114 protein-coding genes, 7 tRNA genes, 10 pseudogenes and 1 riboswitch (2 of these 132 running past the window's edge) are annotated in these 115,343 nt (G+C 44.8%); of the genes and pseudogenes, 95 read left to right on the forward strand and 36 right to left on the reverse strand.

Going from position 1 to position 115,343, the window contains the following annotated elements:
- Positions 1-153 carry the 5' end (the start) of a MocR-like transcriptional regulator GabR gene (gene gabR, locus AD710_RS09870; protein ID WP_049627891.1) on the reverse strand. Its footprint begins 1,257 nt before the window's first position, so only the first 153 of its 1,410 coding nucleotides appear in the window; its start codon is at positions 151-153; its stop codon lies beyond the left edge, outside the window.
- A gap of 109 nt (positions 154-262) precedes the next feature.
- Here gabR and gabT point away from each other — a divergent pair, with 109 nt between their 5' ends.
- The 4 genes from gabT (at position 263) to gdh (ending at position 4,891) form a co-directional block, all read left to right on the forward strand.
- Positions 263-1,570 carry a 4-aminobutyrate--2-oxoglutarate transaminase gene (gene gabT / locus AD710_RS09875; RefSeq protein WP_049627892.1) on the forward strand — a complete coding sequence of 436 codons (1,308 nt, stop codon included), beginning with the start codon at positions 263-265 and terminating at the stop codon, positions 1,568-1,570.
- A gap of 106 nt (positions 1,571-1,676) precedes the next feature.
- Positions 1,677-3,065 carry a succinate-semialdehyde dehydrogenase gene (gabD, locus tag AD710_RS09880; RefSeq protein WP_045926242.1) on the forward strand — a complete coding sequence of 463 codons (1,389 nt, stop codon included), beginning with the start codon at positions 1,677-1,679 and terminating at the stop codon, positions 3,063-3,065.
- A gap of 155 nt (positions 3,066-3,220) precedes the next feature.
- Positions 3,221-4,084, forward strand: a complete 864-nt coding sequence (locus tag AD710_RS09885) for a RhaT/GlcU family sugar-proton symporter (RefSeq protein WP_016937246.1) — start codon at positions 3,221-3,223, stop codon at positions 4,082-4,084.
- A 21-nt stretch (positions 4,085-4,105) separates the two neighbouring features.
- Positions 4,106-4,891: a glucose 1-dehydrogenase gene (gene gdh / locus AD710_RS09890; RefSeq protein WP_016937245.1), complete on the forward strand. Its 786-nt coding sequence runs from the start codon at positions 4,106-4,108 to the stop codon at positions 4,889-4,891.
- A 45-nt stretch (positions 4,892-4,936) separates the two neighbouring features.
- Here the strand turns inward: gdh and AD710_RS09895 are convergent, their stop codons facing one another.
- Genes AD710_RS09895 through AD710_RS09905 form a run of 3 tightly spaced genes read right to left on the reverse strand, consistent with a single transcriptional unit; the run spans position 4,937 to position 7,791 of the window.
- The gene (locus tag AD710_RS09895; protein ID WP_045926241.1) at positions 4,937-5,548 is read right to left on the reverse strand and encodes a YcnI family copper-binding membrane protein; all 612 of its coding nucleotides are present in this window, start codon (positions 5,546-5,548) and stop codon (positions 4,937-4,939) included.
- Positions 5,549-5,560: 12 nt separating this feature from the next.
- On the reverse strand, positions 5,561-7,186 hold the full coding sequence (locus AD710_RS09900; protein ID WP_049628792.1) for a copper resistance CopC/CopD family protein: 1,626 nt from the start codon (positions 7,184-7,186) through the stop codon (positions 5,561-5,563).
- Between the two features lie 32 nt (positions 7,187-7,218).
- Positions 7,219-7,791 (reverse strand): DeoR family transcriptional regulator, encoded by a 573-nt coding sequence (locus AD710_RS09905; protein ID WP_049627893.1) that lies wholly within the window; start codon positions 7,789-7,791, stop codon positions 7,219-7,221.
- Between the two features lie 176 nt (positions 7,792-7,967).
- Here AD710_RS09905 and AD710_RS09910 point away from each other — a divergent pair, with 176 nt between their 5' ends.
- The 5 genes from AD710_RS09910 (at position 7,968) to AD710_RS09930 (ending at position 11,969) form a co-directional block, all read left to right on the forward strand.
- Positions 7,968-8,309: a hypothetical protein gene (locus tag AD710_RS09910; RefSeq protein ID WP_016937241.1), complete on the forward strand. Its 342-nt coding sequence runs from the start codon at positions 7,968-7,970 to the stop codon at positions 8,307-8,309.
- Positions 8,310-8,490: 181 nt separating this feature from the next.
- On the forward strand, positions 8,491-9,924 hold the full coding sequence (locus AD710_RS09915) for a PTS mannitol transporter subunit IIBC (protein WP_049627894.1): 1,434 nt from the start codon (positions 8,491-8,493) through the stop codon (positions 9,922-9,924).
- A 25-nt stretch (positions 9,925-9,949) separates the two neighbouring features.
- A complete protein-coding gene (locus AD710_RS09920) occupies positions 9,950-10,381 on the forward strand; it encodes a PTS mannitol transporter subunit IIA (protein WP_012116817.1) in 432 nt (143 codons plus the stop codon).
- A 1-nt stretch (position 10,382) separates the two neighbouring features.
- Entirely contained in the window at positions 10,383-11,504 is a 1,122-nt protein-coding gene (locus AD710_RS09925) for a mannitol-1-phosphate 5-dehydrogenase (RefSeq protein WP_049627895.1), read from the forward strand.
- 69 nt (positions 11,505-11,573) lie between these two features.
- The gene (locus AD710_RS09930) at positions 11,574-11,969 is read left to right on the forward strand and encodes a 3-hydroxyacyl-ACP dehydratase FabZ family protein (protein WP_016937238.1); all 396 of its coding nucleotides are present in this window, start codon (positions 11,574-11,576) and stop codon (positions 11,967-11,969) included.
- A 38-nt stretch (positions 11,970-12,007) separates the two neighbouring features.
- Here AD710_RS09930 and AD710_RS19545 read toward each other — a convergent pair whose 3' ends face one another.
- Positions 12,008-12,172 (reverse strand): hypothetical protein, encoded by a 165-nt coding sequence (locus tag AD710_RS19545; RefSeq protein WP_003156294.1) that lies wholly within the window; start codon positions 12,170-12,172, stop codon positions 12,008-12,010.
- Between the two features lie 127 nt (positions 12,173-12,299).
- Between AD710_RS19545 and AD710_RS09935 the strand changes: the two genes are divergently transcribed.
- From AD710_RS09935 to AD710_RS09975, 9 genes are all read left to right on the forward strand, one after another.
- Positions 12,300-13,049, forward strand: coding sequence for a Cof-type HAD-IIB family hydrolase (locus tag AD710_RS09935; protein WP_049627896.1), 750 nt, complete (start codon positions 12,300-12,302; stop codon positions 13,047-13,049).
- Positions 13,050-13,249: 200 nt separating this feature from the next.
- Positions 13,250-14,014, forward strand: a complete 765-nt coding sequence (locus AD710_RS09940; RefSeq protein ID WP_016937235.1) for a 5-oxoprolinase subunit PxpA — start codon at positions 13,250-13,252, stop codon at positions 14,012-14,014.
- 22 nt (positions 14,015-14,036) lie between these two features.
- Positions 14,037-15,251 (forward strand): NRAMP family divalent metal transporter, encoded by a 1,215-nt coding sequence (locus tag AD710_RS09945; protein ID WP_016937234.1) that lies wholly within the window; start codon positions 14,037-14,039, stop codon positions 15,249-15,251.
- Positions 15,252-15,255: 4 nt separating this feature from the next.
- Positions 15,256-16,050, forward strand: a complete 795-nt coding sequence (locus AD710_RS09950) for a putative hydro-lyase (protein ID WP_049627897.1) — start codon at positions 15,256-15,258, stop codon at positions 16,048-16,050.
- A gap of 28 nt (positions 16,051-16,078) precedes the next feature.
- Entirely contained in the window at positions 16,079-16,810 is a 732-nt protein-coding gene (gene pxpB, locus AD710_RS09955) for a 5-oxoprolinase subunit PxpB (protein ID WP_045926234.1), read from the forward strand.
- On the forward strand, positions 16,807-17,820 hold the full coding sequence (locus AD710_RS09960; RefSeq protein ID WP_049627898.1) for a 5-oxoprolinase subunit C family protein: 1,014 nt from the start codon (positions 16,807-16,809) through the stop codon (positions 17,818-17,820). The genes pxpB and AD710_RS09960 overlap by 4 nt, the downstream gene beginning before the upstream one ends.
- 18 nt (positions 17,821-17,838) lie before the next feature.
- Complete coding sequence (locus AD710_RS09965; protein WP_049627899.1) at positions 17,839-18,588, forward strand: IclR family transcriptional regulator; 750 nt, start codon at positions 17,839-17,841, stop codon at positions 18,586-18,588.
- 64 nt (positions 18,589-18,652) lie between these two features.
- Entirely contained in the window at positions 18,653-19,294 is a 642-nt protein-coding gene (locus AD710_RS09970; RefSeq protein WP_016937229.1) for a GDSL-type esterase/lipase family protein, read from the forward strand.
- A 196-nt stretch (positions 19,295-19,490) separates the two neighbouring features.
- Entirely contained in the window at positions 19,491-19,706 is a 216-nt protein-coding gene (locus AD710_RS09975) for a YczI family protein (RefSeq protein WP_406795068.1), read from the forward strand.
- Here AD710_RS09975 and AD710_RS09980 read toward each other — a convergent pair.
- Positions 19,677-19,997: an antibiotic biosynthesis monooxygenase family protein gene (locus tag AD710_RS09980; RefSeq protein ID WP_016937227.1), complete on the reverse strand. Its 321-nt coding sequence runs from the start codon at positions 19,995-19,997 to the stop codon at positions 19,677-19,679. The two genes, AD710_RS09975 and AD710_RS09980, sit on opposite strands and share 30 nt — an antisense overlap.
- Before the next feature lie 156 nt (positions 19,998-20,153).
- Here AD710_RS09980 and AD710_RS09985 point away from each other — a divergent pair, with 156 nt between their 5' ends.
- The 9 genes from AD710_RS09985 to AD710_RS10025 all read left to right on the forward strand — a co-directional run bounded on the left by AD710_RS09985 (position 20,154) and on the right by AD710_RS10025 (position 31,274).
- Entirely contained in the window at positions 20,154-22,157 is a 2,004-nt protein-coding gene (locus tag AD710_RS09985; protein ID WP_049627900.1) for a penicillin-binding transpeptidase domain-containing protein, read from the forward strand.
- A gap of 114 nt (positions 22,158-22,271) precedes the next feature.
- Positions 22,272-23,174, forward strand: coding sequence for an aldo/keto reductase (locus tag AD710_RS09990; protein ID WP_049627901.1), 903 nt, complete (start codon positions 22,272-22,274; stop codon positions 23,172-23,174).
- A gap of 296 nt (positions 23,175-23,470) precedes the next feature.
- Positions 23,471-25,555 carry a BglG family transcription antiterminator gene (locus AD710_RS09995; RefSeq protein WP_049627902.1) on the forward strand — a complete coding sequence of 695 codons (2,085 nt, stop codon included), beginning with the start codon at positions 23,471-23,473 and terminating at the stop codon, positions 25,553-25,555.
- Positions 25,556-25,775: 220 nt separating this feature from the next.
- Positions 25,776-27,290 carry a class I adenylate-forming enzyme family protein gene (locus tag AD710_RS10000; protein ID WP_049628793.1) on the forward strand — a complete coding sequence of 505 codons (1,515 nt, stop codon included), beginning with the start codon at positions 25,776-25,778 and terminating at the stop codon, positions 27,288-27,290.
- Between the two features lie 159 nt (positions 27,291-27,449).
- Positions 27,450-28,310: an SDR family oxidoreductase gene (locus tag AD710_RS10005; RefSeq protein WP_016937221.1), complete on the forward strand. Its 861-nt coding sequence runs from the start codon at positions 27,450-27,452 to the stop codon at positions 28,308-28,310.
- 12 nt (positions 28,311-28,322) lie between these two features.
- A complete protein-coding gene (locus AD710_RS10010; RefSeq protein ID WP_016937220.1) occupies positions 28,323-28,826 on the forward strand; it encodes a D-lyxose/D-mannose family sugar isomerase in 504 nt (167 codons plus the stop codon).
- An 87-nt stretch (positions 28,827-28,913) separates the two neighbouring features.
- Complete coding sequence (locus AD710_RS10015; protein ID WP_049627903.1) at positions 28,914-29,537, forward strand: GNAT family N-acetyltransferase; 624 nt, start codon at positions 28,914-28,916, stop codon at positions 29,535-29,537.
- Between the two features lie 6 nt (positions 29,538-29,543).
- Positions 29,544-29,966 carry a pyridoxamine 5'-phosphate oxidase family protein gene (locus AD710_RS10020; protein ID WP_049627904.1) on the forward strand — a complete coding sequence of 141 codons (423 nt, stop codon included), beginning with the start codon at positions 29,544-29,546 and terminating at the stop codon, positions 29,964-29,966.
- 498 nt (positions 29,967-30,464) lie between these two features.
- On the forward strand, positions 30,465-31,274 hold the full coding sequence (locus AD710_RS10025) for a lipid II flippase Amj (protein ID WP_049627905.1): 810 nt from the start codon (positions 30,465-30,467) through the stop codon (positions 31,272-31,274).
- 38 nt (positions 31,275-31,312) lie between these two features.
- Here the strand turns inward: AD710_RS10025 and AD710_RS10030 are convergent, their stop codons facing one another.
- Entirely contained in the window at positions 31,313-31,603 is a 291-nt protein-coding gene (locus AD710_RS10030) for a DUF3817 domain-containing protein (protein WP_013351048.1), read from the reverse strand.
- A 176-nt stretch (positions 31,604-31,779) separates the two neighbouring features.
- Here AD710_RS10030 and AD710_RS10035 point away from each other — a divergent pair, with 176 nt between their 5' ends.
- The 10 genes and pseudogenes from AD710_RS10035 to AD710_RS10080 all read left to right on the forward strand — a co-directional run bounded on the left by AD710_RS10035 (position 31,780) and on the right by AD710_RS10080 (position 46,245).
- A complete protein-coding gene (locus AD710_RS10035) occupies positions 31,780-32,214 on the forward strand; it encodes a transcriptional regulator LrpC (RefSeq protein ID WP_045926223.1) in 435 nt (144 codons plus the stop codon).
- A 64-nt stretch (positions 32,215-32,278) separates the two neighbouring features.
- A complete protein-coding gene (locus AD710_RS10040; protein ID WP_049627906.1) occupies positions 32,279-34,465 on the forward strand; it encodes a DNA topoisomerase III in 2,187 nt (728 codons plus the stop codon).
- A 233-nt stretch (positions 34,466-34,698) separates the two neighbouring features.
- Positions 34,699-35,784, forward strand: coding sequence for a hypothetical protein (locus AD710_RS10045; RefSeq protein ID WP_049627907.1), 1,086 nt, complete (start codon positions 34,699-34,701; stop codon positions 35,782-35,784).
- A complete protein-coding gene (locus tag AD710_RS10050; RefSeq protein WP_049627908.1) occupies positions 35,765-36,613 on the forward strand; it encodes a diguanylate cyclase domain-containing protein in 849 nt (282 codons plus the stop codon). The genes AD710_RS10045 and AD710_RS10050 overlap by 20 nt, the downstream gene beginning before the upstream one ends.
- On the forward strand, positions 36,603-38,330 hold the full coding sequence (locus AD710_RS10055; RefSeq protein WP_049627909.1) for a DUF2334 domain-containing protein: 1,728 nt from the start codon (positions 36,603-36,605) through the stop codon (positions 38,328-38,330). Before AD710_RS10050 ends, AD710_RS10055 begins: the two co-directional genes overlap by 11 nt.
- Positions 38,323-39,585 (forward strand): glycosyltransferase family 2 protein, encoded by a 1,263-nt coding sequence (locus tag AD710_RS10060; protein WP_049627910.1) that lies wholly within the window; start codon positions 38,323-38,325, stop codon positions 39,583-39,585. Before AD710_RS10055 ends, AD710_RS10060 begins: the two co-directional genes overlap by 8 nt.
- A 5-nt stretch (positions 39,586-39,590) precedes the next feature.
- Positions 39,591-41,708, forward strand: a complete 2,118-nt coding sequence (locus tag AD710_RS10065) for a cellulose biosynthesis cyclic di-GMP-binding regulatory protein BcsB (protein ID WP_049627911.1) — start codon at positions 39,591-39,593, stop codon at positions 41,706-41,708.
- Positions 41,709-41,842: 134 nt separating this feature from the next.
- A riboswitch (cyclic di-AMP (ydaO/yuaA leader) is annotated at positions 41,843-41,989 on the forward strand.
- 156 nt (positions 41,990-42,145) lie between these two features.
- Positions 42,146-43,966 carry an APC family permease gene (locus AD710_RS10070; RefSeq protein ID WP_049627912.1) on the forward strand — a complete coding sequence of 607 codons (1,821 nt, stop codon included), beginning with the start codon at positions 42,146-42,148 and terminating at the stop codon, positions 43,964-43,966.
- Positions 43,967-44,019: 53 nt separating this feature from the next.
- Positions 44,020-44,465: pseudogene (locus AD710_RS10075) on the forward strand (NUDIX hydrolase).
- A gap of 58 nt (positions 44,466-44,523) precedes the next feature.
- Complete coding sequence (locus AD710_RS10080; protein ID WP_049627913.1) at positions 44,524-46,245, forward strand: pyruvate oxidase; 1,722 nt, start codon at positions 44,524-44,526, stop codon at positions 46,243-46,245.
- A 136-nt stretch (positions 46,246-46,381) separates the two neighbouring features.
- On the opposite strand, the gene AD710_RS10085 is transcribed toward AD710_RS10080, so the two are convergent.
- Positions 46,382-46,819 carry a GNAT family N-acetyltransferase gene (locus AD710_RS10085; RefSeq protein WP_049627914.1) on the reverse strand — a complete coding sequence of 146 codons (438 nt, stop codon included), beginning with the start codon at positions 46,817-46,819 and terminating at the stop codon, positions 46,382-46,384.
- A gap of 123 nt (positions 46,820-46,942) precedes the next feature.
- Here AD710_RS10085 and AD710_RS20310 point away from each other — a divergent pair.
- A pseudogene (locus AD710_RS20310) lies at positions 46,943-47,053 on the forward strand (hypothetical protein); the annotation flags it as partial.
- 97 nt (positions 47,054-47,150) lie between these two features.
- Positions 47,151-47,228 (forward strand): annotated as a pseudogene (locus AD710_RS20315) (hypothetical protein); the annotation flags it as partial.
- 43 nt (positions 47,229-47,271) lie between these two features.
- Here AD710_RS20315 and AD710_RS20270 read toward each other — a convergent pair.
- The 5 genes from AD710_RS20270 to AD710_RS10115 all read right to left on the reverse strand — a co-directional run bounded on the left by AD710_RS20270 (position 47,272) and on the right by AD710_RS10115 (position 50,543).
- The gene (locus tag AD710_RS20270; protein WP_049627916.1) at positions 47,272-47,451 is read right to left on the reverse strand and encodes a hypothetical protein; all 180 of its coding nucleotides are present in this window, start codon (positions 47,449-47,451) and stop codon (positions 47,272-47,274) included.
- A 17-nt stretch (positions 47,452-47,468) separates the two neighbouring features.
- A complete protein-coding gene (locus AD710_RS10100) occupies positions 47,469-48,026 on the reverse strand; it encodes a hypothetical protein (RefSeq protein ID WP_049627917.1) in 558 nt (185 codons plus the stop codon).
- Positions 48,027-48,098: 72 nt separating this feature from the next.
- Positions 48,099-48,383, reverse strand: a complete 285-nt coding sequence (locus AD710_RS10105) for a hypothetical protein (protein WP_049627918.1) — start codon at positions 48,381-48,383, stop codon at positions 48,099-48,101.
- A 508-nt stretch (positions 48,384-48,891) separates the two neighbouring features.
- Positions 48,892-49,158 (reverse strand): hypothetical protein, encoded by a 267-nt coding sequence (locus AD710_RS10110; protein WP_029575267.1) that lies wholly within the window; start codon positions 49,156-49,158, stop codon positions 48,892-48,894.
- A gap of 107 nt (positions 49,159-49,265) precedes the next feature.
- Positions 49,266-50,543 carry an Nramp family divalent metal transporter gene (locus tag AD710_RS10115; protein WP_156187160.1) on the reverse strand — a complete coding sequence of 426 codons (1,278 nt, stop codon included), beginning with the start codon at positions 50,541-50,543 and terminating at the stop codon, positions 49,266-49,268.
- Positions 50,544-51,180: 637 nt separating this feature from the next.
- Between AD710_RS10115 and AD710_RS10120 the strand changes: the two genes are divergently transcribed.
- Positions 51,181-51,534 carry an SH3 domain-containing protein gene (locus AD710_RS10120; RefSeq protein WP_016937199.1) on the forward strand — a complete coding sequence of 118 codons (354 nt, stop codon included), beginning with the start codon at positions 51,181-51,183 and terminating at the stop codon, positions 51,532-51,534.
- 58 nt (positions 51,535-51,592) lie between these two features.
- On the opposite strand, the pseudogene AD710_RS10125 reads toward AD710_RS10120, so the two are convergent.
- The 3 genes and pseudogenes from AD710_RS10125 to AD710_RS10135 form a co-directional block, all read right to left on the reverse strand.
- A pseudogene (locus tag AD710_RS10125) lies at positions 51,593-51,808 on the reverse strand (DUF2188 domain-containing protein); the annotation flags it as partial.
- A gap of 57 nt (positions 51,809-51,865) precedes the next feature.
- On the reverse strand, positions 51,866-52,273 hold the full coding sequence (locus AD710_RS10130; protein ID WP_045927191.1) for a DUF5360 family protein: 408 nt from the start codon (positions 52,271-52,273) through the stop codon (positions 51,866-51,868).
- Positions 52,270-52,635: pseudogene (locus AD710_RS10135) on the reverse strand (DMT family transporter). The gene AD710_RS10130 and the pseudogene AD710_RS10135 overlap by 4 nt, the downstream one beginning before the upstream one ends.
- A gap of 133 nt (positions 52,636-52,768) precedes the next feature.
- Here AD710_RS10135 and AD710_RS10140 point away from each other — a divergent pair.
- The 4 genes from AD710_RS10140 (at position 52,769) to AD710_RS10155 (ending at position 54,875) form a co-directional block, all read left to right on the forward strand.
- Positions 52,769-53,575 (forward strand): EcsC family protein, encoded by an 807-nt coding sequence (locus AD710_RS10140; RefSeq protein WP_029575266.1) that lies wholly within the window; start codon positions 52,769-52,771, stop codon positions 53,573-53,575.
- A gap of 100 nt (positions 53,576-53,675) precedes the next feature.
- The gene (gene gsiB / locus AD710_RS10145) at positions 53,676-54,047 is read left to right on the forward strand and encodes a glucose starvation-inducible protein GsiB (RefSeq protein ID WP_003156229.1); all 372 of its coding nucleotides are present in this window, start codon (positions 53,676-53,678) and stop codon (positions 54,045-54,047) included.
- 133 nt (positions 54,048-54,180) lie between these two features.
- Positions 54,181-54,522: a cupin domain-containing protein gene (locus AD710_RS10150; RefSeq protein WP_047476297.1), complete on the forward strand. Its 342-nt coding sequence runs from the start codon at positions 54,181-54,183 to the stop codon at positions 54,520-54,522.
- Positions 54,516-54,875: a YdbC family protein gene (locus tag AD710_RS10155; protein WP_049627920.1), complete on the forward strand. Its 360-nt coding sequence runs from the start codon at positions 54,516-54,518 to the stop codon at positions 54,873-54,875. Before AD710_RS10150 ends, AD710_RS10155 begins: the two co-directional genes overlap by 7 nt.
- Positions 54,876-54,899: 24 nt before the next feature.
- Here the strand turns inward: AD710_RS10155 and AD710_RS10160 are convergent, their stop codons facing one another.
- Both AD710_RS10160 and AD710_RS10165 read right to left on the reverse strand, forming a co-directional pair.
- Entirely contained in the window at positions 54,900-55,721 is an 822-nt protein-coding gene (locus AD710_RS10160; protein WP_049627921.1) for a manganese catalase, read from the reverse strand.
- Between the two features lie 82 nt (positions 55,722-55,803).
- On the reverse strand, positions 55,804-56,856 hold the full coding sequence (locus AD710_RS10165; protein ID WP_049627922.1) for a TRAP transporter substrate-binding protein: 1,053 nt from the start codon (positions 56,854-56,856) through the stop codon (positions 55,804-55,806).
- A gap of 80 nt (positions 56,857-56,936) precedes the next feature.
- Here AD710_RS10165 and AD710_RS10170 point away from each other — a divergent pair, with 80 nt between their 5' ends.
- The 8 genes from AD710_RS10170 to AD710_RS10205 all read left to right on the forward strand — a co-directional run bounded on the left by AD710_RS10170 (position 56,937) and on the right by AD710_RS10205 (position 65,281).
- Positions 56,937-58,559 carry a two-component system sensor histidine kinase DctS gene (locus AD710_RS10170; protein WP_016937190.1) on the forward strand — a complete coding sequence of 541 codons (1,623 nt, stop codon included), beginning with the start codon at positions 56,937-56,939 and terminating at the stop codon, positions 58,557-58,559.
- On the forward strand, positions 58,534-59,205 hold the full coding sequence (locus AD710_RS10175; RefSeq protein WP_049627923.1) for a response regulator: 672 nt from the start codon (positions 58,534-58,536) through the stop codon (positions 59,203-59,205). Before AD710_RS10170 ends, AD710_RS10175 begins: the two co-directional genes overlap by 26 nt.
- 108 nt (positions 59,206-59,313) lie before the next feature.
- Positions 59,314-60,570: a C4-dicarboxylate transporter DctP gene (gene dctP / locus AD710_RS10180; RefSeq protein ID WP_047476305.1), complete on the forward strand. Its 1,257-nt coding sequence runs from the start codon at positions 59,314-59,316 to the stop codon at positions 60,568-60,570.
- A 185-nt stretch (positions 60,571-60,755) separates the two neighbouring features.
- Positions 60,756-61,805: an AI-2E family transporter gene (locus tag AD710_RS10185; protein WP_049627924.1), complete on the forward strand. Its 1,050-nt coding sequence runs from the start codon at positions 60,756-60,758 to the stop codon at positions 61,803-61,805.
- Positions 61,806-61,904: 99 nt separating this feature from the next.
- On the forward strand, positions 61,905-62,831 hold the full coding sequence (locus AD710_RS10190; protein WP_047476307.1) for an ABC transporter ATP-binding protein: 927 nt from the start codon (positions 61,905-61,907) through the stop codon (positions 62,829-62,831).
- A gap of 19 nt (positions 62,832-62,850) precedes the next feature.
- Entirely contained in the window at positions 62,851-63,591 is a 741-nt protein-coding gene (locus tag AD710_RS10195) for an ABC transporter permease (protein WP_095242095.1), read from the forward strand.
- A gap of 94 nt (positions 63,592-63,685) precedes the next feature.
- On the forward strand, positions 63,686-64,021 hold the full coding sequence (locus AD710_RS10200) for a hypothetical protein (RefSeq protein ID WP_049627925.1): 336 nt from the start codon (positions 63,686-63,688) through the stop codon (positions 64,019-64,021).
- 114 nt (positions 64,022-64,135) lie between these two features.
- Positions 64,136-65,281: an acyl-CoA dehydrogenase family protein gene (locus AD710_RS10205; protein WP_049627926.1), complete on the forward strand. Its 1,146-nt coding sequence runs from the start codon at positions 64,136-64,138 to the stop codon at positions 65,279-65,281.
- A gap of 25 nt (positions 65,282-65,306) precedes the next feature.
- On the opposite strand, the gene fbpB is transcribed toward AD710_RS10205, so the two are convergent.
- Complete coding sequence (gene fbpB, locus AD710_RS19100) at positions 65,307-65,453, reverse strand: Fur-regulated basic protein FbpB (RefSeq protein ID WP_003156206.1); 147 nt, start codon at positions 65,451-65,453, stop codon at positions 65,307-65,309.
- Positions 65,446-65,620, reverse strand: a pseudogene (locus tag AD710_RS10210) (Fur-regulated basic protein FbpA); the annotation flags it as partial. The gene fbpB and the pseudogene AD710_RS10210, both read right to left, overlap by 8 nt.
- A 216-nt stretch (positions 65,621-65,836) precedes the next feature.
- Between AD710_RS10210 and AD710_RS10215 the strand changes: the two are divergent.
- A complete protein-coding gene (locus AD710_RS10215; protein ID WP_047476314.1) occupies positions 65,837-66,730 on the forward strand; it encodes a cation diffusion facilitator family transporter in 894 nt (297 codons plus the stop codon).
- On the opposite strand, the gene AD710_RS10220 is transcribed toward AD710_RS10215, so the two are convergent.
- Entirely contained in the window at positions 66,727-67,044 is a 318-nt protein-coding gene (locus AD710_RS10220) for a thioredoxin family protein (RefSeq protein WP_016937180.1), read from the reverse strand. The two genes, AD710_RS10215 and AD710_RS10220, sit on opposite strands and share 4 nt — an antisense overlap.
- A gap of 153 nt (positions 67,045-67,197) precedes the next feature.
- On the opposite strand from AD710_RS10220, the gene AD710_RS10225 reads away from it, so the two are divergent.
- The 5 genes from AD710_RS10225 to AD710_RS10245 all read left to right on the forward strand — a co-directional run bounded on the left by AD710_RS10225 (position 67,198) and on the right by AD710_RS10245 (position 73,596).
- Positions 67,198-68,283: a D-alanine--D-alanine ligase gene (locus tag AD710_RS10225; RefSeq protein WP_045927015.1), complete on the forward strand. Its 1,086-nt coding sequence runs from the start codon at positions 67,198-67,200 to the stop codon at positions 68,281-68,283.
- A 77-nt stretch (positions 68,284-68,360) separates the two neighbouring features.
- On the forward strand, positions 68,361-69,731 hold the full coding sequence (locus tag AD710_RS10230; protein WP_049627928.1) for a UDP-N-acetylmuramoyl-tripeptide--D-alanyl-D-alanine ligase: 1,371 nt from the start codon (positions 68,361-68,363) through the stop codon (positions 69,729-69,731).
- A 329-nt stretch (positions 69,732-70,060) separates the two neighbouring features.
- Positions 70,061-71,545, forward strand: a complete 1,485-nt coding sequence (gene cshA, locus AD710_RS10235) for a degradosome RNA helicase CshA (protein ID WP_016937177.1) — start codon at positions 70,061-70,063, stop codon at positions 71,543-71,545.
- A gap of 115 nt (positions 71,546-71,660) precedes the next feature.
- Positions 71,661-72,140, forward strand: a complete 480-nt coding sequence (locus tag AD710_RS10240) for a PH domain-containing protein (protein ID WP_029575265.1) — start codon at positions 71,661-71,663, stop codon at positions 72,138-72,140.
- Entirely contained in the window at positions 72,130-73,596 is a 1,467-nt protein-coding gene (locus tag AD710_RS10245) for a PH domain-containing protein (RefSeq protein WP_016937175.1), read from the forward strand. The genes AD710_RS10240 and AD710_RS10245 overlap by 11 nt, the downstream gene beginning before the upstream one ends.
- Here AD710_RS10245 and AD710_RS10250 read toward each other — a convergent pair.
- The gene (locus AD710_RS10250) at positions 73,593-74,192 is read right to left on the reverse strand and encodes a rhomboid family intramembrane serine protease (RefSeq protein ID WP_016937174.1); all 600 of its coding nucleotides are present in this window, start codon (positions 74,190-74,192) and stop codon (positions 73,593-73,595) included. The two genes, AD710_RS10245 and AD710_RS10250, sit on opposite strands and share 4 nt — an antisense overlap.
- Positions 74,193-74,284: 92 nt before the next feature.
- Here AD710_RS10250 and acpS point away from each other — a divergent pair, with 92 nt between their 5' ends.
- The 14 genes from acpS (at position 74,285) to AD710_RS10320 (ending at position 85,060) form a co-directional block, all read left to right on the forward strand.
- Positions 74,285-74,650 carry a holo-ACP synthase gene (gene acpS / locus AD710_RS10255; RefSeq protein ID WP_016937173.1) on the forward strand — a complete coding sequence of 122 codons (366 nt, stop codon included), beginning with the start codon at positions 74,285-74,287 and terminating at the stop codon, positions 74,648-74,650.
- A gap of 164 nt (positions 74,651-74,814) precedes the next feature.
- Positions 74,815-75,822: a LolA family protein gene (locus AD710_RS10260; RefSeq protein WP_016937172.1), complete on the forward strand. Its 1,008-nt coding sequence runs from the start codon at positions 74,815-74,817 to the stop codon at positions 75,820-75,822.
- Between the two features lie 116 nt (positions 75,823-75,938).
- Positions 75,939-77,108, forward strand: coding sequence for an alanine racemase (gene alr / locus AD710_RS10265; protein ID WP_049627929.1), 1,170 nt, complete (start codon positions 75,939-75,941; stop codon positions 77,106-77,108).
- 119 nt (positions 77,109-77,227) lie between these two features.
- A complete protein-coding gene (gene endB / locus AD710_RS10270; RefSeq protein WP_003156188.1) occupies positions 77,228-77,509 on the forward strand; it encodes a type II toxin-antitoxin system antitoxin EndoAI in 282 nt (93 codons plus the stop codon).
- A gap of 5 nt (positions 77,510-77,514) precedes the next feature.
- Positions 77,515-77,865, forward strand: a complete 351-nt coding sequence (gene ndoA, locus AD710_RS10275) for a type II toxin-antitoxin system endoribonuclease NdoA (protein ID WP_003156187.1) — start codon at positions 77,515-77,517, stop codon at positions 77,863-77,865.
- 120 nt (positions 77,866-77,985) lie between these two features.
- On the forward strand, positions 77,986-78,807 hold the full coding sequence (locus AD710_RS10280; protein WP_003156182.1) for an STAS domain-containing protein: 822 nt from the start codon (positions 77,986-77,988) through the stop codon (positions 78,805-78,807).
- A gap of 4 nt (positions 78,808-78,811) precedes the next feature.
- Positions 78,812-79,177: an RsbT antagonist protein RsbS gene (rsbS, locus tag AD710_RS10285; RefSeq protein WP_003156180.1), complete on the forward strand. Its 366-nt coding sequence runs from the start codon at positions 78,812-78,814 to the stop codon at positions 79,175-79,177.
- Positions 79,178-79,179: 2 nt separating this feature from the next.
- On the forward strand, positions 79,180-79,581 hold the full coding sequence (locus tag AD710_RS10290; protein ID WP_045927020.1) for an anti-sigma regulatory factor: 402 nt from the start codon (positions 79,180-79,182) through the stop codon (positions 79,579-79,581).
- Positions 79,582-79,592: 11 nt separating this feature from the next.
- Positions 79,593-80,600: a PP2C family protein-serine/threonine phosphatase gene (locus AD710_RS10295; protein WP_016937170.1), complete on the forward strand. Its 1,008-nt coding sequence runs from the start codon at positions 79,593-79,595 to the stop codon at positions 80,598-80,600.
- A gap of 63 nt (positions 80,601-80,663) precedes the next feature.
- Entirely contained in the window at positions 80,664-80,993 is a 330-nt protein-coding gene (locus tag AD710_RS10300; RefSeq protein WP_016937169.1) for an anti-sigma factor antagonist, read from the forward strand.
- Positions 80,990-81,472: an anti-sigma B factor RsbW gene (gene rsbW, locus AD710_RS10305; protein ID WP_003156173.1), complete on the forward strand. Its 483-nt coding sequence runs from the start codon at positions 80,990-80,992 to the stop codon at positions 81,470-81,472. The genes AD710_RS10300 and rsbW overlap by 4 nt, the downstream gene beginning before the upstream one ends.
- The gene (gene sigB / locus AD710_RS10310; RefSeq protein WP_016937168.1) at positions 81,438-82,226 is read left to right on the forward strand and encodes an RNA polymerase sigma factor SigB; all 789 of its coding nucleotides are present in this window, start codon (positions 81,438-81,440) and stop codon (positions 82,224-82,226) included. Before rsbW ends, sigB begins: the two co-directional genes overlap by 35 nt.
- A complete protein-coding gene (locus AD710_RS10315) occupies positions 82,226-82,828 on the forward strand; it encodes a phosphoserine phosphatase RsbX (RefSeq protein WP_049627930.1) in 603 nt (200 codons plus the stop codon). The genes sigB and AD710_RS10315 overlap by 1 nt, the downstream gene beginning before the upstream one ends.
- Before the next feature lie 72 nt (positions 82,829-82,900).
- The gene (locus AD710_RS10320; RefSeq protein WP_049627931.1) at positions 82,901-85,060 is read left to right on the forward strand and encodes a Tex family protein; all 2,160 of its coding nucleotides are present in this window, start codon (positions 82,901-82,903) and stop codon (positions 85,058-85,060) included.
- 9 nt (positions 85,061-85,069) lie between these two features.
- On the opposite strand, the gene cmpA is transcribed toward AD710_RS10320, so the two are convergent.
- On the reverse strand, positions 85,070-85,183 hold the full coding sequence (gene cmpA, locus AD710_RS19550; protein WP_003156164.1) for a cortex morphogenetic protein CmpA: 114 nt from the start codon (positions 85,181-85,183) through the stop codon (positions 85,070-85,072).
- Between the two features lie 98 nt (positions 85,184-85,281).
- On the opposite strand from cmpA, the gene AD710_RS10325 reads away from it, so the two are divergent.
- The 9 genes from AD710_RS10325 to AD710_RS10365 all read left to right on the forward strand — a co-directional run bounded on the left by AD710_RS10325 (position 85,282) and on the right by AD710_RS10365 (position 87,776).
- Positions 85,282-85,731, forward strand: a complete 450-nt coding sequence (locus tag AD710_RS10325; protein WP_049627932.1) for a SprT family protein — start codon at positions 85,282-85,284, stop codon at positions 85,729-85,731.
- Positions 85,732-85,865: 134 nt separating this feature from the next.
- Positions 85,866-85,940: transfer RNA gene (locus AD710_RS10330), tRNA-Asn, on the forward strand.
- Between the two features lie 3 nt (positions 85,941-85,943).
- A tRNA-Ser gene (locus AD710_RS10335) sits at positions 85,944-86,034 on the forward strand.
- Positions 86,035-86,053: 19 nt separating this feature from the next.
- Positions 86,054-86,128: transfer RNA gene (locus tag AD710_RS10340), tRNA-Glu, on the forward strand.
- Positions 86,129-86,139: 11 nt separating this feature from the next.
- A tRNA-Gln gene (locus AD710_RS10345) sits at positions 86,140-86,214 on the forward strand.
- Between the two features lie 32 nt (positions 86,215-86,246).
- A tRNA-Lys gene (locus AD710_RS10350) sits at positions 86,247-86,322 on the forward strand.
- 8 nt (positions 86,323-86,330) lie between these two features.
- Positions 86,331-86,412 (forward strand) — tRNA-Leu (locus AD710_RS10355).
- Between the two features lie 62 nt (positions 86,413-86,474).
- A tRNA-Leu gene (locus AD710_RS10360) sits at positions 86,475-86,558 on the forward strand.
- A gap of 213 nt (positions 86,559-86,771) precedes the next feature.
- Entirely contained in the window at positions 86,772-87,776 is a 1,005-nt protein-coding gene (locus AD710_RS10365; RefSeq protein WP_049627933.1) for a hypothetical protein, read from the forward strand.
- A gap of 372 nt (positions 87,777-88,148) precedes the next feature.
- On the opposite strand, the pseudogene AD710_RS20030 reads toward AD710_RS10365, so the two are convergent.
- From AD710_RS20030 to AD710_RS10385, 5 genes and pseudogenes are all read right to left on the reverse strand, one after another.
- A pseudogene (locus tag AD710_RS20030) lies at positions 88,149-88,399 on the reverse strand (SMI1/KNR4 family protein); the annotation flags it as partial.
- Between the two features lie 8 nt (positions 88,400-88,407).
- Positions 88,408-88,926: a hypothetical protein gene (locus AD710_RS10370; RefSeq protein WP_049627934.1), complete on the reverse strand. Its 519-nt coding sequence runs from the start codon at positions 88,924-88,926 to the stop codon at positions 88,408-88,410.
- An 11-nt stretch (positions 88,927-88,937) separates the two neighbouring features.
- Positions 88,938-90,659, reverse strand: a complete 1,722-nt coding sequence (locus AD710_RS10375) for a ribonuclease YeeF family protein (protein ID WP_049627935.1) — start codon at positions 90,657-90,659, stop codon at positions 88,938-88,940.
- A 781-nt stretch (positions 90,660-91,440) separates the two neighbouring features.
- Complete coding sequence (locus AD710_RS10380) at positions 91,441-92,388, reverse strand: alpha/beta hydrolase (RefSeq protein ID WP_049627936.1); 948 nt, start codon at positions 92,386-92,388, stop codon at positions 91,441-91,443.
- A 74-nt stretch (positions 92,389-92,462) separates the two neighbouring features.
- A complete protein-coding gene (locus AD710_RS10385) occupies positions 92,463-92,882 on the reverse strand; it encodes an organic hydroperoxide resistance protein (protein ID WP_029575264.1) in 420 nt (139 codons plus the stop codon).
- Between the two features lie 244 nt (positions 92,883-93,126).
- Between AD710_RS10385 and AD710_RS10390 the strand changes: the two genes are divergently transcribed.
- Both AD710_RS10390 and AD710_RS20320 read left to right on the forward strand, forming a co-directional pair.
- Positions 93,127-93,567 (forward strand): MarR family winged helix-turn-helix transcriptional regulator, encoded by a 441-nt coding sequence (locus AD710_RS10390; protein ID WP_016937147.1) that lies wholly within the window; start codon positions 93,127-93,129, stop codon positions 93,565-93,567.
- 30 nt (positions 93,568-93,597) lie between these two features.
- Positions 93,598-94,095 carry a hypothetical protein gene (locus AD710_RS20320; protein WP_049627937.1) on the forward strand — a complete coding sequence of 166 codons (498 nt, stop codon included), beginning with the start codon at positions 93,598-93,600 and terminating at the stop codon, positions 94,093-94,095.
- Here the strand turns inward: AD710_RS20320 and AD710_RS10400 are convergent.
- Positions 94,061-94,504 (reverse strand): Rrf2 family transcriptional regulator, encoded by a 444-nt coding sequence (locus AD710_RS10400; RefSeq protein WP_049627938.1) that lies wholly within the window; start codon positions 94,502-94,504, stop codon positions 94,061-94,063. The two genes, AD710_RS20320 and AD710_RS10400, sit on opposite strands and share 35 nt — an antisense overlap.
- A 172-nt stretch (positions 94,505-94,676) precedes the next feature.
- On the opposite strand from AD710_RS10400, the gene AD710_RS10405 reads away from it, so the two are divergent.
- Positions 94,677-95,315, forward strand: a complete 639-nt coding sequence (locus AD710_RS10405) for an NAD(P)-dependent oxidoreductase (RefSeq protein ID WP_049627939.1) — start codon at positions 94,677-94,679, stop codon at positions 95,313-95,315.
- Between the two features lie 183 nt (positions 95,316-95,498).
- On the opposite strand, the gene AD710_RS10410 is transcribed toward AD710_RS10405, so the two are convergent.
- Positions 95,499-96,527: a Delta(5) desaturase DesA gene (locus tag AD710_RS10410; RefSeq protein WP_049627940.1), complete on the reverse strand. Its 1,029-nt coding sequence runs from the start codon at positions 96,525-96,527 to the stop codon at positions 95,499-95,501.
- A 183-nt stretch (positions 96,528-96,710) separates the two neighbouring features.
- Between AD710_RS10410 and AD710_RS20325 the strand changes: the two genes are divergently transcribed.
- Together AD710_RS20325 and cspC are read left to right on the forward strand one after the other, a co-directional pair.
- Positions 96,711-96,842, forward strand: coding sequence for a molecular chaperone TorD family protein (locus AD710_RS20325; protein ID WP_082083375.1), 132 nt, complete (start codon positions 96,711-96,713; stop codon positions 96,840-96,842).
- 356 nt (positions 96,843-97,198) lie between these two features.
- Positions 97,199-97,402 (forward strand): cold shock protein CspC, encoded by a 204-nt coding sequence (cspC, locus tag AD710_RS10415; protein ID WP_003156143.1) that lies wholly within the window; start codon positions 97,199-97,201, stop codon positions 97,400-97,402.
- A gap of 621 nt (positions 97,403-98,023) precedes the next feature.
- Here cspC and AD710_RS10420 read toward each other — a convergent pair.
- Both AD710_RS10420 and AD710_RS10425 read right to left on the reverse strand, forming a co-directional pair.
- Complete coding sequence (locus tag AD710_RS10420; protein ID WP_016937143.1) at positions 98,024-98,485, reverse strand: CarD family transcriptional regulator; 462 nt, start codon at positions 98,483-98,485, stop codon at positions 98,024-98,026.
- 448 nt (positions 98,486-98,933) lie between these two features.
- Positions 98,934-99,812 (reverse strand): LysR family transcriptional regulator, encoded by an 879-nt coding sequence (locus tag AD710_RS10425; RefSeq protein ID WP_049627941.1) that lies wholly within the window; start codon positions 99,810-99,812, stop codon positions 98,934-98,936.
- Positions 99,813-100,053: 241 nt separating this feature from the next.
- Between AD710_RS10425 and AD710_RS10430 the strand changes: the two genes are divergently transcribed.
- The 3 genes from AD710_RS10430 to AD710_RS10440 all read left to right on the forward strand — a co-directional run bounded on the left by AD710_RS10430 (position 100,054) and on the right by AD710_RS10440 (position 105,482).
- Positions 100,054-102,390 carry a molybdopterin-containing oxidoreductase family protein gene (locus AD710_RS10430; RefSeq protein ID WP_049627942.1) on the forward strand — a complete coding sequence of 779 codons (2,337 nt, stop codon included), beginning with the start codon at positions 100,054-100,056 and terminating at the stop codon, positions 102,388-102,390.
- Between the two features lie 291 nt (positions 102,391-102,681).
- Complete coding sequence (locus AD710_RS10435) at positions 102,682-103,869, forward strand: MFS transporter (RefSeq protein ID WP_049627943.1); 1,188 nt, start codon at positions 102,682-102,684, stop codon at positions 103,867-103,869.
- A gap of 164 nt (positions 103,870-104,033) precedes the next feature.
- Positions 104,034-105,482, forward strand: coding sequence for a DHA2 family efflux MFS transporter permease subunit (locus tag AD710_RS10440; RefSeq protein ID WP_049627944.1), 1,449 nt, complete (start codon positions 104,034-104,036; stop codon positions 105,480-105,482).
- 34 nt (positions 105,483-105,516) lie between these two features.
- Here AD710_RS10440 and AD710_RS20040 read toward each other — a convergent pair.
- Positions 105,517-105,781: pseudogene (locus AD710_RS20040) on the reverse strand (T7SS effector LXG polymorphic toxin); the annotation flags it as partial.
- Positions 105,782-106,520: 739 nt separating this feature from the next.
- Here AD710_RS20040 and AD710_RS10445 point away from each other — a divergent pair.
- The 4 genes and pseudogenes from AD710_RS10445 to pdxR all read left to right on the forward strand — a co-directional run.
- Complete coding sequence (locus AD710_RS10445; RefSeq protein ID WP_049627945.1) at positions 106,521-107,291, forward strand: TSUP family transporter; 771 nt, start codon at positions 106,521-106,523, stop codon at positions 107,289-107,291.
- Positions 107,292-107,770: 479 nt separating this feature from the next.
- Positions 107,771-108,139, forward strand: a pseudogene (locus AD710_RS20330) (BCCT family transporter); the annotation flags it as partial.
- 35 nt (positions 108,140-108,174) lie between these two features.
- Positions 108,175-109,578, forward strand: coding sequence for an MFS transporter (locus tag AD710_RS10450; RefSeq protein WP_049627946.1), 1,404 nt, complete (start codon positions 108,175-108,177; stop codon positions 109,576-109,578).
- Between the two features lie 275 nt (positions 109,579-109,853).
- Positions 109,854-110,816: pseudogene (gene pdxR / locus AD710_RS10455) on the forward strand (MocR-like pyridoxine biosynthesis transcription factor PdxR); the annotation flags it as partial.
- A 343-nt stretch (positions 110,817-111,159) separates the two neighbouring features.
- On the opposite strand, the gene AD710_RS10465 reads toward pdxR, so the two are convergent.
- Positions 111,160-111,729 (reverse strand): DUF2812 domain-containing protein, encoded by a 570-nt coding sequence (locus AD710_RS10465; protein WP_016937138.1) that lies wholly within the window; start codon positions 111,727-111,729, stop codon positions 111,160-111,162.
- The gene (locus tag AD710_RS10470) at positions 111,716-112,033 is read right to left on the reverse strand and encodes a PadR family transcriptional regulator (protein ID WP_049627949.1); all 318 of its coding nucleotides are present in this window, start codon (positions 112,031-112,033) and stop codon (positions 111,716-111,718) included. Before AD710_RS10470 ends, AD710_RS10465 begins: the two co-directional genes overlap by 14 nt.
- Positions 112,034-112,344: 311 nt before the next feature.
- Here AD710_RS10470 and AD710_RS10475 point away from each other — a divergent pair, with 311 nt between their 5' ends.
- Together AD710_RS10475 and AD710_RS10480 are read left to right on the forward strand one after the other, a co-directional pair.
- On the forward strand, positions 112,345-113,250 hold the full coding sequence (locus tag AD710_RS10475; protein ID WP_049627950.1) for a bifunctional helix-turn-helix transcriptional regulator/GNAT family N-acetyltransferase: 906 nt from the start codon (positions 112,345-112,347) through the stop codon (positions 113,248-113,250).
- A gap of 21 nt (positions 113,251-113,271) precedes the next feature.
- Positions 113,272-114,534: an MFS transporter gene (locus AD710_RS10480; RefSeq protein WP_049627951.1), complete on the forward strand. Its 1,263-nt coding sequence runs from the start codon at positions 113,272-113,274 to the stop codon at positions 114,532-114,534.
- Positions 114,535-114,599: 65 nt separating this feature from the next.
- On the opposite strand, the gene cotR is transcribed toward AD710_RS10480, so the two are convergent.
- Positions 114,600-115,343: the 3' portion of a sporulation hydrolase CotR gene (cotR, locus tag AD710_RS10485; RefSeq protein WP_049627952.1), read on the reverse strand. 219 nt of this gene lie beyond the right edge of the window; the window shows 744 of its 963 coding nt (coding positions 220-963); its start codon lies off the right edge, out of view; it ends in the stop codon at positions 114,600-114,602.

Raw genomic sequence — 115,343 nt, forward strand, 5'->3', positions numbered from 1 at the left:
GCTGACCTTCAGTGTCTCGGCAAGCTCCCGTTTAGACGGCACCTTTGTGTGGGGCATCAGGCTGCGCTTCAAAACGGCCGCTTTTATGTGCTGATAGATCTGCTGGTATATATAATCCGCCGTTTCCGAATGATCAATGGAAATTGTCAGCATAAAGACCATGACCCCCTTTCTGGTACCATAGATAAATTAATTTTGGTACTTTTCATCATACCAAAAAGAAGTCAGAATGATAAGAAAACAATGCAGGGGGATGAAATCTATGAGTCAAACAGTATCAACGGAAGTGACAACTGCCCAGTGGCAGCAAAAACGGGATCAATTCGTTTCCAAAGGGGTCGGCAACGGAAACCGCAGCATGGCGGTAAAAGGGGAAGGGGCGCTTTTATACGATTTGGACGGCAGACGATTCATTGATTTTGCCGGCGCGATCGGAACGCTGAATGTCGGCCATTCCCATCCGAAAGTGGTGGAGGCGGTGAAGAAACAGGCGGAGGATCTGATTCACCCGGGATTTAACGTCATGATGTATCCGTCTTATATTGAGCTTGCCGAAAAACTTTGCGCCCTTGCGCCGGGAGATCATGCGAAAAAAGCGATTTTTCTCAACTCCGGAGCGGAAGCGGTGGAAAACGCCGTGAAAATCGCCAGAAAATATACGAAGCGCCAGGCTGTCGTGTCATTTACAAGAGGGTTTCACGGCCGTACGAACATGACGATGAGCATGACGAGCAAGGTGAAACCTTATAAATACGGATTCGGCCCGTTTGCCCCGGAAGTGTATCAGGCGCCGTTTCCTTACTATTATCAAAAGCCGGCCGGCATGACTGACGAGCAGTATGACGACTTTATCATCAGCGCTTTTGATGATTTCTTTATCGCTGCAGTTGCGCCGGAAACGGTCGCTTGTGTCGTAATGGAACCGGTTCAGGGAGAAGGCGGTTTCATCATTCCTTCAAAACGTTTCGTGCAGCACGTCGCCGCTTTTTGTAAAAAGCACGGCATCGTTTTCGTGGCAGATGAGATTCAGACCGGATTTGCGAGAACGGGAACGTATTTTGCAATCGAGCATTTCGGGGCCGTCCCTGATTTGATCACCGTGTCCAAATCACTTGCGGCCGGATTGCCGCTGAGCGGCGTCATCGGCCGGGCGGAAATGCTTGATGCCGCAGCGCCGGGGGAACTAGGAGGCACATATGCGGGAAGCCCTCTCGGCTGTGCGGCTGCGCTTGCCGTCCTGGATATTATTGAAGAAGAAGGACTTAATCAGCGTTCTGAAGAGATCGGCCGCATCATTGAGCATCAAGCGCTTGAATGGAAAAAAGAGCATGCGTGTATCGGAGAAGTGCGCAGACTCGGCGCGATGGCGGCCATCGAAATTGTCAAAGACGAGGCCACCCGTGAACCGGACAAAGCAAAAGCCGCGGCGATCGCTAAAACGGCGAACGAGAACGGACTGCTGCTGCTGACGGCGGGGATTAATGGCAACATTATCAGATTTCTGACGCCGCTTGTCGTGACGGATGAACAGCTCAAAGAAGGCCTTTCCATTATCGAAGCAGCGCTGTGAGTTCAATTATTGGTATGCCGGCGGATGGGTCTGCTATCATGAAAGTGTGAGATATATTCAACAAGCATTCAATGGCTTTACTATAGCAGAGAAAGGAATGTTCAATATGCCAGAACAATTAACAGTGTACAACCCGGCAACGGGAGAGGCGATCGAAAGCATCCCCCAGCAGACGGCCGAAGAAGTTGAAAAAGCGATTGAACGTTCACATCAAGCGTTTCAATCATGGTCCAAAACATCAGCGGGAGAACGTGCCTCACTTTTGAGAAAATGGTATGAGCTGATTGTTGAAAATAAAGAAGAACTTGCGGAATTAATTACGAAGGAAAACGGTAAACCGTATGAAGAAGCGGTCGGAGAAGTTTTATACGGCGCCGGCTATATTGAATGGTTTGCCGAGGAAGCAAAACGGATTTACGGCAGAACCGTACCTGCGCCGACAACGGGCAAACGTATCGTCGTCACCCGCCAGGCGGTCGGCCCGGTAGCCGCGATCACGCCGTGGAATTTCCCGAATGCGATGATTACAAGAAAAGCCGCGCCCGCTTTGGCGGCAGGCTGTACGTTCATCATCAAACCCGCGGAGGATACGCCGCTTTCCGCTTACGCCCTTGCGCGTCTCGCATATGAAGCGGGAATTCCGAAGGACGTGCTGCAAGTGGTGATCGGTGACGGAGCCGAAATCGGAAACGTTTTTACCAGCAGCCCGAAAATCCGCAAAATTACCTTTACCGGCTCAACGCCTGTCGGCAAAATCCTGATGAAAAACAGCGCCGACACCGTGAAACATATGTCGATGGAGCTTGGCGGGCATGCGCCGCTGATCGTAGATGAAGACGCTGATCTTGATCTGGCTGTAGCCCAAACAATGGCCTCTAAATTCAGAAATGCCGGCCAAACCTGCGTCTGTGCGAACCGTCTGATCGTACACGAATCCGTGAAAGACGAGTTTGCGAAAAAACTGAGTGAAGAAGCTGCGAAACTCAAAGTCGGAAACGGTCTTGAAAAAGGCGTAAACGTCGGTCCTGTCATCAACAAAAAAGGCTTCGATAAAATCGTCGCTCAAATTAATGATGCCGTGGAAAAAGGCGCAGAAGTGCTGACAGGCGGAACATATGACCAAAACGATGAAAAAGGATGCTATTTCGTGACGCCGACCGTGCTGTCAAACGTAGATACATCCATGAACATCATGCATGAAGAAACTTTCGGCCCGGTTGCGCCGATCGTTACGTTCTCAGATATCGATGAAGCGATCAAGCTTGCGAACGATACGCCGTTCGGGCTTGCGGCTTATTTCTTTACAGAAAACTACCGCCGCGGCATCTATATTTCAGAACAGCTTGAATACGGCATCATCGGCTGGAATGACGGCGGCCCGTCAGCGGTTCAAGCGCCGTTCGGCGGAATGAAAGAAAGCGGCATCGGCCGTGAAGGCGGTACGGAAGGCATTGAGCCGTATCTGGAAACCAAATACATGTCAATCGGACTTTAATAGCCAAAAAAAGAGCCCCTGCTTCTGAGCGGGGCTTTTTTTAATGGGCAGCCTGCCGGTAAAATCGCCGGCAGGCTTTTTTGTTCTGATTTGAGAATAATCGGTTCAATTCCAGACAAAATAACAGCAAATACGATTGAAAGAAGGTCGCCATCATGGATATATTACTGGCTCTTCTCCCGGCTTTGTTTTGGGGGAGCATCGTGTTATTTAACGTCAAATTAGGCGGCGGGCCTTACAGCCAGACGCTGGGTACGACAATCGGGGCGCTCATCGTTTCGTTTGTACTGTATCTGTTTGTCCATCCGGTGCTGTCTGGGCGCATTTTTATTGTCGGCATCATATCCGGGCTGTTTTGGTCGCTCGGCCAAAGCAATCAGCTAAAAAGCATCCAGCTGATGGGCGTTTCAAAAACGATGCCGATATCAACGGGAATGCAGCTCGTCTCGACTTCTTTGTTCGGGGTGATCGTATTCAAAGAATGGTCAACCCCCATTGCGATTACGCTGGGTATTCTCGCCCTTATTTTAATCATCGTCGGTATAGTGCTCACATCTTTAGAAGATAAAAAAGGGCGGGCGGACGGAGAACCGGGAAACTTAAAAAAAGGCATTGTCATCCTGCTGATCTCTACGCTCGGTTATTTGGTCTATGTCGTCGTGGCCCGGCTGTTCGGCGTATCCGGCTGGTCAGCGCTTCTGCCGCAAGCGATCGGGATGGTTATCGGCGGGCTGCTCCTGACGTACAAGCATAAACCGTTTAATAAGTACGCCCTCAAGAACATTCTGCCGGGAATCATCTGGGCGCTCGGGAATATGTTTCTGTTCATCTCACAGCCGCGCGTCGGTGTTGCGACAAGTTTTTCCCTGTCTCAAATGGGGATCGTCATCAGCACGCTCGGCGGAATCTTCATCCTCCGTGAGAGCAAAACGAAGCGCCAGCTGGTCGCCATTGCCATCGGGATTATCCTGATCATCGTGGCCGCAATATTCTTAGGTATTGCAAAATCAAATTCATAACAACATGCAGGAGGTTTGAACATGTACACGGATTTAAAAGGAAAAGTCGTAGCCATTACGGGAGCATCATCAGGATTAGGAAAAGCGATGGCGCTCCGCTTCGGACAGGAGCAGGCGAAAGTCGTCATTAACTACTACAGTAATGAAAAAGAGGCCCAAACCGTAAAAGAAGAGGTTCAAAAAGCGGGCGGTGAAGCAGTCATCATTCAAGGTGACGTCACAAAAGAAGAAGATGTGAAAAACATCGTCCAGACCGCGGTGAAAGAATTCGGCACATTGGATATCATGATCAATAACGCCGGCATGGAAAACCCGGTTCAGTCGCATGAAATGCCGTTAAAAGACTGGAACAAAGTCATCAATACCAATCTGACCGGCGCTTTTCTGGGAAGCCGCGAAGCCATTAAATATTACGTAGAAAATGATATTCAAGGAAACGTCATTAACATGTCGAGCGTGCACGAAATGATTCCGTGGCCGCTGTTTGTCCACTACGCGGCAAGTAAAGGCGGCATTAAATTGATGACGGAAACGCTGGCGCTTGAGTACGCGCCGAAGCGCATCCGTGTTAACAATATCGGACCGGGCGCGATCAATACGCCGATCAATGCGGAAAAATTCGCGGACCCCGTCCAGAAAAAAGATGTGGAAAGCATGATTCCGATGGGATATATCGGTGAGCCGGAAGAAATCGCGGCCGTCGCCGTCTGGCTCGCTTCAAAGGAATCAAGCTACGTGACCGGCATTACACTGTTTGCTGACGGCGGAATGACCAAATATCCGTCATTCCAGGCAGGCCGCGGATAAGAAAAAAAGCGATCTCAGGCTCTTTAGAGCCGGATCGCTTTTTGCTTACGCGCGTTTTTTCTTTACAAGCGCCGCGATCGAAAGGATAATCGCTGCAGCTGACAGAACGATGGCCGCAATATCAAGCGCAGATACACCGGATTTGCTTTCTTCATTTGACTGTTCAGCTCCGTGCGCATCCGTCACGTTCGCCGCTTTTGTGATTTTCGTAATCGAGTGAGGCGTGTCGGCGTTCTCATCACCCGTCCATTCTACAATGCTGCCGTCTTTGTAGTATTGGTAGGCGTCCCAAGCCGCATCCGCGGTCTTTTCAGGGTTTTTCGCAACGAATGTGAACTGCTGGAATTGGCCGGGCTGAATGCCGCCGTCCTTTGCTTCCCAAGTGACGGAGACCGCCTTGTCATCATGCTTTGCTACGGACGTTTTCCAGCCCGGAATCGGCTGATACTGCTGGAATTCAACGCCCGCGGGCATTTTCAGCACGACTTTCGTTGTCGGCTCATTTTTTTCCACAGGCACTTTCATTGTGTACGTTTCCCAAGAACCCGCCGCGGATTCCGCGGGTTTGACGGAGACGTGGGCGCTTGCTGCAGCCGTAAAACCGGTGAGTGACAGGGTCACGGCAAATATGAATACGAAAGCCTTTTTTTTCAACATGAGATACACTCCTTAGTTAGTCGTTGAGAATACTTGGTTGATTTCATTGAAATCGCTTGTCAGTCCGTGGACTTTGATCTTCCAGTTTCCCTTTTCGGTGATGGACAGGTTGGCGGCTTCGAATGTGCCTTCCTTCGTCTTTTTCAAATCAAAGGTGCTTTCATGCTGTTTGCCGCTGAAGCCCGTCTGATAAACCGTCACCGTAAATTGCTGAATGTCTTTCACCAAGCCGCCGTTATGATCGGTGACAATGACTTGAAATTCATTTTTACCCGGCTGGTTCGGCGTAATATGCAGGGACAGGGTTTCCCCGTTTCCGATCATTTCTGAGCCGTTAAAAGGCAATGGCGCGGGCGGCGGCGGGCTGGGCAGGCTTGTGAAGACGGCGGTTGTAAATAATACCGCAATGCCGATTGCCCATTCGGCCTTTATCGTTGCGCTGATGCTCCTTTTTCTGCGGAACTTCGTCATCCATACGTGAATGGCGCCGAGCGCAAGCATGATGACAAACAGTCCGATTTTCAAAAGGAGCGTCTTGCCGTAAGCGGTGTGAAAGAGTGAATCAAACGAACGGATAATGAAAAATCCGTTCAGCACACCTGAAAATAAAAGCACGCCGACAGAGGTGAACGCCCAAGGAGAAAAGCGTCTGACCGTTTCCCATGCGGCGGTTTTATCTGTTTTTCTCCACTCTGATGAAAGAAGGAGCACAAGCGCGGCTATACCGCCGGTCCATACAGACGCGGCTGATAAATGGAGAAAATCCATCGTGATGCCGACCGCTTTTTCGTCTATAACCGCCGCATGTCCGGCGAATGCTTTTGCCAGAAGCGAAGCGAAAAAGAACAGCAGCGGCGCCGTCCAGTACGCAAATGAGCGGAAAGCTTTCTTCTTCAGCAGCGGGATCATGGACAGGGCAAGCAGGATAAATAGGCTGATCTGGATCATCCAGACACACCCGCCTGCCGTTTTCAGAAGCGTTTCTTTTACATAGTCCGGCTGAAACGCGGAACTCCAAGCGCCGCCCGCGTTTTCTTTCGTCTGAATCGGGAGCTGGCAGACAAGCGCAAGCCCCGTTAAACATAAGGAAATCACGAGCAGCTTTACAGTTCGTTTTGCTTTTGATGAATCGTTTTTTCTGTACCAAAACAGATGAAAAAACGCCGTGCCGATAAACAGGGAGAGAGCGGTATACAAAATACCGCGGTCGATGGCCGCTTCGGGATGAAGCGCCGCTTGCGATGATGTTTGCTCCTGAAGTTCACCGCCGGCTTTCCCGATACTGAAAGGAATGACGCCGGATACCGGGTGACCGTCGGCCGACACCGCGTTCCATTCCGCTCTGTAAATATCATGCGGCAGATTTTTTTTCAAGGCTGCGGTCATGATGCGGGCATCACTTTTTTGAATCACCGTTTTGCCGGCATCGACCCGTTCACCGGATGAATTATAGACCTTAATGGAGTGGAAGCCTTCTTCAACCTGTTCATTAAACTTAATTTCAATCTGCTTCGGCGCTTGTTTTAATTCGCTGTTCTCACCCGGATTTGAGTTTGTGATGTAGGCGTGGGCGAAGCTTGTTTTCGGAATCAAAACAAGGAACAGCAAAAAGATGAGCCAGCGTTTGTTCTGTCTCATGGCTTGTGACACCGCCTTCCGGTTGGTTGTTGTTATGTCTTGCTGCAGGTGCATCCCTTCTGCCTGTCGTGTAAGATGATGTCCGCCGCCTCGTCAAAGGTGCAAATGACCCCGCCGAAGCCTTTTTGAAACCGATCTGCGTAATCACGCGTTGAGAAGGGAATCGCCTGAGGCCGGCAGCAGTGAAGGTCAATATCGGCATGGACTAAAAAGTAAGCAGAAGCGGCCGTCAGCGTCGTCTGGAGAAGAAAATCCTTACAAATGACATGAGACACTTCTTCCTTTTTATCCTCATACCGCAAAATCGCGCAATGAATGCAGCACATCTGCTCAACGGCTTGTGAAACAGTAATGAGCTGGACAGAATATGAATGCTGAATCGGCCGCAGGCAATAGCCGCATTGATTGGCGCTTTTTTCTGAAGCGGGCGGGAGCGTAATGCCGCCGGGTGTCCGGATAATCCGGTTTGCATCCGCCAGCTGATTGACGTCTCTGTACACGGTCATCTCGGAGACGCCGAATCTCTCGCTTATGTCAGAGATTTTCAGCGCGCCCTCCTCTTTCAGCCATTCAAGCAAGGTTTGCTGTCTGTTAATCGGAAGCAATTCTGCATCCTCCTTTTTATGCGAATGAGTGATGAACCTCCTTTTAAGAGTAGATGTTTTCACAAATGTGCACAAGAGCCTGATGATAAAATGTGTGAAAATATGTTGAACAATCACAAATGTAAAACGCGGAGACAGACTCTGTTATAATAGAAGAGTTGAATGGAGGAATAAAAATGAAAGAAACGACCTGCCCGAACTGCGGCAAGCCGATTACAGGCGACATGGTCAGATCATCCATGATCCCGTGCCAGTTTCAGTGCGGACATTGCCATGTGAAATTGCGTGAATATAAAGTATCAGCTCCGATTATGGCTGTAGCCATTGCGATAACCGTGCTTTTGATTTATCTTGTGCAGATGGCCAGAACCGCCGTCATGCCGATGTTTCCGGCCGCGCGGTATGTGCCGGCCGCCATTTTTGCGCTCGTATGTGCGTATCCGGTGTTTATTGTCAGTGAGCGGATCATTGCCAAACTCGTCGTTACAAAAGGACACATTATATACAGGAAGCGGTAAGACACCTTTGATGAGGTGTCTTTTTTAGTTAAGGATTTGTCACAGTCTCTGTGCCAAACTCCTCTTTACTTTTCATTGAATGAGGATTGTAAGCGTTTTATGATGAAGGCACAGGGGCGAAAGAAAACCCCGTGTCTTATTTGTTTTCATCTTAAGGCAGGCAAACAGGGAGGGAAATGGTATGCAGCAAGAACAGCAAGCTGGCATGAAAGTAAAGATACAGCGGTTCGGCAGTTATTTAAGCGGTATGATCATGCCGAATATCGGCGCATTTATCGCATGGGGAATTATCACCGCGCTGTTTATTCCTGCGGGATGGTTTCCGAATCCGCAGCTGAATACATTGGTAAGCCCGATGATTACGTATCTTCTGCCGCTTTTAATCGCATATACGGGCGGAAAAATGATTTACGATCACCGCGGGGGAGTCGTCGGAGCGACAGCGGCCATCGGGGTCATTGTCGGGGCGGACATACCGATGTTCTTAGGGGCAATGATTATGGGGCCTTTGGGCGGTTATCTCATTAAACAATTAGACCGTGTGTTTAAAGATAAAGTCAGACAGGGTTTTGAAATGCTGATCAACAACTTCACGGCGGGAATTATCGGCGCGGTGCTGACGATTATCGCGTTTTATGCGATCGGCCCGGTCGTCCTGTCTCTTAACAAATTGCTGGCGGCGGGTGTGGAAGTCATTGTCCACGCGAATTTGCTGCCAATTGCAAGCGTTTTCGTAGAACCGGCGAAAGTCCTGTTCCTGAATAACGCGATCAACCACGGCATTTTAAGTCCGATCGGAATCGAGCAGGCAGCAAAAGCGGGTAAATCCATTCTGTTCTTAGTGGAAGCGAACCCGGGGCCTGGACTCGGTATTTTACTGGCATACATGTTCTTTGGGAAAGGTTCTTCAAGATCGACGGCTCCGGGAGCGGCGATCATTCATTTCTTCGGGGGGATTCATGAAATCTATTTCCCTTACATTTTAATGAAACCGATGCTGATCCTCGCGGCGATCGCCGGGGGAGCGAGCGGGCTGCTCACATTCTCGATTTTTAACGCGGGTCTTGTCGCGGCATCATCTCCGGGCAGCATCATCGCCATTTTGGCGCTGACACCGAAGGGAAGCTATCTCGGCGTGCTGGCGGGCGTCATCGTTGCCGCGGCCGTATCGTTTATCGTCTCGGCGCTTATTCTGAAATCGTCTAAAGCGGGAGAAGAAGATCTGACAGCCGCTGCGGAAAAAATGCAGGAAATGAAAGGCAGGAAAAGCGAAGCGGCGGCCGCATTGGCGGACAAAGAGGAAGAGCCGGAAAACAGTGCCGCTGATATTTCCGCTGACAAAGTCAGCCGCATTATCTTCGCATGTGATGCAGGTATGGGATCGAGCGCAATGGGCGCCTCCATTTTAAGAAACAAAGTGAAAAAAGCAGAACTTGACATTGATGTGACAAATACGTCGATCAATAATCTTCCGAATAACGCGGATATCGTCATTACGCATAAGGACCTGACTGACCGTGCGAAAGCGAAGCTGCCGCAGGCGGTGCACATGTCGGTTGATAATTTCTTGAACAGCCCGAAATACGATGAACTGATTGAAAAGCTTAAAAACTAATCAAACAGAAAGAGGGATTTTCATCATGGAAGTATTGGCTAAAGCGAACATCAAACTGAACCAGACAGTGAATTCAAAAGAGGATGCCATCCGCCTGGCGGGACAGACGTTGATTGATAACGGTTACGTGAAAAACGGCTACGTGGAAAAAATGTTCGAACGTGAAGAAACATCATCCACGTTCATGGGGAATTTCATTGCGATCCCGCACGGCACGGAAGATGCGAAGGATGAGGTGCTTCATTCAGGCATTTCCGTCATCCAGATTCCGGACGGGGTGGAATACGGTGAAGGCAATACGGCAAAGGTCGTTTTCGGTATTGCCGGAAAAAACAATGAACACTTAGACATTCTGTCAAACATCGCCATCATCTGCTCAGAGGAAGAAAACATCGAGCGGCTGATCAGTGCAAAGACGGAAGAAGAACTGGCCGCGATTTTCAGCGAGGTGAACTGACATGATTGCTCTTCATTTCGGAGCGGGAAACATCGGGCGGGGCTTTATCGGCGCTTTGCTCCATCATTCCGGCTATGAGGTTGTTTTTGCAGATGTGAATGAAACGATGGTCGGCCTTCTCAATGATAAGAAGGAATATACCGTGGAGCTTGCCGACGGCGGCCGGCAGACAGAAATTATCGGCCCCGTTTCAGCCATCAACAGCGCGGTGCAAGAACAAGAGCTGTACAGGCTGATCAATGACGCGGTGATCATTACGACGGCAGTGGGCCCGAACGTTCTCAGACTCATCGCCCCGTCCATCGCGGAAGGGCTGAAGCGCAGAACGTCCTCTGAGCCTCTCAATATCATTGCCTGTGAAAATATGATCGGCGGCAGCCGTTTTCTGAAAAAAGAAGTTTTCGGACATTTGACGGAAGCGGAGCGGGAACTCGTGAACCGGACGGTCGGCTTCCCTGATTCTGCGGTGGATCGGATCGTGCCGATTCAGCACCATGAAGACCCGCTGAAAGTATCCGTAGAGCCGTTTTTTGAATGGGTCATAGACAGAACCGGCTTTGCCGGCGGTCAGCCGGCACTTAAAGGTGCGATATTTACGGATGATCTTACGCCTTTCATCGAAAGAAAGCTGTTTACCGTCAATACCGGCCATGCCGTTACAGCGTATGTCGGCTATCAGCGCGGACTAAAAACCGTCAAAGAGGCCATCGGCCATCCTGAAATCCGGCGTGTCGTGTACGATGCACTTTCAGAAACGGGCGAGTACTTGGTGAAAGCGTACGGCTTTAAACAAGCCGAACACGAGCAGTACATGAAGAAAATCATCGGCCGTTTTGAAAATGAATACATCACGGATGATGTGACAAGAGTCGCCAGATCACCGCTCAGAAAACTCGGAGCGAATGATAGATTAGTAGGTCCGGCCAAAAAAATAAAAGAACCGAACGCGTTGGCGGAAGGCATCGCCGCCGCCCTGCGCTTTGACTATCAGGATGATCCGGAAGCGGTTGAGCTGCAGAAGCTTATCGCGGAAAAAGGAACGAGCGGTGTTCTGCAAGACATTTGCGGTATTCAGCCGCATGAGCCGCTGCACGGCATCGTGCTCAAAAAACTCAATCAATAAGATGAATCCGCGTCGGGGGACGCGGCTTTTTTTTCTTCTGTTATAATGTTGGGGAAGGGAGGCTGTATGATGACTCAAAAGCTCCTACCCCACCGTTTTCCGTTTCTTTTGATTGACGGCACGACAAACAGCGAAGCCGGAAAATGGGCGGCCGCTTACAAAAACATCAGTGAAAATGACTGGTTTATAACCGAATCACAAAGAGAGATGCCGTTTTCACTCGTCATTGAAGCGATGGCCCAAACGGCGGCTTGCGCGGGAATTACCGGCGGTGACAGCCTCGGTCTTTTATCCGCGGTGAAGAAAGCGGAAAGATTAGGCGCCGCTTTGCCGGGAGACCGTCTGGATCTGCTGTTTGAAGTCACGCGAACAAGGCGCGGGTTTGTGTTCGGCCGGGCGAAAGCGTCCGTTGCCGGGAATCCGGTAGCGGAAGCTGAGATCAGCATATTTATCGCACCATCGTAAAAAAAGCCGCCTCCAGCGGCGGCTTTCGGACAAGCCTGTTATTTTGTATCATAATCTCTTTCACTCTGTGAATTGTCTCTTTGGTCGTGTTTGTGTTTTTCATCATTGGCGTTTTCCTTCAGCTCTTCCAGCGGAATCGGATCGGTTAAATCATGATGTTCAGGATTTTCATTCGGTTTGTTTTTCTGTTTTCTTTCTTTCATCCTCCATCACCTCAATATTTCTTTTCCTCAACGTGCTCCCCGCCAAACGTCAGGAGCGGTTTTTTGTTCCTGTGGGTCATATGTATTAAAATAGAGACGACTACATTATAAAAAGTGAGGTACATATATGCCGATACAAAGAGAAGACGCAGATATTAAACTGATCGCGATTGATATGGACGGAACCCTGCTCAATGACGAGCAGCTCATCCCGGATGAAAACCGGCGGGCGATCAAGGAAGCGGAGGCGAAAGGAATTCACGTCGTCATCAGCACCGGGCGCACGCTGATGACATGCCGCGAACTGGCTGAGTCTCTCGAGCTGTCATCCTTTTTAATTACGGCAAACGGCAGCGAAATCTGGGATTCCAACTTTGAGCTGGTTGAGCGCAAGCTTCTTCATACCGATCATATTCAAAAATTATGGGATCTGAGAAATAAGCACAATACGAATTTCTGGGCCTCTACCGTCGATAAAGTGTGGAGAGGGGAATTCCCGGAAACGATTACGGATCACCAGTGGCTCAAGTTCGGATTTGAAATCGAGGATGACGATGTGCGGAATGAGGTGCTGAAAGAGCTGAAAGAAAACAAGGAGCTTGAAGTCACAAACTCAAGCCCGATCAATATCGAAGTCAATGCCCTCGGCATCAATAAAGCGGCGGCGCTGGCAAAGGTATCGGAAAAACTCGGCTTTACGATGGAAAATGTGATGGCTATGGGTGACAGTCTGAATGACATTGCGATGATTGAAAAAGCGGGTGTCGGCGTCGCCATGGGAAATGCGCAGGATATCGTAAAAGAAACCGCTGACTGGGTGACTGATGTCAACACGGAAAACGGAGTCGCCAAAGCGATCCGCCACTGGGTATTATAATAGAAAAAAGAGAGCCTCTGGATGAGGCTCTCTTTTTTGTTTGTCACATTTGTGACTAGGTCCATGGTAGGTTTTCTGACAAAGGTATGTTCAAACGTGTCAGAATTGATATAATTGAGTGAAATCCAACAATTCGGAATAGTCGTTCCGAATAGCGGAATGATAATCATATAAAACGCTTACAATACAGGAGGGAGCTTATGTTTCAGATTGACATCAATTGTGATTTAGGAGAAAGTTTCGGTGCATATAAGATCGGGATGGATGAAGAGATTTTGGATTATGTGACATCTGCAAACATCGCCTGCGGCTTTCATGCGGGTGATCCCAGCGTGATGCGCAAAACGGTTGCGCTTGCGGCGGAAAAGGGCGTGAAAATCGGCGCTCATCCCGGGCTGTTCGATCTTCAAGGATTCGGGCGGCGGCAGATCGCGATTACGCCCGAGGAAGCGTATGATCTGACACTGTACCAAATCGGCGCGCTGTCAGGTTTTTTAAAAGCAGAAGGTGTCGCGATGCAGCATGTAAAGCCGCACGGCGCTTTATATAATATGGCCGCCGTCAACCGCGGCCTGTCGGAGGCCATCGCTCAGGCGGTCTTTCATTTTGATCCCGGGCTCATTCTTTTCGGGCTAGCCGGAAGCGAGCTGATTAAAGCGGGAGATCGAATCGGACTGCAGACGGCAAGCGAAGTGTTTGCAGACCGCACCTATCAGGAAGACGGCACGCTGACGCCGCGTTCACAGCCGGATGCGCTGATTCAGGATGACAAAAAAGCGGTCGGGCAAGTGATTCAAATGGTGAAAGACAACACGGTGACATCACGTAAAGGACAAGCCGTAAGCCTGAAAGCGGACACCGTCTGCATTCACGGAGACGGCGCCCACGCGCTGACATTCGCCAAAACAATCAGAAACGAATTAAAAGCGGCTGACATTCAAATCAGTGCGCTTTCAAAAGACTGAGCAGCAGAGGGAGGAAGATAGCATGGAGCAAAAGAAAAAAACAGCCGGAAAGGCTTCCGGCAAATGGTCGCTGCTTTTAGGCGCGACATTTCTGATGGCGACATCATCAATCGGGCCCGGCTTTCTGACGCAGACGGCCACGTTTACCAATACATTGGCGGCAAGCTTCGGCTTTATCATTTTAATCTCTATTATTTTGGACATTTTCGCGCAAACCAATGTATGGCGGATTATCGCGGTTTCCGGAAAGCGCGGCCAAGAGATTGCAAATATGGTGCTTCCGGGCGCCGGTTATGCCATTGCTTTTCTGGTGGTGCTTGGCGGACTGGCGTTTAATATCGGAAACATCGGCGGCGCGGGTCTCGGCCTTCAAGTATTATTCGGAATCAAACCGGAGATCGGCGCTTTAATCAGCGCTGCGATTGCGGTTTTGATTTTCGTCATAAAGGAAGCCGGAAAAGTCATGGACCGTTTTATGCAGATCGCCGGAATTGTCATGATCGTATTGACGGTGTATGTTGCCGTAACGACGGCTCCGCCGGTCGGACACGCCGTTGTGAAAACTTTTATGCCTGATCATATCAGTGTGCTGGCGATCGTGACGCTTGTCGGCGGCACGGTCGGCGGATACATTACATTTGCCGGCGGCCACCGTTTGCTTGATTCAGGCATTCAAGGGAAGGAAGTCATTCCTCAAGTCACGAAAAGCTCCGTCACAGGCGTATTGATTACATCTGTTATGCGGATTGCTCTGTTTCTCGCCGTGCTCGGCGTCGTCTCAAAGGGCCTGCGCATTGATCCTGATAATCCCGCAGCTTCTGTATTCAAGCTTGCGGCGGGAAATGTCGGCTATAAAATTTTCGGTGTCATCATGTGGTCTGCGGCTATTACGTCTGTCATCGGCGCCGCATATACGTCAGTGTCTTTCTTCAAATCGTTCTCGGCAAAAATCGAAAAGCATTCGAACGGCGTAATTATCGCTTTTATCATCGTATCCACTCTCATTTTTGTCACGATCGGCCAGCCTGCCAAAATTCTGGTCGCGGTCGGTTCGCTTAACGGTTTAATTCTGCCGCTTGCATTAGCGATGATTTTGTTGGGCGCTTATAAGAAAAAAATCGTCGGCGACTACAAACATCCGATCTGGCTGACAATCGCGGGGGCAATCGTAGTCGTTGTCATGGCGATTATGGGCATCTATACATTATTCTCGCAAATGCCGCAGCTATGGGGCTGATGACATGAAAAAACATATGAGTGACATGAGTCCCGAAGAAGTCAGGCAGCTTATCAGAAAAGGGCGGATGACCGGGCCGACGGCGGGATTGGCCGCTTCTTACGCACAAGCCAATCTTGTCGTTTTGCAAAAGGATCTTGCCTTTGATTTTCTCTTATTCTGCCAGCGCAATCAAAAGCCTTGTCCGGTGCTTGACGTGACGGATGCGGGTTCACCCGTTCCGGCAATAGCGGCGCCGGGAGCTGATATCCGGACGGACTTTCCGAAATACAGAATCTATCGGCATGGCGTGCTTACTGAAGAGGTGACGGATCTCACGCCATATTGGAAGGATGATTTTGTCGGCTTTTTGATCGGCTGCAGTTTTTCATTCGAGCAAGCCCTTATCAATCAGCACATTCCAATCAGGCATATTGATGAAGGCGTGAACGTTCCCATGTATAAAACAAATATTGACTGTGTTCCGGCGGGCCCGTTTTCAGGAAAGATGGTCGTCAGCATGAGGCCGATTCCGGAAAGACTGGCAGTCCGCGCGGCACAGGTCACGTCACGTTTTCCCGCTGTGCACGGCGCCCCCGTCCGCATCGGGAATCCGAAAAGCATCGGCATCAGCGATCTGAATCAGCCGGACTTCGGAGATGCCGTAACGGTGAAAGAAGGCGAAGTTCCTGTATTCTGGGCGTGCGGCGTTACACCGCAGGCGGTGATCATGGAAACAAAGCCCGATATCGTGATAACCCATTCACCGGGGCACATGCTGATCACGGATATACGGAACGAATCGCTTGCTGTTCTGTAAGTAGAAAGAAAACAACGAGGTGATGACAATGAAGCAGTATAGCGGCAATACAGCGCTTGATATACAGCCGCACGGTGATTCCGCCGTTATCATCCGCTTTGGCGGGCACATCAGCGAAGAAGTCAACAGCCGGGTGCATGCGGCGGCCGCCTGTATTGAAGAACGGCCGTTTCCGGGCTTCGTTGAATGTATTCCGGCATTCACAAGCTTAACGATCTTTTATGATGTGTATGCCGTCTCACAAATAAAAAAAGGCGTCTCTCCTTTTGCTTTGGTCAAGAAAGAAGTGACAGAACGCCTCAGCCATATAAAGGCCGGCCGGCAGGAAGAGCGCCGGGTGATGGAAATCCCCGTTTGCTACGGCGGTGATTTCGGTCCTGATTTAGAAGACGTCGCTGAGATGAACGATCTGACGCCGGAAGACGTCATCCGCATTCATACCGAAGGCGAATATCTCGTTTATATGCTCGGATTTGCGCCGGGATTTCCGTTTTTAGGAGGAATGTCTGAGCGGATCAGAGCGCCGAGAAAGGCGTCGCCAAGGCCGTCGATCCCGGCTGGTTCAGTAGGAATCGCAGGGATGCAGACCGGTGTGTATCCGATATCCACCCCCGGCGGCTGGCAGCTGATCGGCAGCACTCCGCTTCGGCTTTTCAGGCCTGAAGAACAACCGCCGAGCCTGTTGAGAGCGGGCGATACTGTGAAATTCGTCCGGATCTCAGCGGAAGAATACAGCCGCATCAAGGAGGGAGCCGAATGAGCATGAAAGTGATGAAGCCCGGTCTTCTGACGACGATTCAGGATACGGGCCGAACAGGGTATCAGAAATACGGCGTACTGGGCAGCGGCGCAATGGATACAATCTCTCTGCGCATCGCCAATCTTCTTGCCGGAAATAAAGAAACAGAGGCGGGGCTGGAAATTACGCTCATGGGGCCCGGGCCTTCCTTTGAGTTTTCAGAACCGGCGGTCATTGCCGTCACGGGAGCCGATTTCGCCTTTCATATTAATGGAGAACCGGCTCCTCTGTGGAAACCGATTTTGATAAAGGAAACAAGCGTCGTCTCATTCGGGCCGTGCAAAATGGGGAGCCGCGCTTATCTTGCCGTTGCGGGGGGATTTGACGTGCCCGCCGTCATGGAAAGCAAAAGCACGTATGTCAGAGCGGGGATCGGCGGCTTTTGCGGAAGAGCGCTGCAAAAAGATGATGAGCTGCCGCTCGGCGGTATGACGCAGTGCTCGGAACTGATCGCTGCCCGTCTGAGCGAATCTCCCGGGCAGCATGGTTTCTCAACGCCGGATTGGTCAGTCAGCAGCAGAGGATTTCTGCCGCTGAAAAGAAATCCGGTCATTCGCGTGCTTGAAGGCGCTCAATTTCATGCGTTTACAGAAGAAGCAAAACGGCGTTTTTACCAAGAATCGTATACGGTCACGCCGCAATCCGACCGAATGGGCTACCGCCTGAAGGGCGCCCCGCTTGAATTGCGGGAGCCGCTTGAAATGGTATCTGAGGCTGTGACATTCGGGACGGTGCAGGTGCCGCCGGACGGCAATCCGATTATACTGCTGGCTGACAGACAGACGACGGGTGGCTACCCGCGAATGGCGCATATCATATCCGCCGATCTTCCTCTTGCCGCCCAAACGATGCCGGGGGAACATATCACGTTCGCTGCTGTTTCGCTGGAGGAGGCGGAAATGCTGCTGTTGGAGAAGGAACAGCAGCTGAAGGAGCTGAAAGCAAGACTCAAAATGGAATGGCTGATCTGACAAAGGGGATGAAAGGTCATGGAAAACAAAAACAAAACCGTCATCAAATCAATGGAGCTGCTTCATTTATTCCTGACCGAACCGAGCCTGAGCTTAAATGAGCTGGTTTCTCTATCGGAAATGCCGAAGACCTCGGTTCACCGGATGGCAAGTTCACTGGAGGAAATGGGATTTCTCACCCGGACAGCGGACGGCCGTTATCAGCTTGGTCTGATCTTTTTACAATTCGGCCAGCTCGTCTCTGACCGTCTGGACATCAGGAAAATAGCCAAGCCGGTGATGGAAAAGCTGTGCGGTGAAGTGGATGAGGCCGTTCAGCTGATTATGAGGGACGGCGATGAAGCCATTTACGTCGATAAAATTGAGGGAACGCAAACCGTACGGCTGTATACTGCAATCGGCCGCCGGTCGCCGCTGTATGCGGGAGCGTGCGCCAGAAGCATTTTATCGTTTCTGCCGCGAGAGGAGATTGACACATACATTCAGAAAACAAAGCTTGCCGCAATCGCTTCAGGCACGATGACGAATCCGGCTGAAGTGCTTCAATCCATTGAAACGTCATTACAATCAGGATATACGATCAGCTATTCGGAATTAGAGGATTACACGGCAGCGATTGGGGCGCCGATTTTCAATCACGAAGGCAAGGTGGCTGCGGGAATCAGCATCGCCGGCTTTGAAGCCAGGTTTTCAGAGGACAGGCTGCCGTACTTAACCGAAAAAGTCAAAAACGCCGCTCGGCATATTTCTGAGAAATTGGGTTATTGACCGAGCCAATTTTTCTTCACTCGCGTACATTACAATATCGATAGTAACGAGTGGAGGAAAGAAAATGGGACTTGTTTATACGGCGCTTGGGGATTCTTTGACGACAGGAAGGGGATCCGGCCCGTTTTCCGCCGGTTTTGTTCAGCGGTTCGGACGTATGATGGCAGAAGATTTACAGACAAAAACCGACGTATCCATCTTTGCTAAATCTGGCCTTGAGACGGGAGAAATTCTCGGGCTTATGTCCTGGCCGTACATTCAGAGGCGGATTCAGGCTGCTGATATGATTACCATTACAGGCTGCGGCAACGATTTGATCGATTCGGTTCGGGAATATCAGCAAACATCGGACGCTTCGGTGTTCACCAGTGTGTCCAGTCACTGTCACGAGAACTTTGAAAAGATGATAGCCAAGATCACAGCCTTAAAAGGGCCGCACCCGTCTCCTTATGAGATCCGCGTCTTCAATTTATACAACCCTTTCCCGGGTATTTCCATTGCAGAGAAATGGATATCTTCTTATAATGCACACCTCAGCACACTCGCATCGGCGCCGCACGTCAAAATTGCCGATGTCCACAGCGCTTTCAAAGGAAAGCTGAACGAATATCTCTCTCATGACCGCGTCCACCCCAACGGCAGAGGATATGAAGTCATGGCATGCGTTCTCAGAGGACTCGGATACGGAAGCCTCGCCCGCTCATAAACCGCGCGCTCCTTTTCATCGGGAGCGCGCTTTTCGTTCTCCTTAAAACAAACTTAAAATTGTCCGACTTTCGTTCTATCCGCGTAAAAAGTACGCTAGAATAATGGGGGATAAAGACAGAAATAGAATTGTGTTCAAAAAATGCTAACAGAAAGGATGGATTTTTTTGCTGCGCGTTTTAAAACTGTCACTCGCGATGCTGATTATTATACTTGCTGCTGCCGCATTTACGTATGCAGAACATACATCTGTCATACAGCCGATCATGCTCGTGTTTCTCGGTGCGGTCATGTTCATTCAGGGGCTGGAAGAAAAACGGAAAGAAAACGACGGCTCCGGGAAATTCAATATATATACCGCCGTTTTTGTATGGTCGATCTCCTTAATCGGTTTTACGCTTCACGTAATCTGAGTTTGATAGATCCTGAAAATGCTCCACAACGGGAAATGGTGAATAAAAACGGTGCAGTAAGGCTTTCCATTCCTGATATTTCGGCGATCCGCGAAAGCCTTTTGTATGATCCTCTAATGTTTCCCATTCCACCAGCAGCAAATATTTATGCGTTTCCTCCATACATTTGGACAAGGAATGGGACAGATAACCTTTCATCCCCGCTATAATCGGCTCCGCCCGGCGAAATGCCGCTTCGAATTCTCCTTCAAGACCTTCTTTTACATGCAGCATGGCTGCTTCTCTGATCATTCGGAACTCCCCCTTTTAATTAATAGATACATTGTATAAAAATATGGACAAAAATAGCTGAAAAACATAAAAATTTAAAACACTATAAATAAAAAATCCTTGCAAGCCTCATTTGGTTTAGGAGAAAATAACAATTGGAAGGCAGGGGAATAGACAGTGAAAAAAGGATTATACCTATTACTTTTACTCGCAGGAATCATAGGTTTAATCGGCTGCTCGAAATCGGAGTCAGCCGAAGACAGAATGAAAGATTTCGTAAAAGACTGGAATGGCGGTCATTACGATAAAATGTACCAAAGCCTCACCCAGGATGAAAAGAAAAAACTATCCAAAAAGGATTTTGTAAAACGATATGAAACCATTTATGAACAAGCAGGGGTCAAAAATCTGAAAGTCACTGCCGAAAAACAGGACGAAGACGATAAGAAAAAAGATGACCTTCAGCACATCGATTATAAAGTCAGCATGGATACAAAAGCAGGGAAGGTCGCCTTTGACAACACGGCCGTCCTGAAAAAAGAAAAAACAGACGATGGAGAATCATGGAACATCGACTGGAATCCTTCTTTTATTTTCAAACAGCTTTCCGATGACAAAACCGTGCAGATCGCAAATGAAGAACCGAAGCGCGGGCAAATCTACGACAAAAACGGCAAAGGCCTGGCCGTGAATACGGAGGTGCCGGAAATCGGCATTATCCCTGGAAAACTCGGCAAGGATAAAGACAGCGTGATCAAAAAACTGTCTGAAAAACTGGACCTTTCTGAAGACGATATCAAAAGCAAGCTGAATCAGGGCTGGGTAAAAGATGACTCCTATGTTCCGATTCAAAAAATCAGACCGGATGATGAAAGCAAGGTCAAAAGCCTGCTCGCATTAGATGGCGTGACGAAAACGAAAGTCAGCTCCCGCTACTATCCATACGGTGAAAAAGCGGCCCATCTGACCGGATATATTAAAACAATCACAGCGGAGCAGCTGAAAAAAGCGAAAGAAGGCCAATACAGCGACACCTCCAAAATCGGCACCGCCGGCCTTGAAAATGTATACGAAGACAAGCTGCGCGGCACGACCGGCTGGAAAATTTACGTCCCGCAAACGGGAGAGGTCATTGCTGAAAAGAAAGCCGAAAACGGGCAGGATATTCATGTAACGATTGATATGAAAACGCAGACGAAGCTGTATGATTCCATGAAAGATGACAGCGGAGCGGCAGTCGCCCTTGAACCGCAAACGGGAGAGACCCTCGCGCTTGTCAGCGCACCGTCTTATGATCCGAACGGCTTTATTTTCGGCTGGAGCGGCAAAGAATGGAAAAAACTGAATGAAAATAAAGACAATCCATTTTCAGCGAAATTCAACAAGCTGTATGCACCGGGATCAACGATTAAACCGATTGCCGCGGCAGTCGGCCTGACAAACGGCACATTGAAAGCGTCGGAAAAGAAAAAAATCACCGGAAAAGAGTGGCAGAAAGATTCAAGCTGGGGCGGTTACCATGTCACACGCGTATCAGAGCGCCTGAATGAAGTGGATCTCGAAAACGCGCTGATTACATCGGACAACATCTACTTTGCGCAAAATGCCATAGACGCCGGAGCGGACGCGTTTACAAAAGGATTAAAAACATTTGGCTTTGACGAAGACATTCCGTACCAATTCCCGATTGAAAAGTCGTCAATCGCAAATGGCAGGCTTGATTCCGAAATTCTTCTCGGAGATACGGGCTACGGCCAAGGGCAGATGCTGATGTCTCCGCTGCACTTAGCGGCTGATTATACCGCATTTGTAACAGACGGAAATCTCGTCAAACCGACATTAATCAAAGACGGAGAAAAAACACCGCAAATCTGGCATAAGCAAGTGGTATCCAAAGCCAATGCCGAAGAAATCACAAAAGGGCTGAGAGGCGTCGTTGAAGATCCGCGCGGCTCTGCATATCAGCCGGCCGTAAGCGGCATTACTGTAGCCGGAAAAACCGGCACAGCCGAGCTGAAAACGTCAAAAGAAGATAAAGACGGCAAAGAAAACGGCTGGTTTGTCGGCTACGATTATAAAAAGAAAGACCTCTTGATCGCGATGATGATTCAAGACGTCAAAAAACGCGGCGGAAGCCATTACGTCGTTGAAAAAGCGAAAAAGCAGTTTCAGAATCATTAAATGACGATTTTTGCGGGCTGAAAGGAAAATCAGCCGCCGAAGCAGAATGAAACAGCATGGGCAATTCCTGAAAACAGAGAGACAAGGGCTCACTAAGAAAAAGGGGGATTTCACATGCAGCGTATTCAAATGGCTGAAGACCTGGAATTTTCAAGAGTGATACACGGACTTTGGCGCCTGAACGAATGGAATTATTCGGACACAGAGCTGCTGGATCTGATTGAATGGTGTATCAGCCAAGGCATTACCACCTTCGACCATGCCGATATATACGGCAGTTATACATGTGAAAAGCTGTTCGGCGGTGCTTTGTCCCTTTCACCTTCGATAAGGGAGCAAATCGAAATCGTCACAAAATGCGGGATCGTCATTGAGTCACCGGAACGGCCCGGCAACAAGCCGCACCATTATAATACGTCGAAATCTCACATCTTAGCGTCGGCTGAGCAGTCGCTCTTGAATCTGAATACGGATTATCTCGATGTGCTGCTCATTCACAGACCCGACCCGCTTATGGACCCGGAAGCTGTGGCTGAAGCGTTTCATGCGCTGAAAAGCTCGGGCAAGGTCAGATATTTTGGAGTGTCAAACTTTAAAGCGCACCAGTACAGAATGCTCGAATCCTATTTGGACGATCCGCTCATCACGAACCAAATTGAAATTTCTGCTTACGAGCTGGAAAATATTCATGACGGCACGCTGGATTTCTGTCAGGAAAAACGCATCCCGCCGATGGCGTGGTCACCGCTTGCGGGCGGAAGCGTTTTTACAGGCCAATCAGATAAGGACGTCCGGATCCGCGCGGCGCTTCGTTCCGTACAGGAAGAAATCGGCGCTGCGTCCATTGACGAAGTCATGTACGCATGGCTGTTCACCCATCCGGCGGACATCATGCCGATTGTCGGCAGCGGAAAACAGAGCCGCATTTCCGCCGCGGTGCGTGCATCAGCTAACACACTCAGCCATGATCAATGGTTTCGGGTTTATACAAGTGTCCAAGGTTATGATATTCCATAAACAAAACGCCCGGAAGGTATCTTCCCGGGCGTTTGTTTATGTGGTGTGCAATGTCTAAAAACAAGTAAGGTCACTTTGAAGTATAGCCGTTCAGATGAAAGGAACCAAGCGTCATGGCATATTATCTGACACATTTTTCTTATTCAATACTGTCACACGGACCAGTGCCAAATTGCCATTAGAAAATGGTTGAATAATCATTGAAAGCGTTTTATATTTTTAATTACAACACTTTCCCCGGAAGCACCCCCCATGTGCCGCATCCCCCACAACTAGAAAATCTGGAGGCGCGTTTCATGTATATGACAGCGAGAGAACAAAAATTAATGAAACATCTTTTACTGCAGAACCGGTACGAAACAGTGCATGAACTGGCGGAAGCTTTACAAGTCAGCACAAGAACCGTTCACCGCGAATTAAAAACAATCAAACCGCTGATGGAATCATTCGGTCTGGCACTTGATAAACAGCCCGGCAAAGGACTGAAAGCGGTGGGAAACCCGGAGGATAAACAGAAACTCCTTTCAGACCTGTCCTATGAACAGCAAGAATACAGCGCTGAGGAGCGGAAACTTTTAATCCTATGTTCACTATTAGAGTCCCAAGATCCGATCAAGCTCTACAGTCTGGCGAACGAACTCCAAGTGACAAACGCGACGATCAGTTATGATCTTGATGAGCTGGAGACTTGGATTGCGCCCTTCGGCTTGACGCTGATCCGAAAAAGAGGCTTCGGCATTCAGCTGACGGGGCCGGAAAATGCGAAACGGAAAATCGTCGGCAATCTCATGGTCAACCGCCTTGATATTCAAAGCTTTTTGGAAGCGGTTGAATTGAATATTAAAGGAAAACCCGACGCTGCTGATAAAATGTTCGGCGTCGTAAATAAAGCGGAACTTTTGAAAATGGACCGGCTCTTGATTCAGCTCAAGGAAAAAATTTCGATCGCCTTATCTGACAGCTCCTATATGGCGCTGGCGGTTCATTTAACCTTTGCGATGGAGCGGATCAGACTCGGAGAAACCATCACGATGGAGGCTTCTGAACTAAAAGCGCTGCAGCAGACGAAGGAATACGGCTCCGCGCTCGAAATGGCAAAAGAGCTTGAAAAAGCATTCGGCGTTTCGATACCGGAGGCTGAGATCGGCTATATCACCATCCATTTACGGAGCGCCAACCGCCAATACAAAACCGAATTCAAGCCCGAGAACATTGAAGTTGAAACGGCTTTGCAAACAAAGCAGCTGATCGGCTTCATTTCAGAAAAAATTAAAATGGATCTGACGGAAAACGGCTCTTTATACGACGGTTTAATCGCTCATCTCGAGCCAGCCATCAACCGGGTAAAAGAGAGTATCGACATGTACAACCCGATGACTCAGCAAATTAAACGCGACTACTTCCTGCTGTATATGGCCGTAGAAGAAGGAATGGAAAAATTCTTTCCGGGGCTTCATTTCCCTGATGATGAGATCGCTTTCATCGTTCTGCACTTCGGCTCCGCCCTGGAAATCAAACGGGAAGAAGCGAAAATCAAAGCGCTGATCGTCTGTTCAAGCGGCATCGGGTCGTCCAAAATGCTCGCATCCAGACTGAAAAAAGAGCTCCCGGAAATCCGTTCCTTTGATATGTCTTCCCTTATTGAACTGAAGGACCGTGATACCGCCGCGTACGACATGATCGTGTCCACCGTGCCGATCCCGTATGAAAACATTGATTATGTCATGGTCAGTCCGCTTTTAAATGAAGAAGACGCCGATCAGGTCAAGCAGTACATCAAAAGAAAGATTCCGCTGATTCTTGACAAGAAAAGAAACGGCAGAAGAGAGGAGAACCAGCCGGAGACGCCTGATATGCTGGAAGCGGCCGGGCGTATGGCGCATTATGCGGCGGTTATCCAAAGCGTGCTGCGGAACTTTTCGATCAAATCTATTGATTCAAACATGGCGTATGAGCTGTTTTTGAACCGTATGTTTGCCATGCTGGAGGAAGAAGGATTGGTTCATCATGCCCGAAAAACCGCACAGCACCTTGCAGAGCGTGAAGAACAGGGCGGTCTCGGCATTCCGGGAACGGCAATGGCACTGTACCATCTCAAAAATGAAGAAATTGTCACGCCTTTTTTCAAAATTTATGATTTGACAGCTCCATGCAGTGTCAAAGGCATGGACGGAAATTCCCTGACCGTCGGCCGCGCTTTAGTGATGATGGCGCCGGCTGATATGCCCGCTGAAGGATCGGAAATATTAAGTGCGGTCAGCTCGGCCATCATTGAATCCGAAGCCAGTATAAAAGCCTTCCAGACTGAGGATCAGGCCGATTTATACAAACGTTTAAACAGGCTGTTCTATCATTTCATTCAGGAAAAAGGACAGCGCTGAACAGATGGCGCACACCTCATATGGGGTGTGTTTTTTTCTGTATGTATGAGGGTAAGGGGAAGGGAAGAAACTAAAACATGGGACTATTGTATCATTCACGAATGGAATAGTTCTAAAACAAAATAGTTTTACAAGTTATATTTTTTGGTTTAAAATGGGTTGCGTGAGGAAGAAAATCTGACAGAGTTTTTTGTGATTTATGATTATGGGAGATGAAAATATGGAGACATTACAGCATCTGATTCTGCACGACATTTCAAATAGCGAAGAGATCGAAGCTGTAAAAAGCGGTGCGCATACCCTGACTTACGCGGAATATCGAAAACGAATCAACCAGCTTGCGCAATCGCTTCTTGATAAAGGAATAAAAAAAGACGACAGAGTGGCGATGCTTTGTAAAAACGGCCACGCGGCATCTATCGTCATGTTTGCGGCACTTGAAATCGGAGCGGTGGTTGTGCCGGTCAGCTGGCAATTAACACCGTATGAAATGAAAGGCATTTTAGCAGCCTGTGAACCGAAAGCTGTTTTTTACGGCACTGAATTTAAAGAGATTATGGAAGAAGTGCTTCCTGCGCTTGCATCTTCTCTTAAACTGAAGGTCGTGACCGGAACAGCTGCGGAGACAACACCTGAGTTTGACGCTTTATTGACAGGCGCCGGCGATACACCGGACGTCGAAACAGTGTCCGAAAACGATACGGCATTGCTGATGTTTACCTCGGGTACTACTGGCAATCCGAAACGCTGCATGATCACTCACGGCGGCATATACAACTACGTAAAAGCGACATTGGCATACACGGGGAGAATGCAGAATGTCCGCTTCTTAGCATGCCATCCGAATTACCATACGAGCGCGATTATCTGCCAGATGGTCGGCACGATGAGCGGAACGACATTCATTATGACAGACAATCAGGATCCTGTAGAAAACTTGAAGCTCATCGAAAAGGAGAAAATTCAAACCATCATGGCGCTTCCTGTCTATTACACATACTTGCTGAAAGCCTGGGAAAAGCACCAGACTGACATGTCTTCTATCGTTTATTTGATGACTGGAGGAACAAAGGTGCCAAGCAGCCTGATCCAGCAGTATCGCGACATCGGCATTCCGCTCATGCACGGATACGGAAGCACTGAAGCATGGGGCATCAGCTCTTGGAATCCGCAAATGGGAATGGATAAAGCCGCTTCCGCGGGTAAACCGATGGAAGAAGTGGACGTCCGCATTGAAGATCCGGAAACAGGCGAAGTCCTTCCGCAAGGCTCAATCGGAGAAGTCGTTGTGACAAATCCGTTTTTATTCAAAGGATACGAAGATAACGAAGAAGCGACACGAAAAGTGCTGAAAGACGGCTGGTTCTATACGGGCGATTCCGGATATGTGGATGAAGACGGATTTATCTTTATCACCGGACGTTATAAAGATGTCATCATCTACGGAGGCGACAATATTTATCCTGACCAGATTGAAGAGGTCATTCAGCAAGTGCCGGGAATTCTCGAAACGGCGGTTGTCGGTATCCCTGATCCGCTTTACGGTGAAAAACCGAAAGCGTTCATCGTGACAAACGGTAGAGAAGACCTGACAGAAGAAGAAGTGACCCGATTCCTTCAAGAACGTCTCGCTGCCTTTAAAATTCCGGACATTGAGTTCGTCAGCGAACTTCCGAAAAACAACCTTGGAAAAGTGAGAAAAGACGTTCTCCGCAAACAAGCGGTACGTTCATAATTGAAAACATAAACCCGGCTGCCAGCCGGGTTTTTTTTCTTGCGTTTCATGTGAAACATTTTTCTCCGAAAACATTTTGAACTGTCTCATTCATGTTTATCCAAAAGCCAGCAGAGGTAGACAAGAAATATGACAACGAACAATAAGGAGGAACTTGACATGGAAAACTATCCGAAGGAATTCCCTGCAAAATCACAAAACCGCCAGCCGGGCATTGAAAACGAAATGAATCCGGCGCCTGTTTACGAATACAAAGAATATAAAGGCGCTGATAAACTAAAAGGGAAAACCGCGCTTATCACAGGGGGCGACAGCGGTATCGGACGCGCCGTAGCGGTCGCTTACGCAAAGGAAGGCGCAAATGTCGCGATCGTTTATTTTGATGAAAACGGAGATGCGGAGGATACAAAAAAACGAGTGGAAGAAGAAGGCGTAAAATGTCTGTTAATCTCCGGCGATGTCGGTGAGGAAGACTTTTGCAATGAAGCCGTTGAAAAAACGGTTGAAGAATTCGGACGTCTTGATATTCTCGTGAATAATGCCGGGGAACAGCATCCGAAAGAAAGCATTAAGGACATTACAAGCGAGCAGCTTCACAGAACCTTTAAGACAAACTTTTACTCACAATTTTATTTGACTAAAAAAGCAATTGATTACATGAAGCCGGGCAGCGCGATCATCAATACGACATCCATTAATCCATACACAGGCAATCCGCAGCTGATTGACTACACGGCTACGAAAGGCGCGATTAACGGTTTTACGAGATCAATGGCGCAAGCGCTCGTCAACGACGGTATCCGTGTCAACGCCGTGGCGCCGGGACCGATCTGGACACCGCTTATTCCGGCGACATTCTCGGAAGAAACCGTCGCTTCCTTCGGTCAGGATACGCCGATGGGCCGGGCAGGCCAGCCTGTTGAGCATGTCGGCTGCTATGTGCTCTTGGCCTCAGATGAATCATCTTATATGACCGGACAGACGCTGCATGTCAACGGCGGCAGATTTGTGACCACATAAGGAGGCTGAAGCATGACAATATCGAAGCAAGACGTAAATGCATACTATCAAAAAGCGGGAATCGTTCTGACTGATGACGAAGTCGAAGATATTCAAATCATGGATTACGGCTTAGGCAAGCTTGAGGAAACCGGGCTTCAGCTGTTTATTTATGTGAATACCGACCGCTACTGTTCAAAAGAATTGGTGCTCTTCCCGCGCCAGACGTGTCCGGAACACCGTCATCCGCCGGTCGGCGGCGAAAAGGGAAAACAAGAGACATTCCGCTGCCGCTGGGGGAAGGTGTATCTCTACGTGGAAGGCGAAAAGGCAGAGAACCCAAGCGTCCTTCCGCCGGAAGAAGATAAGGAATACTACACCGTCTGGAATGAAATTGTGCTGGAACCGGGCGGACAATACACCATTCCGCCGGATACGAAACATTGGTTCCAAGCAGGAGAGGAAGGGGCCGTCGTTACGGAAATGTCATCGCCAAGCACGGATGATCATGACATTTTTACCGACCCGCGCATTTAAAGATGAGGCTGCACGCCTCATCTTTTTTTGTATGGAAAAAAACGAATTTATCTGTATAATGGCTAATAAAGGAAAGAAGGTGTGATCGTGTTTTCCTGTCAAATCCGGGAACATCTGACGATCAGATTGCTTACCAAAGAAGATACGAACGAATTGTATTCTGTTTTGAAGCGAAATCAAAACCATCTCAGCGAATGGCTCAGCTGGGCGGAAGAACTGGCTGATATCGATACGTACCGCGATGTGATCATTCCGGAATGGCGCTATAAATACGCGGAAGAGAATGGTTTCGACGCCGGAATTTTTGTAAAGGGCCGGTTTTGCGGCATGATCAGCATCCATAATGTCGATTCAGTCAATCAAAAAGCAGAGATCGGCTACTGGCTGGATCGGGAGCATGAAGGATTCGGCATCATCACAGCAAGCTGCCGGGCGGTTATCACCCATGCATTTCAGGACCTCGGGCTGAACCGCATCATGATCAGCGCCGCTGAAAAAAACACGAAAAGCAGGGCGGTGGCGGAACGGCTTGGATTTCAGAAAGAAGGACTGACGAGAGAAGGCATTTTCGTACAGGGCGCATACCATGACACGGTGAATTACAGCATGCTGAAGCGGGAATGGAGCGAAGAACGGCAGAAGAGCACATTTCTTGGTTTAAATGTCTCCCCAATGTGGAAAAGTAACAGCGGAGACGTTAAAAAGGAGTGATTCTTCATGAATCAAAATGAAATCAAAGAAAAAGTGCTTGAAGTACTGGATCATCATAAAGTCGGTTCGCTTGCGACAGTAGAGCAAGGCAAGCCGTATTCACGCTACATGACATTTTTCCATGACGGCTTAACCATTTATACGCCGACGAGCAAAGACACTCATAAAGCGGAAGAAATTGAAAACAATCCGAATGTTCATATCTTGTTAGGGTATGACTGTGACGGATTCGGTGACGCTTATGTGGAAGTGGCCGGAACCGCCAAACTGAACAACTCAGCAGATTTAAAAGAAAAGCTGTGGGATTCGAAACTGGAACGCTGGTTCGAAGGAAAAGACGATCCGAACCTGGTGATTCTTGAAATTGAACCGAAGCAGATCAAGCTCATGAACGCGGGTGAAAAAACGCCGGCCGAGCTGGAACTTTAATAAATCATTTGATCATTCGGGGGCAATCTGTTATAATTAACTGCTAAGTGACAACATGCAAATAAAAAAGAAAGTAAACTTCTTTTTTCTGTTTTGATATAGAAGCTTCAGGCTTCAACGGACAGCTTGAAAAAAAGCTGAGCTTATTCTTTTCCTTCTGACTATTCGCCCCTAACGAAGAGATGGAAAAAAGACTTTTTGTTTTACAATTCACACCGGCGCGGCTTCGGAGCCGCAGTGACGATTGAGAGGTAGGGCTTTCGTTGTCTTGTGTTCAAGAACTTCCATGGTGTTTACTTTCGAAGAATGATTCTCGGAACTGTAATTTACGAATCACCCGCGGGCTAAGGCGGGAAACCATACATTATTTATTTGCGTAAGAAAAGAATAAGACAAAACCGCACCGGACATCCGGGCGGTTTTTTTATTTGATCGTCCGAAACCTCGCCGCTTTCTGCAGAGTCTAATCAGTATGAAAAGATTTGGAGGAATCATACATTGCACGTTATGACTTCACAAGTACTGTTTATCTTCTGTTTTCTGCTCTTAATACATTCGATTGAAACACTTGCTTATGCAACACGGCTTTCCGGCGCGAGAGTCGGATTTATCGCGTCCGCGCTGTCATTATTTAATGTCATGGTCATCGTATCGCGCATGTCAAACATGGTCCAGCAGCCGTTTACCGGACATCTGATTGATGCCGCCGGATCAAACGCCCTGTCTGTTGTGGGCGCTCAGTTTCGGTTTTTAATATTCGGCTCCACGGTCGGAACGATACTCGGCATCTGTCTTTTGCCGACATTCGTCGCGTTATTCACCAGGGCGATTATACACTTGGCGGACGGAGGAGGCTCCGTCATGCAGGTATTTAAAAAAGGATTTTCACTGAACGGGCTGAAGCATGCGCGTTCTTATATCAGACTGCCGTCCGTCTCCTATTTAAAAGGGCTTCAATTCCGAATGATCCCGAAACGCTTGTTTGTCATTAATATGGTCATTACGTCCATTTACACGATCGGCGTCCTGTCCGCTCTGTACGCCGGCCTTCTCGCGCCTGAGCACAGCACGACGGCGGTGATGGCATCAGGTTTAATCAACGGGGTTGCGACCATGCTGTTGGCCGTGTTTGTTGATCCGAAAGTATCCGTACTGGCAGACGATGTGGCGAAGGGCAAGCGCAGCTATGTCTCCTTAAAATGGACATCATTGACGATGGTGACCTCAAGGGTCGCGGGCACGCTTCTCGCTCAGCTCGTATTCCTCCCCGGCGCTTATTATATCGCCTGGGTGACGAAATGGATGTAACGCATAAAAAAAGCTCCTCTGCAAAAAAGAGGAGCTTTTCATTTATAATTTCTCAGGCCGCGATCATAAATAAAATTGCCGAACGGGATAAAGGCCGCGATAAAACCGGCGGCTGACCATTTCACGTGCCATTTGACGGTAAACGCCGCATACGCCAGCACTGCCAAATAAATGATAAACAAACCGCCGTGAATGGAGCCGGCAATGGTGACGGCGAGCGGATGATGAGCCCAATACTTCAGCGGCATCGCGATAAACAGCAGCACCAAAAGTGACATGCCTTCAATAAAACCCATCGTGCGAAGCCTGCCGATCGGCGTGTGTAACATACAATTCCCTCCTGTCAGACATCTTTTTTCCTCTATACTATAAGCCATGGGCAGTCCTAATATGACCATTTCGCGTCTGTTCCTGAAAAAACCTTCCTCATTTCAGATTGTTATTCTTGTCATTTTTCGGATTTCTCTTGATAATATAGCCAAAAAGGTAAGAAAGGACTACAGTCATGAAACTAGATAATGTTGATCTGAGCATCATAAAAGAGCTGCAGCGGGACAGCCGCCTGTCCATGCGGGAGCTGGGCAGAAAAATCAAATTGTCAGCCCCGTCGGTCACAGAGCGTGTCAGGCAGCTTGAATCTTTCGGCGTTATTAAGCGCTATACGTTGGACATTGATCAAAAAAAGATCGGGCTTCCCGTTTCCTGCATTGTCGAAGCAACAGTGAAAAACGGAAAATACGATCAATTTAAAACCTACATTCAATCCATTCCCAACATTGAATTTTGTTTTCGGATTGCCGGCGCGGCGTGTTATATGCTGAAGATGAACGCGGACAGCCTGGAAACGATCGAACACTTCATCGACCGCACCTCTCCGTATGCCCAAACCGTGACCCACGTCATTTTCTCAGAAATTGACACAAAAAACGTCCTCGATTAGAGAGAGCGTGAGGAAGTCTGTTATAATAACAGGATGAGTGTGAAAGAAAGAGAAGTGAAAAAGCATGTCAAAAACAGTTGTATTAGCTGAAAAACCTTCAGTCGGCCGGGACTTGGCCCGCGTTCTGAAGTGTCATAAAAAAGGAAACGGATATCTTGAAGGCGACCGCTACATCGTCACATGGGCGCTCGGCCATTTGGTAACGCTCGCTGATCCTGAAGGATACGGCAAAGAATATCAATCGTGGCGGCTTGAGGATCTGCCGATCATTCCGGAGCCTTTGAAGCTCGTCGTCATCAAAAAAACAGGAAAGCAGTTCAACGCGGTCAAAGCCCAGCTTGTCCGGAAAGACGTCAGCCAGATCGTAATCGCAACAGACGCAGGGCGGGAAGGGGAGCTTGTGGCCCGCTGGATTATCGAAAAGGCAAATGTCCGCAAACCGATTCAGCGGCTGTGGATTTCCTCTGTAACAGACAAGGCGATTAAAGAAGGATTCCAAAAGCTCCGCAGCGGCAAAGAGTACGAAAATCTGTATCATTCCGCCGTCGCCAGAGCGGAAGCGGATTGGATCGTCGGCATCAATGCGACCCGCGCCCTGACGACAAAATTTAACGCGCAGCTGTCATGCGGACGCGTCCAGACTCCGACTTTGGCGATGATCGCCAAGCGTGAAGCGGACATTCAGGCGTTCACACCCGTCCCATATTACGGTCTCCGCGCGGCGGCTGATCAGTTGACGCTGACATGGCAGGATAAAAAAACAAAGCAGACAAGAACGTTCGACCAGACGGTGACCGGCCGTTTGGCAAAAGATCTACAAGGAAAGCCGGCAGTCATTTCAGAATTGAAAAAAACGGCGAAGAAAAGCTTCGCTCCCGGTCTTTACGACTTGACGGAATTGCAGCGGGACGCTCATAAGCGCTTCGGTTTTTCCGCAAAAGAGACGCTGTCCGTGCTTCAAAAGCTGTATGAACAGCACAAGCTTGTCACTTACCCGCGGACGGATTCCAGATTCCTTTCCGCCGACATCGTGCCGACTTTAAAAGACCGTTTAAACGGCATGGAAGTCAAGCCGTACGCACAATACGTCAATCAAATACTGAAGCGCGGCGTCAAAGCGCATAAAGGATTCGTCAATGATGCGAAAGTATCGGATCACCATGCCATCATTCCGACAGAGGAGCCGCTGATTCTTTCAAGCCTCAGCGACAAAGAACGCAAGCTTTACGATCTGATCGCCAAACGTTTTCTCGCCGTGTTAATGCCGGCGTTCGAATACGAAGAAACAAAGGTCACAGCCGATATCGGCGGCGAAACATTTACCGCAAAAGGGAAAATCGTTCAATCGCCGGGCTGGAAAGCCGTGTACGATATGTATGAGGATGACGACGATCATGAGGAAGATAAAGATCAGACGCTCCCGGCTCTTCAGCAGGGTCAGCGCCTGTCCGTCTCGTCGCTGAAAGAAACGAGCGGACAGACGAAACCGCCGGCGCGTTTTAATGAAGGCACGCTGTTATCCGCGATGGAGAACCCAAGCGCCTTTATGCAGGGAGAAGAGAAGAACCTTGTGAAAACATTGGGTGAAACCGGAGGACTCGGAACAGTCGCCACCCGCGCTGATATTATTGAAAAACTGTTCAACAGTTTCTTAATCGAGAAAAAAGAAAAAGATATTTTCATCACGTCAAAAGGGAAGCAGCTCTTACAGCTCGTCCCGGAAGATTTAAAATCGCCGGCGTTAACCGCCGAGTGGGAGCAAAAGCTCTCCGCCATCGCAGCGGGCAAACTGAAATCCGCCGTGTTTATTAAAGACATGAAAACATATGCGGACAAAACGGTGAAGGAAATCAAAAACAGCAGCCAAACCTTCAGACATGACAACATTTCAGGCACCGCCTGCCCTGATTGCGGCAAGATGATGCTTAAAGTCAACGGCAAACGCGGCACGATGCTCGTGTGTCAGGATCGGGAATGCGGCAGCCGAAAAACGGTGGCGAGAAAAACCAACGCCCGCTGTCCGAACTGCCATAAGAAAATGGAGCTTCGCGGCCAGGGTGAAGGCCAAACCTTCGCATGTGTATGCGGCCACCGGGAGAAACTGTCCGTCTTTGAAAAGCGCAAGGCGAAAGATAAATCCGGACGCGCATCCAAGCGGGACATCAACTCTTATATGAAAACCCAAAACAAAGAGGAGCCGCTGAACAACGCGCTGGCAGAACAGCTGAAAAAACTCGGCCTGGATAAATAAATCAGAGAAAGGCAGCATTTTTAAAGAAATGCTGCCTTTTGTCGTGTTTTCACTGTATTGGGGATGAAATCCAAACAAAGAGGGAAAAGGTAAATCGGCGGCGCCCCTATTTTAAAATTTCCCAATGTGAAAATATGCTAGTATTCTTTTATCGTTTCTTATATAGTAAAAATTGCTTTGTGAAAAATAAGATATAGGTATAAAAAAGGAATTGCTAAATAGGAGGATGGTACGTGAAACGATTCGGTTTTAGTCTGATGATCCTTTTGATTTCAATCGTGCTGACGGCGGGATGCGCGGAGGCCGGCACCGAAAAACAGACGGCTGCTGAACCGTCCGGACCGCTTCAGCCCGCAGAGCATTTTATTTATCATAAATTGATGAACGGGCGGGGAATGATTCAGACGAACATATCCGGTGAGCCGGAATATTTATCTGAGTCTCTCGGACTATGGATGGAATTTTTGCTCGGCAGGAAAGATGAACGGCAGTTTCAAGCCCAATATCAGCTTCTTACCGATTCATTTTTGACGGACAACGGGCTCGTGTCGTGGAAAATTGCCGGGAATAAAGCGAGCGGCACCAATGCCTTGATTGACGATTTCAGAATCATGAACTGTCTGAATGAGGCCGGAACCCTGTGGGGAAACAGTGAATACGGGAAAACAGCAGTGCAGATCGGGAAGGCTCTGAAAAAATACAATATGAATGAAGGGTATTTTACGGATTATTACGATGCCGCTTCAAATGCCGCATCAAAGACCGTGACGTTGTCCTATGTCGGCCCCGGCGCCTTACAGATGCTCAGAGAACAGGGGATTATCGATGAGAAAACGGAAAACCGGAACCTTGATGTTCTCAATCTTGCGCCCATGAAAAATGGTTTTCTGCCGAAATCGTTCAATACCGAAACTAAGGAATACAAATATGACAGCGAAGTGAATGTCATCGACCAGCTGTATGCCGCCGTGAATCTAAAGCGGGGCGATGACAAAGCCGCCGCGCTGTCAAAATGGATCATAGAAGAATGGAAGTCGCGCGGACAGCTGTACGGACGGTACATCGCAGACACGAAGGAGCCGGCGGTTCAATACGAGTCACCGTCCGTTTACGCTCTCGCCGTTCTTTTTTTAACAGAGCAAAAAGCTGATCCGGCTGTCATCAGATCGCTTTATGAAAGAATGACTTCATTTGAAACGCTGGACACGCTGAAACCTGATTACGGCGGCTATATGAGCGGGAGCGATACACATTCTTTCGATAACCTGCTGCCGCTTTTGGCTGAAAGGAAATTGTTTAATGAACATATCATTCAATGAATCACAAAAACTGTGCAGCTACACAGCAGTTATGTTAGCGCTGCTGTCTTTTTTTATTTACTATGTGTCACAGCAATCCGCAGGGCTCCTGATAACCTGCATCACATTGCTTGTCGCGGGAGCCGGCTTATGGTTCGGGGCGATCTACGCGCTCGTCATCACCTTACTCGTCTTATTTGTTCTCGGCAGCCTGCTCCTATGGTTTCAGACCGGGAGCTTTATGGCGTCTGCCGGTGCCGAAGGTCTGCAGATGCTGGCCGTTTGGGGGATTGCGCTCCTCGTCTTTTCCTACATATCGGGAAGAATACACGATTTGGCCAAGGGGCTTGAGCGCTCAGTGAAGCAGCTGCGGGAAGAGATCACGAGCTTTGTCGCCGTCGACAGGGTGACGGGCTTTGACAACCATCTCCGGATGAAGCTGGAACTGTCAGAGGAAATCAAGCGGGCGGAACGCTACGGCAATTCCTTTGTCTTTTTGCTGCTGCACATGCATTATTTCAAGGAATTCAAATCCCTCTACGGAGAAAAAGAGACCGACCGCTTGCTGGCATTTATCAGCCGTCAAATCCGGTCAAGCGTACGGGAAACAGATAAAAAATTCAGGCCGTCCGCCGAACGGTTCGGCATCGTGCTGACCCATACGCCTGAAGAAAACATGCCGGCCGTTCTGGCGAAGCTGAAAAAGGAATTGGATACGTACCGGCTGCAAAACGGTAAATACGTCTCCATCACCTTCCGTGTATGTTACTTGGCGTACCGAAAGGATTTACAGACGGCTGAGCGATTTTTAAATGAACTGGAAAACGAGATGATGATGAATGAACTCTAAATGGATACGTCTCTTACTCTCAGCAATCTTCATGATTTCGGCGGTTTATATTCCCCGTACGGCGGGAGCAACAGACAAAAAGGACGGCATTCTCATTATTTATACAAGCGCGGACGGCGAAGAAACCGCTGAAGTCAAAATGCTTGATTTGATCGCGGGCCATTTCTCATCCGCCGTGACCGTGAAAAGCGACGGAGATATCACAGCCGCCGACCTCGAAAAGAATCGGCGCGTCATCTATTACGGCGTCACGAAGAAAAAGCTCAGCAAACCATTTGTGTCGCTGATCGGCAGCATGCCGCAGCAGCTTATCAGCATCGGCTATAACGCCGGACAGTTTAACCGATTTGCGGGGTTGTCCCTCACAGAAAAAGAAACGGTATACCGCATTTACAGCAAGAAAGAAAAAACAGACATGCCGCTTGAAAAAGGAATGTCCGTGCTCGGTGCAGCGGGAATAAAAGGGGAGCCCCTTTATACATACCGGTCCGGTGACGGAAGCACCCGCCCTTTTATATGGAAAACGGCGCGCTCTGACTATTATTTCGGTGTGACCAGTCTGTTAAATGATTCGTTCCTGACAGCGAAAGAACTGCGCAAGGCGTTTGGAGAATCAGAAGGCGGCACCCTCCTTTATTTGCGGCTTGAAGACATCAGTCCGATGTCAGATGAAACATTGCTTTACGAAGCGGGCGCTTACCTGCATAAAAGACACATACCGTTTATTCTGGCGGTGATTCCCGTCTACCTCAATCCGGAAAACGGAGAAAAAGTATATCTGGCGGACAAGCCGAAAATGGTCAGCGTCCTGAAAAAACTTCAGCAAATGGGCGGCAGCATCATTATCCACGGCTATACGCACGCATACCGGTACAGCGAAACGGGAGAAGGCTTTGAATTTTGGGATGCCAAAACGGATCAGCCGATTACGTCAGAAAATGCGGACGGTGCTCCGGTCAAGCTTGAAAAGGAACAGGGTTTTCCGAATGAAAAAGCGTACCGGGCGTATGTGAAGCCTTTCCGTGAAAAAGAAAAAATCTACACGAGAACGAAGCTGGAGCAGGCGATTGATGACCTGACAGAGCTCGGCCTTTATCCGCTGTCATTCGAAGCGCCGCACTATACGATGTCTGAAGAAGGGTACAAAATCGCATCTTCTTATTTCTCCAGCATTTTCGGCCAAGTGCAGCTCAGCGGCACGACGTGGAAAACCTCGGGCGCCCCTCCGTTCGTCTCAAAGCCGGCTATGCTGGACGGGATGACGCTGTACCCTGAAACCATCGGTTATGCCGATAACTCAAAAGAAAATCCGCTCGGGGATATGGAGGATCATATCTCGCAGATGATTGACTTCGGCGGCGGAGTGGCGGGAGGTTTCTATCATCCGTATCTCGGCATGAAATATCTCCCTGAGCTCGTCAATCAGATGGAACGCATCCCCTGCGGAGAGTGGCTCGATCTGAAGAAAACGAAGCAGACGGTAACGTCGGACAGCGTCAGGATCAAAACGGACGGAGACGGAACCATTCATGTGGAAAACAAGATTCACCCGATAACATCCTTTTTCAATCACCACCAGCAGACGCCTCTGGAAAAAGCGCTTTGGATTCTCTCCGGCGTGGTGTTATTGTTCATCATCATGTTCGCATGCTACGTCCTTTATTTACGCGCCACATTAAAAAAACGAATCTTTAAGGAGAGAAGAACCCTTGAGTAACATTCTGTTTTTTATCTCATTAAGTTTAATATGGGTGATGCTTCTCTATCACATGTTTCTGATGCAGGGCGGATTCAGGCATTATATGACCTTCGAACAAAACATTCCGAAATGGCGCGCAAAGGCGGGGGAGCTCCCGAAGGTCAGCGTCCTGATTCCCGCGCATAATGAGGAAGTTGTTATCAGGCAGACGCTGAAGGCGATGGTGAATCTGTATTATCCGAAAGACAGGCTTGAGATCATCGTCGTTAACGATAATTCCTCCGATCGAACGGGAGACATCGTCAATGAATTTTCCCATCAGTATGATTTCATTAAAATGGTTGTCACAAAGCCCCCGAACGCCGGAAAAGGAAAATCCTCGGCGCTGAACTCAGGGTTTGCCGAATCGAACGGAGACGTGATCTGCGTGTATGATGCGGACAATACGCCGGAAAAAATGGCGGTGTACTACCTCGTTCTCGGTCTGATGAATGATGAGAAAGCGGGAGCGGTTGTCGGGAAATTCCGTGTCATCAACGCGGCCAAAACGCTCCTGACGAAGTTTATCAATATTGAAACCATCTGCTTTCAATGGATGGCGCAGGGCGGCAGATGGAAATGGTTCAAAATCGCCACCATCCCGGGAACGAACTTCGCCATCAGGCGGAGCATTATCGAACGGCTCGGCGGCTGGGATGATAAGGCGCTGGCAGAGGACACCGAGCTGACGATCCGCGTCTATAATCTCGGGTACCATATCCGCTTTTTCCCGGCGGCTGTGACATGGGAGCAGGAGCCTGAGACATGGAAGGTCTGGTGGCGCCAGCGGACAAGATGGGCGCGCGGCAATCAATACGTCGTTCTCAAGTTTTTATCCCAATTTTTTAAGCTGAAACGCAAGCGGATCATCTTCGATCTGTTTTATTTCTTTTTTACGTATTTTTTGTTTTTCTTCGGTGTGATCATGTCAAACACGATTTTTATTATCAATCTTTTTTACGACCTGCATCTGGCAGTCGGGTTTTTGGCGATGATTTTGTGGATACTGGCCTTTTTCCTGTTTATGACCGAGGTCATGATTACCTTAAGCATTGAAAAAACAGAAATGAACAAACAAAACTTCTTTATCGTATTTCTCATGTACTTTACATACTCCCAGGCTTGGATCGTGCTTGTCATCTGGTCATTATTCACAGAGATCAAGCACCGCTTGTTCAAGCAGGAAGTCAAGTGGTACAAAACGGAGCGATACAATCAAAATAAAAGCGGGTGACCTTTTTGAAAAAAGCGATCATATTGATAACCGGCCTTTTGCTGCTGATATATAACGGGCAGACGGCCGCGGCCCAGGAACTGAAAACAGACGGTTCCGCCCTCAGAACAAGTGCAGGCGCAAAAGAGCAGCAGGCGCTGACGGGCGATCTGATTACTCTTTACGGGGCGAAAGACAGCTCGGAGCTGACTTATCAGATTCCTGCGGGAGCTTCGAATGCCAATCAGTCGCTTCTGATTGATTACGAGGCGTCAAACTTATTAATAGCTCCGTCTTCTTTAACGATTGCCATTGATAATGAACCGGTCAAATCCATAAAGCTTGACGGCAGCTCCAAGCGGAAAACAGTAAAGCTCAATCTCAGCAAAAGCCAAGCCGCCCAAGGCTATCACAACGTATCATTGCAATTTTACGGCGTATTAAAAGAGGGCGTTTGCGTCAGGCAGGATACGTCAGGGAACTGGATAAAGATTTATCCGGACAGCCGCCTCGTGCTTTCAGAAGCAAGCAAGTCAAAGGGGGCGGATCTGAGCCATTTCCCGTATCCGTTTGCCCAATCAGGCAATACGGGTGAAGAAACCGATATTATTCTTCCTGACAAACCGACCTCTGCGGAAGCTGAAGCCGCAGTCAAAACAGAAGGATTTCTGAAAACGGCTGACAGCAGGCTGAAAGTGTCATACGTAAAAGAATCCGCCGCCGGCAAAATCAGCAATCCGTCAATTGTCATCGGCGCCGGGCAGCATTGGAACGGCAAAATAAAAGAGCTTTTCGATCGCGGGAACATCAAAGCGGAACACAACAAACTCCTTCTCGCTGAACGGGTGCTCACCGCCGGGGATAAACGGCAGCCCGTCCTGTTTGTCACGGCACAATCAGACAAAACGCTGGCAGAAAAAATCCGCGTCATGACAGACAGCGCTTATTCAGGCCAGCTGAGCGGAGACTCACTGATGATCGGCCGTCTTCAGCCCGCTGCTGAAAAGACAGGCAATAAACTGACTTTAGACGATTTCGGCGCGGGAAATGTAACGGTCGGATCAAACAAAACGGCGTCGGAGCATTTCTTTTACCCTGCGGCGGCCGCTGTTGATAAAGACGGGAAGGTCAAGTTTTCGCTTACATTAAAGACGTCGGAATCGGTCCGGACGAAAGCGGATTCTGGTGATGACGCCGAGAGAGCGGAACTGAACGTCATGGTCAACGGACAGCCGAATGCGGTGCGTCTTGATGATCTCGGCAATAAGGATAAAGACGGCTTTTACCACGTCTCCATCCCGATTGATCCGAAACTTTTGCGCAGCAGCAGATACATTGATCTGCAATTTGTCACCTCAGGCTTGAAACATAACAATCCGTGTATCGACCGTGACGAAAACAAATGGGTCTATATTGATAAAAGCAGTACGCTGACGTATCCGGTAAGCGATGCGGCGCAGAAAGCGGATTTCGGGCAATGGCCGCTCCCGTTTGCCGGTAGCGTGAATAAGAAAACTGTGATCGTCATCCCGGATGACGTGACCATGCAGACACTTAAAGAGCTTTCTTTAGTGGCCGATTCATTCGGAAACGGCGCCCGGCAGCCATTTACCGTGAAGACGGCATCAGACATGAGGGAAGCGGACGCCAAAGGCCGGAATGTTGTGTTTATCGGAAGTCTGCCGCAAATTCCGCTTTTGAAGTCAAACGCATCTAAGCTTCTCGTGCCGTCAGACCGCAGCGGCGCTTACGATGTTTCATCGTTTCAGATGCTGAATGAGACGACGAAACAAGTCGCGTTTACACAGAAATCACCTTGGGACTCAGACAGCAGTATTGCTGTTTTTGCTCCGTTATCAGGAAGCGGCGCGGCCGTCACAAAAGAGCTGATCAGCTTTTTAGACAGCACAAGCGATGCCGCAACCGTCGTCAACGAAACGGGCGGCAAGCAGCTGTTTTCGAACCATCAGCAAATCAAATCCGATGACAGCAGTCCATCGGCTGATACGAAAAGCCGTTCCGCAGCACTGAACGTCACGTATATCGCTGTTTTCGCGGCGCTTATGATCATTGCTGCCGGCCTGATCTGGCTGACGGCAAGAAGGAAAAAAAGAAAAGCGGATAATGAAAAAAGTGAAGAGTAATGAAAGCAAAAGAGGCTGTTAACAGGCCTCTTTTTTTGTATTTTTATTTCCATTTTTGGCGGTGATTTTTTTATTTTTGAAACAGCATAAAAGCCCCTTTACAACCGGACGGGACGGGAGTATGATCTCTTTTATAATCTATATCGCTTAATCTGTATCCAGAGCGGGGGAACCAATTTGCGGCGCGTCATGCCGCTTGGGGTGAATCCTTTTTCAGGTAGGGCCAACTCTCATAAGCCCGAATCCGACAGCTAACCTCGTAAGCGTTCATGAGAGGAGATGAATGAAACCTGTGCACGATTATGGCGCAGGGGCATCCGTTTGCCTCTGTGTCTTTTTGCTGTCCTGAAATAAGGCATGCAATCAGCATTCGGAGACATCATAGCAGTAAGGGTTTGTAAATCAAACGGAAAATGAAAAAAAGGGGAAGACAACAAATGTATCATTCAATCAAAAGATTTTTGATTGGGAAACCGCTGAAATCACAGGCTGCCGGAGAGCAGAAACTGACGAAACTCAAGGCGCTTGCCATGCTTTCTTCAGACGCGCTTTCATCAGTTGCTTACGGAACGGAACAGATTCTGATCATTTTGGCTGCGGTAAGCGCGGCCGCGTTTTGGTATTCCATTCCGATCGCAGCCGGTGTTCTTATTTTGCTGCTTGCTTTGATTCTGTCCTACAGACAGATTATTTACGCTTATCCGCAAGGCGGAGGCGCTTATATGGTTTCTAAAGAAAATCTTGGTGAGAAGCCCGGCCTGATTGCGGGCGGCTCATTGCTTGTTGATTATATTCTGACGGTGGCGGTAAGCATTTCTGCCGGAACTGATGCCATTACATCGGCATTTCCGGCTTTGCACCCGCATCATTTGCTCATTGCTGTTTTGCTTGTGATTCTGATTATGATTTTAAATTTGAGAGGGCTGTCAGAGTCGGCGTCCATTTTGGCGTATCCCGTCTATCTGTTTGTGGCGGCGCTTGTCCTTTTGATCGTCGTCGGGCTGTTTAAGCTCATGACGGGCCAGGTTCATCCGGCCGAGCATACACCGATCGGCACGCCCGTAGCGGGCATCACACTGTTTTTGCTGCTGAAGGCCTTTTCTTCAGGGTGTTCGGCGCTGACCGGTGTTGAAGCCATTTCAAATGCGATCCCGGCCTTTAAAAATCCTCCGGCGAAAAACGCGGCCCGCACTCTGGCCATGATGGGGATTCTGCTGGCGATCTTATTTACGGGGATTACGGTGCTGGCGTACGGCTACGGCACGGGTCCGAAGCCTAACGAGACCGTTATTTCACAAATCGCCGCGGAAACCTTCGGACGCCATACGGTGTATTATTTCATTCAAGGCGTTACATCATTGATTCTCGTGCTTGCGGCGAATACGGGCTTTTCCGCATTTCCGCAGCTGGCGTTTAATTTAGCGCGCGATCAGTATATGCCGAGAATGTTTACGGTTCGCGGCGACCGATTAGGTTTTTCAAACGGAATTATCTTTCTCGGTATCGCGTCCATCCTGCTTATTCTTTTATTCGGCGGCCGCACGGAACATCTCATTCCGCTTTATGCCGTCGGCGTGTTCATTCCGTTTACGCTGTCGCAGACGGGAATGTGCATCAAGTGGATCAGGCAGAAGCCGAAGGGCTGGGCTGTAAAAATGCTGATCAACTCATGCGGCGCCGCCATTTCATTTATGGTGCTGTGCATTTTATTCGCGACAAAATTCAATCTTGTCTGGCCCGTGCTGTTATTCATGCCGGCTGTCGTCTTTTTGTTTTTCGTTATTAAAAATCACTACACCGCGGTCGGCGAACAGCTGCGGGTCGTTGATCAGCAGCCTGAGGAAATTAAGGGAACCGTCGTCATCGTGCCTGTCGCCGGTGTCACCACGGTCGTCCAAAAATCGATTCAGTATGCGAAATCATTATCGGATCAGGTCATTGCGGTTCATGTTTCCTTTGACAGGGAAAACGAAAAGAAGGTGGAAAAGCGCTGGGAAGAGCTTCATAACGGCGTCCGCCTCGTCACCCTGCATTCCTCATACCGCAGTCTGGTTCACCCGTTTGATAAGTTTTTAGAGACGGTCGAACAAAAAGCGAAAAAAGAACAGTTCTCCGTGATGGTGCTGTTTCCGCAGTTTATTACGAAAAAACGCTGGCAGACCATCCTTCACAACCAATCAGCCTTCTTGCTCCGCGTCCGGCTGTTTTGGAAGAAGGACATAATCGTCGCCACACTGCCGTATCATTTTAAAAAGTAACGGTAAAGACCGCAGGCCTTAGTGCCGCGGTCTTTTTTGTAAAGGAGGACGACATGGTTCAAGGCGCTTTTGTCATCATTCAAAATGACGGGCGGGACATACTGCTCGTAAAACGAAAAGACGTTCCCTTATAGGATTTGCCCGGCGGCGGGATCGCAGAAGGTGAAACACCTGAAGCCGCAGCCATCAGAGAGGCCTTCGAAGAAACCGGTTATAACGTGACCATTCTGCAAAAATCCGGTGAGTATGAAAGGCCTGCATTTGAAGATACACAGCACGTGTTCATCGGAGCCGTTACTGGCGGAACCCCGCTGATGAACGGGCCGGAAACCGCCGCATTACGCTGGTTTTCCCCAAACCGGCTGCCGCTGTTCATGGTGCCGAACAGGAAACGCCAAGTAAAAGACGGAATCAATGGTGCGCAAATATGAAGGTAATGCTGAAAGACCGGCATCTGTTATCCATCCTTGATCTGCTGAGAAAAAAATCAGGCAGATAGCCCCGTGTTTCAACCCGTTTTAAAAAGGGGATGAATACAGGTAAAAGGAGGATGCAGTATGCCAAGTAAAACAGCAGGACACGTAATGACAGAGCTGCTTGAACAATGGGGAGTCGGACATATATACGGCATTCCCGGAGACAGCATTAATGAATTTATCGAAGAATTGAGACATGAACGAAACAACCTGACATTCATCCAAACTAGGCACGAGGAAGTCGCAGCCCTGGCCGCCGCGGCTGAGGCAAAACTGACCGGGAAGATCGGTGTCTGCCTTTCAATCGCAGGGCCGGGAGCCGTTCATCTGCTGAACGGTTTATACGATGCCAAAGCGGACGGTGTTCCGGTTTTGGCGATTGCGGGACAGGTTGCCTCAGATGAAATCGGCCGTGACAGCTTTCAGGAAATCAAATTAGAGCAAATGTTTGAGGACGTGGCGGTATTCAACCAGCAAGTACATACAGCAGAAGCGCTGCCCGATCTTCTGAACCAGGCGATCCGTACGGCTTACAGTAAAAAAGGCGTTGCCGTCTTAACCGTATCTGATGATTTATTCGCGCAAAAAATTAAACGGGAGCCGGTCTACACGTCGCCGATATACTTAAAAGCCGATATCGAGCCGAAAAAAGAACATCTCGTGACATGCGCGCAATATATTAACAACGCAAAAAAACCGGTCATTCTCGCCGGCCAAGGGTTAAAGTCAGCAAAAGAGGAGCTGCTCGCATTCGCCGATAAAGCGGCCGCTCCGATTGTCATTACCCTGCCGGCAAAAGGCGTCATACCTGACAGCCATCCCCATTTTCTCGGAAATCTCGGGCAAATCGGCACAAAGCCCGCCTACGAAGCGATGGAGGAATGCGATCTGCTGATCATGCTCGGCACATCGTTCCCATACAGGGATTATCTCCCGGAGGATACGCCCGCCATCCAGCTTGATTCGGATCCAGCGAAAATCGGCAAGCGCTATCCCGTCAATGCGGGAATCGTCAGTGATGCGGCTCTGGGCCTGAAAGAGCTGACGGAATACATTGAATATAAAGAAGACAGAAGATTTTTGGACGCCTGCACCGAGCACATGAAGCATTGGTGGAAGGAAATCGAAAAGGATGAAACCGAAGCGACTCATCCGCTCAAGCCGCAGCAGGTCATTGCCCGGCTTCAGGATGCGGCCGCAGAGGACGCCGTCCTGTCAGTGGATGTCGGAACGGTTACGGTATGGATGGCCCGCCATTTTAAAATGAAAAAGCAGGACTTTATCGTTTCAAGCTGGCTCGCCACGATGGGATGCGGGCTTCCGGGAGCGATTGCCGCAAGCCTTGCCGAACCTGAGCGGCAGTCCATCGCCATTTGCGGAGACGGCGGATTTTCAATGGTTATGCAGGATCTGCCGACGGCTGTTAAATATAAACTGCCGATTACAGTTGTTATTTTAAACAACGAAAATTTAGGCATGATTGAATATGAACAGCAAGTCAAAGGCAACATTGACTACGTCACCCATCTGCAAAATGTGGATTATGCCGCTTTTGCAAAAAGCTGCGGGGCAAAAGGGATCAAAGTGACGAAACACGAAGAATTGGCTCCCGCTTTTCATGAAGCGCTCAACTCAAATGAACCGGTCGTCATTGACGCCGTCATCGGCGACGAGCCGCCGCTTCCGGGAAAAATCACTTACGGCCAAGCGAAAGGCTTCAGCAAATACATGCTGAAAAACTTCTTTGAAAACCAAAAAATCGAAATGCCGTCGCTCAAGAAAAGCTTGAAACGGCTGTTTTAAAAAGCGGCGCTTATAAAAAAAATAAACAGGCAGCATGCCTGTTTATTTTTTTGCCGTGCAGCTTGTTTGCATATAGGCTCTTCTATTTACTCAGATGAGCCGTATGATCATTTTTCTTCAAAAAGGTCCTCCCGGGTTAAATGGAATAGGTCAGCCAATTTCCAAGAGAGCCGCCCATCTTGTCATAGAATTTTTGTGCACGGTAATTATCAGTTGCTGTTATCCATGACATATGCGCATATCCGTTTTCTTTTGTAAATGCCTCACAACTTTTAAATAGTTCTTGGGCTGCTCCTGTGCCTCTTGCTTTTTCTGCCACGAATAAATCATTCATTATTGTTATTTTATCTGCTTTCGTCGTACTAAAACTAAAATATAATGTTGCAAAGCCAATAAGTTCCCCATCTTGTTCAGCAACGAATTGAATACCTCTGTCCTTTTCAAATAGCATTTCAATCAAACGATGTATATGTTCAATCGGTGGTTTAGGCCGTTGATAAAAATCCACGATATATAAATACATTAAGTCGGTCAATTGGTTTACGTCATAAGGTTCCGCGCTCCTGATGATCATATGTTTCCCCCCCTCACTCTTTGTTAATTTTTGTTATACAAAACTTACATGAATATTCCGAATGATGCAATATTTCAAAATGGTTTTGAACCGGTTTGTTGTTTAAGAAGGCGGAATCATTCTCATGAATCGCTTAACTCAAATGAGCCGCCGCTTCCCGGAAAAATCACTTACGGCCAAGCAAAAGGCTTCAGCCAGTATTCGCTGTCTGCCTTGATTGATTCAGATGATTAGTTCTTATCAGGTTTTACTGACCTCTTCCATGGTAAGGAAGTGCTCAGCAGTTCGAGCCCGCTTGGACACAGAAAGTCTATCGTATTCAAATTTGCTCAAACGGTTGGCAGCTCTCTATTATTACCCGGACAAAGAGGCAAAGAACAACGGAATAGACGGTTATTACAGACCGAAAATGAAAGCGAAGCTGAAGGAATGTTAAAATAAAAAAGCAGGCTCTATTTTGCCCGCTTTTCTTTAAAAATGTGATCCAAGATGAACATAAAGAGAGTGAATAAAAAGGACATCGTCATCATATCTATTAGAGATATATTAGAGGTTTCTTTTATGAGCAGCAGCCATATCACCTGCAAAACTAAAGAAATAGAAAAATAAGATATATATTTAATGCTCTTCATACCCATTTCCCCCTTTATTAGCCTAATTTCTCTTTTGAGATCTTATCCAAATGAGTAAAAAGGATATCCAGGCCCGAAAATAAGAAAGTGATGAAAAATGAAAGAAGAATTTCTCCACCTTGAAATATAGCTATGTTCTCAATGATATGATTGGAAACATATTTAATTGAGAAGTAAACAGCAGCCCATGCAAAAATGAATTCTAGTATATAGGCTAACCAAGCAGGTAATTTAAAAACATGAGTCATTCCTTTTACAATTGCCATAAGGATTAGCATATAAATGAAAGCTAAAATACTGACGACGACAGAAAATATGTATAAGTCTGAAAGTGAACCATAGAAGATATATTCTCCGAAAAAATGATTTACAGTTATAGCTGCAAAATAAATAACTAGGCTGGGTACAGTTACAGCAAAGCACAGGGAGAATCCAATAAGCCCTATGAATGCTGCATGAGCTAAGTGGTTGGGTGGTGTATCCAGTATTTCCTTTTTTAATAGAATCATAAAAATAAGAGATGAAATAACAAGGCAGCATAAGAGAGTGAGTGAAACAGTAAAAAAGATAGTCATGTGAAATCTCCAATGAAAAAGTGCTATTAGAGTGAATCTAACAGCACTTTGCATGATCATTTATGAATCAGTTTAAAATGTTTTCATTGCTAAAGTTGTCAAATGAGCGAGGTTTTTAGCCTGGCTGTCAGAAAGTCCGGACTTTTTAAGTGAAAGATAAAGATTCTTTTCCACGTCAGTCCAGTTTAAGGCGACATACTCGTTCAGCATTTTCTTTAAAACAGGTTCTATGTGTTCATTGAAAACAGATTCAAGTTCATTTCTTATTTTCTTTCCTGCTAATCTTTCAACAAGATTAAATAATTTTGTTTTATTTTTCAGCACCTCTCTGATTGCATCTTTGACTGGTTTTGACACAGATGCATCGCTTTGTGCTTTTAGTCCGTAGGAAAATTGTGTATCAGTCTGATAAAAAAATGATTTGGCCGTTCCAGTGGCATTGGCAGTATTATTATGATTTTCTTTAGCTAAGGATGCGGGGACAAAAGAAGTAGTTACAAGGGCTAAAGATGCGGCAAACAGAATGCCTTTAGCTGCGTGTCTAATGGGAAATCCTCCTTTAGAAATGTAGTGTAGAGAGAAATGAAAGACTATGTATTTAGGCGGGACCTATATGATCCGCTTTGAACATTTTTCCCTCTCAGATACCATTCTATCAATAGGTATTTTTTGGGTAAATAGGATTTTAATACGATATTTTTCTCGCAATTCAAAATCTTCTTTAGCAGGATTTATTTTAGCTGCAGTTTCGTGAAATAGAACATGGGCTGGAGCCTACATGTATAGGCTGATTGAGGCGGAACCACATGATCGGAGCGGTTTTATAATTTGGGTTAATAAAAAAATAAACAGGCAGCATGCCTGTTTATTTTTTTTTGCGTGAAAGAGCGAAGAAAAACGGGAAGGCGGAACCGGCCAATAACGTACCGAATAAAAACATGCCCCCGATGAACACATGATAGTTCACTCCGCCGATCCAAAGCCCCGTGATTAAGGAAACGATGCTCAATGCGACCATCACAAAGCCGGGAATCAGGCGTTTCTTGCCCGTTGTCCGATAAGCAATAAGAGAACAGAAGATGCCGATGACAATCGGCACGATCCACAGATAAAAAAGGATAAATACTGACATAAGCAAAACTCCGATTTTTTCTTCTATCATACCAAAAACCCCCGGAAAAAGATACGAACGAGAGCCGGCGCCAAAAGAAAAAAACCGGCCCATATCGGCCGGTGTTTCTAACGGAAAGAATCGTAAATCACAAACAGATTAAGCGCGATCACCAAAACCGCAATCAGCCAGGCGAGAGCCGTCACCCATTTACGGTTCGTCAGGGCGCCCATCAGGCGTCTGTTGCTCGTAAACATAATCAGCGGCACGAGCGCAAAGGAGATGCCGAATGAAAGAACGACCTGGCTCCATACAAGCGCTTCTGTGGCGTTGACCCCTGAGATAATGATGACCATCGGCGGAATAATGGTAATGAAACGCCGCAAATAAAGCGGGATACGGTAACGGATGAAGCCCTGCATGATAATGTCGCCTGACAATGTGCCGACAGAAGAGCTCGAAAGCCCCGCGGCCAGCAGCCCGATTCCGAAGAGAGCGGCTGATGCCGGCCCGATATAGTGGCCGAATTGCTGATAAGCCACGTCTAAATCTTCTACATACAGCCCGTTCTTGAAGAAAAGCGCCGCCGCTACAATCAGCATGCTTGCGTTAATCGCCCCTGCGATCACCATCGCGATGAGAATGTCAATCGTCTCGAATTTAAAAATCTTTTTCCGCTCGTTATCCGTTTTTCCGACGACACGGCGCTGTGTCAGTGCGGAATGTAAGTAAATGGCGTGCGGCATCACGGTTGCGCCGAGTATCCCGGTTGCCAGAAGCACACTGTCCATTCCGTCAATTTTCGGGATGAACAGCCCTTCGAGAACGGAAGCGGCGTCAGGCTTGGCGAAGAAGGTTTGCAGGGCGAAGGCGATCACCACCACAAACAGAAGTCCGGCAATGCCCGCTTCCAGCGCCCGGTAACCGCGGCGCTGCAGCTCTAAAATCGCGAATGATCCGATCGCCGCGATAATGGCCGCTTCCATCATCGGTATGCCGAACAGCAGATTGAGCCCGAGGGCCGCTCCGATAAACTCGGCCAGATCAGTCGCCATAATCACCAATTCACCCTGTATCCACAACCCGGCGGATACCCATTTCGGATACCGGTCTCTGGCGATTTCCGGCAGGTTTTTACCCGTGGCAATGCCGAGCTTCGCGGAAAGGACTTGAATTAAAAAAGCCATCAAGTTTGAAAAGAGGATGACCCACAACAGCATATACCCGAATTTCGAACCAGCTGAGATATTCGTAGCGAAGTTTCCCGGATCAATGTAGGCAATCGCCGCGATAAATGCGGGACCTAAAAAAGGCAGAAGCCGCTTGAATCCCTTGCTTTTGCCGTCAAGTGCATCCTGAATGGCTTTTGCTTGCAATGATTGTGCTGAGATGTCTTTGCTCATTATGTCTCACCTAAATTCCGATAGATTTTTAGCTAAATAACAAAAAGTTTCCTAGATGCAAATTATTTTATCTACATCATAAATCCGCTAATATGAGATGTCAAGCTCTTTATGTTCAATAAACCAGTACATGTATGCCCTGTTTTATCTATGATATGTATCCCGCCCGAGAAAGGTCCGAAAATGAAAAAGACATCGTATTCGGAAAGAAACGATGCCGTTCTCAACGATGTTTCCGCACGGGTTCTCCATTTTAAAAAGGGTGAAAGAGTACACTGTCCCATAAATCGTCAGAACCTTCCGTCCGCCAGCAAAGATTTGAAAAAAGACGGCACATTTCCTCCATTTTGCCGGGTAAATAGAATAATAATGAACCTTTCCATTGGAAGATAAAACCATCCTGTACCATTCAAATGACCTCCGGAAAAACTCCGGACGCTCTGAATAAATGTTTGAATCAACGATATATCAGTGATTCAAGTCCAATAAAGCGCTGTTATTTATCGAAAACAAAGAAAGTGCTTTATCATTCACGCAGAAAAGAAGTTGGAGCATTAGACTTATTTCAGTCTTCCGGGCGAAAACGTATAATAACCTCAGGAAAGCTTTCCAGCCATATGATAAAAGAGGGGGAATTTTCTTGGTACGTCGTTTGTCGGTCTTTTCTCTAGCCATGATGTTTGTTGTTTCTTTATTCGCTTTTGGCGGCTCTGCATCAGCTGCAACTTTTACACCTAAAGCTGAACCGGACGTTTCCATTTTAGCCAGCGGGGGAACAGTCGGTATTTACGGAGCTAATATGCGCTCATGCTCTAAGGTCAGCTGTTCAACAATTACAACATTCTCAAGCGGTAAAAAAATTACAGGTTCTTGGGTAACCGGTGAATATGTTCAAGGCCACTACACCAATTCTAATAAATGGCTGAAAGTCACGTATGCCGGAGCGACAGGCTACGTGTCAGTCACCACTCTTTCTTATTATTACGGTTTATAATCAGAAAACCCCGTTCTCTTTAGAGCGGGGTTTTTCCATATATAACGGATCAATTTCCGCGCTTCGTTTCATCATCGTGTTTCATCAGCTGATCGATTTCTTCCTTAGAGGCATTTTCTTTCCACTCTTTCGCCTGACTTGTCGCAATGGGAATGGCCCGTCCTTCTTCATATCCCTCATCCACCATCGCATTCGCGATTTCGATCGCTTTTTTCTTCACAGGTTCCTCGAGATTCTTCAATGATTGCGGATAATCCTTCATTGACCAAGGCATGTCTATCACTCCTTTATAAAAAGTGTTTCCCGCCTGAAGAAAAAGAAAACCGCCTCATCAAAAAGAATGACAGCTATTTTTATGAGAGGCCAGCAATTTCCGAATAAAATATAAAGGATAAAGAAGCAAGTACAGGTTGAATGCCCACCACATAAGATCAAAATCACCGATAAATACCCAAAAGGCAATCGCCTGCAGGCCTGAACAAAAGGTCAGCACAAGTGATATTAATGCGAAAGGGCGCCATAACGCATGTTTCTGTCTATAAAGAAACAAGCTGTACAGCCCGGTTATCGAAATGAAAATATCTAAGGGAAAGAATGACCAGTTCCAAGCCATGATCATGGCGTTATCATAATCTTTAAACACCATATTTTTTGGAATCCACTCAAAAAAAGTAACAATCCAATAAATGATAAATCCAATATCTGTAATGAGGAAGAGAACCTTTAAGCCTTTCATCATCTGTTTCTGTCCGTATGAACGCTGATGCCGTTTGATGACGTTTCACTTTCAGAAATAAAGTTTAAGGAAACGACACCGATGATGATCAGAAGAACAGAGACAGCTTTTATGACAGAGAACTGTTCATGGAAGAAAAAAATTCCGATCAAGGAAATCAGTACGATCCCCATTCCCGACCAGACCGCATACGCGATGGAGACACTTATATATTTCAAAGTCAAAGTAAGAAAACAAAGGCTGCCGATATAAAACAATAATAATAAAATACTGGGGACAAGTTTTGTAAAACCATTTGATCATTTCATGCTGACCGTACCCATTACTTCAAAAATAATCGCTAAACTCAAATAAATCCAATGCATTCAACATTCTCCTTCATTCGTATTATTCAAAAATAAACAATGGAATGTTTTCCGGATAAAAAACCCGGTCGGGTAAGAAAACACCATAAAGGTATACTATGAAGAAAGAATTCAGAAAGGACGTGCAGGACGGGTGACAGAAGAGCGGACAGACCTGGAAAGACAATTGAGAGACATTCAAAAATGGGAAAAGGCGCAGCAGAGGGTGATGTTCTGGCAAACATTCACCCGCTTGCCGTTTCAGCTTTTGGACAAGCTGACACCGCAATTTATTCAGCGGAAAATCGGACGCATACTCGATGAAACGGGAACGTTTATTCAGTCAGGCGGACAGTATCTTACATCAGAAAAGCGCATCATGAAAAAGTTTCAAAAACGGCTTCCGCACGGAACATGTCAAACGCTTCACGACATTCGCAATGCGCCGCTTGCCGTCATGGACGAAATCGCAGAAGCCATGGCGCGCACAAGTGTAAAGGCCGCGACGGTGCAGGGAGCCGCAACGGGAGTCGGCGGCGTGTTTACGCTTGCGGCAGACATCCCGGCGATGCTCGGTCTGTCTTTAAAGACACTGCAGGATATCGCGATTGCCTACGGCTTTGACCCGAAAGACAAAAAAGAACGCGTGTTTATCGTCAAATTGCTTCAGCTGGTATCGAGTGACGTCATCGGAAAAAAAGCGATCCTGCAGGATTTACGGCAATATGATCAAAACGACCGCACCTATCAGCGCGTTGCCTCGCAGATACAGGGCTGGCGGGAAGTCGTTTACAGCTACCGCGATACGTTCGCTGCGAAAAAACTGCTGCAAATGGTTCCGGCCGCAGGCATCATCTTTGGCGCATCCGCCAACCGTTCAGCTTTAGAAAGCATCGCGGAAACAGGCATCATGCTTTATAAAAAACGCCGGATTCTAAGCCGGCTGAAGGATGCAGAATGATAAAAAATCACCCGAAAACACATTCAATGTGTTTTCTTTGTTTAGCAGTTCTGAAATCGGGAAACCAACAACCAACACCAATTAAAGGAGGAATTCAAAAATGGCACAAGATAATAACAAAATGAGCAGAGAAGAAGCAGGTAAAAAAGGCGGAGAAGCTACAAGCAATAACCATGACAAAGAATTCTATCAGGAAATTGGTCAAAAAGGCGGAGAAGCCACAAGCAAAAATCACGACAAAGAATTCTATCAGGAAATCGGTGAAAAAGGCGGAGAAGCCACAAGCAAAAATCACGACAAAGAATTCTATCAGGAAATCGGTGAAAAAGGCGGAGAAGCCACAAGCAATAACCATGACAAGGAATTCTATCAAGAAATCGGCCAAAAAGGCGGAGAAGCTACAAGCAAAAATCATGACAAAGAGTTTTATAAAGAAATCGGCCAAAAAGGCGGAAACAGACGAAGCAGCTAATAAAAGCATAAAAGGCAGACAACTTGCAGATCAAAAGCGATCCGGCGCATCAGCTGGATCGCTTTTTATTTTGGGAAAATATTGATCTGGGCCTGCGTTGCGGTACAATAAATGAAAAAAGGAGTTTTCACTCGTGTTTGAAATGCAAAATTTACTCGCCATCGCCAATAAAGTCAAAGAAAAACACGACAATTTTTCAATCGCGGAGATCAATGACCACTGTGTGCGCCTCGCAGTGTTTACGGGAGAATATGACTGGCACCATCACCCTGACTCAGATGAATGGTTCATTGTTCTTGAAGGTGAGCTGCTGATCGATTTTAAGGACAAAGAAACTGCAGTGCTCAAAGCAAATGACAGCCTGCTCATCCCGAAAGGCACGATTCACCGTACACGCTCATACGTCAGAACCGTGAATCTTTGTGTCGAGCATACGCATGCGAAAACAGTCATCACAGAGGAGCTGCCGTGCTGATCAAAAAGATTGTATGTGAAATAGACGCTGCAAACGCTGAAGCATTTTCGCAAGCACAGTCACGGTGGGGAGCATTATCACGTGTAAATGGCTTCGTCAAACAGGCCGGCGGCTGGCGGAAAAAGGCAGGCGGTCTGTTCATCGCAGAGATCATCAGCGTTTGGGAGAACAGACAGGCCTATGATCATTTTATGGAGAACGAACATGACCGCATATACGAAGAAAACGAGCAGAAGGCTGCGATTCTTTCAATAAAAGTAATGCTGTACGAAGAGGATGAACCTTTCATTCACGAGCTGTTACATCACCCGGACATCCGATACGAACCGGATTGGACAGTTGTGCGCACATAAAAAAAGCCCCTTTAGAGGGCTTTTTTATTTTCGTCCGGGAAGCGTGTTGTGGACATAAGGCGGGACGGGATCCAGCTTCGCTATTTCGCCGTGCGCTTTCGGTTCCTTTTCGTACTCAAAAGGTTCGCCGTCCGGCGCATTGTCTTTCAGCCAATTTTGTTCAGCGCTTTCTGCTCCATCTGAGAAATGGATAAGTTTATGCGAGAATGACTGCTTTTCCAGCGCCTTCGGGAAAGTGGAAGGAACGATCGGGCCTTCCTGTGCTTCTAATTCTTTAATGGCCGCAAGCCATTGGTTTTGATGCATGGTGTCGCGGGCCAATAAAAAGCTGAGCATATCTTTCACGCCTTTATCATCGGTCATTTCATACAGGCGTGCGACTTGAAGCCTTCCTTGTGATTCGGCGTTCAGATTGGCGCGGAAGTCTGCCAGGAGGTTTCCGCTTGCGACGATATAGCCTGCGCTCCAAGGAACGCCCGTGCTGCTCTCCGGCATGGCGCCCAGTCCTGAGACGATCGCATGATGCGGATTCATGCCGCCTAAAATGGACCCGATGACCGGATCATCAGCCGCTTTTTCCTGCTCCGCCAGCGGGGCATCTTCTAACAGTCTCGCAATCATTGTCGCGATCATTTCGACATGGCCGATTTCTTCCGTCGCGGTATCCATCAGGAGATCTTTATATTTTTCATTGCCCCGTGTATTCCAGCCTTGGAACAAATATTGCATGGCGACGGATATTTCCCCGTACTGTCCGCCCAAGATTTCCTGCATCTTTTTTGCGAACAGCGGGTCAGGACGATCCGGTTTAGCCGGATGCTGCAGTTTTTTCGTATGTGTAAACATGTCTCCATCTCCTTTTTTATTTGTCCCTATTTACTTCCCCATCAGGAAACGGGATGAAACGGAGATGGGCGTATTGGTCCTGCTAAGGATCGCGCCGCAAAGATAACAAATCTTGCACAAGCCCGCGGCCGATCACCTGTTCATATTGTCCGTAAACCGGATCGAGGCGTTTCATCCACTTTTTCTTTTCCGCTTTCGTCAGCACGTGAATATTGATGGATGAATTCTTCTTGATTTCTTCAAGCTGATCTTTATTCATTTTCTCAGCAGAGGCTTCGTTCCATTCCGTTGTTTCTTTCATCGCCTCCGTTAAGATAGTTCTCGTTTTTTCCGTCTGTGAATTCCAGAAATGTTCGTCGGTCATCACGGCATAACCGAGGTATCCGTGATTGCTGATTGTCAAATAATCTTGAACATTATAAAATTTTTTAGAATAGATATTTGAAATCGTATTTTCCTCTCCGTCTACGAGATTGCTTTCCAAGAGCTGAAACGTGGAATTAAACGAATCCTGCCGCGGGTGCGCGCCGAGCAGGCGGAATTGGTCTTCGATCACGCTGCTCGGCATGATCCTGAGCGCCTGTCCTTTCAAGTCATCCGGAGTGAAGATCGGCCCTTTATTTGACGTGAGCTGCTTAAATCCGTTCGTCCAGTATGCCAGGCCTTTCAAATGATGCTTTTCTAAAGAAGCGAACAGGCGAGTCCCGATTTTGCCGTTTAGGCCTTCTTGTACGGCTTTATAGTTTGTAAACGCGTACGGCAGATCCAAAACACCCCATTCGGGCGACAGTAATCCGAGCTTTGAGGTGGAGGGAGCGATGAATTGCACGTCCCCGTTTTGGAGGGCGTTTATTTCTTCATTATCTGAATAGAGGCTCCCGTTTGGAAACACCTCTACTTTAATGGTCCCGCCTGACTTTTGATAGACCAGATCGGCGAATTTATTCGCCGCCCGCCCTTTAGGCGTGTTTTCAGCAACGACATGGCTGAATTTGAAAACCATTTGATCTTTCAGGCCTTCCTGTTCGTCATCATAATACGGTTCATCCGTTGGGAAACGATCATGAAAGCCGATGAATAAAGCGGTTCCGATACCGAGTACCATCAGGCTGAGACACGTCAGCAAGCTTTTCATCGAAAACCCCCTCCGCCATTTTCTATAACAAGCATAATCGGGCGGGCCGTTTTCGTAAAGAGACGGAAAGGAAGAGGCCAATGACGAAAAAAAAGCTCACCATCCGCTGGAAAATCACCATACTTTCTTATATCGTCGTGCTTTTTACCTTTTTGATCGTCGGTATCGTGCTGATCGGAAATATTCAGCATACAGAGGAGCGCGAGCTGAAAAAACGGCTGATGAATACCGCACGGACGGTATCTGAGATGACCGATGTCAAACGCGCCCTGGAGCAGAAAAAGCAGAGGGAAGACGTGCGCCATGCGGTCGAAGAAATAAGGATCATCAATGAAGCGGACTACATCGTCGTCATGGATATGGACCATATCCGTTATTCACATCCCGTCAGCACGATGATCGGGAAGCGTTCAAGAGGTGAAGACGAAGCCGCGGCGTTTGCCGAGCACATTTATTTTTCCGAAGCAAAGGGAGAAATCGGCACTGCCGTCCGCGCTTTTTATCCGATAAAAGATCGGGATCTGAATCAGATCGGCGTCGTCCTTGCCGGTAAAACGCTGCCCGGCTTTGGTGAAATCCTTCTTCAGCTGAAACATGACATTCTCTTTATCGTTCTGCTGGCGCTCGGTTTCGGACTGGCCGGCTCCTTTTTGCTGGCACGCCACATCAAAAAACAGATGTTTTGGCTGGAGCCCCATGAGATCGTGAGAATGTATGAAGAACGGACCGCTACGTTTCACTCAATGAATGAAGGTGTCATCGCCATTGATAACCAGCATCACATCACCATTTTTAATGAAAAAGCGAAGCAAATATTCAATGTCAGACAAGAGACCGACGGCAGGCTGATCTGGGACGTGTTAAAAGATTCGCGGCTCCCGGAGATCGTCGAGCGGAACCGGGCTGTATATAACGAAGAAATCCAAGTCAGCGGAAAGGTGATCATGAGCAGCAGAATTCCGATCGTTATGAAAAAGAAGGTCATCGGCGCCGTCGCCATATTCCAGGACAGGACGGAAGCGGCGAAAATGGCTGAAGAACTGACAGGTGTGAAGAATTTTGTCGATGCGCTCAGAGTCCAAAACCATGAACACATGAACAAGCTTCACACCATCGCGGGGCTGATTCAGCTCGGAAAATCAGAAAAAGCGCTCCAGCTTGCTTTCAAGGCATCATCAGAACAAGAAAGCGTCACAGAATTCCTTCATCAGGCCATTCAAAATGACGCCGCGGCGGGGCTTCTGTTGAGCAAAATCAAAAGAGGCAAAGAGCTCGGCATTTCTGTGAAAATTGATGAAAACAGCAGCTTTTCACAATTTCCGGTGCATGTGGACCAGCATGATATCGTCGTCCTGCTCGGCAATTTAATCGAAAACGCGTTCGGCGCATTCGAAACAGCCGACACGGAGGACAAACACATTGACATCAGTATCGAGCAAAATGAAGAAGTGCTTGCGATATTAATAGAAGACAATGGAAGCGGGATTTCAGATGAGCATATCCCGCACATTTATGAAAAAGGGTTTACCGTCAATAAAACGGGCGGCACGGGATACGGCTTGTACCTCGTCAAACAGATCGTCGACAAAGGGATGGGCATCATTGAAGTCGACACACGGCAGGGACAGGGAACGGCATTTTCTATTTTATTTCCGATGAAGGGGGAGGAATCGATAGATGGACATCAAGGTGCTGCTTATTGAAGATGATCCGATGGTGCAGGAGGTGAATAAAGAATTTATCAGCGGCGTTTCAGGATTCAGCGTCATTGCCACGGCAGCTGACGGAGACGAGGGAATCAGGCTTATAAAAGATCTTCGGCCCGAACTCGTGGTATTAGACGTGTACATGCCGAAAAAAGACGGAATTAAAACGCTTCAGGAAATCAGAAAACAAAAGCTCGAAGTGGACGTCATCATTGTCTCGGCTGCAAAAGACAAAGAAACGATCCAGCTTATGCTGCAAAACGGCGCGGCCGACTATATTTTGAAGCCGTTTAAGCTGGAGCGGATGAGACAGGCACTCGAAAACTTTAAACAATATAAACGGAAAATGGAACAGCATGACACCATGTCGCAAGACCAGCTTGACGCGCTGCTTAAAATTCCGCAAAATCCGTCCCGGGATCTGCCGAAGGGGTTAAATCATTTTACGATGAATGAAATTATAACCTATATGAAACGGCAGACGGAGCCGCTTTCAGCTGAAGAAGCCGCCAAAGCGCTCGGAATCGCCAGAGTGACGGCGCGGCGCTATCTTGATTTTCTTGAGAAAGACGGTCAGATTAAGCTCGACATTCAGTACGGGGGAGTGGGCCGGCCGGTTAACCGCTATAAATTCGTCCGTTAGCCGAGACCAAAAAGACCAAAATGTCCGTTATGAACATAAGCTTCCCCTCTTCGTTTGAAAACGCTATCATTTCAGCATAGACACAGCGAGAGGCAAGGGGGAGCAGGGATGAAAATATTCAAAAATCTCACGGTGCAAGTCATCACGGCGGTCATCATCGGCGTCATCGTCGGGCTTGTATGGCCTGAGGCCGGGAAACAGATGAAACCGCTCGGCGATACATTTATCAATGCGGTAAAAATGATTATCGCACCGATCATATTCCTGACGATCGTGCTTGGCATCGCCAAGATGGGAGATATGAAAAAAGTCGGCAAAGTCGGGGGAAAAGCATTTATTTATTTTGAAGTCGTGACCACCATCGCCCTTATTATCGGACTTCTGGTCGTCAATATCATGAAACCCGGTGAGGGGCTTGATTACAGCAAGCTTGAAAAAGGGGATGTCTCTCAGTACACGCAAAACGGGGGACAGGGAATTGATTGGATTGAATTTATCACTCACATCGTTCCGTCAAACATGGTTGACGCTTTTGCGAAAGGTGACATTCTTCAGGTTTTATTCTTTTCTGTTTTATTCGGAGTCGGCTTGGCAGCGCTCGGTGAAAGAGGCAAAAGCATTATTGATTTCTTCGATAAACTGTCGCACGTCTTTTTCAAGATCATCGGCTACATCATGCGTGCGGCGCCGATCGGCGCATTTGGGGCCATGGCCTATACGATCGGGCACTTCGGACTTGATTCCATCAAGCCGCTGGCGAGTCTGATGCTGTCTGTATACGTTACAATGTTCCTGTTTGTATTTGTCGCTTTGAATATCATTTGCAAGCTTTTCGGTTTCAGTTTGTGGAACTATCTCCGGTTTATTAAAGATGAACTGCTCATCGTTCTCGGCACAAGCTCTTCTGAGTCCGTCCTGCCGCGGATGATGGATAAAATGGAGCGCTACGGCTGCTCCAAATCGGTTGTCGGTCTTGTGATTCCGACGGGATATTCCTTTAATCTGGACGGCACCTCGATTTACCTGTCCATGGCGACGGTTTTTCTGGCGCAGGTGTTCGGCGTTGACCTTTCCATCGGTCAGCAGGTTACGATCATTCTCGTGTTAATGCTGACATCAAAAGGCGCGGCGGGCGTAACCGGAAGCGGATTTATCGTGCTCGCCTCCACTTTGTCGGCGCTCCAGGTGATCCCGCTGGAGGGGCTTGCGCTGCTCCTCGGTGTTGACCGCTTTATGAGTGAAGGAAGGGCGATCGTCAATCTGATCGGAAACGGAATCGCCACCATCATCGTAGCCAAGAGCGAAAATGAGTTTGACGAAGCAAAAAGCACACAGGCCGTAAAAGAAATGAAAACGGCGGTATAAGACGGGAGGAACGGCATGCATCCGGCATGCCGTTCTTTTTTTTGTCTGCCATGAGTAAAAAAGATAAATTTGTTTAAATTTATTAGGAGGTGGACAAAGACCTTAGCGTCATTTTGTTATATAATTTACAATTAGAGAGTGAAAGATGAAATCTAAGGGCTTTTTGTCCTAGCAGGAGTGTATAAATGGCGGCTATTTTTAAATTTTTTCAGCATCCGGGTGTCAGACGTTTTTCCGTTTTTCTTGTTTTGACTGGGGTGTTAGTTGTATTCCGAAGTATGATTAATTTGATTTTGCTTACGTTTATTTTTACTTTTCTGATGGATCGGCTGGAGACTGTCATCCGGCACGTGTTGAACCATTTTTTCCGTATCAGTCAGAGGGTGGTCATCACCATTTTATATATTGCGCTGGCTGTCGGAGCGACTGTGGGAGGTTTTGTCTTCTACCCGATTGTTGCCAAGCAGATTGAACAGCTGATTAAGCAGATCAAGCATATCGCGTATCATCCCGATGTCATCCCGTTTTATGATGAAATATCGAGCGTGTTCGGTGACATTAATATCGGTTCTTATGTAAAAGAAGGATTTAATGTACTGTATACATACTTGGCCGATATCAGCACTTTCGGTTTGCAGGTCGTGATGTCACTGATTCTCAGCATGTTTTTCCTGTTCGAGAAAAAGCGGCTCACGGAATTCATGAAAAAATTTCAGCACAGCAAGCTGTCTGTCTTTTACTATGAACTTGCTTTTTTCGGCAGCAAGTTTGCGAGAACATTCGGCAAAGTGATTGAAGCCCAATTTATTATTGCGCTGGTGAACTGTATCCTCACCTTCATCGCATTGGCCATTCTGCATTTTCCGCAGCTTTTCGGCCTGTCCATCATGGTCTTTTTCCTCGGGCTCATTCCCGTGGCGGGTGTGGTGATTTCGCTCATCCCGCTCAGTATCATCGCGTATACGACGGGCGGCGCTGCGTACGTCATCTACATCGTATTGGTCATTTTCGTCATTCATGCGATTGAGACGTACTTCCTCAATCCGAAACTGATGTCAGCGAAAACGGAACTTCCGATCTTTTTTACCTTTACGGTTTTGATTTTCTCGGAACATTTCTTCGGCATTTGGGGCCTGATTATCGGGATTCCGATTTTTGTGTTCCTTCTGGATATTCTGGATGTCGTCAATAATGAAGAGAAAGAAAAATCCGGATCGGGGCCGGAGAAGACGTAACAGCCCCGGCTCTTCACGAATAAATGACAAATGTTATAATGCAGACAGTGCCTTATGTATGGGCACTGTTTATTTTTTTTGAAAAAGGAGGAAGGCTGTATGACTGAGCCGATTTTACATATTGAAGGCCTTGACAAAACAATAGGCAAAAAGCACATTTTAAAAAACATCAGCATGGATGTCAGGCAGGGCGAGATCATCGGTTTGCTCGGTCCGAACGGGTCGGGAAAAACCACACTGATCCGAATCATCGTCGGTCTTTTAAAGAAAAACAGCGGCACGATTACAATTAACGGCTTTCAGCACGATACTGAGTTCGAAAAAGCGTTGGAGTCCGTCGGCGCGATCGTGGAAAACCCTGAATTCTACCCGTATCTGACGGGATGGGAAAACCTGAAGCACTTTGCCAACATGCACAAAAACATCAAAGAGGACAGGCTTCAGGAAGTCATCGAGCGGGTCGGGCTCGCAAATGCCGTTCACGACAAAGTTAAAACGTATTCCCTCGGCATGCGTCAGCGTCTCGGGATTGCACAGGCCATTCTTCACCGTCCGAATCTGCTCATTTTAGATGAACCGACAAACGGGCTTGATCCCGGCGGAATGAAAGATTTTCGCGATCACTTAAAAGAGCTCGCGGAGCTTGAAGGGACGAGCATCCTTTTTGCGACGCATTTATTGCGTGAAGTGGAGGACCTTTGCGACCGTGTCATCATCATTCAAAAAGGTGAAATCAAAACAGAGGTCGTTCTGCGAGGCGCAGCGGAAAAAGAAGAAAAAGCCGTCCTCGACATACAGCCTGCTGACGAAGCATTCGAATGGCTGTCCCAACAGCAGTTTGCTCCGGAGAAAAACGGCGGGGGCATTACCGTCACCGTAGCGAAGAAGGACATCCCGGAATTAAACCGGGCGCTCGTCGGACAAGACTTTCTCGTGTATTCCATCATGCCGTATGCGGAATCGCTTGAGGATGAATTCATGAAAGTGACGACGGCGCTTCAAGAGGAGGGGGAGACGAATGTTTAAATTGACAGTGAATGAGCATATGAAACTCTTTAATCGTAAAGTCTCATTAGTGGCGCTGATTTTGATGGCCGTTCTTCAGTTTATTATGGCGCTCGTCATTAAACGGCTTGTCATCAGCTCCGGAACGGACGAGAATTTCATCGGCTATATGGCGTACGCACCCGGGCTCAATATTCTGCTTGAAGCATTAACGATCGTCATTGCGGCGACGATTATTTCAGCTGAATTTGATAAGAAAACAATTAAATTTTTGTTAATCCGTCCGGTAAAACGGGAGCGGATTTTTATATCTAAACTCATTACCGTATTTTTGGTCAGCTTGTACCTGTATGCGGCGTACTATATTCTGTCTCTGCTGTTCGGCATGGCTTTCTTCGGAGTGTCGGTGACATCTGAATCAGGGACGCTTCTTGTGAACACACTGAAAGTAATCGGCACGAACTGGGTCGAGGCATTTGCGATGGCATGCTTCGGATTGCTGTGCTCTTCCTTATTCCGTAACAGCGCAACGGCCGTCATTCTGTCATTTATCGTCCTGTACGGCGCGAAATCACTTGTGACGATTATGTCAGTCTTCCAAAACAAATGGGGAAGCTTCCTGCTGTTCGCGAATACGGACCTGACGCAATACATGAGCGGGGCGAAACCGCTGTTTGCGGGAATGACGCCGTTATTTTCGACAGGCATTATCATTATCCATATCGTCTTCTTCTTAGCCGTCGCTTGGTGGAGCTTTTGCAAACGCGATGTTCGGGTCTAAAGTAAAGGAATGACATTTTTGTGAAAAAGATCACGATAAATCAATAATTTATGCTATTTTGATTTATAATAAAGGTAATGACGGAGGTGCTCACTTGAGAAATTTTATTACCGCATTACCGATTGTGTTATTGCTTGGTTTTTCCTTTGTGTCATTCATGTTCCAATTCGAACATCTTGTTTATTTCAGGCTTGCGCTGGGATTGTTTTCTACAGTGGGTCTGTTTCTCTTATATAAAATGAAGACGGGATTCCGTTATTTCATCATCTACCTGTATGCAAGCTGGATCATGCTTGCGGCGGTTACCGCGTTTGAGGAGCCGATATTCTCAAGCTTTTTCTTTGGCGGGCTGGTGATGACGATGGGTTACCTCACATATATGCTGATTTATCTCGGGCTCAAGCAGGACCGCGGCCCGGAAGCAGTCTGAACGCGCTATTCTATGGAATAGCGTGTTTTTTTGTACAGCCTTACAGTTGCGAAACGGGACTTGAATCTCTATAATACTTATTAACTTTATCGGAATTATAATGGGGGGATTCCAGTGTCTTTATGGATACAGAACGAACGGCAGAGAGAATGGATGGGAAAAATCGGCCTGCTTGCAGACGAATTTCAAAAAACAGCCGCGCTTGATGACGAGGAGGGCCGTTTTCCCGCGGAGAAAATTGAAAGACTGCGGGACGCGGGATATACGGCGTTAACGGTACCTGAGGCCTTCGGCGGTGCAGGCATTTCCGTTTATGATATGGTGCTGTTTCAGGAACGGCTGGCCCGGGGAGACGCGGCTGTTGCTCTCGGAATCGGCTGGCATTTATCTGTCATGGGAGAGCTCGGAGAAGAAAACAGCTGGAATGAAGATGTCTTTTCTTTTATCACAGAAGAGGTGAAAAAGGGAGCCGTCCTGAACCGGGCAGCGACTGAACGGCAGACCGGCAGCCCGACGAGAGGGGGAAGACCCGGCACCTCTGCTGTCAAAAAGAACGGACAATGGGTGCTGAGCGGCCGAAAAACTTTTACAACCCTTTCGCTGACTTTGGATTATATGCTTGTGACGGCATGGATTGAAGAAAAACAAACGACCGGTGTTTTTCTCATTCATAAAGATCAGGCAGGCGTTTCAGTCGAAGAAACGTGGGATATGATCGCCATGAAGGCGACCGGAAGCCACGACCTCATTTTAAATGATGTCACGGTCAGTGACGAGCGGCTCGTGGAGCTTATCAGCGGGCCGAGAGCGGCGAAAGTGAATGGCTGGCTGCTTCACATTCCCGCTGCTTATTTGGGTATCGCTCAAGCAGCAAGGGACTATGCCGTCCGGTTTGCATCCGAATATTCGCCGAACAGCCTGAACGGACCGATTAAAGACGTGCCGGCCGTTCAGCAGCGGGTCGGGGAAATGGAGCTTGAATTGTTAAAAGCGAGACAGTTTCTTTTCACGGCGGCGCAAATGTATGATGACCCGAAACGCCGCCCTTTCATCAAAAGCGAACTCGGCGCGGCAAAACATATTGTGACAAATGCCGTCCTTTCCGTTGTTGATAAAGCCATGAGAATCACTGGCGCGAAAAGCCTGGAGCGAAACAACCCGCTTCAGCGGTATTACCGTGACGTCCGCGCCGGCCTTCACAACCCGCCGATGGACGATGCGGTAATCGGCAAATTAGCGGCGGAAGCCTTTGAGCAATAAAAAAAGAGCCTGAAATAGGCTCTTTTTATGTATGGCTGTTGTGCCGGAGCAATTTTTGATGCTTGCGGTCGATTCTGTCATAAATGACATTCATCAGCTTTTGATTATTCATAATGGCCGCCTTGTTTTCTTTTATCAGCTGTTCGTATGTTTTTATTTTCCGTTTCGCCATGAGCCCGCACCTTCCTTACATATTTGATATTCGCTTTCTAACTCTCCAAGCGATAATTCATATAAGTGCCGTTCCGACTTCTTGTATATTCCGTTACTGATCAGCAAATGGATCAGATGTTTTTTACGTCCTTCGAATGATGATCTGAGTTGAGGAGAAGATCTCATGATTACCCTCCTAATCAAATGATATTGAGAATCATTATCAGTTAATGAAAGTATACAATGAGCCTATTCATATGTAAAGAGAAAATACCGCCAATTTTTCGACAAAAAGTTTCCCGGGGAATAATGCTGTCGAATTGATTGCATTTCCGGCATATCAAAGCTGCTATTTTTCTGCTTTTCCATCCATACTATGAATGAGAATGGAGGAGTCCTTACATGAATGATCAAACGGCAAATTTAAAACGGGGCGAGAAAGGCGCGATTCTGAATATCGCCGCATACCTCATCCTTGCCGCCGTCAAATTGGCGATCGGTCTTATTTATCATTCCGAAGCGCTCAGAGCGGACGGGTTAAATAATGCCACGGATATTGTCGCATCTCTTGCTGTGCTGATCGGGCTCCGGATTTCCCAGCGCCCCGCGGACAGCGATCATGCCTACGGACATTATCGGGCTGAAACAATTTCTTCACTAATTGCGTCTTTTATTATGATGGCGGTCGGGATTGAAGTGCTGATCGGTGGGGCGAAGGCGGTTGTCAGCGGAACGGAGGCCGAGCCGAGCTACATTGCGGCATGGACGGCGCTCGGAAGCGCGATCGTCATGTACGGCATGTATGTATATAACAGCCGTCTTGCAAATCGGATCAAAAGTTCGGCGCTTCATGCGGCGGCGAAAGACAGCCGATCTGACGCATATGTCAGTATTGGGGCGTTTATAGGTGTCATAACGGCCCGCTTTCATCTGCCGTGGATTGATCCGGTCATTGCTTTTCTGATCGGGATCATCATCTGTAAGACAGCATGGGACATCTTCAAAGATGCTTCCCACTCATTGACGGACGGATTTGACTTGAAAGATTTGGAACCGTACAAACATACGGTGAAAGAAATAAAAGAAGTCAGCAGGCTGAAGGATGTGAAAGCAAGGTATTTGGGAAGCACGGTTCATGTGGAAATGGTCATTACGGTAGATCCGGGACTGTCTGTGAAAGAAGGCCATGAAGTAGCCGATGAGGTCGAATGTGCAATAAAACATGAACATGATGTGACTCATGTCCATGTTCATGTAGAGCCTGAAGTCATAAACAAAGATCACGAAACGAATTAAATATGCTGTGATAAAAACTCTGTGACTTCTTCCGGAGTTTTCGCGTTTGCGCTGTGCAGATGCGCTTTCTTTTCACCGTCTTTAAAGACCAGAAGGCTCGGGATGCCCATCACTTGATATTTGTCGGCAAGCTCAGGGAGTTCGTCTCTGTTCAGCTCATACCAATCATTTTGATTATATTCTTCCAAAATATCGCCGATGAACATATTCATGCGCGTGCAGTCAGGGCACCAGTCAGCGAAAAATTTCACGATGATTTCCTTGTCGGATTGAATAAGTTCATTAAATTGTTCTGTTGTACTGATTTTTTTCATATGACACATCTCCTTTTCCATGCCATTTTAATATAAAATAAAAAGGAATTACATACAAATGCTTTCATATTCAGAATGCCCAAAAATAATTAGATCATTTTCTGATGAAAATGATAAGATAGTAAAGATGAATTGCTGTGGGGGGAATATCCATTGAAAACAAGTCTAGGATTGGTGTACGGCGGAAAGTCAGCCGAACACAATGTATCGCTGCAGACAGCACTGGCTGTAACAAAAGCGCTTAATACTGATAAGTTTGATATACATCCGATTTACATCACTGAAAAAGGAGAGTGGCAAAGAGGCCCGCTTCTGACTGAACCGGTTTCCAACGTGAAAATGCTCCAGCTGGAACAAAATGGTGAAAGCTTTGCTCTTTCAGCATTGAACCGGGAAATGTTTCCTGAAGCGTCGGATGACGAGAAGGCGCCGATTGACGTCGTATTTCCGCTTCTCCACGGACCGAACGGTGAAGACGGCACGATTCAAGGGCTGCTGGAGCTGCTGAATGTTCCTTATGTCGGCAACGGAGTGCTTGCATCATCAGCCGGCATGGATAAAGTCATCATGAAGCATTTGTTTGCTCAAGCGGGGCTTCCGCAGGCGAAGTATGCCGCTTTCTTAAAAAAGGATTGGAAACAGACGCCGGACAGCTGCTTACAGCAGGTTGAAGAGGAGCTGGGGTATCCGTGCTTTGTCAAACCGGCGAACCTCGGATCAAGTGTCGGAATCAGCAAATGCCGAAACCGTGAAGAGCTTGAAAAAGCTTTCGAACTGGCTTTTGAGTATGACCGGAAAATTGTTGTGGAAGAAGGAATCGCCGGCAGAGAAATCGAAATCGGCGTGCTCGGAAATGACGAACCGAAATGTTCCGCCGTCGGTGAAATCGCTCCGAAAACCGACTTTTACGACTATAAAGCGAAATACGAAGACGGCGACACGGATTTAATGATTCCCGCGCAAGTGACGGATGAACAATACGCGGAAATCAGCGAGATGGCGATTAAAGCCTTCAAAGCGATTGACGGCTCAGGCCTTGTCCGCGCCGATTTCTTCCTGACCAATGACGGTCAAGTGCTCATTAACGAAGTGAACACAATGCCGGGCTTTACGCCATTCAGCATGTTCCCGCTGCTGTGGAAAGAAGCCGGCGTAGATTACAGCGATCTGATCGAGCAGCTGGTTGAGCTGGCAAAAGAACGCCATGCCGAAAAACAGCTGATTAAACATACATTTTAATGAAGACGGACACTGCCTGAAGAGGGCAGTGTCTTTTCCCGTAACAGACAACATTTTCAGAAAGCGAGGTGCCACCTTTGATAAAGCGAACTGTAAAACGAATCGCAGACATGGTCAAAGGCACACTGACAAATCCTGTATTTGAACAAACGATGATTGAGGGCGCCGCAACCGATACGCGGACTTTGGAAAAAAATCAGCTGTTCATTCCTTTAAAAGGAGAGCATTTTAACGGCCATACCTTTGTGCCGCAAGCATTCGAAAAAGGCGTCTCCGCGGTATTGTGGGACCGCTCTGAGCCGAATCCGCCGCAAGAGCGTGCCGTGATCCTTGTCGATGACACGCTGGAGGCGCTGCAAACATTGGCAAAAGCTTACTTAAAAGAGCTCGGCACACGGGTTATCGGGGTGACCGGAAGCAACGGAAAAACGACAACAAAAGACATGCTTCACGCCGTCCTCGGCACTCAATACCGCGTTCATAAAACCGCAGGCAATTTCAACAACCATATCGGCCTGCCGCTGACGGTGCTTGCTATGCCTGAAGATACAGAAATCGCTGTTTTAGAAATGGGGATGAGCGCGAGAGGCGAAATTGATTTTCTGAGCCGTCTCGCCGAACCGGAAGCTGCCGTCATTACCAATATCGGCGAATCCCATATGCAGGATTTAGGTTCAAGAGAAGGAATTGCGGAGGCGAAACTAGAAATTATAAACGGACTTCGGGAAGACGGCGTTCTGTTTTATTTCGGGGATGAGCCGCTGCTTCGCGAAAGGGCGTACACTTGCCGGACAACGACATACGGCGCAGGCGCGGACAATGATCTCCGCCTGAAAGAAATGAAACAGGCGGAAGAAGGCACTTATTTCAGTATCGCCGGTATTGATCGTTCTTTCTTTGTTCCCGTTCTCGGCAGACATAATGTCATGAATGCCATGGCCGCATACGCCGCGGGCATCTATTTCGGCATTACGCCCGAAAATGCCGCTCTTGGACTGAGCCGCCTGAAAGTGACGGGAATGAGATTGGAATTGGTCAAAACGGACAACGGCATCTCAATCGTTAACGACGCGTATAATGCAAGTCCGACGTCAATGAAAGCGGCGGTCGAATTAATCGAAACGATGAAAGGCTACCGGAAGAAAATGCTCGTGCTCGGTGATATGCTTGAACTCGGTGATCATGAAAAAGCATTCCACGAAGAATGCGGGGCCGCGATCAATCCGGAGGAGATCGACCATGTATTTACGTACGGCACTCTTGGCGCGTTCATCGCTGACGGAGCACGCCGGCATTTTGAAGAAGGCCGCGTCAGCCATTATCTCGAAAAAAAAGAACTGCTTCACGCCATACAGGAAAAGGCCGCTTCCGGCGATCTCCTTCTGTTTAAAGCATCAAGAGGTATGAAGCTTGAAGAAATCGTTAAAGATTTATTAGAGGAGAACTGAAGAAATACTGATCAGCCTCATAAAAATTTATAAAAATGAAGAAACTAAATCCGGGTGAAATAATTCTGTCCGTATGAAAAAGAAAGACCGCCGGCTGGAAAATCCCGCCCGGCGCGGGGGCCGGCGTCATTTGCGGGAAGAATCCGGTCAGGCCGCTTCCGGCAGCTTGAACATCTCGCCTTATTGAAAAACACATAGTGTAATGGTAAGATTAAACGTAAAGTAATTCGGGCTTTGTATACGTATGATCCTGTCCTTTGATGAAAGGGCAGTTTTTAGTGGTAAATCACGACATTACTGAAACAGCAATCAGAAGGAGTTTGAATAATTTGACTATAACGTTTCAAGATTTCCAATTAAGTTCTGATCTCATGAAGTCAATCAACCGTATGGGATTTGAAGAAGCAACACCGATTCAGGCACAAACGATTCCGCTCGGACTTTTAAATAAAGATGTCATCGGACAAGCGCAAACAGGTACAGGTAAAACAGCTGCGTTCGGTATACCCCTTGTTGAAAAAATGAACCCCGAGTCTCCTAATATTCAAGCAATCGTAATCGCGCCAACCCGTGAATTAGCCATTCAAGTATCTGAAGAGTTATATAAAATCGGACAAGATAAGCGCGCGAAAGTGCTGCCTATTTACGGCGGCCAGGATATCGGGCGTCAGATCCGCGCATTGAAGAAAAACCCGCATATCATCGTAGGTACGCCGGGGCGTCTTCTTGACCATATCAACCGCCGCACGATCCGTCTTAACAACGTGAATACGGTTGTCATGGATGAGGCTGATGAAATGCTGAACATGGGATTCATTGATGATATCGAATCAATTCTCTCAAACGTGCCGAGCGAGCATCAGACGCTTCTATTCTCAGCAACAATGCCTGCTCCGATCAAACGGATCGCAGAGCGTTTCATGACTGAGCCTGAGCATGTAAAAGTAAAAGCGAAAGAAATGACTGTTTCTAACATTCAGCAGTTCTACTTGGAAGTGCAAGAGCGTAAAAAGTTCGATACGCTGACTCGTCTTCTTGACATTCAGTCTCCGGAACTTGCGATCGTATTCGGACGTACAAAACGCCGTGTCGATGAGCTGGCTGAAGCCTTGAACCTGCGCGGATATGCAGCTGAAGGAATTCACGGCGACTTAACGCAGGCGAAACGTATGGTTGCGCTTCGTAAATTTAAAGAAGGTGCAATCGAAGTTCTTGTAGCGACTGACGTTGCAGCCCGCGGACTTGATATCTCAGGCGTAACACACGTGTACAACTTTGACGTGCCTCAAGATCCTGAAAGCTACGTTCACCGTATCGGAAGAACGGGCCGTGCAGGAAAAACGGGTATGGCGATGACGTTTATCACACCGCGTGAGAAAAGCATGCTTCGCGCGATTGAACAAACGACAAAACGCAAAATGGACCGCATGAAAGAGCCGACGCTTGACGAAGCATTAGAAGGACAGCAGCAGGTGACGGTTGACCGTCTGCGCACGGCGATCAGCGAAAACAACCTGAACTTCTACATGACGGCAGCTGCGGAATTGTTAGAAGATCATGATGCAGTGACAGTTGTGGCTGCAGCCATCAAAATGGCGACAAAAGAGCCGGACAGCACGCCTGTACGCCTCACTGATGAAGCGCCGATGGTCAGCAAACGCTATAAAAACCAGCGTACTTCTAAGCGCAGAGACGGCCAAGGCGGCGGCTACCGCGGCGGCAAAGGGAAAAACACCAACCGTTCTTCCTACGATAAAAAACGTTCAACTGACCGCCGTTCTTCAGGTGACAGACGCCAGAAAAAATCATACTAAAACACAGGAAGCGGACCCTTTTACAGGGTCCGCTTTTTTTGATATGCCGGAAAGTGAATCTTTTTTGCAAATCAGCCGTATTTGTATGTATGATAAAAAATGGGAGGTAGGTATGTTGAGAGCACAGCCAAAAAATCGAATCAGTCCAAGCGGCTTAAAAGTCTGGCGTCTTCAGGAAATCATCCTGTCCGCCGTTTGTCTTCTGGCCGTTATAGCAGCAGCTGTTTTAAGCCATTTTTTCCATTGGCCGTATTGGATCACCGGAGTCCTCGGCATCATTTGGATCATCGGCTCAGTGATATCCATCTATGCCATACCGAAAATCAGGCACAGGATCTGGCGCTATGAAGTCCATGAAAATGAAATAGATATTCAATCCGGCATTTTTATTGTCAAACGGGTCATTGTGCCGATGGTGAGGGTGCAGCACGTAGATACTTCACAAGGCCCGCTTCTCAGAAGATACCGCCTGGCCTCAGTCAAAATCTCCACGGCGGCGACCGTTCATTCCATTCCGGCGCTTGATATGGAGGAAGCTGACCGGCTGAGGGATTCCATTTCCCGTCTGGCAAGGGTGACGGAAGATGATGTCTGAGCCGAAACGTCTGCACCCGGCGGCCGTGATTTTGAACTTATTCCATATTATTATCGAAACCATTAAAAACATTATTCTGCCATTTTTTCTTGTCTATATTGTTAATTCCAACCATTTCATCCGCTTTTACGGAGGCATTGCGCTCGCCGTTTTGCTTATCTGGCTGATTGCAGCAAGCGTGATCGAATGGAGAAAGTTTACATATCGCATTGAAGACGGGGAATTCAGAATAGAAGAAGGCTTATTTTTTACAAAAAAAAGATACATCTCCATTGACCGGATTCAATCAATGAATACGAGTGCAGGCGTCATTCAGCAGCTTTTTAAGCTGGTTAAGCTGCAAATCGAAACGGCCGGCGACGGAAAAAATGCCGAGGCCGTCTTATCCGCCATTACCGTGGAAGAGGCGGAACGGATCAGAGCGGCGGTTTTTCAGCAAAAAGCCGAGCTGGAAGAACACCGGGAGACAGCGGCGGAGCAGGAGCCGATGCCTAGGGGTGATGTGCAATCCGTCTACCGGCTGTCTTTAGGCGAGCTGCTTATGGCGGCTTCAACATCCGGGGGAATCGGTGTCATCATCTCAGCGGTATTCGCCCTCTTTTCTCAGATTGATGAAGTATTTCCGATGGACTGGCTCTATGACAGGTTCTCTTTTCTCAAGCATGCGAGCATCGGCATTTACGCCGTGATCATTTTCATAGGATTGTTCATCGCCTGGCTGTTAAGCATCGCCGGTATGATGATCAAGCATGCCAACTTCAAAATAGAGAAAAAGGAACATGAATTGGTCATTACACGCGGAATTATTGAAAAGCATCAAGTGACGATCCCGCTCCGTAAAATTCAGGCCATTAAAATTAAAGAAAATGTCATCAGACAGCTATTCGGATACGCGACGGTTGCGATTGTCAGTGCAGGCAGGGCGGGGAATGAGAAAGAAGGCGCTCAAACGATTCTGTTTCCGATCATCCGCAGATCCAAGCTCGGTGTGATGCTGAACGATTTCACACCGGATTACGTGCTGGAAGAAAACCGGAATCATTTGCCGAAAAGGGCGCTGCGCCGGTATTTATTCCGATCCATAATCTTCTCGGTTTTCGTGATCATCCCGCTTTGTATTCTGTTTAAACCGTGGGGATATGCATCGCTGCTTGTGCTTCCTGCCGAACTGGTGCTTGGATATGCCTCGTTTAGGACAGCGTCATGGTGCATAAACGGCGGCAGGCTTCAGATCACCACGAGGCTGATCGGGAAGACGACCACGATTATGCTGAGAAGAAGAATGCAGATGCTGGAAGTCAGCCGGTCTATTCTGCAAAAAAGAAGACGGCTCGCATCCGTGGCTACCGCAGTGAAATCAGCTCACCACATGGAGCATGTCATGCTGAAGGATGTCAGTGAGGAAGATGCCGAACGCATCGGGCGCTGGTATTCATATGAAAAAGCGGACGGTTAATACCGCCGCTTTTTTTGCTGCACGCATAAAAAAGAAAGCAAAAATCCGCCTGCCAGTCCGAACAAATGCGCCATAATGTTAATATTAGAATTGATAAAGGTCGACAGTACCGCGATGACAAGCAGCGTCATAATCATTTTTGACTGGTCCCGGCCGATCAGCTCTTTCCGGAAGACAGTCAGAAACACATACACGCCGAAAAGTCCGAAGATCGCCCCTGATGCGCCGACATGCACATAATCAAGCGGCTCGACAAGATACGTGCCGATATTGCCGATGATGCCTGACGCGATGTACACAATCAGAAAACGGACTTTTCCGAGCATCTGCTCAAGCGGGGGCGCGAATAAAAACAGAGACATGGAGTTAAACAGGAGATGGGTGAAATTCGCGTGTAAAAACATCGGTGTCACCAGCCGCCACCATTCTCCCTCGAAAACACCGTAATTATAGCCGGTCACTGCATCTGACCACATCATGACGGAATGAAGCGGCAGGCTGAAAAACAGCCATAAAAACGCCTGAAGCGCCAGAATACAGCTGACGGCGGGATAACGTCTGATAAAAGTCTGGAAATTTTCCGTTCGTATAAACATCGCAAGCCCCTTTGCACTTGATTTGTTACATATATAGTAACACGTTTATGACACAAACCGTTTTTTAGTACGGACTTTTAGGAGGAATTCACATGATTTTCGGAATCGGAATCGACATCGTTGAACTGCACAGAATTGAAAATATGCTCAGCCGGCAGATGAGATTTCCGCAAAGAATATTGACGGACGGTGAATACGTCCGCTTTACACAGCTGTCGGACAAAAGGAAAATTGAATTTCTTGCGGGAAGATTCGCGGCAAAAGAAGCCTTTTCGAAAGCGTACGGCACGGGTATCGGCAAAGAGCTCAGCTTTCAGGATATTGAAACCGGAAAGGACCCGGCCGGAAAGCCAGTGCTTACCTGCGCCAAGCTTGACGGCGCGGCAATTCACGTCTCCATTACCCATACAAAAGAATACGCCGCGGCGCAGGTCGTGATTGAAAGGTTGTCACGCTAGTCTGCATATTAGCCGAAACCCCTTCATATATTTGATAGTGCATTAAGGGAGACAAGTTGTTTGAGGCTTTTATGGTACGCGTCCGGCCGTTCAGGGCGTACCGTTAAAGTCAAACAAGCGATTTCTTCCCTTTACATCAATTGAGAAGAAGGGGTTGGAAAAAGGTGAGAAAAAGCTTTGTTTTGCTTTTAACGGGACTGCTTGCCGTCCTTATTCTTTCGGCCTGCGGCCAAAAATCACAGGAAGATATCGTGACCGGTTTAGATAAGAAGGCGAAAGAATATACCTCGTACAAAGCAAAAGCCAAAATGACCATTGAAACGGGGAGTGATCCGCAAGTATACAATGTGGAAATCTGGCATAAAAAACCTTCCCTGTACCGGGTCTATCTGGAAAATCCGAAAAAAGACCAAAATCAAGTCATTTTACGGAACGCCAACGGAGTCTTTGTCCTCACGCCGTCTTTAAATAAGAGCTTCCGCTTCCAAAGCGACTGGCCGAATAACAGCAGCCAAGTATATTTGTTTGAGTCCCTTGTAAAAGACGTGCAAAATGACAAAGACGCCGTCTATTCCGCCAAAGATAAAAAGTACACGTTTGAAACAAAAACAAACTATCAGCATAACAAAATGCTGCCGACGCAAGAAATCACTTTCAACAAAAAGGACATGAGCCCGTCGCTCGTCAAAGTCATGGATACAGACCGGAAAGTGATGGTAAAAGTCGAATTCAAAAGCTTTGAATTCAACAAACCGTTTGACAAAGACTCTTTTGACGAGAAGAAAAATATGACGCTTTCCCAGATGGACGTCGCCACAAGCGCTAAGCCGTCTGATTCATTTGCCGTCAAAACACCGCTTCAAGTGCCGGCCGGCGTCAAAAAGCTTGAAGAGAAAGATATTTCAACCGCGGACGGGAAACGGGTCGTCATGACATACGGCGGGGAAAAATCATTCACGCTCATTCAAGAAAAAGCCCAAATCGCAAAAGCAGCCTCTGCCGTCACGCTGAAAGGCGAACCGGTTAATCTCGGCTTCACGGTCGCAGCACTATCCGATACGTCTTTAACGTGGACATATGACGGAGTGGATTACCTCCTGTCATCGAAGGATCTTACGAAAGACGAAATGGTGGCCGCCGCCAAAAGCATGCAGGGACAGTCTTCAAAATAACGTCAAAAAGAGGCCGCCGCTGCCGGCCTCTTTTTTTGATTCCATTTCACTTTGCAGCATAATTTTAGTATGATAATAACAATATGGTTTGAAAATAATGCTAGGAAGTGTATCGAGTGAACACAGCATCCTTTTACAGAGAAACGTGGGCGGAAATCAACCTGTCTGCGATTAAAGAAAATGTCACACATATGAAAAAACACATCGGCGAAAACGTCCATCTCATGGCGGTTGTAAAGGCGAACGCTTACGGCCACGGAGATTTGGAAGTCGGGAAAGCCGCGCTTGAAGCGGGTGCCTCGTGTCTTGCCGTAGCGATACTGGATGAGGCGATCTCCTTGAGAAAACGGGGCATTACAGCGCCGATTCTCGTCCTTGGCGCCGTGCCCCCTGAATATGTACAAGCCGCTGCCGAATATGACGTCACACTGACGGGATATTCTGTTGAATGGCTTCAGGAAGCTGCGCGCCACCTCGGAAGTGAAACAGTGCCGTTTCACCTGAAAGTCGATACCGGCATGAACAGACTCGGAGTCAAAACGGAGGAAGAAATCCAAAGCGTGTTAAAAATCCTCGGCCAAAATCCCGGTTTAGTCTGTAAAGGCGTATTCACCCATTTTGCAACCGCGGATGAAAAAAACAGGGATTATTTCCTCTTCCAATTTGAACGCTTTAAAAAATTGATCGCTCCGCTTCCTTTAAAAGAATTGATGGTTCACTGCGCGAACAGCGCTGCCGGACTTCGTCTTAAAAAAGGCTTCTTTAACGCGGTTCGTTTCGGCATCAGTATGTACGGGCTCCGTCCTTCCGCTGACATCCAAAACGAAATTCCGTTTCAATTAAAGCCGGCTTTTGCACTGCACTCTGTTTTATCCCATGTGAAAAAAATCCGCAAAGGGGAAAGCGTCAGCTACGGTGCAACATATACGGCAGAGAAGGATCAATGGATCGGAACCGTTCCCATCGGCTATGCAGACGGATGGCTCCGCAAGCTGAGCGGTACGGCTGTGCTGATCGGCGGAAGACGGATGAACATTGCCGGAAGGATCTGCATGGACCAATTAATGGTCGAATTAGACCAATCTTATCCGCCGGGCACCAAAGTCACCCTGATCGGCAGCCAGAAAGAAGAAACGATCACGATGGACGAAATCGCCGGGCGGCTTGAGACGATTAATTACGAGGTCCCTTGTACCATTAGTTCCCGCGTTCCCCGTATGTTTTTGAAAAATGAGAGTATAATGGAAGTAAGAAATCCTTTACTGCAAGAAAATACAAGCAAGTAGCCGTCATCCGGAAAAAGAGAATTTATAAAACAGCTTTGCTTGACGTTTGAATAATGGTATCATTATGTCTGGATGGATGAATTGGTCGTATCCGTAAGTTTGGTGGAGGTGTATGTTTTTTGTCTGAATCCAGCGCAAGAACCGAAATGAAAATCAGCTTGCCTGAAAACTTAGTAGCTGAATTGGATGGTGTAGCGATGCGGGAGAAACGAAGCAGAAACGAACTGATATCACAAGCAGTGAGAGCGTATGTCAGCGAACGGACAACTCGCCACAACCGTGATTTGATGAGACGCGGGTATATGGAAATGGCGAAAATCAACTTGAACATTTCTTCTGAGGCTCACTATGCTGAGTGCGAAGCAGAAACGACCGTTGAGCGCTTAGTCAGCGGAGGATAATCATTTTGATTGTAAAGCGCGGCGATGTTTATTTTGCTGATTTATCTCCTGTTGTTGGCTCAGAGCAAGGCGGCGTACGCCCGGTTTTAGTGATCCAGAATGATATCGGAAATCGCTTTAGCCCGACTGCTATTGTTGCAGCCATAACAGCCCAAATACAGAAAGCGAAATTACCAACCCACGTCGAAATTGATGCAAAACGCTACGGTTTTGAAAGAGATTCCGTTATTTTGCTGGAGCAAATTCGGACGATTGACAAGCAAAGATTAACGGATAAAATAACTCATCTGGATGATGAAATGATGGATAAGGTTGATGAAGCCCTGCAAATCAGTTTGGCACTCATTGATTTTTAGTCATATTTTTCTGGTTGCTCATAAAGAGCAACTTTTTTTGTTTTCGAAAAACATAAGCGCTATAATAAAGAGATAATCAAACAAAATTTGTTGTTTTGTGTCGGGAGGTCAGTGAAACCCATGTCGAATCAGAAAGTGTATCAGTTCATTATTGATCAGCATGATGAACTGCTTGATACTTGGACAGCCAAACTAAAAGAAGTAGGCAATCAGGAAGACTATCAGCTTACGAATCACATATGTGAAAATATTTGTAAAGATTATATAGACATTCTTTTATTATCGACTAAAAATGACGAGGCTACCGAAGAGCAGATCAGTGAACTCGCACTGCGCGCCGTTCAGCTCGGCCTGTCACTGAAACTTCTTTCAGCCACCCTGTCAGAGTTTTGGAAACTGCTTTACGAAACGATGGTCGACCTTAATATGGCCGATCAGGACAGAGCGGATTTGATTTTGGAAATAGACAGCTTTTTCAATCCGATAAACACGGAAATCTTAAATCAGTATTCTATCTCCTGGGAAAAAACGGTTACTTTGCAAAAAATCGCGCTTCAGGAACTGTCGGCTCCGCTAATCCCGGTATTTGAGCATGTAACGGTCATGCCGCTTGTCGGGACGATTGATACGGAGCGTGCAAAGCATATTATGGAAAATCTGTTAAACGGCGTCGTAAAGCACCGCTCACAGGTTGTATTGATTGACATTACGGGCGTGCCGGTCGTTGATACGATGGTGGCGCACCATATTATCCAGGCATCGGAAGCGGTGCGGCTTGTCGGCGCGAAATGCCTGCTCGTCGGAATCCGTCCGGAAATCGCGCAGACGATCGTTAATCTGGGAATTGATTTGTCACAGGTTATTACGAAGAATACCCTTCAAAAAGGAATTCAAACAGCGCTTGAAATGACAAATCGAAAAATCGTTTCATTGGGGGAATAACATTGTGAGACATCCAAAAATCCCGATCTTGAAACTGTATAACTGCTTATTGGTATCCATTCAATGGGAACTTGACGATCAGACTGCTTTGCATTTTCAAGAAGACCTGCTGAACAAAATCTATGAAACCGGCGCGAACGGGGTCGTCATCGACCTGACATCCGTTGATATGATCGATTCATTTATCGCGAAAGTGCTCGGTGATGTTATTACCATGTCAAAATTAATGGGCGCAAAAGTCGTGTTGACGGGAATTCAGCCGGCTGTGGCGGTCACATTGATTGAACTCGGAATCTCACTTGAGGAAATCGAAACAGCGCTCGACTTAGAGCAAGGGCTTGAGACATTGAAGCGGGAATTGGGGGAATAGCGATGAACGACCAATCCTGTGTGAAAATCATGACAGAATGGGATATCGTAGCCGCCAGACAGCTTGGCCGCAACGTTGCGAGGGAATTAGGCTTCGGCACGGTGGACCAGGCCAGAATCACGACGGCTATCTCAGAATTGGCCAGAAATATCTACTTATATGCCGGCAAGGGCCAGGTCAGCATAGAACAAGTAAACGACAGAGGTAAAAAAGGCCTTAAAATCATAGCAGAAGACAAAGGACCCGGAATCCCCGACATCCGTAAAGTGATGGAAGACGGCTTTTCAACGTCTGGCGGACTGGGAGCGGGGCTTCCGGGCGTCAAAAGGCTGATGGATGAATTCAGCCTGCAATCTGTTGCAGAGGAAGGAACAGAGATTCAAGCCGTGAAGTGGCTTCGGTAGGAGGTTAGAACGTGGATTTCAGGGAGGTTATAGAGCAGCGGTACCATCAGCTGCTTAGCCGATATATAGCCGAATTAACAGAAACATCTTTATATCAAGCCCAAAAATTCAGCCGAAAAACGATTGAACATCAGGTTCCTCCGGAGGAAATTATCAGCATCCACCGAAAAGTAATAAAGGAACTGTATCCGGATCTGCCGGAAGATGTTTTTCATTCGCTGGATTTTTTAATAGAAGTCATGATTGGCTACGGGATGGCTTATCAGGAACATCAAAGTCTGAGAGATATCCAGCAGGAGCTTCGTTCAGAAATTGAAATTGCCGCAAATGTCCAGCAGACGCTGCTGGGCACAAAAATTCCTGAAGAAGAAGAGCTGGATATCGGGGCGATCAGCGTTCCCGCCAAGCAGATGAGCGGGGACTATTATCACTTTGTCAAAGACAAGGAATCGATTAACATCGCGATAGCCGACGTCATCGGAAAAGGAATACCCGCCGCATTGTGCATGTCGATGATCAAGTATGCCATGGACTCTCTTCCAGAGATCGGCATTCACCCCTCCCAAGTGTTGAAAAACCTTAACCGCGTTGTAGAACAGAATGTGGACTCAAGCATGTTTATCACCATGTTTTACGCAAACTACAATACGAAAAATCACCAATTTACCTATGCTTCTGCGGGGCATGAACCGGGCTTCTACTACTCTGAAAAAGAAAAGAAGTTTTATGATCTGGAGGCAAAAGGATTGGTGCTGGGAATTTCTCAGGATTTTGATTACAGCCAATACGAACAGCACATGGACGAAGGAGACATGATCGTTCTTTTTTCTGACGGCGTCACCGAATGCCGTACGGAAAACGGTTTCTTGGAGCGCAGCGACATTCAGCGCATGCTGGAAGAACATATGGAATGCTCGGCGCAGGATATGGTCAAAAATATTTACGACAGCCTGCTGAGACTCCAGGACTTTCAGCTTCATGACGATTTTACGTTAATAGTTTTGAAAAGAAAGGTTTAACAAGACGGCAGCACGGGTAAAAAGCCATTAGCACGAGTAAGGATAACTTTCAGAGGTGATACGATGAATTTAACGGTAGATATGAAGGAGAATCTTTCAGATATACAAATCAATATCGCTGGAGAAATCGATGTATACTCAGCTCCGGTGGTTCGTGAAAAGCTGATGCCCTTGGCAAACGAGGGGAAAAACATGAGAATCTGCTTAAAAGATGTAAACTATATGGACAGTACGGGTTTAGGCGTTTTTGTAGGCGTGTTTAAAACGGTGAGCAAGGAAGGCGGTTCTTTGAAGCTTGAGAATCTTTCCGATCGGCTCGTCCGTCTGTTTGAAATTACGGGGCTTAAGGATATCATCGACATTTCGGCAAAGTCAGAAGGTGGCGTGCAATGAGTACATCAGTTGATTATATTGAGATGAAAATTCCGGCCGAACCGGAATACGTAGGGATCGTCAGGCTTACATTATCAGGTGTCGCCAGCAGAATGGGCTATACCTACGATGACATTGAAGATTTGAAAATTGCTGTCAGCGAAGCTTGTACAAACGCTGTCCAGCATGCATACAAAGATGAAAACAAGGGAGAAGTATCCGTGCGGTTCGGTGTGTTTGAAGATCGGCTGGAGGTCATTGTCGCCGATCAGGGAGACAGCTTTGATTTTGATCAGAAGCAGCAGGATCTCGGGCCGTACACGCCTTCGCACACAGTCGATCAATTGTCAGAAGGAGGACTCGGTCTATATTTAATGGAAACGCTCATGGATGAAGTCAAAGTTCAAAGCAACTCTGGCGTAACCGTGGCGATGACAAAGTATTTAAATGGGGAGCGAGTTGATCATGGCACAACCATCAAAAACTACGAAACTAACTAAAGATGAAGTTGATCGGCTCATACGCGACTTTCAAATACATGATAATAAAAAAGCCCAGGAGACACTCGTCGAGGTGTATACCAATCTCGTCGAAATGCTGGCAAAGAAATATTCAAAAGGAAAAAGCTTTCACGAGGATCTGCGCCAGGTCGGGATGATCGGGCTTCTCGGCGCCATTAAACGCTATGATCCGGAGGTCGGCAAATCCTTTGAAGCATTTGCGATTCCGACCATCATCGGCGAGATCAAACGCTTCCTCCGAGATAAAACATGGAGCGTACACGTCCCGAGACGGATTAAAGAACTCGGGCCGCGCATTAAAATGGCGGTGGATCAGCTGACGACAGAGACGCAGCGGTCGCCGAAAGTCGAAGAAATCGCAGCCTTTCTCGATGTGTCAGAAGAGGAAGTGCTTGAAACGATGGAGATGGGAAAAAGCTATCAGGCGCTTTCTGTCGATCACAGCATCGAAGCGGATGCAGACGGAAGCACCGTCACGATCCTTGATATCGTCGGTTCGCACGAGGAAGGATACGAACGCGTCAACCAGCAAATGATGATCCAAAGCGTGCTTCATGTGCTGTCTGACCGCGAAAAACAAATTATCGATCTAACATTTGTGCAAAATAAAAGCCAAAAAGAAACAGGGGACATTCTCGGAATATCTCAAATGCACGTCTCGCGCCTTCAGCGGAAAGCGGTGAAAAAACTGAGAGAGGCCTTGATTGGAGATCCCTCCATGGAGCTAATGTAATGATTCAGGTTGAAGAAAACGAACATGTTCAAACTCTTGTATACCAATTAAATAAAGAAGGCAAGTCCATATGCGGGGACAGCTTTTTCATGAAGGCGGATGAAGAGGAATTGGTTTGCGCGGTAGCCGACGGTCTCGGCAGCGGATCCCTTGCCAACGAATCTTCCTCAGCTATTAAAGACATCGTGGAAACGTATGCGGATGAGGATGTGGAAAGCATCATTGAGCGCTGTAACCAAGCGATGAAAAACAAAAGAGGGGCGACTGCCTCCATCTTAAAAATCAATTTCACCAAAAGAGAACTGACATACTGTTCGATCGGGAATGTCCGTTTCTTTCTGCACTCCCCATCAGGCGAAGTCTTTCATCCGCTCCCGATTTCGGGTTACCTCTCAGGCAAACCGCAAAAATACAAAACGTATACGTCATCATACGAAAAAGGGGCGACATTCATCATCTATACGGATGGGCTGGAGGTTCCGCATATCCGCACCTGCTTAAAGCAGGGACACTCAATAGAAGATATATCAAAATCAATTCATCCGTACACAACATCCAGACGTGATGATTTGACCTATATTCTCGGGCAGCTTTTATCGTAAGGCTGCTTTTTTTATGTTCCGCCGTTTTTTGATACACTAGAGAAAGAATGAAGAGATGGAGGCTTTGGTGAGATGGAAACATTAGCCCTTTTGAAAAAACAAATTGCTGAAGAAACAGCGTTATCCCAAAAACATGTCGAAAGTGTCATCCGCCTGCTTGAAGACGGCAATACCGTTCCGTTTATTGCGCGGTACCGAAAAGAGCAGACCGGCTCAATGGATGAGGTGCAGATTCAGGCAATCTCCGAGCGGTGGCAGTACATACAAAACCTGACGCAGCGGAAAGAAGAAGTCATCAGATTGATCGCCGAACAGGACAAGCTGACGGACGGACTGAAGCAAAAAATCGAACAAGCGGCCAAGCTTCAGGAAGTCGAGGATTTATACCGTCCCTTCAAACAAAAACGGAAAACAAAAGCGACCGTCGCCAAAAGCAAAGGGCTTGAACCGCTTGCGGACTATATTCTTTCACTACCGAAAGACAACCGCCTTCACGAAACCGCTGATCAATATATCAATGCAGAAAAGGAAGTCGCCACAAGGGAAGAAGCCATTGAAGGCGCGAAGCACATCATAGCCGAACAAATCTCGGATGATCCTCATTTCAGAAAGTGGATCCGCCAGGAAACGTATAAAAAAGGAATTCTCACATCCGCGGCAGGCAAGTCAGCCGCAGACGATGAGAAAAACGTCTATGAAATGTACTATGAGTACGAAGAGCCGATCCAAAAGGTCGTTCCTCACAGAGTGCTCGCGATGAACCGCGGTGAAAAAGAAGGCATTTTAAAGATTGCGATCGAACCGCCCGCCGATCAGATAAAAGCTTATTTAGAAAAGCAAATCATCAAACACCGTGAAACGCCTGTGAAAGAAACGCTGAAAGAAGCCATTGAGGACAGTTACAAACGCCTGATCCAGCCGGCTATTGAGCGTGACATCCGCAAAGAGCTGTCAGAAAAAGCAGACGCGCAGGCGATCCATATTTTCGCTGAAAACCTGCGTAAGCTCCTGCTGCAGCCGCCGATGAAGGGAAAGGTCGTGCTCGGCGTCGATCCGGCTTTCCGTACGGGTTGCAAACTGGCAGTCGTTGACGAGACGGGAAAAGTGCTGAAAATCGACGTCATTTATCCGCACGCTCCCGTCAAAAAGACAGCGGAAGCCCGGAAAAAAATCAAAGAATTGCTGGACCGGTACGAAGTCGAGGTTGTGGCGATCGGAAACGGCACGGCATCAAGGGAGACAGAGCAATTCGTCGTTGATGTGTTAAAAGAAACAGAGCGGGACATTTATTACGTCATCGTCAATGAGGCCGGAGCAAGCGTGTATTCCGCCTCAGAAATCGCCCGTGAGGAATTTCCGGATTTTCAGGTCGAAGAGCGCAGCGCCGTCTCCATCGCGCGAAGATTGCAGGACCCGCTGGCCGAGCTTGTAAAAATTGATCCTAAATCCGTCGGTGTCGGGCAATACCAGCATGATGTCAGCCAAAAGCAATTAAACGAATCTCTCCGTTTTGTCGTAGAAACCGTCGTCAACCAAGTCGGGGTAAATGTCAACACAGCATCCGCCGCGCTGCTTCAATATGTAGCCGGATTATCCAAAACCGTCGCCGGCAATATCGTCAAAAAAAGGGAAGAACTCGGCAAATTTACAAATCGTAAAGAGCTGAAAGGAATCCCGCGCCTCGGCGCAAAAACATATGAACAATGCATCGGTTTCTTGAGAGTGCCCGGAGGCCAGGAGCCGCTTGACCGCACCGGGATACACCCGGAAAGCTATAAAGAGACAAAGGCGCTGCTCAAAAAACTGCAGCTCACTGCAGATCAGATCGGAAGCGCGGACGTAAAAGAGAAAATCAGCGCACTGCCGCTGTCTGAGACGGCTGAGGAGCTCGGTATAGGGGAAATTACACTTGCAGATATTTGCGGACAGCTGACAAGGCCGGAACGCGATCCCCGTGACGAAGTGCCGAAGCCTTTGCTGAAAAAAGACGTTCTGCAGCTTGAGGATTTAAAGGAAGGAATGGAATTGCAGGGCACCGTCCGCAACGTTGTAGATTTCGGCGCTTTCGTCGATATCGGCGTCAAGCAAGACGGGCTTGTGCACATCTCAAAACTGAGCAATCAGTTCGTCAAACATCCTCTCGACATCGTATCGGTCGGAGACATTGTCACCGTATGGGTCGAAGGGGTGGACGTGCAAAAAGGCAGAGTGTCGCTGTCTATGGTAAAATAAAAGCACTGCTTACGAGCAGTGTTTTTTTCTGTAGAAATACCAGCACTGGTTCAGCAGTTTGATTTGATAATTGTCTTTTTCTAAAAACGCTTTTTGCATTTGTTTCATCAGCCAATTCGGCATGGCTCATTCCTCCTCAGCTTTTAGTTAGAGGGCGGTTTTAACATATTGTATGCGAACGGTAAATTGTCCCGTTCGATGTTTTTAAGCGAGGTGCACATATGGATAACGAACAACTTCAAAAGCTGACGGAAGACATCTCTGCACAGGATTTCGGGAAGCCGTTCCGTCACCGGGCCTTTTTCAATGACCGGCTGAAAACGACAGGCGGCCGGTACATGCTGTCTTCCCATAACATCGAATTAAACCGCAAATATTTGCTCGAACATGGCCGGAGCGAGCTGGTAGGCATCATCAAACACGAGCTTTGCCATTATCACCTTCACCTTGAAGGAAAAGGGTACAAGCACAGAGACAAAGACTTCAGAGACCTGCTTCAGAAAGTCGGAGCGCCGAGATTCTGCACGCCGCTCCAAACAAAAAAGACACAAAAGAAAACATATATGTATAGATGCACGGCCTGCGGCCAACAGTATATAAAGAAGCGGGCAATGAATCCGGAAAGATATGCCTGCGGAAAGTGCAGAGGAAAAATCAAAAGAATTTTTTAAAAAGGCTTGACTCATTTTAATGTTCTATGTTAAATTATAAAAGTCGTTGAGAGACAACGACACTTTCTCAAAAAATAAATGTTGCTTCTTGACACAATATGTCGCATCATTTATAATGAAGAAAGTCTGATTATTCCACAGTAGCTCAGTGGTAGAGCTATCGGCTGTTAACCGATCGGTCGCAGGTTCGAATCCTGCCTGTGGAGCCATATGGAGAAGTACTCAAGTGGCTGAAGAGGCGCCCCTGCTAAGGGTGTAGGTCGCGTAAGCGGCGCGAGGGTTCAAATCCCTCCTTCTCCGCCAGATAAGTTCTCAACCAGACGGCCCGTTGGTCAAGCGGTTAAGACACCGCCCTTTCACGGCGGTAACACGGGTTCGAATCCCGTACGGGTCACCATTTACCTTCGTTGGGCTATAGCCAAGCGGTAAGGCAACGGACTTTGACTCCGTCATGCGTTGGTTCGAATCCAGCTAGCCCAGCCATTTTATTTTAAATTTTGAATCACTTTTAGAGCGAGCCATTAGCTCAGTTGGTAGAGCATCTGACTTTTAATCAGAGGGTCGAAGGTTCGAGTCCTTCATGGCTCACCACTTGTCACGCGGGTGTGGCGGAATTGGCAGACGCGCTAGACTTAGGATCTAGTGTCTTACGACGTGGGGGTTCGAGTCCCTTCACCCGCACTTTCTTTTAAAAGTGCTGATCACTAGCTTACATGCTTAGTGGAAAAACAGCTTCATAACACGCGGTCGTGGCGGAATGGCAGACGCGCTAGGTTGAGGGCCTAGTGGGTGAATAACCCGTGGAGGTTCAAGTCCTCTCGGCCGCATATCAATGATACCAAGGGTTTTTGACACCCTTGGTATTTTTTGTTTTTGGATATCTCCATTTGGGCCTAAAGTATTTTTTGCGAGTATGATGAATAATGACACATTGAATCCCTTAGATCTATGACGTGTTGCTCAAAGTAACTTACTTCAAATATCCTTTTTCTTTAAACCTTCCTTATAAAATAATCCTCTTAAAAATGGAGTGATAGTATTTGAAATTTAATTTTGACTTTAATTTACCGTTTAGTTTACCATTAGAATCTAATCAGAAGCTTTATAGTAATTATGGTATTGTTGAGTATATATTAAATTTTAATACTTATACTAGAAGTATAGTTGTTGATGATAGTCTTCTTCAAAGCAGTCAAGAGTGTACAAGAATAACTGTTGATTATATAATTCCAAAAGATAACTTGCATAATATAAAAGAAGTTGATGAGATACTGAGAACTGTGATTCTCAATACTATTAGTTATTTAAATAAGTTCTTTGATGCCATCAGAGCAAGTTTTAATTTAGAATACGTACATAACATTACTATCGCTGATTTACCACCAATAATAATAATTAAATATGAAGATAAAGATTATATTTATGTAACAAATCCACAGGATTATGCGTACAAAGAATTTGTGTTAGGAGAAGAGGGTTTAAAAAAGTTACAGAATAAAATTAAGATTTATGATGATCACCATGATTTATATCTAGTTGAAAAATTTTTTCATTCTGCGAAATCTCATTTTTATAAGGAACAATTTATTGATGTTATTATTGATTTACAAACCTCATTTGAGATTTTTATTAGAAATTCTCATAAACTTATATTATTAAAAAATGGAAAAGAGGAGCAGGAGCTCGCTAAAGTATCATCAATTGCCTTTCGGAATGTCTTAGAGGATCATTTAGGAAAAAAGTTTTTAAAAACTGACTTAGGTTTTAAAAGTAATCCAATTATTAAAGATTGGTATGACGGACTATATTCAGTTAGGAATGAAATTGTTCATAGTGGAAAAATAGATATAACAGGTGAAATAGCTCTTGAAGCACATAGGGTATATGTTAATGCGAGGAACTACATAAGTAAAACACTAATAGAAAACGGTTATTTGAACTATATGGGAGAAGTCGATCTAAGTTTATTTAAAGGGAGTACAAAGGGTAGCATTGATGAAGAAGCTCTTATAAAAAGACTTAAAGAACTAGACATGATTGAATGAATTATTTGAATGAACAACAATAACGCATGTACTTATGAGCTATTTTGTTTATTTTTCTTAATTAATTTTCTGTTGGTTACATAATAAATGATACCAAGGGTTTTGAATCCCTTGGTATCATTTATTTCTCTTGTTCCTTGAAGATGGTTTTTATCGAAAAAAATCATATGATGATAATTGTTCATTAATCATAAGGATTAATAACTTGTTAAATCATGAATAAGGGCTACAAGCACTCAGAATTTTTTCTTTCTAGAAGTTCTTTTTTACCCAGTCATCTTTAAACATCTCAAGTTCCTCTAATAAAAACCAAGAAATTCATTTATTACCTACTGTTTACATTAGCCACCTTAGATATATTAAAGAATAACAGCATTCGCCATTATTTGTTTTGTTGGTATCAAGGCTTAAAACAACTTCAGTTCCATAAGAATCATAACCGAGTATCATAGTCCCGAACGCGCCTCCGAACCATACTCACTTAAAAACCACTTATAACTGTCTGAGAGGGTTGCTTTGAGGTCTTCTTCTATCTCTTTAATTTGTTTGTCAGTGACGCCTTTAGTAAGAATTGAATATTTTTTATTCTCATCAACCAATTTTTTCACTCTAGAGTAATTCACATTAAGCCTCACATACATTTAATTTTGGTTTGCAATTCATCGATCTTATTGAGTTCGTACTCATAATCACAGTTTTCTTCTAAAACAGAAATCATAGTTTCAAAGAAACCTTTTGCATTTTTTAAGAGTGTTTTTAAAAAATCAAGTTTCGGCAGTAATACTTTTTGTTTTTCGTCAATTTCAAATAACAACATATCATTCGATATTGATTTCATTTTCAATAGAAGGGGTTGATCTGGAAAATAAGTTTCGCTTTCTCCTGTTTCAATAGCTTCTTCAATTAAATTTAAAAAATAAGCCCACAATTGATCAACCAAGTCCCACATGGTGGCATCAAGCAATTCTTGTTCACTATATTTTAAAATAATCGCTCCTGATAAATAGTTTGGGTCTAACTGTGATTTCATGTTCTTAAGTTCCCCTATATTGTTAAGTGGGACAAAGTAATCGTCAACATTATTTTTTAAGACTGAAAGATCTTTTATCTTCTTATTTGGCTTGAGAATTAATGATTGTATATAAAACATTCTTACCTCTCCTATTTTTCCGGATAGAATTGACCTACTCTTCCTTTTTGAAAGCCTACAACATATTGCTGACCCTTATACGTTCCTCTAATTTGATAACTGAATTTTGTTCCTTTTTGTACTAACTCTTCACGGTTTTGTTTCATGATTGATTCTATCGCATCTGCAACATCGCTAACAGTCATCTCTTTATTGAGAAAAGATTGACGAGACTTAACTGAACCATCCCATAAACTAGGATGATGGCGCTCTAAAATATGCTTCATTCCACGTTTATCAATGAGAAATGACTGTCCTCCAAAAATGTATTTTCTGCTTTGAAAAGTCTCTAATTCGTTTACAACTTCATGCGGCTTTGCTTTTTTTATACCATGTGTAGCAGACTGGTTCTTAAAAACTTCAAGTGCAGAGTTTTTATAACTCTGTCCATCAATTGTGTTAAAAGGAAAAGTTCCTGAACCGCCAGCCATTGCATATTGTTGTTCAAAAACATTTGGTATTTTAACGTATTCAATCCCTTTTTTTATTCCTGTTTTTGAAACTTCAAGTGTCTTAATTGCAGCAACTTTTGAACCGGCTTTTGCAACTTTGGATACTTTATCAATACCCTTTGGACCAACTATTGCAAGAACAACAGTGCTGCCGACATAGGACACCCATTTTGCCCTGCTGTAGCTATCTCCATTAATCATATCACGTTGGAAAGTGTCTTCTATGTCTTTTGCTATGATCTTATAAGTATCGATTGGATGTAAGACGGCGTTCACCGTTCCAGAAAGCGTTTCAATAGGGTGCATTGCAAGTTGATAGAGACCCATCACGGTATCTTTACCTGCTTCATACATTCCAACTGCAATACCTTTTCCGATTTCGGCTTTTTGTTGAAGTTCTTCGAGCTGGCGGAAATAAACTTTTTGGTCAGGCTCCAAATTCTCGTATCCAATTTTTTCAGCAATTTTTAAATACTCGTCAGGATCTGTTACATTTACAAGCTGTTTTTTCAAATCTTTAATTTCGCGTTGTTTAGCTTCCTCTTTTTTGAGCTTTAAATAAGCTTCAGACCGCTTTTCGATATCGCCTTTTTTCTTATGTAGGTCACTCTCGCGATAAGCCTTGGCATTATAATGTATGGGTGAAGCGTTTTTGCCCTTACCTGTTGATTCCTGTAACTTTTGAAAGTCTGCTTTAATAAATTGTTCGTTAGGTTCAGTCATTGCATATTCAGTTTTTAAGTTCTCGTCTGTATCGCCTATTTTCTCAATAATTTTTTTTCGTTTGTTTTCGGCGGACGAGAGCTCATCCTTAAAAGCCTCTGTTGAAAATAAATCAAGTGGAAGAATGTCATCAATATCACTCAGTATATCTTTCATTGCTTTCTTCTGCTCGGACATAATTGCTTGTGATTTTCTATATGCGTTTGCCAGTTCGTGTTCTAAGAAGGATTCTTCGATATATGCATCAGATAAGCTGGCATCTTCCAGAATACCGGAGATGCTAGTAAGGAAAGCGATTTTCATATCAATGAAATCAATCCATTGATCAGCTACACCGGTGTGATCGTGAAAAAATGCTTTAATATTGTTTGCTCCCTTCCCAGAGAACTCACTATCATCAAGATCAGCAACAGTCTTAAATGCTTTTTTCAAATTAATCATTTGATTTTTCAATTCTTTATAATCTTTTGCTCGGTTTTCAGCTTCAGATAACAAAGACTTTGCTTCAAATACCTTCATTGTCCAATCCTTTCAGCAAGTTTTGATCTAAATATTACCATGTATAGGATGTGAAATTCGATAAAAAGTTGAAGAAGAGGTAATGAATTGAACGTAATGAGATTTGGAGAAGTGGGGAATTAAGGGTGTTTTTTACTCACCAATTATTAAGCATTATTCATTCAAACCTATAGAAATGATGTAAGGTGATGTTAGAAAGTTTAGTGAAAACAAGCTTTCATAATCAGTGATACGGATTTACAATGTTGAGGGCCTAGTGGTGAATAACCCGTGGAGGTTCAAGCCCTCTCGGCCGCATCCTAATGATACCAAGGGCTTAGACGCTATTTTTAATGTGTTTTGTGACCAAAAGTGTCCACCAACTTATAGGAAGTCATCTAATTTGTCAGCCATCTCTTTTTGTTTATTAAGATGGTCATATACATGGTCAAGAGGTCTATCCAGCAGCTCGGTTGCATACACACGTACATTCTTGGCGTTTCCGCCTTCTTTTTTCTATAATCAAATCGCGTTTTTCCAGTTAAGAGATAATCTGTGATACAGCACCCCTTGTTCGGTTCCGCTTCAACGCTGCCTCAGTAACTGTAATTCCTGGGTTCTCTTCAATAACAGTGAGAGTGTGTACTTCAACCATATGAAAGATTTCACCGGTACCATAATCACGTGCTGTTTTTATATAATCATTGTATGAATAAATATACGATCCACTCAATTATTTGAGTGGATCTGTTTGTTTTTTATTTTTTTGCAGCAGTCTCTATGTGACGAAACAATAGATTAATTAAAACCCTTTACGCAACCAGGCTGTGGCAAGATCAATTGCTCCGCGCGCAGCTTTAGTTTTAGCTAAGGCGTTGAGCATCACGAAATCGTGAATGATACCTTGGAAACGTACGGCAGTGACCGGAACACCGGCTTCACGAAGTTTATTGGCATATGCTTCTCCCTCGTCACGAAGTACATCAGCTTCAGCTGTGATAATCAATGCAGGCGGAAGCCCTTGAAGCTGCTCAGTAGTTGCACGTAGAGGTGATGCTGTAATTTCAGCACGCTCATTCGAATTGGTTGTGTACTGATCCCAAAACCACATCATCGCGTCCTTGCGTAAAAAGTATCCTGTAGCAAACTGATGATAGGATTCTGTATCGAAAGAAGCATCTGTTACCGGATAGAAAAGTAATTGTTGCCGGATATTCAAGTCACCTCGTGCTTTGGCCATTAGCGTGACAGCAGCAGTCATATTGCCTCCAACACTATCACCTGCAATTGTTAGACTCTCGGGAATCATGCCGTTCTCACGGCCATTTTCAGATGCCCACTTCACTACTGCATAGATTTCTTCAATGGCTGTCGGATATTTTGCTTCTGGAGATAAGGTGTAATTTGGAAAGACAATAGCTGCTTGTGCTCCGACTGCTAGCTCACGGATGAGCCGATCATGTGTATGCTCATTACCGAATACCCAGCCGGCTCCATGAATGTACACGATGACAGGAAGGTGCGCAGGCGCATTCTGTGGGCGCATTATTCTTACTGATACCTGTCCGCTCGGCCCTCCTGAAATCATAATGTCTTCAATATCAACTGGCAGTTTATCAATTGGGTCAGATTGAACCTCATCTACAGTTTCTCGTCCTTTCTCAGGTCCAAGGTCGAATAGATAGGGTGGGTTCGCGGTTGCTTCTGCAAATTCTTGAGCTGCTTTTTCTAATTGTACTTTCTTTAACATAGATATCTCTCCTTATATATGTTTTAATCATTATTTTTTTATTCTATTATCTATTGATCTTGACATCTTTCGTCTTACATTGCTGTTGTAATGATTTGTACATCAATATTTCCGCGAGTAGCTTTAGAATATGGACATACTTGATGAGCTGCATGTGTTAATTCTTCCGCTTGCTCTTGAGATACCCCTTGAATTTCCACCTCCAAAACAACTCCGAGTTTATAACCATTATCACTTTCATCTTTTAATAAACTTACTTTACCAGTAACTGCTGATTCGATTTTTAATCGTTTTCTTTGGGCTGCTAAATGAAGAGCACTGTCATAACAAGCTGAATAGCCTGCTGCAAATAATTGTTCTGGATTTGTCGCCGTGGATACTTGATTTGGTTTTGGCATAGCTAAATCCAAATCAATAATAAGATCATTAGATTTTACATGACCTTCTCTTCCGCCTTTTGTTGTAGCTTCTGCTGTAAAATATACTGTCATCATCAAACACCCCTATAAATTGAATTTAACACAATTGAATTTTAACCAATCTAAATAGCATTGTCAATTAAATTTTTAAAAATTAAATTGTTCTCAATTGAAAATCGCAATTAAAATCCTCTAAATTATTGATTAGACTAAAATGAAGAACAGTGATTAATTAAATTGTTAGTCATTCAATTTTACTTAATGTAATTCTTGTGCTATTATGTGTAACAATGAATATAAATATTGTGAGGGATTTAACATGAAGAATGATGATAAATTACTGTTAAGTAATCATCTATGTTTTGCGATTTATGCAGCTTCCCGTGAAATGATAAAGTTATACCATCCTCTCTTAAAAGAATTAGGAATTACTTATCCGCAGTATTTGGTTCTTCTTGTTTTATGGGAGAAGGAAAAAATATCTGTTAAAGGTTTAGGCGAAGAATTATATCTAGACTCCGGAACATTAACTCCAGTTTTAAAACGACTTGAGGAGCGAGGTCTTATTATAAGAGAGCGTTCAAAAGAGGATGAACGAAGTGTAATTATTACGTTAACAACTGAAGGGAATGAGTTTAAAGAAAAAGTCACATTAATTCCTAATGCAGTATTTGATAAAACCGGTTGTAATGAAGAAGAAATTAAAAGTTATAACAAGGAAATTCGTAATTTACTTAACATGCTGACAACTGAGCAATAGTTTTATGAATATAGCTGGTGGGCCCAGCGGGTGAATAACCTGTGGAGATTCAAGTCTTCTCGGCCGCATCTCAATGATACCAAGGGTTTTGATACCCTTGGTATTTTTGTTTTTAGAAAATTTATCTGTTACTGTCCACTTACTTATAGTAGGTCGTATGATTTGTCAGTCACCTTCATCCTTCTGCTGACTGCGTGCGGCGGTAGTAAATATGATAATGCAATTAATGAAGTGATGAAGCAGGAGAAGAAAGTCAGAAAAGTAATGCGAGCAGATTCAGATGAGTACAAGAGAGATAACGCTATAATTTGTGTATATGATGACGGAAGTATATTCAGCTTGCGTTTTATCAGCCAGAAGAAAGTTCTCGCAAGCTTACTACTTGAAAAAGCTATTTTTTCAATCAAAAAATCAATATCAATACGGGGCTGGATTCAATATGATCCAGTCCCTTTTTGTTTTCAGTCTGATAAAAGATTTTCTGTGAAATCATTTAACAATTATTGGTCAATTTTTCTTTTTCAATAATATCCTTTACCACATCCTCAATTGTGATATGCCCAAGAGCTTTTTCCAAGGCAGATTGGGCGATTTCAAATATTGGACCAATTGTACTTTGAATGTTCCGGCCTACAGGACATTGAGGATTGGGATTTTCATGTATACTAAACAATTCTTTATCTTGGACAACATTAACTGCTCTATAAACATCAAGTAAGGTGATTTCAGTTAAATCTTTCGCTAATTCGGCTCCTGCAATACCTGGCCGTACATTTACTAAACCTGCTTTTTTCAGCATCCCCATAATTTTTCTTATTAAGGCGGGATTTGTATTTACACTCCCAGCTAAAAATTCAGAAGTGCTAATTCCGTCTTCATTTATTTCAACAAGAGCCAATATATGAATTCCTACAGCAAAACGGCTGCTAATAGACATGATTTCTTCACCATCCTAATTACTTTACACTCTTTATAGTACACTTGTAACTGAATGTATTACAAGTTTATTTTATAAAAGCATTGACAAATAAATAAGGTGTAACTAAAATGATTACATGTAATCAATGTGGTTACATTTAAAAATTTTGAATGATTAGGAGGACTGGAAATTGAAAATTGGAATCATTGGTGCAACCGGAAAAGCTGGAAGTCTTATCTTGAAAGAAGCGGTAAGCAGGGGACATGAAGTAACTGCAATTGTAAGAGATGCTGCAAAACTTAAAGAGGATAAGATTGCAATCATTGAAAAAAATATAATTGATCTTACATCGGATGATCTAAAAAAGTTAGATGTAGTTGTGAATGCCTTCGGAGCTCCATTAGGAGAAGAACAGGCACATGTAGATGCTGGCCGGGCATTAATTAGGGCATTAAAAGGAACGGGTACAAGAGCTGTAATTGTAGGTGGAGCAGGGAGTCTTTATGTAGACGAAAATAAAACTGTCAGTGTAATGGATACACCTGATTTCCCTGAGATTTTTATTCCAACAGCTAAAGGGCAAGGTCGTAACTTGCAAGAACTAAAGGAAACTTCTGATATTAACTGGACATTTATCAGTCCTTCAGCGGTATTTGACCCAGACGGGAAAAGAACTGGATTTTATCAGTCAGGAAAAGATCATCTTCTTGTGAATTCGAAAGGCGAAAGTTATATCAGCTATGCAGACTATGCAATTGCAGTATTGGATGAAATCGAAAATCCAAAACATATAAATGAACGCTTTACAGTTGTTGGAGAAGCTGAATAAGTTATTGAGCAGAAACAAAGGCTCTCAGCCGCATCTCAATGATGCCAAGGGTTTTGACACCCTTGGTATTTTTTGTTGTAAGTGCATTTGGCATTAAAAAAGTGCTGATCTCTGCACAAAATCTTTGCGCGAGTCTGCACTTTTATTCTGCAAGGTACACTGCCCATTATCATCGATTAGTTTTTAATCCGTTCTTAGCCGAGCTGATACTTGGCTTTTAGAAGTTTTTTTTAAGTGGTTAAAACCAACAAATTTTTTGCCTTCTTCATCCCATAGGCGGAACTTTAACGACTTAAGACTTGTTGCCAGTGTGATGGTCGGAACGTTTTGCAATGGTTCAGTGTTGTTATGCACGATTTCAAGCTTATAGTTTGGGACTCTTGGGCTTAAATGATGAACATGATGGAAACCGATATTGCCTGTTAACCATTGCATGACTTTTGGAAGCTTATAAAAAGAGCTTCCTTCAACTGCTGCTTTTACATATTCCCACTGCTCATCTTCTTCGAAATATGAATCCTCAAACGTATGCTGAATATAAAACATCCAAATTCCGAGGGATCCCGAAATCATAAAAATTGGCGTCTGGACCAGCAGAAAGTTTTTCCAGCCGATAGCCCAACATAAAAGTGCTGCCAAAGCGACGATCCCCAGGTTGGTTACATATGTATTCATCCGTTCTTTGCGTTTTGCCCCTTTACGATTAAAACGATTGGTAACCCCGAAGACGTAAATCGGTCCGATAATAAACATAACAAACGGATTTCTGTACAAACGGTACATTATTTTTGTCTTCGTTGAGGCCTCTTTATATTCCTCAACAGTCAGTACCCAAATATCGCCCGTACCGCGTTTGTCCAGGTTGCTGCTTGTCGCATGATGGACAGAATGATCGTGTGCCCAATGATCAAACGGATGCAGAGTTAGAATTCCTGTAATTGTTCCAAGGATTCGATTCGCCTTTCGGTTCTTAAAAAATGAATAGTGGCAGCAATCATGAAAGATAATGAAGGTTCTCACTAAAAAACCTGCTGCAACGACAGAAATCGCTAATGTAAGGATATAAGAAATCGACAAGCTCTTATAGGCCAAACACCATAACAGGAAAAATGGCACCAATGTGTTAATGATTTGATAAATGCTTTTTTGTGAATCGGACTTTTCGTAAGGGGTAACCAGTTTTCTCAAAGTCCTTAGGTTTTGTTCATTCATTTTTAAAAGTTTCCCCTTCCCTGATGTTCTTAATCTAAGTATAGAAAACGTTTTAGGCCTTTGAAGTCCCAGCTGTCATCCTCCCTGTATAATAAGTATCTTTCCTCATCCTATGTAAAATGATTGAAGGTCAGAAACTGATCTCCATCTCGATTAAATCTTTATGAGCAATGGCCAGCCGGGATACAAAAAGCGTATGAAGATTATACCCAGCTCTTTATCGGTCCAAACTCTCTCCATGCTCCCCTATGGGGATCGGTTTATTTAGACCGTAAACATTCATTGTTTGAAGAACAAACATTACAGTATACCTGAGTAATCGTTTGGAAACATCTTTTAGAAACAAAGCTATACCAGTGAACAGCCCTGCTTTTAAAAGAATATCTTGTACTTGAACAAGAAACAGCTGAGCTTTTTTGAAGACACTCGTGATCCATTTTCACGGTGTTTTCAAACCATCGTTATTAGTAGGCATCTTATTTTGCACTCGTATCGACACGTTTAACAAAATGAAACATGATATTAATTTGCAGTTATTTCCGTTTCGTGTTATGATAAAGGAGAATTATTTTTGTTCGTGTAAAGGATAGTATGAATATCGACTTTTCGTCTTGATGATACTTTGGGCAAGGATAGTAATACAATGTGTAACACACTAGGAGGCAACAAAAATGGAACAAGGTACAGTTAAATGGTTTAATGCAGAAAAAGGTTTTGGATTTATCGAACGTGAAAATGGAGACGATGTATTCGTACACTTTTCTGCAATCCAAAGTGACGGATTCAAATCTTTAGACGAAGGTCAAAAAGTAACGTTTGACGTTGAGCAAGGTGCTCGTGGAGCTCAAGCTGCTAACGTTCAAAAAACTGCTTAATCTTCAATCGTTTATACAAACAGGCTCTTTATATAGGGCCTGTTTTTTTATGTTCTCTGTATAATACTGAATAAAAAACCCTACTCAACGTTCGAGTAGGGACAGATGCTACAAGGTAAAAAAAAGGTTTAAAACCTCAAAGGATTGTTTACAGTATAACATAACGGATTGACGATATGTGGAATATATATAAATGATTTGTAACGGTATGTTATTCTTTGTTACAATTCGCATATCTCTTTTATGAAAAGAAGATAAACAATTGCTATTCACTGTGGAAGCAGTTGTAAGAAATTCTTAAAGATAAAGAGGAGAGGGGTTGTTTTTTCTTCTGGAAATAATCACTTAGACCTAAAACAATGAAAACCCTGCCTCTCTTCCATCCTTACGTCTCCTTGTCCGTGCCAGTGTGAATCAGGATTACAAAAATCAAGTGACTATTCCATCGAGTTTTTTGATAAAAATTAAAATGTTCGTTGAAGAAATTTAAAAATAAAACAGATTAGATTGCAGGAGTAATAAAAGAGGTTAATGTTCTAAAAGTAAGTTGAAGAAGTTAAACGTCTAATCGTAATTTTCCGAAAACTTAAGGATGTTTTGGAAAGCAAACATTATCTAACCTTAACAGAAACTTTTTATTTGATTTTCAGTGATTCCTTTAATAACTTCCAGTTCACTAATCAAAAATTCATATGCACTATCCAACATTTTTTTTTCGCTTGCATTAAGTGCTTTTTCTTTCTTCATACGCATTAAATCACGTACAACTTCAGCACCTTCTTGGATTTTACCCGTTTTTATTTTGTCTGTGTTTACTTTATATCTTTGTTTCCACGGCAGCAACTTATCTGATTCTCCATGCTGAAAAATGTGGATAATGTGTTTTAATGCAAGTATATCAGTAACTGGTCGTATATTTAAGCTCATTATTTTACGCGTTGGAATCATAACTGTCATATGACTGATTGACATTTTTATGACATAATAATGTTCTTTTTCCTCTAAGAATTCTTTTTCTTCTATGGCTTCAATTATACCTGCTCCGTGCATTGGATAAACAATGTTATCGCCAATTTGAAACATATCATCCACCTCCATATATGGTAACTCAACTTAAGGTTAACATATATGGAAAGCGATATCAAATTTATAATAATAACATGATAATTTTTTGGTGTCAATAACTTTTTTAAAAAAACAACATCAAAACAAGAGGGAACCATTGGGTTTCCAAAAAAAGGGAAGATCGATTGGTCCGTGTATATCTTAGAATCTCGACTAATGATCAGAGTTCAGTTTTTCATTGAAAATGAGTTATTAAATATCCATTAGGAGTTCATGACTTGACATTAATGACATGTTTGCTATCTATATGGGCACAATAGAGAGTGTAATGAAAAAAAGCTTTCATAACCAGTGATATGGATTTACTATGTTGAGGGCCTAGTGGGTGAATAACCCGCGGAGGTTCATGTCCTCTCGGCCGCATCTCAATGATACCAAGGGTTGTAGACCCCAGGTATTTTTTATGCTAATCACTTTCATTAGCGAAAAGAGTACGAGCTGTTTGGATAAAGACATCTGTTGCTTTAGAGATATCTTTCATATCTGGAACAGCTATACCGATTTCTCTAAACGTGTTTGGCTTTAATTCACGAAAAACGACATTTTCCGGTAGTGATAGAATGTTTTTTTTCGTTGTAATTGTAATTCCTAATCCTTCTTGTACCATACATAATGCTGTGTCTATATAATCAATGACAAACCGTACTTTAGGTTTCAATTTAAATTCTTTGAATAAAGAGTGAATTTGTAACTCATAACCGCCTCTTCCAAGTAATATATCCTCATCTTGTAAGTCGGGAATACCTATTGTTTCTTTCTGATATAAAGGATGACTCGAGTGCATAATGACAATCAATTGATCTTTCATTAAGGGCACGATATCGAAATCTTCTGTGGGAGGAATAATCATTCCTACATCAACACATTTAGAACGTAACCATTCTTTGACTTGATCTACACTTCCTTCCGAAATCTTAACTTCAAGACCAGGATACTTATCTTCCATTGTCCGTATAATTTTGGGAATAAACCTAGTGCACGCAGTTGGGTAAGCTCCAATATGAACCTTGCCTATTTCTAATCCTTGTTCAGCTGCAATTAATTCATCTACTTTCTGTAATTCACCCAGGATATTTCTAAAATTAATTAAGACACGCTCTCCTATATCAGTAAAAAACAACCCGTTCTTCTTATTTCTCTTAATTAACTTCGTCCCTAATTGCGATTCAATCGTTGCTACGGCACGACTTACCGCAGGCTGTGTCATGTGCAGCTCTTCACCGGCTTTTGTAAAACTTCCTGTTTCTGATATCTTAACAATCAGTTGAATTTGCGATCTATTCATATCGTTCTTGTTATCTCCCATATGATTAATATGCATTTTATTTATGATGAAATCTAATGTACCATAAAAGAGAATGAAACATCAAGATAATAACAATAACCGTAGACAAGCGGAAGACATTCAATAAGAGCTGGATAAGAATCACAAGGATATGTGATCCTTATTTGAGATGTTCGGCTGAAAAGGTTCCTAGTTTTTTGTTATCACTAATCAACTCAACCTTAAAAAGGAGAGAAGTATGATGAATACTAGTGAAAAAAGAAGATCGGGGTTTTGTTCGCAATGCGTTTCAAAATGCGGGGTTATATCCATTACGGAAAATGATCGGTTAAAAAAGGTGATTCCAGATAAAAGTCATCCGAATGGGGGAATCTGTCCAAAAGGAGCGTCAGCCCCTCAGATAATCAATCATCCTGATCGTATTCTTTTCCCTTTAAAAAGAACGAATCCAAAAGGGGAAGAACCGAAATGGAAAAGAATAAAATGGGAAGAAGCCATACAAACCGTTACTGATAAGTTAAAACAGATCAGTTCTGAAACAGGGGCAGAATCGGTATCATACACTTTTCCAACTGTTGGTGCGAGCGGAAGTTTTAACTGGGGGCCATACCTGCAGCGCTTGATGAATCTTTACGGCACTCCCAACTATATTTCCCATACAAATGTCTGCCAATGGGCAAGGGATGAGGGATCAAAATACACGTACGGTGTTGGATTGCCTCAACCCGACTTTGAACATGCTGATTTAATATTGATATGGGGACACAATCCAGCAGATACGAATCTTCAGACATGGAAAAGGCTCATGGGAGCGAAAAAAAGAGGGAGCAAACTAGTCGTAATTGACCCGCGCCGAACAACGACAGCTGCAGCGGCAGATTTATGGATTGCTCCGAATCATGGAACTGATAGTGCCTTAATATTAGGCTGTATTCGCTTTTTAATTGAGAATCATTCATTTGATCATAAATTTCTGCTTAATTGGACCAATGCCCCCTTCTTAGTGGATAAGCAAACGGGGAAATTCCTTCGGCCGGAAAATCATCATCCATATGAATTTTTAGCTCTTGATAAGAATGAGAAGCCATATAAAATTGATACCCGGGAAGATCCTCAAACATGGTCGGAAAATATTTTGCTTACAGGTGAATATACAAATGAAAGCGTTTCTTCAGAAACTGTTTTTTCTCAATTAATGAAAAGAGTCTCTTCTTTCACGATAGAAAAGGTGGAAAAAATAACGGGTGTTCCATATGAAAAATTAGTGGAACTTGGGGAATTATTAAGCGATGGAGATCCGATATCTTATTATTCATGGAATGGCTTAGAACAGCATGTAAATAGTTCATCAACCAATCGAGCATTATGTATCCTTTACAGTCTGACCGGTTATTTTGATAAGCGGGGAGGGAATATTATCCTTCCGTCTTTACCGGTTAATCCAATTAAAGATCAAAATTTGATTACGCGTTCACAACAACAGAAACGTTTAGGAAGAGAGAAGAGGCCCCTAGGTGCTCCGAAAATTTCCGCAACAGGGTATGATTTTGCCGATGCTGTATTGAACGAAACGCCTTATCTTATGAGAGCGTTATTAAGTTTTGGGAGTAATATGGTCACACAAAACCCGGGAAGCGGAAATATGATGGAGGCCTTAAAAAAACTAGAATTTCATGTCCATGTCGATATGTTTCATAACCCTATGACAAGGTTTGCGGATATTGTATTACCTGCGGCGCATGCCTGGGAGTCGCCAAGTCTGTTGGCTGGTTTTGATGGGAGTTTACAAACGGCTCAACATATTCAATATAACCCTGCAATGTCAAAGGCTCCTGGGGAAACTCGTCCTGATCTGCAAATTATAATGGATCTGGCATTGGAAATGGGCTATGAAGAAGAGTTTTGGAATGGGGATATTGAAGCGGCGTTTAATTACTATCTGGAACCGTTGAATTTAACATTAGCTCAACTTCGTTCACAGCCTGCAGGGATATCAATCCCCTTACAAGTAAACTATTGTAAATATAGTGAAAAAAAGAATGGAGGAGTCAGTGGCTTTTCCACCCCAACGCGGAAGTTGGAGATTTATTCCGAGTTTTTGTTACAGCATGGATATGATCCGTTGCCCCAATTTGAAAAACCATTAACAGTTCCGTATTATCAGGATAAATCATATGATTTTCCGTTAGTTCTTTCTTCAAATAAATTAAAATCTTTTTGTCATAGTCAGCATCGAAATATTGCTAAACTAAGGAAAATGCATCCTGATCCTTTTATTGAGATTCACCCACAAACAGCTCATATGTATAAATTAAATGATGGAGAATGGATTCAATTGGTATCTCCTCATGGCAGAATGAAGGCAGTCACTCGAATGACACAAAGTATACCCGTGGGTACGGTATATACTCAAGCGGGATGGTGGGATAAGTGTGATGAACTAGAGTTATTAGGATTTGATCCATTTTCAGCCGAAGGTGCAAACGTGAATCAATTGATAGGTATAGAGCAGCTGGATCCCATGTCAGGTTCCGAACCCTTAAAATCATATCGTTGCCAGATTTATAAGATGTCATAGATTCATTCTTTACAAATTAAGTATTAATGATAAGGGATAGAATACATGTAAAGACATAACAATGAAGCTGATGGCTCCTTAGGGTTGGAGAAATCAGCTTTTGTTTTTTTAATAAACGTATTACCTCAGACTTGTGACTTTTTTAAAATCAGCCGTCACTAAGTTAAATTTGTGGTTTTTCATATCATTTTTGTTATCTCTCACATAATTAATATGCATTTTATTCATGTGAAAACTTCATGTACCATTAGAGAGAATTAAACTTTAAGAAATTAATCGGAGGTAACAACTATGATCAATCGTAATAGATTATTTCTATTTGCGCTTATACTAGCTGCATTCAATCTTAGGCCGGGTATCACTTCAGTCAGCCCGGTATTACACGGAATAACGAAGGAACTAGGCATGAGTTCTGCGTCAGCAAGCCTACTCACTTCTATTCCTTTATTATGTTTTGGTTTTTGTTCGTTATTTGCTGGTCGTTTAGCCAATCGCTATCAATCAGAGAAAATTATCACATTCTTTATCGCCTGTATAGGTATTGCAACATTTCTGCGTTTCTTTTCAAATTCCTCAATATACCTATTAATAACGGCTTTGTTTATAGGTGCAGGAATTGGGATTGTCAGCCCTCTGCTCTCTGGCTTCATTAAAAGTTACTTTCCGGAGAAGGCAGCATCTATGATAGGCATATATTCTACTTCAATGGTCGTTGGTGCATCTATTTCTATTGGGCTGACGACACCGCTTCAACGCTTGCTCAATGATTCATGGAAAAACGGATTAGCATTCTGGAGTATTTTTGCTCTATTCGCTCTTCCACTTTGGTTTATAGTGACAAAATACGCTCATCATCACACAAATAAAGCGTCACAAAAGAGGCGTGCGTCCTTACCATTAAAAAATATAGAGGCCTGGTTATTAACTTCTTTTGTAGGTTTGGTAACTCTTTTATTTTATTGTTTTGCAGCTTGGCTGCCGGCAATTGTAGAGGAAAAAGGAGGAACTTCAGCATTTGGAGGTCTTATCGGTACAATATCTATGCTTGCGCAGCTGCCGGCTACTCTTTTATTGCCTAGTCTCTTGAGGGTAATACCAAGCAGAAGATTTTGGATTACATTCTTTACCCTGAGTGTGATGATTGGTTTATCCCTTTTATGTTTTACGAACTTAACACCTGTTGTTTCAAGTATATGTTTAGGGATTGGCGGCGGTGGTCTTGTCTCGCTAACCTTATTATTACCAATAGATAAAACAGCTTCATCTATAGAAGCAAGTACTTGGTCAGCAATGACTCAAGCGATTGGATATATGATTGGTGCAGTGGGCCCATTTATCATCGGTTTTCTTCATGATTATTTAGGAAGTTTTGTTCCTGCATTATATCTTCTTATCATCTTAGGTTTGATTATTATCTTACTAGGCTGGAAACTCACTAAACCAGCTAATGTTTTAGAAGAGGTGATACCTGTAAAATAAAAACCAGTGAAGCCGTGTATACGATAGGGAAATGAAACGGAAGAAACAAGGCAATGAGTTCTTCTTGGATCGAAGGCGCTTCTGCACTGTCCCTGACGAAAAAAGTATTGCTCCTTGAAGGTAGACAGCGAACAAGCTATTTTCGATATAAGAGGTGAAAAGTCATGACAACAAATGAAAAAATGAGTACACAAAGCAAAGTCATTCTCTTCATTTTAATTTTAGGGAATTTCCTATGCCTAATCAGTGAAACTGTAATGAATGTGGCATTGCCCAGCATCATTTCAACATTGCACGTTACAACAAGCACCGCACAATGGCTGTCAACCGGCTATATGCTTATCATCGGAATATCCGTACCGGTCTCAGCCTTTTTAATTCAACGGTTTACACTAAGGCAGCTGTTTATCACAGCGATGTGTTTATATGTGATTGGTTCATTGATTGGATTTATTACGCCATTTTTCTCTTTGCTCTTTATTGGCCGTATGATTCAAGCATTGGGAACAGGTATTGTTTTACCATTAGTCATGAGTACAATGTTAACACTTGTACCGGTAAGTATACGCGGAACTGTGATGGGAATTTTCAACGTAGCGATTTTATTTGCTCCAGCGATCGGACCTGTCATTTCTGGTTTAATTATTCAATATTATTCATGGCGAATCGTTTTCTTGGGGCTTTTAATTGCAGCGGTGCTTATTTTGATAATAGCTGTCTTTAAACTTCGAAATGTGTCTGAAACATCTAAACCGACGATTCACATTCCATCCGTGATTCTTTCGACAGTTGGGTTTGGCGGAGTTGTTTATGGATTTAGTACAGCTGGTGAAGCATCTGGATGGGGAAACCCAATCGTATGGATTACGCTTGTCGTTGGGGTGCTGGCTCTTGCATTCTTCGTCAGACAGCAAACGAAGCTTTCGTCACCTATGATCAGCATGAAACCATTTACGTCATCCGTTTTTTCAAGAGCGATGTTTCTGATGTTTCTCATTATGATGATTCAGTTCTCGATGATGCTTTTTTTACCTCTTTACTTTCAAACAGCTGCCGGCTTGACACCAGTAGAAACGGGATTTCTTATGCTGCCTGGCGGAATCACGCTGGCACTTACAGCGATGATTGGCGGGAGATTGTTTGATAAAGTTGGTTTTAAACCGCTGATCATCATTGGTTTAATTCTTTTAATGATCGTTTTAAGTTTATTCACTCAGATTTCAAACGAAACGACTACGACAACAGCTGCCATTCTTTATGCAGCATTTACAATTGGAGTAGGGTTGAGTATAGGGCCTGTGATGACTCTTGGGATAAATCAAGTTCCTAAACAGCTGCATGCTCATGGATCAGCAATCTCTAATACCATTAACCAAGTATCTGGTGCAATCGGTCCGGCTCTTTATACAAGTATTATGGCTGCGGCTTCGCAGCATTATATTCAACATACAAACGAAGTCAACAAAACGGTGTTGAACATACAAAGTATGACCCAAGGTGTTCATACAGCTTATCGTGCAGCAATTGTCTTTGCGGTGGTCTCTTTCATTTTAGCCCTTAGTTTAAAGAAAAAAGACCAGTATCTTGAAACAGATAATGATGATTTATCCTAAGATTAAAACAAAAAAGAAAGGTCGTTTTCTTCTAAAATGCATCGGATAAGCTGGCATGTTCCAGCACACCGGAAATGCTAAAGGAAAACGATCTTCATTTCAATTAAATCAATCCATTGAACGGAGACACCTGTGTGATCGTGAAAAAATGCTTTAAATATTGTTTGCTCCCTTCCCAGAGAACTCACAATCATCAAGATCAGCAACAGCCTTAAATGCTTTTTCAAATTAATCATTTGATTTTTCAATTCTTTATAATCTTTTTGGCGACTTAATAACCAAATATCACCATAGATAATTTATGGGCTTCCCAAAAAATTGTTGAAGGATAGGTAATAAATTGAACGTAATGGGAATAGAAGTGGGAAAGTAAGGGTGGTTTTTGTTAACTAATTATGGTTAACCCAACTTATCCAAACATATAGAAATGATGAATGTGGAGTTAGAAAGTGCAATGCAACAAACCTTCATTACAAGTGATATGGGTTTACAATTTTGAGTGCCTTTTTGAAACACACCTGAATTTTTGGTGTGTTTTTGAACGTATCCATACGTGTCACCTAAAGGAAATGAATAAGATGTGGAATTTTTAAAAAATTTTTTATATACTGGAATTAAATCATTAAGGGATTGAAATGAAAAAGATTTATTAAACCGGACTTATGTATTCATGGTTCCTTAATGGAAGGATTAAATGATGAAGCCAGATGGGCATTAGAAGAGCTGAAAAAGCACTATCGGAAGTGTCTTCAGGAGTAGTTCTAAAACCTGGTGACCTTATTATATTAGACAACCATTTAGCGGCACATGCTCGAACGGCCTTTAAACCAAAATATGGGGAAAGACAGATGGTTACAAAGAATGTTTGCTGTAGTTGATAGTAATAAATCAAGTGCAAGTCGTTCTATTAAAAGTCATGTATGTATGCCTTTAAAAATCGAACTTGAATTGCAAAAATAATGGACAGAGTGATCAAACTATTTATTGAAAAATAGTTTGATCACTCTTATTATTTACCATTATGGGGGGATTTTATAAGTGGAGGATATTAATTTTTATACACTATTAATAGTAGTATGTTTCGGATTTCTTGCTTCTTTTATTGATTCAGTAGTGGGAGGAGGAGGACTGATCTCTATACCAGCTTTGTTATTTTCAGGTCTCCCGCCTTCAGTTGCTATCGCTACAAATAAGTTAGCCAGTACAATGGGTACATTAACGAGTACGATTACCTTTATAAGATCAGGAAAAGTTAATTTTCAGTTAGTCTCTAAATTGTTTCCGATTGTTTTTATAGGGTCCTTATTGGGTGCTTTAGTTGTCAATTTTATTTCATCTGAATTATTAAAACCATTAATATTAATTCTTTTAGTAGGTGTAGCTATTTACACTATTTTGAAGAAAAACTGGGGTAATGAGTCTACTTATAAAAAACTGACTTGGAAAAAAGCCATTCTTTTTTCTTTTGTAATATTCGCTATTGGTTTTTATGATGGATTTTTAGGTGCAGGAACGGGTTCATTTATTTTATTTGCCTTTTTGATTATAGGCTTCGATTTTTTACAATCTGCAGGAAATGCAAAATTTCTTAATTTCGGCAGTAACATTGCAGCTCTAATTATGTTTCTTTTTCTTCATAAAATTAATTTTTTATATGGTGTACCAATGGGTATATCAATGATATTAGGAGCACTTGTGGGATCTAACTTCGCAATTAAAAAAGGTGTAACCTATGTGAGAATGTTATTTATTTTAGTTACTGTTATCTTAATAGGAAAAAATATCTTTGATTTTATAATGCATTATTGATGATGGCGATATGAGTACTTCTGTTTGCAGTCTGCATACTAATTAATAGGTAAAGAAGTCGAAAAGGTTTACGAAATTCGTCATCCAAATTAAAGTTTTGAATGAAAGAGCAGGATGACTCCTGCTCTTTTTCTTTCTATTGGGCTAGATTAAACGCAGACGGTTATTCCTTGAGAAAAACAAAAAAAATTTCTTCTATCCATTGATTAGCTTGGCTTTAGCCGGGTTTCTATCACCCTGTTGGGCTTGTCAGGTTTTAAAAAGGTATGCTACGTTTATAATGTTTTGTTTCACCTGATTGCGGGGTAATAAAGATAGGATCAGTAAATAATTCTTAGGAATGACCTCAATCTTTCTGCAACACATAATAAACATATTGGAAGACGTAATGGAAGAACTAAAATAAAGGTTTAGGATACTTTGAAGAAATAAAAGTTTTTTTTCGATTGTGATAATATTCACAATAGAGCTTATGAAGGGGAATCATTTCTCCAAACAGTCTGCAGAAAATACCAACCACAGCCCAAGGATATATCACTAACCACTTTGGCTTGTATTATCTGTTGGTTGTTTCTCTTTTTGTTGCTGTTTGTATTATTTTTAATCCAATCGGCAAAAATAAGTTAAGAAAACCAGCGAAAAAACTGAATTTCATCCTTCCTCCCTGGTTTACAATGTTATTTGGCGCTGAGATGGATATTGGTCCAGTCTTTTAAGGCCCAGTTGAACCAATCGCCACTATGCCATTAGCTCTCCATCAGGTGAAACAGAAACCCCCAGACTTTTAGAGAAGCATTACGCTATACATTCTGGGACTGCACGCTTGGACCGTTTATCCGCTTGTATCATGTGGATTTGATCATTAAGGAGTTGATATTATTAAATGAAGTTCAACAAGAAAAAAATTAACGTTGTAGATATTCAAAAAGCGAAGAAAAGCGTGTTTGCTACAGGGATAGGAAACGCGATGGAATGGTTTGATTTTGCTTTATATTCTTATTTGGCAGTTATTATTAGTAAAAACTTTTTCAGTCCGGTTCAAAACGATGAATTAAAGATAATATTTACTTTTGCTACATTTGCAATTGCCTTTTTACTTAGACCGGTAGGCGGAATTATTTTTGGTAAAATGGGTGATAAATTTGGCCGGAAAATGGTATTAACAATTACTATTTTAATGATGGCTTTATCTACTTTAATAATTGGTGTACTTCCTACCTATGATCAGATTGGTGTATGGGCCCCTATATTATTACTCTTAGCTCGTATTCTGCAAGGTTTTTCTGTGGGTGGAGAGTACGCTGGTGCAATGGTATATATCGCAGAATCTTCTCCAGATAATAAACGTATAAGGTTAGGCAGTGGTTTAGAAATCGGCACATTATCTGGCTATATAGTAGCTTCTGTTTTAGTTACAGTACTTTTCTGGACTTTATCTGATGTTCAAATGAATAGTTGGGGATGGAGGATTCCTTTCTTCTTAAGTATTCCAATTGGATTATTTGGTTTGTATTTGAGAAGTCATTTAGATGAATCACCAATCTTTGAAAATGACATCTCTGAAAACCAAGAACGACAACCAGGTTTATTAGAAGTAATTAAAACATATAAAAAAGATATCTTTTTATGTATCGTATTTGTGGCGTTTTTCAATATAACCAATTACCTATTGTTAGGTTATATGCCTTCTTATTTAGATGAGAACCTTGGTATAAGTGATAATATAAGTACACCGGTTACAGCAATTGTATTGATTATTATGGTACCGTTCGCTTTAACTTTTGGTAAACTGGGAGATAAATTAGGAAATAAAAAAGTTATAACAATTGGATTAGTATTAGGAATTGTATTTTCGATTATCTCTTTCCAATTTCTTAATATGGGGAATATAACATTCTTATTTATAGGACTTTTATTGTTAGGTATTGTATTATCTGTATACGAAGGTACTATGCCAGGATCTTTACCTACGTTGTTCCATACTGACATTAGATATCGTACATTATCCTGGACATTCAACTTATCGGTTTCTATTTTTGGCGGAACAACACCTTTAGTTGCTTCTTGGTTAACCCATGTGACAAGAAACAATTTGGCGCCAGGTTTCTATTTATTGGCAGTTAGTTTAATTGGCTTAATCGTTGTGTTAACCTTATTTAAAGATACTTCAGGTAAATCTTTAAAAGGTTCTTACCCAACAGTTGCTTCTAAAGCTGAGTTTCAAGAAGCTGTTGAAAATCCAAAAGATTCACTGTGGTGGAAAATGGAGCAAACAGAAAAGGAATGAAAAAAGCATCCATATAATTGACCGACTACTCGAAATACAGACTCAGAATAATCCGGGATTATCCCAGCAGAAATGACTGCAGCTTCTCGATCGTCATTATTTAATTGGTTGTGTCCTAATAATAAAACATTGACGCAAGAACGAAGAGAAATTAAAAGGTCCGAGCAATACAGCAAAATAAGAAGCAAGAAGCTTTGGTATGCCAGTTCTTCTCCCGGGGAGAGCTGGCTTTTTATTTTCTATATGGGGAACTTGTACGCTAACTAATAATCCTATTAAGGCACGTCCTTTCAAGGTATCTTAGAAGAACAAGAGGGGTTCATTGTCATCCTGACCAAATTGTAATCACTTCAGGTGCAACCCAAGGACTTTCCCTTATAGCAAAATTGTTATTGTCACCGGGTGATGAAGTCATTATTGAAGATCCTATTACACATGAAATTCAAACTATTTTTTCATCACCCGGCAGCTCGCTTTACCCTATACCAGTAGATCATAATGGGATGCGAACGGAGCTGCTGCCCCACGATAAAAAACCAAGTTTTGTATTTGTTACTCCGTCTCATCAATTCCCAATCGGCGGTACATTAACAATTCAACGCCGTATTCAATTAATACAGTTTGCGCGTCAATCAAATTGTTATATCGTAGAGGATGATTACGATAGTGAATTTCGATATAAGGGATCACCTATAAGTTCCCTTCAGGGGTTAGACCCGTCAAGAGTTATTTATATCGGTACATTCAGTAAGATCTTATCACCGGCACTGCGTCTTGGATATTTAGTTCTTCCGCCGTCTCTCGTTGAGAAGTGTAAGAATCTAAAATGGTTTACAGATCTTCATACCTCTTCCTTGGAGCAGCTTACACTTGCAAACTTTATTGAGGATCGTTATCTAGAACACCATATTAGTAAAATGAAAAAAGTGTATAAGAAACGTCGTGAGGCTTTAAAACAAAGCCTGAACCGTGAATTTGGAGATGAGGTCAAGATATTTGGAGATTCGACAGGTCTTCATTTAATAGCGAGTTTTGAAAATGTCATTTTTTCTGAACAGGTGCTGAAAAAGTTAGATCAGCATAAAATTAAAATTTACCCGGTTGAACTCCATACGATCCAGAAAGGGGTTCATAAAAACAAAATTATTTTAGGTTACGGAAATTTAGCTGAGAAAGAAATAGAAGAAGGGATACGAAGGTTGAAAGCTGCTTTGTCTGCAAAAGCATTAACATTATAGGCGCTGTACTTGAATGGATATTTTTCTGGAAATTTAAATTGTATTCAGTTTAACATGCAACATTTCCAAAAACCTTGAATGAAAAAAATCCCCGCTAAATAGGGGAGGATCATTTCGGGATGAAACGAGTAGAAGAGCTGGTTTCAAGAATGTTTTGCTTCATCTGTTTTAAAAATGTCACGCCGTCTCGGCCGCACCCCAATGATACCAAGGGTTTTAACGCCCTTGGTATTTTTTGTTTTTAAATAAGCCGTCTGGTCTGTCAGTGAATTCAGGGCGTTAAAGCGCCCGACTGTGGCAGGACATGATCCTTCATTACTTTTTTGAATGTAACTTCCCCGCATTATTCTTCTTTTAACATTGAATACTTTCGATACGCTTTATAGAAACTGATGCCGAAGATAACAGCCATAAGGGCGGGAAGCGACCTCAAAATGGCAAATGGAGTTTCAAATAAAAATGCTTTCCAAAACATTGAGCCTTCCATACTCCACAGGCCTTCAGCTAAATATAAACCTGAATCCTTGTAAAACATATAAGAAATAAACAAACACAGGAAACCAAAACTTGATGAATAACTCATTAATCTTTTATAATAATTACTCTTTGATTGGCGATCCGAGAAGATTTCATTTTGACCATCATCTTCTTTTTGCCAATATCGAGTTCCAAGCCCCCACGGGCCATTTATATAACTCCAGCCGAAGTCTTCATAAATTCCTTTGTAATCTTTGAACTTTTTGTTTGATAAATAATCTTGATAATCCACTCGCATTACATATCTCTTATCGGTTTTTTCGAAGGTGTATATTCCTAATCCGCTAATATTTGTACAACGATAGCCGTTTTGTAATTGCTCGTTCAGCCATTGCTCCTCTTTTTCAATATCAAAAAACATCTTAAATTTCTTCATTCGATTCACTTCCTTCGTACAGGGATAAAATATGCAATAACCTGTTTTGTTCCATTTTCAAAATGGCGCTTCCTTCTGCAGTTATCATATAGACTTTTCTCCGGCCCGACTCTCCGACAGGCTCAATCCAGCCATGCTTATTCAAGTTTTCAATCGCGCCGTATAATGTGCCGGCCGCTAAAATAACAGTACCGTTACTCATCTTTTCTATCTTCTGTATGGCGGCATAGCCATGAAGCGGCTCACGCAGAGCTAATAAAATGTAATGCATGGTTTCAGACAGCGGTAATAATTTATGTTTCATATCCTCACCCTCTATTCAGTTCGACTATATAGTTCAACTTTATAATAATGTAATACAGTTCAACTGAATAGTCAATGAGTTTTTCAAAATTTGTAAAAGGAACTTGAAGTAAAAAAGAATTTATGGCGGTGCGTAACGGTTCTCCGATGAAACAGTCCGTTTATTTTCAATGTGTTTTTTATTTCTAGAAATAAAAGGTGCTCATTACAAAAAAGGCAGAAGGAATGAAAAATATAGTTGACTTAAGCAACTGTTTCGATTACGATGAAAAAAAGTTGCTTAAGTCAATCATTTGGAGGAGGTACATCAATTTGGAAACAAAACGTGTTTTGGCATTCAGACAATTTAATAGATTTTATACAGATATTTTGGGTTTTCTGAATGAACATATTTATGACAGCCCATTCTCTTTAACAGAAACCAGGATTTTGTACGAAATTTATAATACGCCCGATTGTACAGCAAAAATCATTCAAGAAAGGTTAGATCTGGACAGAGGATATGTAAGTAGAATTATCAGAAAATTCGAAGAGGAAGGCTTCATATATAAGCAAAAATGTATAGAAGACGGACGTAATCATTTCCTTTATGTCACCGAGTCAGGGAAAAGTATTTATAAAAGTCTGGAGAAAAAAGCCAATCATCAAGTTGAATATATACTTGAATGCATAGACAAAGAGGAACAAGAAAAACTTGTAGATTCAATGGAAACCATTCAAAACATTTTGCAGCATTCTTTTTATGATAAAGAATCTCCGATTTCAATAAGAGACTATTATACTTCAGAGGATGTCAAAAACATAATTGAAAAACAGCGATTATTTTATGCCAAATCCCATGGGTGGGATGACACATTCTTATCTTATCTTCGCGATACGTTTAAAGCTGATATTGAAAAAATATGGGTGGCGGAAAGCGGGAATACCTTTGCGGGTTGTATCGGCTTAGTGAATGACGATGAAAAAACAGGACAGTTAAGATGGTTTTTAGTCGATCCGTCTTTTCAAAGAAAAGGTGTCGGCAGCCGTCTAATGAAGGCACTTGTGCAATATTGTAAAGAAAATGGATACGAGCGCATATTTCTTTGGACGGTAAAAGACATGTCAACAGCCCGGCCATTGTATAAAAAAACCGGATTCGAAATGACAGAAGTTCATAAAGAGAAACCTTTATGGGGATCAAATTTAATAGAAGAGCGCTGGGATTTGGAATTATAAATAAGAGTGAGGGGGGATAGGATGCGAATAAAATATCACTACGCATGGATCATTGTTTTTGTCAGTTTTTTAACCTTATTAGCGGTTCAAGGGGCACGTCTTTCATTTGGAGCTTTTGTTGAACCGTGGGAAAAAGATTTTTCTATGGACAGAGGAACAATCTCACTTATTTCTACTCTGAGTTTTATCATATATGGCATATCTCAGCCCATAATAGGGAGGCTGGTTGATAAACTAGGCCCCAAAATGATTTTGTCAGTCAGCACTTTCTTGGTCGGGCTTAGCTTTATTTTAACTTCTTTTGTGAATCATCCATGGCAATTATTTATCCTTTACGGAGTTGTTATCTCCATCGGTGTTGGAGGGGCATCTAATGTAGCCGCAACTGTTGTGGTTACAAATTGGTTTAATGAAAAACGCGGGCTTGCTTTTGGAATTATGGAGGCGGGGTTTGGCGCTGGTCAGATGCTTCTTGTTCCCGGCTCTCTCATTTTGATTCAATGGTTTGACTGGAAGTTAACTGTAGTGATTTTGGGTCTGCTTTTAATGGTTATTGTGTTTCCTGTCATCCTGTTATTTTTACGGAATCATCCCGGCGAGATGGGGTTATCTCCTATGGGCGGCTTTATGAAAGAAGAAGCTGGAAGTGGGCAGCATACGACCCGCATTTCTGTTTGGGAAGTATTTAGCAAGAAACAATTCTGGTTTTTAATATTACCTTTTGCGATATGCGGTTTTACAACTACAGGTCTGATGGATACTCACCTTATTCCTTTTTCTCATGACCATGGGTTTTCAACAAGTGTAACCAGTGCTGCAGTTAGTGTGTTGGCGGGATTTAATATTTTGGGGATAATCATTTCAGGGATTGCGGCAGACCGCTGGAGCAGTAAAAAGATGCTTATTCTTTTATATGTCATCCGCGCATTATCAATTTGCATCCTGTTATACAGTCATCATCCGGTTATATTACTTATTTTTGCAATTCTGTTTGGGCTGGTTGATTTTGCAACTGTAGCTCCTGCCCAAATGTTAGCCACGCAATATTTTAAGCAATATTCAGTTGGATTTATTTTAGGCTGGTTATTCCTGAGCCATCAGATAGGATCAGCACTGGGAGCTTATGTACCGGGTTTTCTTTATAGTGAAATGGGTAACTATGATCTTTCTTTTTATTTCTCAATTATTATTTTGTTTGGGGCGGCAATATTTACTTTCTTACTGCCTGAAACGGTGAAAATAAAAAAAGAGCAAAAGCCGGAGACCGATTCAGTTTCATATTAATCAGTTCTCTCGGGCCGCATCTAAAAATACCAAGGGTTTTTCCACCCTTGGTATTTTGTCTGTTCTTATTTGTTGTTCCAGTTTTTCTCTATGAATTCAATTGCAGGCTGTAAGTTGGTTTTGTTCGCAATTTCAATGACAGCGGGAACGACGGCAGGGTCCGTTTTGGAGAAGTTCGGAATCCGCGGATCTAAACGGAAAAAACGATCTCCCAGAAGATTCGCACTGACCATAGATTCATAGTAACCATTTCCGCCAGCAATTATCTGAAGAAATGGCAGTAAAGGTTCATTAGGCGACCTGTCCAAAAGGACTCCCCAATTTGGAGGAAGGTTCTTCAGATTTTCGGGCCGTATGTTATCTGCACTTACCATTCCCCATCCCCTCGTATCTCTTCTTAAACGGGTCGGGGCTTCACCTGTTCCGATGGACAATATCGCAATTTGATCCAATGGCACGTTGGCTTTACCAACTGCAAACGCGATACTGGCTGTACTGGGATTCGTTGCTACTACATATCCGTCCACGTAGTTTTGATAGGCGCGTTGCGTCGCAGGGGCACCGCTGCTCCGCAGTATGACATCACTCACTTTCTCATTTAAATAGGGAGAGCCGGGAAAGTTGTGAAATAATACAGGAGTCCAACGATCCAGTTTTGGAGAGTATAATTTGAATGAAGGGACAACAATTCGCTTTCTTAAATCTTTGAGACGAAGATCTGCCGGGAAAAAATTCCGTACTGCTTTAATAAAACCGGAATATGGTAATTGTTGATTGAAAACGGGTCCGCCCGGCCGGGAAACGCTGAA

It is taken from the genome of Bacillus sp. JFL15 (assembly GCF_001184225.1).
Taxonomy (GTDB): Bacteria; Bacillota; Bacilli; order Bacillales; family Bacillaceae; genus Bacillus; species Bacillus siamensis.

Bases quoted from the DNA above. Each gene is read 5' to 3' on its own strand.
- gabT (WP_049627892.1), top strand. From the start codon at position 263: ATGAGTCAAACAGTATCAACGGAAGTGACAACTGCCCAGTGGCAGCAA.
- gabD (WP_045926242.1), top strand. From the start codon at position 1,677: ATGCCAGAACAATTAACAGTGTACAACCCGGCAACGGGAGAGGCGATC.
- AD710_RS09885 (WP_016937246.1), top strand. From the start codon at position 3,221: ATGGATATATTACTGGCTCTTCTCCCGGCTTTGTTTTGGGGGAGCATC.
- gdh (WP_016937245.1), top strand. From the start codon at position 4,106: ATGTACACGGATTTAAAAGGAAAAGTCGTAGCCATTACGGGAGCATCA.
- AD710_RS09895 (WP_045926241.1), bottom strand. From the start codon at position 5,548: ATGTTGAAAAAAAAGGCTTTCGTATTCATATTTGCCGTGACCCTGTCA.
- AD710_RS09900 (WP_049628792.1), bottom strand. From the start codon at position 7,186: ATGAGACAGAACAAACGCTGGCTCATCTTTTTGCTGTTCCTTGTTTTG.
- AD710_RS09910 (WP_016937241.1), top strand. From the start codon at position 7,968: ATGAAAGAAACGACCTGCCCGAACTGCGGCAAGCCGATTACAGGCGAC.
- AD710_RS09915 (WP_049627894.1), top strand. From the start codon at position 8,491: ATGCAGCAAGAACAGCAAGCTGGCATGAAAGTAAAGATACAGCGGTTC.
- AD710_RS09920 (WP_012116817.1), top strand. From the start codon at position 9,950: ATGGAAGTATTGGCTAAAGCGAACATCAAACTGAACCAGACAGTGAAT.
- AD710_RS09925 (WP_049627895.1), top strand. From the start codon at position 10,383: ATGATTGCTCTTCATTTCGGAGCGGGAAACATCGGGCGGGGCTTTATC.
- AD710_RS09930 (WP_016937238.1), top strand. From the start codon at position 11,574: ATGACTCAAAAGCTCCTACCCCACCGTTTTCCGTTTCTTTTGATTGAC.
- AD710_RS19545 (WP_003156294.1), bottom strand. From the start codon at position 12,172: ATGAAAGAAAGAAAACAGAAAAACAAACCGAATGAAAATCCTGAACAT.
- AD710_RS09935 (WP_049627896.1), top strand. From the start codon at position 12,300: ATGCCGATACAAAGAGAAGACGCAGATATTAAACTGATCGCGATTGAT.
- AD710_RS09940 (WP_016937235.1), top strand. From the start codon at position 13,250: ATGTTTCAGATTGACATCAATTGTGATTTAGGAGAAAGTTTCGGTGCA.
- AD710_RS09945 (WP_016937234.1), top strand. From the start codon at position 14,037: ATGGAGCAAAAGAAAAAAACAGCCGGAAAGGCTTCCGGCAAATGGTCG.
- AD710_RS09950 (WP_049627897.1), top strand. From the start codon at position 15,256: ATGAAAAAACATATGAGTGACATGAGTCCCGAAGAAGTCAGGCAGCTT.
- pxpB (WP_045926234.1), top strand. From the start codon at position 16,079: ATGAAGCAGTATAGCGGCAATACAGCGCTTGATATACAGCCGCACGGT.
- AD710_RS09960 (WP_049627898.1), top strand. From the start codon at position 16,807: ATGAGCATGAAAGTGATGAAGCCCGGTCTTCTGACGACGATTCAGGAT.
- AD710_RS09965 (WP_049627899.1), top strand. From the start codon at position 17,839: ATGGAAAACAAAAACAAAACCGTCATCAAATCAATGGAGCTGCTTCAT.
- AD710_RS09970 (WP_016937229.1), top strand. From the start codon at position 18,653: ATGGGACTTGTTTATACGGCGCTTGGGGATTCTTTGACGACAGGAAGG.
- AD710_RS09975 (WP_406795068.1), top strand. From the start codon at position 19,491: ATGCTGATTATTATACTTGCTGCTGCCGCATTTACGTATGCAGAACAT.
- AD710_RS09980 (WP_016937227.1), bottom strand. From the start codon at position 19,997: ATGATCAGAGAAGCAGCCATGCTGCATGTAAAAGAAGGTCTTGAAGGA.
- AD710_RS09990 (WP_049627901.1), top strand. From the start codon at position 22,272: ATGCAGCGTATTCAAATGGCTGAAGACCTGGAATTTTCAAGAGTGATA.
- AD710_RS09995 (WP_049627902.1), top strand. From the start codon at position 23,471: ATGTATATGACAGCGAGAGAACAAAAATTAATGAAACATCTTTTACTG.
- AD710_RS10000 (WP_049628793.1), top strand. From the start codon at position 25,776: ATGGAGACATTACAGCATCTGATTCTGCACGACATTTCAAATAGCGAA.
- AD710_RS10005 (WP_016937221.1), top strand. From the start codon at position 27,450: ATGGAAAACTATCCGAAGGAATTCCCTGCAAAATCACAAAACCGCCAG.
- AD710_RS10010 (WP_016937220.1), top strand. From the start codon at position 28,323: ATGACAATATCGAAGCAAGACGTAAATGCATACTATCAAAAAGCGGGA.
- AD710_RS10020 (WP_049627904.1), top strand. From the start codon at position 29,544: ATGAATCAAAATGAAATCAAAGAAAAAGTGCTTGAAGTACTGGATCAT.
- AD710_RS10030 (WP_013351048.1), bottom strand. From the start codon at position 31,603: ATGTTACACACGCCGATCGGCAGGCTTCGCACGATGGGTTTTATTGAA.
- AD710_RS10035 (WP_045926223.1), top strand. From the start codon at position 31,780: ATGAAACTAGATAATGTTGATCTGAGCATCATAAAAGAGCTGCAGCGG.
- AD710_RS10040 (WP_049627906.1), top strand. From the start codon at position 32,279: ATGTCAAAAACAGTTGTATTAGCTGAAAAACCTTCAGTCGGCCGGGAC.
- AD710_RS10050 (WP_049627908.1), top strand. From the start codon at position 35,765: ATGAACATATCATTCAATGAATCACAAAAACTGTGCAGCTACACAGCA.
- AD710_RS10055 (WP_049627909.1), top strand. From the start codon at position 36,603: ATGAACTCTAAATGGATACGTCTCTTACTCTCAGCAATCTTCATGATT.
- AD710_RS10070 (WP_049627912.1), top strand. From the start codon at position 42,146: ATGTATCATTCAATCAAAAGATTTTTGATTGGGAAACCGCTGAAATCA.
- AD710_RS10080 (WP_049627913.1), top strand. From the start codon at position 44,524: ATGCCAAGTAAAACAGCAGGACACGTAATGACAGAGCTGCTTGAACAA.
- AD710_RS10085 (WP_049627914.1), bottom strand. From the start codon at position 46,819: ATGATCATCAGGAGCGCGGAACCTTATGACGTAAACCAATTGACCGAC.
- AD710_RS20270 (WP_049627916.1), bottom strand. From the start codon at position 47,451: ATGAAGAGCATTAAATATATATCTTATTTTTCTATTTCTTTAGTTTTG.
- AD710_RS10100 (WP_049627917.1), bottom strand. From the start codon at position 48,026: ATGACTATCTTTTTTACTGTTTCACTCACTCTCTTATGCTGCCTTGTT.
- AD710_RS10110 (WP_029575267.1), bottom strand. From the start codon at position 49,158: ATGTCAGTATTTATCCTTTTTTATCTGTGGATCGTGCCGATTGTCATC.
- AD710_RS10130 (WP_045927191.1), bottom strand. From the start codon at position 52,273: ATGATGAAAGGCTTAAAGGTTCTCTTCCTCATTACAGATATTGGATTT.
- gsiB (WP_003156229.1), top strand. From the start codon at position 53,676: ATGGCACAAGATAATAACAAAATGAGCAGAGAAGAAGCAGGTAAAAAA.
- AD710_RS10160 (WP_049627921.1), bottom strand. From the start codon at position 55,721: ATGTTTACACATACGAAAAAACTGCAGCATCCGGCTAAACCGGATCGT.
- AD710_RS10165 (WP_049627922.1), bottom strand. From the start codon at position 56,856: ATGAAAAGCTTGCTGACGTGTCTCAGCCTGATGGTACTCGGTATCGGA.
- AD710_RS10170 (WP_016937190.1), top strand. From the start codon at position 56,937: ATGACGAAAAAAAAGCTCACCATCCGCTGGAAAATCACCATACTTTCT.
- AD710_RS10175 (WP_049627923.1), top strand. From the start codon at position 58,534: ATGGACATCAAGGTGCTGCTTATTGAAGATGATCCGATGGTGCAGGAG.
- dctP (WP_047476305.1), top strand. From the start codon at position 59,314: ATGAAAATATTCAAAAATCTCACGGTGCAAGTCATCACGGCGGTCATC.
- AD710_RS10185 (WP_049627924.1), top strand. From the start codon at position 60,756: ATGGCGGCTATTTTTAAATTTTTTCAGCATCCGGGTGTCAGACGTTTT.
- AD710_RS10190 (WP_047476307.1), top strand. From the start codon at position 61,905: ATGACTGAGCCGATTTTACATATTGAAGGCCTTGACAAAACAATAGGC.
- AD710_RS10195 (WP_095242095.1), top strand. From the start codon at position 62,851: ATGAAACTCTTTAATCGTAAAGTCTCATTAGTGGCGCTGATTTTGATG.
- fbpB (WP_003156206.1), bottom strand. From the start codon at position 65,453: ATGGCGAAACGGAAAATAAAAACATACGAACAGCTGATAAAAGAAAAC.
- AD710_RS10215 (WP_047476314.1), top strand. From the start codon at position 65,837: ATGAATGATCAAACGGCAAATTTAAAACGGGGCGAGAAAGGCGCGATT.
- AD710_RS10220 (WP_016937180.1), bottom strand. From the start codon at position 67,044: ATGAAAAAAATCAGTACAACAGAACAATTTAATGAACTTATTCAATCC.
- AD710_RS10245 (WP_016937175.1), top strand. From the start codon at position 72,130: ATGATGTCTGAGCCGAAACGTCTGCACCCGGCGGCCGTGATTTTGAAC.
- AD710_RS10250 (WP_016937174.1), bottom strand. From the start codon at position 74,192: ATGTTTATACGAACGGAAAATTTCCAGACTTTTATCAGACGTTATCCC.
- acpS (WP_016937173.1), top strand. From the start codon at position 74,285: ATGATTTTCGGAATCGGAATCGACATCGTTGAACTGCACAGAATTGAA.
- AD710_RS10280 (WP_003156182.1), top strand. From the start codon at position 77,986: ATGTCGAATCAGAAAGTGTATCAGTTCATTATTGATCAGCATGATGAA.
- AD710_RS10290 (WP_045927020.1), top strand. From the start codon at position 79,180: ATGAACGACCAATCCTGTGTGAAAATCATGACAGAATGGGATATCGTA.
- AD710_RS10300 (WP_016937169.1), top strand. From the start codon at position 80,664: ATGAATTTAACGGTAGATATGAAGGAGAATCTTTCAGATATACAAATC.
- rsbW (WP_003156173.1), top strand. From the start codon at position 80,990: ATGAGTACATCAGTTGATTATATTGAGATGAAAATTCCGGCCGAACCG.
- sigB (WP_016937168.1), top strand. From the start codon at position 81,438: ATGGCACAACCATCAAAAACTACGAAACTAACTAAAGATGAAGTTGAT.
- AD710_RS10315 (WP_049627930.1), top strand. From the start codon at position 82,226: ATGATTCAGGTTGAAGAAAACGAACATGTTCAAACTCTTGTATACCAA.
- AD710_RS10320 (WP_049627931.1), top strand. From the start codon at position 82,901: ATGGAAACATTAGCCCTTTTGAAAAAACAAATTGCTGAAGAAACAGCG.
- cmpA (WP_003156164.1), bottom strand. From the start codon at position 85,183: ATGCCGAATTGGCTGATGAAACAAATGCAAAAAGCGTTTTTAGAAAAA.
- AD710_RS10325 (WP_049627932.1), top strand. From the start codon at position 85,282: ATGGATAACGAACAACTTCAAAAGCTGACGGAAGACATCTCTGCACAG.
- AD710_RS10370 (WP_049627934.1), bottom strand. From the start codon at position 88,926: ATGTTTTATATACAATCATTAATTCTCAAGCCAAATAAGAAGATAAAA.
- AD710_RS10375 (WP_049627935.1), bottom strand. From the start codon at position 90,659: ATGAAGGTATTTGAAGCAAAGTCTTTGTTATCTGAAGCTGAAAACCGA.
- AD710_RS10380 (WP_049627936.1), bottom strand. From the start codon at position 92,388: ATGTTAAAGAAAGTACAATTAGAAAAAGCAGCTCAAGAATTTGCAGAA.
- AD710_RS10385 (WP_029575264.1), bottom strand. From the start codon at position 92,882: ATGATGACAGTATATTTTACAGCAGAAGCTACAACAAAAGGCGGAAGA.
- AD710_RS10390 (WP_016937147.1), top strand. From the start codon at position 93,127: ATGAAGAATGATGATAAATTACTGTTAAGTAATCATCTATGTTTTGCG.
- AD710_RS10400 (WP_049627938.1), bottom strand. From the start codon at position 94,504: ATGTCTATTAGCAGCCGTTTTGCTGTAGGAATTCATATATTGGCTCTT.
- AD710_RS10410 (WP_049627940.1), bottom strand. From the start codon at position 96,527: ATGAATGAACAAAACCTAAGGACTTTGAGAAAACTGGTTACCCCTTAC.
- cspC (WP_003156143.1), top strand. From the start codon at position 97,199: ATGGAACAAGGTACAGTTAAATGGTTTAATGCAGAAAAAGGTTTTGGA.
- AD710_RS10420 (WP_016937143.1), bottom strand. From the start codon at position 98,485: ATGTTTCAAATTGGCGATAACATTGTTTATCCAATGCACGGAGCAGGT.
- AD710_RS10425 (WP_049627941.1), bottom strand. From the start codon at position 99,812: ATGAATAGATCGCAAATTCAACTGATTGTTAAGATATCAGAAACAGGA.
- AD710_RS10430 (WP_049627942.1), top strand. From the start codon at position 100,054: ATGAATACTAGTGAAAAAAGAAGATCGGGGTTTTGTTCGCAATGCGTT.
- AD710_RS10435 (WP_049627943.1), top strand. From the start codon at position 102,682: ATGATCAATCGTAATAGATTATTTCTATTTGCGCTTATACTAGCTGCA.
- AD710_RS10440 (WP_049627944.1), top strand. From the start codon at position 104,034: ATGACAACAAATGAAAAAATGAGTACACAAAGCAAAGTCATTCTCTTC.
- AD710_RS10450 (WP_049627946.1), top strand. From the start codon at position 108,175: ATGAAGTTCAACAAGAAAAAAATTAACGTTGTAGATATTCAAAAAGCG.
- AD710_RS10465 (WP_016937138.1), bottom strand. From the start codon at position 111,729: ATGAAGAAATTTAAGATGTTTTTTGATATTGAAAAAGAGGAGCAATGG.
- AD710_RS10470 (WP_049627949.1), bottom strand. From the start codon at position 112,033: ATGAAACATAAATTATTACCGCTGTCTGAAACCATGCATTACATTTTA.
- AD710_RS10480 (WP_049627951.1), top strand. From the start codon at position 113,272: ATGCGAATAAAATATCACTACGCATGGATCATTGTTTTTGTCAGTTTT.